A 113,190-nucleotide genomic window follows, 5' to 3' on the forward strand; every position below is an offset into this window, starting at 1 on the left:
AGGGGCCTTCGCCGATTGCGCCGCCGAGCAGGAGCTCGCCGCGTTCCACCGCCTCCCACCCCGCCCTGAGGTGGTCTGAGCGGTACTGCCCGCGGCTTTCGAGGTAGTCGTCCGCGTAGGTGTATTCAAGTACGGCGTGCATGCGTGTCTCCAGTCCGGTTAGTGGTTTCGTTCGCTGTAGAAGCAGCGTACCCACCGTGTGATGGCCGGAAACCGTGGCACCTCAGCCAAGACGGCGGAGCTTGTGGAGGCGGATGCTGTCGCCGTCGTGGTTCAACGCTCCCGAGGCGGGCCCGGCTTCTCGTCAATACCGCACCAGCCGGCAATGAACAGGGCGATGCTCTTGGTGATCCGGCGGATGGATTCGACCGAGACCCGCTCGTCGAACCCGTGGATTGCCTCAGAAACCGGGCCGTACACCAGCGCCGGCGTATCGGCATAGAGGGCGAAGACCCTGCCATCGAGGTAGCCCGGTGTGGTGAAGCTTTCCAGTTCCCGGCCGAAGACCTGCGAATGCGTGCGCTCGAGCATGGCCTCCGCCTCGCTCCCGGGCTCCAGCACATAGCCCTCCGAGAAGAAGCCTGTCTTCACGCCTACCGCATTAATCGGCGACGGACCGCGGCCCAAGGAAGTCAGGCACTCCTGGAGTTCGGACCAGGCCTGCTCCGCGCTGATGCCGGGGTAGATCGCCGCCCGCACATCGAACTCACACCAGGCCGGGACGCTGGAAGGCCAGTCGCCGCCCGCGATTCCACCGAAGTTGAAGTTGATGGGGTGGTCCAGGCCTTCGAAGTAGCGGTGCTGTCCGCGGTCCGCGTTCCACTTTTCCTCGACCTCGCGCAGCGCCGAGATCGCCGTATACGCCGCATCGATGGCGTTGAAGCCGGTGCCCATCTCGCGCGGATGAGTCGGGTTGCCGGTCACCCTGACTTTGAACCAGAGCACGCCTACATTGGCGCGCACCAGCATGTCCTCCTCGGGCTCGGGGATGATGACGGCGTCGGCCCGGTAGCCGCGCAGATGGGCGGACAGCGAGCCGTTGCCTGTGCATTCCTCCTCGATGACGGACTGGAAGTGGATGCGGCCAGCGGGCTCAAACCCTGCGGCACGGACGGCGTCAAAGGCGAAGAGGTTGGCAGCCAGGCCTGCCTTCATGTCGCCGGCGCCGCGGCCGTGCATCCATCCGTCGATGATCGGGGCATCCCAGGGGTAGCGGGACCAGGCCTCGGAGGGGCCTTCGGGGACCACATCGATGTGTCCGTTGAGGATGAGGGACCGACTGCGCTCGGTGGCCGGGCGGTATGTGCCCACCACGTTTGTCATCCCTTCATAGGACACCGTCACAGGCCCGAAGCCCTCATGGGCAGACAAGCCCTCGGCGTCCAGCTCCCACCGGTCCATTTCCAGGCCACGGCCGGCCATGGCCGCGAACATCAGGTCCTGGGCGCTCCCCTCCCGGGTGCGCAGCGACGGGTGTTTGACCAGGTCCTGGGTGAAGGACAGCTGCGCATCAAAGGCGGCGTCTACGGCGTCCAGGATCCGAAGGGTCTGGTCGTCACTAAGCATGTTCGTCTCCTAACAAACGGGGAGCCGTCCGCCGGACGGCTCCCCGAAGTGGTGGTGAGTTTCGACAGAGGGTGTAACGCGGTCTCCTGGCGGCGGCCGCGGTGCCTAGCTTTCGGCGACGAGCTTCTTGTCCTGGACGCGCAGGCGCTCACCCAGGAACCCGCCGACTGCCGTGAGCAGGGAGATGATCGCCAGGATCAGGGCCGCGCCCCAGGACTGGTTGCCGGAAATACCCAGCATGGCGGTGGCCAGCAGGGGCATGAACCCGCTGGTGGCACCGGCGATGTTGTAGCCCAAGGCCACGCCGGAGTAGCGCAGCTTGGCCGGGAACAGCTCGGTCAGCAGTGCGCCGTTGACGGCGTAGGCCACCGCAATGAGCATGATGCCGACGGTGATGGCCAGCGTGATCATCAGCGGGGATTTGGTGTCGATCATCGCGAAGAGGGGGAACGCGGCGACGGCGCTGACGATGCCGCCCCACATGGTGACCTTGCCAGGCCCGATCTTCTCGGCCAGCCGGCCCATGAGGAAAGTAACGCCGATCTGGGCTACCGCGGCAACCAGAGTCGCGTTGACCATGACGTTCCGGTCCACCTTGAGCGTGTTCGAACCGTAGCTGACGGCGAAGGTGGTGATCATGTAGAAACCGCCGACGCCGAGCAGCGCGGCGAGAACTGCCACGACCAGGCGGCCGCCGGCGTGGCGGAACACCTCGAAGGCCGGGACCTTGGCCGTTTCGCCCTGGGCAAGCAGGTCCTTGAAGATGGGGGATTCCTCCACCTTGAGCCGGATCCAGAGCGCGATGCCCAGCATGGGGAAGGCAATCAGGAATGGAATGCGCCAGCCCCAGGCGTCAAAGGCCTCGGACGGGAACAGCAGGACCAGCGAGAACGCGCCGGAGGCCAGCAGCGTCGCCACCGGAGAGCCGACCTGTACCAGCGCGGCGTACCGGCCACGCTTCTCGACGGGTGCGTGCTCGACCGCCATAGTCACGGCGCCGCCCCATTCGCCGCCGACAGCCAGGCCCTGCACCAGGCGCAATACCGCCAGCATGATTGGTGCAGCCAGGCCGATGCTGCCGAAGTCCGGCAACAGGCCGATGAACGCCGTCGCCGCGCCGATCATGACGATGGTCGTGAGCAGGGCCGGCCGGCGTCCATAACGGTCACCGATATAGCCGAAGATCATGGCTCCGATCGGGCGGGCGGCGAAGCCGACGCCGAACGTGGCAAAAGAGGCCAGCAGAGCCGCGGTGGGGTCCATGTTGGTGAAGAAGAGCCGGTTGAAGACCAGGGCCGCGGCCGTGCCGAAGAGGTAGTAGTCGTACCATTCCAGCGCGGTCCCGACGAAGGCGGCACGGGCAATCTTTCCTGCGTCTTTGCCTGAGATTACCGGAGGAGCACCTACGGTGGAGGGGAGTGAATTTGAGGTGGTCACTGCGTGGGCCCTTTCGAGCGGGTTGAGTTTTGCGTCCCGGGTCCCGCGGCGGGCGAAAGGCGATTGCCTGCACTGCTGCGGTGATTATTCGAGATTAGGTCAGTGATAAAGCCCTAAACAATGACAATATCCACCCACTTTTCCTCCGCCCGTTGGGCATCTTCACAAATCAGCTGGCAAACTCCTTATAGCGGCTAAGGGCGACGAGGGCCCGCGCGGCCTCTGCCGGCACGGTGAGGTCAAGGCCTATGACCTCATGCAGGCTATGCAGGCGGTTGACCACGGTGTTGCGGTGGCAGAACAACTCCTCCGACGTCTCCTTGATGGACCCCGTCCGCCCGTAGCTGCGCGCCACCTCCAGCAGGCGCTGACGTTCAAGAGGCGTGCACTTATCCAGTGCTTGCTTAATGGGTGAGGAGAAGCCCGGGAACTTCTGCTCCAGGAGGCCGCTCGCGATCCCCATCCATGCGTCCTCGAGTGTCGCCAGTCCTGTGCCCCGGCGCTTTTGCTGCGCCAGCACGAGGGCCGATGCTGCGGCGGACGGGACAGCATCCAGCCCCTCGACATCGGGTACGTACCCGGCAGGAAAGCCGGGCCCTTCCTCTTGCCAGGTTCGCCCCTTGCGTTGCTGCCTGAAGAGATACAGGACTCCAGTATTCTCGTACACATAAGTGCGGTGGTCCGACTCGAACTGCTGCAGGGCCTGGGCCACGGCGTCCAATGTAACCGCGAGCACTTCGAAGGTTCCTGTGGCCTGCACCCCGAGGGCCGCCGCAAGGTCCTGCACTCCGCGGGAGCCGCCCAGTTCAGCGTTGAACAGCCGGGAAAGCAAGCGCTGGCGGTACAGCTGCTTGTTCCGGGTCAGCCGGGCCTCTTCCTCGGCATACGCCTGCTGGATGCTGCTGACATAGCCTTCGACGGCGTCCAGGACCCGGTCCATGTTGGCCACCAGGACGCCGATCCCTTTGTCCCGGGCAACACGTTCCAACCCCTTCCACAGAACGCGGAAGTCGTTGCGGATGGCTTCAAGGAATGCGTCCAGAGGGACGCCTTGGCGGGCCCGGCGGGCTGCCACTTCACGGGGGAGGGCCTGCAGGTCCGGTGGGAGTTCCAATCCGGCCATTTGGTAGAGGAACATGTCCATGGTGTCCGCGGCGGTGCGGTAGACGTCCTCCTCGGGAACCAGGGCCTCACCATAGGAAATGGCGGAGAAGCGCTCGAGGAAGTCGTCCACCAGCAGGGACCGTTCCTTCCACAGACTCTCCAGCAGCTCTGTCCATTCCGGCTCTGTGGGCCGGCCTGGACGGAACTCCCTTATAGCCGAGGCGGAGAAGCGCGGGGTGCCCTGGTCAAGTGCTGTCATGGATCAATTTTATGCAAAAGCCTAAGCGATACGCTAGAAACGGCGTTCGATGTCCATTGAAGGCAGCATTATTACAGCGTTGAATAGAGCGTAGTCCACCTCCAGGCCTTGGTCCCAACCCCTCCGCCACATCCGGGGACCCTATCAAAGAGGATTTATGCCCGTCGATCTCCTGATTCGAAACGCACGCATCCTGACCCAGGATGCTTCCTGCCCCGCCGCGACAAGCCTGCTCATCCACGACGGCAAAATCCTCGAGGTTGATCCCGGCGCCGACCTGGCGGCCCTGGCTGTCCGGACCATTGATGCCGCCGGGACCACGATTGTCCCCGGGTTCAACGACGTGCATGCACACAGCGTGTGGTTCGGTCTAGGCCTGATGGAGGCAGATGCAGGGGCAGCGGCAAGCTTGGACGAGGTCTACCGGATCATCGCCGACGCCGCCGCGGGGATGGCCCCCGAAGAATGGGTGGTGGCCTCCGGCTACAGCCCGCTGCTTCTCGGCGGGCAACAACCGGACCGCGACCGGCTGGATGAGGCTGCCGGGGGGCGTCCGGTGTGGATCAAGCACTCCTCGGGCCACGCCTGCACACTCAATGGCGTGGCGCTGGAGCTCGTATCAGCCCGGGCCGATCTCTCCGCCCCGATTGACGGCGGGGCCGTCGTCGTGGGCGACGACGGCCGCCCGACCGGGCTGCTTGAGGAAAATGCCATGCGGCTGGTGCAGGACATCCTCCTGCCGTATCCGCTGGAGACCATTGAGCACGCGCTGGATCTGGCGACGTCGCACTACCTCGCCGAAGGTATTACGAGCGTTACGGATGCGGGCATCGCCGGCGGCTGGATTGGCTATTCGCCCCGCGAGTTCGCGGCCTACCAGAACGCCCGCGACAAGGGTCTTCTCAGCGTCAGGATGCAGCCGATGCTGGTCATGGATGCCCTCCATAACGTGGCGGGCCACGCCAACGATCCAGCCTCCAGGAGCCTGGACGCCGGAATCCGCACAGGATTGGGCGACGACTGGCTTCGGCTGGGTCCGGTGAAGATCTTCAGTGACGGTTCGCTCCTGGGCAGCACGGCCTACATGACCGAGGACTACGTCGGCTGCACCCACAACCACGGCTACCTGCAAATGGACGCGGACCAGTTGCGGGAATCAGCGCTCGAGGCGTACCGGGCGGGCTGGGCAATTGCGATGCATGCCATCGGCGACCACGCCATCGACCATGCGATTGACATCATCACGGAGGCGCAGGAGACCTTTGGGATCAACTTACAGCCCAACCGGATTGAGCACGGCGGGGTGGTCCGCCCCGATCAGCTCGACCGGATTGCCGCGGCCGGCATTGTGTTGGTGCCGCAGCCGCACTTCATCACCGAGTTCGGCGACGGCATGGCCCAACTGCTCGGCCCCAAGCGCACCAATTGGTCCTACCCCGCCAAGAGCCTGCTGGAACGCGGTGTCACGCTGCCGGGAAGCTCGGACCGTCCGGTCTCCAACGGCAGGCCCCTGGACGTCATGCAGTCCTTCGTGGAGCGGCTGACCCCGTCACGCCAGGTCTACGGCCCGGACGAAAGGATCACGGCGGCTGAGGCCCTGGCCGCCTACACCACGGGATCAGCAGCCGCCACGGGCACCGGCCACATCAAGGGGCGTCTGGCCCCGGGGTACCTGGCCGACATGGTGTTCCTGGACCAGGACCCCACCGCAGTGGCCCCCTCGGACATCGCCGCCACGCGGGTACTGGCCACCATGGTGGGTGGTCAGATCCGCTTCGGCGCGGAAAACCTACCGGCGCCGGTCCGCACCGCAGACCTTGAGGCAGCCCTGACAGGGAAGGAAACCCCATGAGCACCACCGACGACCAATTCCTCGCCGATTTCGCCACGATGTCCGGCTTCGGCGCGACGCCCGGCGGAGGCGTGGACAGGCAGGCCGGCACGGCGGCTGACCATGCCACCCGGGCCTGGTTCAGCCAATGGCTGGCCCGGCACGGCTATACCGAATCAGTTGACGAGGCAGGCAACCAGTTCGGCACCATGGAGCTGGTCCCCGGTGCCCCGTACGTGCTGGCGGGATCCCACCTGGATTCCCAGCCGCTGGCCGGACGGTACGACGGAGCCTACGGAGTGCTCGCAGCGGCGCATGCGGGCGCCCGCGTAGCTGCGGAAGCCCGGGACGGAAAGCTTGAGCCCACCTGCAACCTGGCCGTTGTGAACTGGTTCAACGAGGAAGGCAGCCGCTTCGCGCCCAGCATGATGGGAAGCGCAGTCTTCACCGGGAAACTTCCGCTGGGTGACGCGCTGGCTACTGCCGACTCTGCCGGCACCACCGTGGCTCAGGCACTGGCCGCAGGGCAAGGCGCCCAGGACGGGAACGCTCCGGTCCTCGCACAAGTTGCCCGCTACGCCGAGATCCACATCGAGCAGGGCAAGGAGCTGGAGGAGAGCGGTACCCAGGTAGGCATCGTGGACAGGACCTGGGCCGCCAGCAAGTACCGTGTCACGGTGGACGGAGCGCAGTCGCACACGGGCGCCACCCGCATGGAAGACCGCCGCGACGCCCTCTTCGGGGCCGCGCTGGTGATCGCCGCCGCTCGTGAACTGGCCGCGGAGTTCGAGCCAGGGCTGCTGCACACGTCCGTCTCCGAGCTGCATGTCCTGCCGAACTCGCCGGTCACCATAGCCCGGCAGGTGGTAATGAACCTGGACCTGCGCTCCCCGGACGAGTCCGTGCTGGGCCTCGCCATGGAACGCCTGGGAAAGAGGATCATCGACGCCGAGGCAGACTCACGCACTGAGATCCGCCTGGATCTGACGCACAACTGGGGAGTGGTGTCCTACCAGCCCAAAGGAGTGTCGCTGGGCCGGGCAAGCGCAGAGAGCCTGGACTACAGCCACAGGAACGTGATGACCGTCGCCGGGCACGATTCGACCAACATGAAGGACGTAGTCCCCACCGTCATGCTCTTCGTTCCCAGCGTCGAAGGCATCTCGCACAACGAGGCCGAGTACACGCTCGACGACGATGCCCTGCGCGGCGTCGAACTGCTCACCGACGTCCTGCGGCGCCTCGTCCGGGGCGAACTGGAAGAGGACTAGCAGAGCGTCAGCCCGCGCTTGCCGCGGGCGTAACCGCTGCCACCTCAACCTGAACCCCGGCGTCCCGGAACTTCTGCACCTGCCCGGGGTCGGCGCCGTCGTCCGTCACCAAAGTCCACGGCAAAGCCAGCCGCGCCCACGCGTGGAACGGCCGCAGGCCCAACTTGGAGGAGTCCGCCAGAACATAAACGGAACGTCCGCGCCGCGCCATGAGCTCCTTGAGCCGGGTCTGGGCGTGGTCGGCCTCGCAGATGCCGTCCTCGGCGGTGACGGCGTCGGCGCCCAGGAACACGCGGTCAAAGCTCATCCGCTCCAGCGCCGCCTCGGCCAGCGGGCCTACAAAACTTTGGGACACACCCCGGAGCCGGCCGCCCAGGCAGTCCACCTCGATGCCCTCAGAATCGGCCAGCTCCTGCAGTGTGTTGATGCCCGGCGTCGTCACGGACAACGGGCCGAACCCGCGCAGCTCGTGCGCCAGGGCACCCGCGGTGGAGCCGGCGTCGAGCAGGATGTTCTCACCCGGCTGGATTACGGACGCAGCCCAGCGGGCGATGGCGTGCTTCTGCTCGAACGCCTCCCCGGTGCGCTGCCGCAGCGACGCCTCCGGGTGTGCGCCCATGGCCATCGCCCCGCCGTACGTCCGCGCCAGCCGGCCCTGCGAGTTCAGCAGCGCCAGGTCCCGCCGGATGGTAGAGGCCGTCACCTCGAACTTGGCCGAGAGTTCCTCCACGGAGGCCAGGCCGGTGGTCACGGCAAGGTGGTAGATCTCCTCGCGCCGCGCGTTTGCGCTGAGCATTCCCGGTCTCCTTCCCGTGGGCATGGCGGTGGCAGTGCTACCCATGCTAGTGCTCGGCAGGGACGGCAACGGCCGGCCAACGCTTGCACGCTGACCGGCCGTCCTGTTCGTGCAGGAGCTAGAGGGCTTCGTCCCGTGCCGGTGCCAGGTCAACAGCTTGCCGCAGGGCCTCGAGCAGCGACTCGTGGTCCGCAATGTTCTTGCCGGCGATGTCAAAGGCCGTGCCGTGGTCAACGGACGTCCGCACCACGGGGAGCCCCACGGTGATGTTGACGCCGTTCTCCAGGCCAAGGACCTTCACGGGGCCGTGGCCCTGGTCGTGGTACTGGGCCACCACCAGGTCGAAGTCGCCGCGGCCGGCCAGGAAGAACAGGGTGTCCGCCGGGAGGGGACCGAAGGCGTTAATCCCTTCCGCCTGCGCTTTCTCGATGCCCGGCTGGATCTTCTCCGCCTCCTCGCCGTAGCCGAACAGCCCGTTCTCACCGGCATGCGGGTTGATGGCGCACACAGCGATCCGCGGGTTCTCGATGCCGGAGGTGCGCAGCAGTTCATACCCGCGCTTGATGGTCCGGTAGACCAGGTCCCCGTTGATCTTGGCGATGGCGTCGATGAGCCCGATGTGGGTGGTCACGTGGATGACGCGCATCTTCGGCGCGGTCAGCATCATGGACACTTCCTCGGTGCCGGTCAGTTCGGCGAGGAGCTCGGTGTGGCCGGGGAACTTGTGCCCGGCTGCGTGCAGGGCCGCCTTGTTAAGGGGGCCTGTGCAGATGGCGTCAACCTTACGGTCCATCGCCAGCTGCACGGCCTTCTCGATGAAGAGGTACGAACCGTGCCCGGCCGCGGCGGACAGCTCGCCCCAGGCGAGGTCCTCCGGGATGCAGTCGATGTCGAGGACGTCGATGGTGCCTTCCTGGAACAGCGCGTCCGACGGCTCGGCCACCTTCCGCAGGGCCAGCGGGCTGGCGACGATGTCCGCGGCGAGCTGCAGCCGGCGAAGATCGCCGATGACCAGCATCCGCGCCTTGGACCGGAGTTCGCTGTCCGCCAGGGCCTTGACGATGATTTCCGGGCCAATGCCGGCGGCGTCCCCCATGGTGATGGCTACGATCGGGCGTCCCATTACTTGGTACTCATTTCAGTCGTTGTGCTAGAGAAAAACTGTGTGGTCCTGGCCAGCGTGCCGGCATCGCCGAAGGCGCCGGCCTTGGTGACCAGGAGGGGGAGGGGCGCGGGCAGCAGGCTCATCACGACGCCGGGCTCAACCTCGCCCAGGACGGTAAAGCTGCCGACGCCGAGCGCCTTGAGGACCGCCGTCGCAGTCTCCCCGCCCGTCAGGATCAGGGCTTCGCAGTTCCCGATGCCGCCGGCAGTGGCCCTCGCCAGCGCTTCGGCCACGACCAAGGCCTGCGATTTGTCCACGGCACCCATCGGATTTGGCGTCAGCACGACGTCGGTCCGCAGCATCGCGGCCGCTACGTTCCGGGCAACCGTCGGGTCCTCCAGCGCCTGGTGGTCCAGCGTGATGTGCTCGGCACCTGCGGCGACAAGGGCCTCGGTGTGCTGCCGGGCGAGGCCGGAATAGCTGCCGATCACGGTCAGCGTCCGCTGTACGTGCTGTGCGTGGTCACGAAGGACATCGCGTCCTTCCTCGCGTGCGGCAACGTGGCCGGCCAGCCCGCCGGAACCCACCAGGAGGGCAGGAAAGTCCAGCAGGGCTGCCGCGGCGGCGATCTGCTGAAGGTCATCGTCAGAGACCGCGTCAAGTACGACGGCGTCAGTCCCGCGGTCCCGAAGGTCCTGCAGGTGCGCCGCCAGGTCCTCCGGGGTGCGTGCCGTTTCCCGGCCCACCAGTTCAGCGGAAAGACCTCCGGCGGCAACTGCTGCCGCCACGTCGCCGTCGAACCGTCCCTGCGCGTTCTGCGCACCGTTGACATGGACCATGCCGCGTAGGGTGGTCCTTCCCGTGGCCGGAAAGGCAGGGGCCACCAGGGCCAGGCCCCTGCCGCGGCCGTTACTGACGCTGGCCAGCGCTGCGGCAATCTCGGGGCCGAGGTTGCCGCGGAGCAGCGAGTCGATCTTCTTGAAGACCTGCCGGTCCTGCCCAAGGGCCTGTGCCACCGCGGCAGCCACGGCGGAGGCAGCCTCCTCCGCCGCAAGGTAGCGGCTCTCGGTGTTGACCGACAAGATGTCCGCCTCCGGCCACGTGGAGGCCAGGTCAAGGATTACGCAACTGCTGTGGGTGGGTCCGTAGGCTGCGGCGGCATCTGCCGCTCCCGTCAGGTCGTCGGCGATGATTGCCCAGCGCTTGGCTGCGGTGGCGTTCATACTGCTGGGGACACCTCGCGGGTTTCCACGGTCTGCTTGGCCTTCAGGCGCTTAGCGTACCAAGCGACCATGAGGGGGCAGCCGATGGCGGTGACCACCACGGAGGCTGCCACCAGCACGGTGGCGGGGCCGGCTGCGGCAGAGTAGGCCGGGTTGGCGGCGGCCACCAGCATGGGAACGGTGGCGGCGTTGCCGGCAGTGGTTGCTGCCGCGAGGCCGGCGATGCCCGAGCCGCCGGTCAGCTTGTCAGCGAAGAAGAGCACGGCGCCGCCGGCGATGAGCACGAACAGGCCCAGGCCGAGGCCCAGCAGTCCGGCGTTGAGCACCTGGCCCAGGTTCAGGCCGAAGCCGAGGGCCAGGGCGAAGAACGGAATCAGCACCGGTGCCGCGGAGGAGAGGAACTTGCGCATGGCCGGGTCCAGGGCGCCCAGGATCGCACCGAGGAGCAGGGGGATGATGGCGCCCACCAGGGCCTGCCATGGGAAGGCTGAGAGACCTGCGACGCCGAGGGTCACCATGGTCAGGAAGGGGCCGGATTCAAGGGTCATCACGGAGTACGCCGCAACGTCCTTGGGCTTGCCGTACTGGCCCATGAGTGCCATGTACATGCCGCCGTTGGTGTCGTTGAGGGCGGCCAGGATGGCCAGGACCGAGAGGCCCGAGAGCAGTCCGCCGTCGATGGGAAGTTCACCCATGAACCTGCCGGCGATGACGCCGATGATGATGGCGAACAGGACCTTGCTGCCGAACAGCACGCCGCCCTTTTTCAGGATGTACGGGGTGGCTTTGATATCGATGCTCGCGCCCATGCAGACATAGAAGACCGCAAGGATGGTGGTGCCGCCGGTGAAGAGCGCGCCCGTGAAGGAGCCGAAGAACTTGGCGGAATCCGGGGCGAAGGTGCCGAGGACGGCGCCGATGAGCAGGGGGATCAGCATCATGCCGCCAGGAACCTTTTCCATAGTGGCCTTGATTGGGACAGACATAAAGCAACCTCATTGTTGTTTGGGGAGGGGGAGGTCGGGCGGGCCGCCCAAAAGCATGATGTAGATCATAGGCACTACTGCGTGATTAGCGCAAGGCTACTTGCGCGAAACGCGCAATCCGGATGATTGGCGCACAATCTGGCCTCGCGCCGTCGCAATGTCAGGGGCAGCTTTTACGCTCTGCCTGTGCCGAAATTTCCTGTTGCCCGTTCCCGCGCTGACCGTGCAGTGCCGGCCGGCCGAGTGGGCTATGACCTGACCGCCAGCCGTCTCCTGCTCCACACCTTCCAGACCGAGGATGCTTTCGAGGAGCTCCTTTCGACCGGGCAGCTCCTTCCGGACCCAGATCTGGCGGAGCCGCTGTTCGCCGACGCCTATGCCTGGATGTTCCGGGAGATGGACCGCCGCCTTCCCACCAGCGGCGACGGCGCCCTTTGGTTCTGGGCGCGCACTACCCGTGAATACCTGGTTGACAGCTGCAGGCGCAACCGGGGAGACGTCCTGCTCACGTGCCGGATTCCGCGGGAACGGATGCTGCTCTCGCACCACTGGGACTGGCATTGCGCCCTCAGCGGCATTCCGCACGTGCTGGAACTGCCCGGTGAAAGCGATGATGACTACGAGGCACGGCGGGACCGGATCTGGGACGAAGTCGAAGACCGGAAGGGCGCAGCCGGTGTGCTTGGAAAGGGATTCCGGGACTGGCCCGAGGACGTGCGCAGGGATCTCGAACGGAGCTGGGAGCAGTTCCTCGACCCGTCAACCTACGGCAGGTGGGACACCGTGCAGGCAACGGCGCATGCTCTGTACGCCGAGGACGTCGTCAGTGCCGTGCGGCTGGACCCGCGGTAGGAGCCCGTCCGGTGCGCGAGTTCCCAAGGCACGCCTGAGCGCCGGCCGCGGGAAACCGGCGTCGTCGGCGTCACTGGGCGAAACTGCACGTTCGTGCAAACGCCTGTGGTCGCTTGGCCCGCCGCTGGCATGCCCCCATTTAGCTACTCACCAGTAACAATACGCGTGCTGTGGGTCACAGTTGCCGCGGAGGCTGCTGCTGGTAAGCCCGGGTTTTGGCCGCACGTTCGTGCACTTCCGCTGCGCAGGAGCAGCACCACTGCCAGCATGGAAAACCTCGGCCGGACCTGATGGACACCCCCAAGACCATCAGCCCGGCTTCCCCATAGACAGATGAACAAAGAGGTTTCCATGTCCTTGCTTAGCCGAGCCCTGTCCGTTGCCGCCGCAGCCGTCCTGACCTCATCCCTGATGGCCGCCCCCGCCCAGGCCGTCGACATCTCCCCGCCCGGGGCCAACGACTGGTCCTGCAAACCTTCAGCCGAGCATCCTTACCCGGTGGTGTTGGTTCCCGGAACGTTCGAGAGCATGGAGAAGAACTGGTCCACGCTCTCGCCGGACCTCAAGAGCCGGGGCTACTGCGTCTTCGCCCTCAACTACGGTGCCACCAACGGCGTTTACGCCACGGCCCCGGTCAAGGATTCGGCGAATGAACTTGCCCCGTTCGTGGACGCTGTCCGCTCCGCTACCGGCGCCAAGCAGGTGGACCTGGTGGGCCACAGCCAGGGCGGCATGATGCCCCGCTATTACATGGGCTTCCTGGGTGGCGCCAAGTACGTCCACCAGCTTGTCGGCATCGCACCGTCCAATCACGGCACCGAAGGCGTGATCCTTCCGCCGCCGGATCTGGTGCCCACGCCCGACTACACCGCCGCCGGATGCGCCGCGTGCGCAGACCAGCAGGCCGGTTCGCCGTTCATGCAGGAGCTGAACTCGATCGGCGATACCGTCGCGGGCCCTGCCTACACGGTCATTTCCACCACCCATGATGAAGTGGTCATCCCGTACAACAGCCAGTTCCTGAGCGGCAGCGCCCGGCAGGTCACCAACATCACTATCCAGGACAAGTGCCCGGCCGACGTCATCGAACACGACCAGGCGCCCAATGATCCCGTGGTGCACCAGCTGGTGGCCAATGCCCTGGCCCAGGCGTCCGGCCCGGCGGATCCCGCCTACCAGCCCGCCTGCATTTAGGCGTAAAGACGTACGACGGCGGGAGGCCGGCTCTGAAAGCCGGCCTCCCGCCGTCGTGGTGTCTAAAGCCCCGGCCGCGTTTGCTTAGCCGGCGTGCTCCGGCGCCGGGTTCCGCGCGGAAATGACCTGCGGTACCGTCACGAGTGCCACGACGGCCAGGGCGCCGGCGGCGGCGAACGCGTAGAAGCCCCACGGGTAGGCGATGCCAGCGGCCACCAGTCCGCCGGTCACGGCAGGTCCGGCGATGGCGCCCACGCGGCCCACGCCGGCGGCGAAACCGAGGGCGGTGGCGCGCAGCCGGGCCGGGAACAGCTGGCTGACCCAGGCGTACACGAGGACCTGGGAGCTGAAGACGAACACTCCCGTGACGAAGACCAGGGCGTTGAGCAGGATGGCGTTGTCAACCTTGACGCTGAGAAGGGCAAGGCAGACCGCGGACAGGCCAAACCAGAGCAGCACGATCCGCTTGGTTCCGTGCTTGTCCGCCAGGATGCCGGCGATGATCAGGCCGGCCACGGCGCCAAGGTTCAGCACCAGGAGCAGCGAGATGCCCGCGCTGACGGGATATCCCGCGGACGCCATGAGCTGCGGCAGCCAGGTGTTCAGGCCGTAGACCAGCAGGAGCCCCATGAACGAGGCCGCAGCGATGGCCAAGGCCACCAGTGGGTACGGCTTCTTCGCGAGGTCGCGGACACTGCCCTGCTCCTGCTTCTTGGCCTCCCGTTCTGCCGGCAGGGTCTCAGGGAGCTTGAACCAGAGGAGGGGCACCAAGGCCAGGCCCGCAATGCCGCCCACCACGAACATGGTGCGCCAGTCCGGGATGACCATCAGCGCCAGGAAGGCCGTGGCCACTGCGCCTGCGTGGTAGCCGGTCATGGTCCGGGTGGTCGACTTGCCCGCGGAGCCGGCGGGTGCGTAATCGTTCATGTAGGCCAGGGCAACCGGGAGGCAGGCGCCAAGCCCCAGGCCGGCCAGCAGCCGGAACGTGCTGAACACTGCCACGTTGGGCGCCCAAATCACCGCGATGGTGAAGATGGAGAACCACAGAACGCAGGCAACCAGCAGCTTGCGGTGCCCGAACCGGTCCGACAACGGGGCAATGAACAGTGCGCCGAGTCCCACGCCCACCAGGGAGATGGTGGCGGCCAGCGTGGCGCCGACCGCGTCGAAGCCAAGCTCGCCGCTTTTGATGAGTGTGGGAATGACGGTGCCAAGCACCACCAGGTCGAAGCCGTCCAGGACCATGGCCAGCCAGCAAAGCCAGACCGGCCAGCGTGACGCGCGGGTGGAAGGAGACGTAGTCATGTAATCCTCTTTGATCAGGGAAGCGGGAGCGGCACGCCGCGATGCGAGCCCGGTCACCAGGGGGAGTGACCCACGGCATGCTTTCTCATGGGAGGCTACCGCGAAGTTCATTAAACGTACAAATGTTCGATCAGCGAACATGCCGGGCGAAACTCCTCTTGCCAGAGTTGCTTGTGGCAAGGCCTGTTCAGGTGTGGCCTGTGGGGCGCAAGATAAGCCATGAAAAAGATGCTTACCGCAGGCCTGGCTGCGATGGTCCTGGTCCTCGGCGCAGTAACGGCGGCTGCCCCGGGGAACGGCGCCCCGCCGTCCTCGCCCGTACCGGGACAAATCCTGGTCAAATTCCGGGACAACAGCGCCGCTGCCGGGGTCCTGGGCCAGCATGGGCTCACCGACGGCCCGGCGATAGGCAGCACCGGCGCCCACCTCATCACAGTGCCGGCGGGCAGGGAACTGCAGCTCGTGGCGGCGCTGGGCCGCAGTTCCGCCGTTGAGTACGCCGAACCGGACGAACTGGTTACTGCCGCCACGGCCGACCCGTACTTCGACCGGCAGTACGCCCTGCAGAACACGGGCCAATCCTTCACGAACACCGACGGAACGGTAACCGTCGCCGCGGGCACCACGGACGCCGATGTGGACGCCGTCGAGGCGTGGAATGTCACCATGGGAACCGGCGTCCGGGTGGCCATCATCGATTCCGGGGTTGCCATCAACCACGAGGACATCTCATCCAAGGTGGTGGACCGGGCAAACTTCAGCGACACCCAGATCCTCGCCCCGGAGGATTACGACCAGTACGGCCACGGCACCCACGTGGCCGGCATCGTGGCGGCCACGGCGGACAACTCCCTGGGCGTGGCAGGCGTGTGCCCGGGCTGTTCCATCCTGGACGCCAAGGTCCTCAACAGCAGCGGGTCCGGCTCTTCCTCGGGCATTGCCAAGGGCCTCGACTGGGCTGTCGGCAAGGGTGCCAAGGTCATCAACATGAGCCTGGGCCAGCGGGTGTCGTCACGGACCCTCGAAGCTGCCGTGAACAACGCCTGGAACCAGGGAGTGGTGATCGTAGCCGCGGCCGGCAACGCCGGTACCCAGGCCCAGGTCTACCCGGGCGCTTATCCGAACGTCATAGCGGTAGCAGCAACCGATAACAATGACGCCAAGGCGTCCTTCTCCACGTACGGCAAATGGGTGGACGTCGCTGCCCCGGGGGTCCGGGTCTACTCGACCCTCCCGACCTACACGTCCGTCCTTGGTACGCAGAACAAGCTTTCGCCCGGATACGACATCCTCAGCGGCACGTCAATGGCCTCACCCATCGTCGCCGCCACTGCGGCGCTTGTGTGGAGCACCCCATCGGGCACGTCAAACGCAACCGTCCGCGCCAAGGTGGAATCCTCAGCTGATCCCATCACCGGCACGGGTTCCTACTGGGCGCACGGCCGGGTGAACGCCTGCAAAGCAGTGGACGCCGCCGGTTGTTGAGCGTGGCAGGCGGGGGTGCGGGCCCGCCGTCGTCCTCCCGCCGTCCGGTCCTGATTCCCGAAGGAGGCAACGGGATGCAGCCAGCGCTCCCTCGATCCAGGCGCTTTCGGCGTGCAGCAGCAACAGGCGCCGCCCTGCTGGCGCTCTTTGCCACGGGCTGCACCGGCACCCCGTCTCCACCGGGCAGCGCCTCACCGGCGCCGGATATCCATATCGCCGCTGTGGGCGATATGAACCCCCCTGCGAACACTGACCCGGACAGCCCATCCGGCCGGAACGGTGCGGCGATCAGCAAGCTGGTCAGGACCAACGATATTGACGCGTTCCTGGGGCTCGGGGACTTCCAGTACAGCACCGCACGCTGCGAGGACTACGTGAACTTCTGGAAACCGCTGTGGGGCGGCACCCTGCCCAAGATGTACTGGGTGTCCGGCCCGAACCACGACTGGGAACCCGGCCGCAACGAAGACCTGGACAACTTCATGAACGGCCAATGCCCGGGGTCCCCGGACAAGGCGGCCATCAACGAGGAACGCGGGTTCATCGCGAACGGCCAGCCGTACTCCAGGGATTTCGGGAAATGGCACTTCGCCTTCCTGCCATCCGCGCTGTGGCGGTACGACACCGCGGAGGCCAAGGCCGCGACCGGCTGGCTGGACAAGGATCTTGCTGCTGCGGAGGCGGCAGGCCAGCACCTGGCAGTCGTCTACCACGAGCCGTACTTCACGTCGGAGACGAGCGAGCACCGGCGGACTGCCGCCCAGAAGCCGTGGATCGATGTGATGTGGAAGCACCGCGTCCGGCTAACCCTGTCCGGTTCACAGCACAACTACGAGCGGTCCTGCCCCGTCAACAAGGCAGACAAGTGCGTCGATGAGGGCATGACCGCGTTCCAGGTTTCGACGGGAGGCATAGACCTGCGTCCTTTCACCAGCAGTCCGCCGTACATCGCAAAGCGGTTCAGCGACACCCATGGGTTCCTCCGGCTGACGCTCCATGCCGACGGTTCATTCGGCTGGAACTTCGTGGCCACCACGGGGTCAGGGGAGGATTCGGGGACCCGCTCCGCGCCGTGACCACGCCTGGTGATCCCTCCCGGGAAGCGCGGCGGAGACCATCTTTGGGGCTTTTACCCCTAGCCGGGCCGCCCGGCCCGGGGCAAAGATAGCCGGCATGAGAAAACTCTTCGCCGCCGGTCTCGCGGCAGCAGTCATGGTGCTTGGTCCTGTCCCGCTTGCCCTTCCCGCCACCGCCGCGCAGGGTGCGCCTGCCGCGCCGGGGCACATCATCGTCAAGTTCCGCGACGCCGGTGCTGCCGCCAACGTCCTCCAACGGCACGGCCTCGCTGGTGGGTCCAGCATCGGCGGCACGGGCGCCCAGCTGGTCAGCGTTGCCGCGGGAGGCGAAACGCAGCTCATCGACGCACTAAGCCGGGACCCCGCCGTCGAATACGCCGAACCGGACCAGCCGGTGGGTGCCGCCACCTCTGACCAATACTTCCCCCGCCAGTACGCCCTGCAGAATGACGGCCAGTCGTTCACCAACACCGCCGGCGACATCACGGTCCCCGTCGGCACCAAGGACGCTGATGTGGACGCCGTCGAGGCGTGGAACACCACCACCGGCAACGGCATCAAAGTCGCCGTCCTGGATTCCGGCGTCGCCAGCGACAACCTTGACATTGCCCCCAAGGTGGTGGCCCGCGCCAACTTCAGCAGCTCAGCCACCAAGGCCGGCGACCCCGTCGCGGAGGACTACTACGGCCACGGCACCCATGTGGCCGGCAACGTCGCCGCCACCGTGGACAACACCATCGGGGTGGCCGGCGTCTGCCCGGGCTGCACCATCCTGGCCGGCAAGGTCCTCAACGACAGTGGCGTCGGGTCCAGCTCCAGCCTGGCAAGCGGCATCGACTGGGCGGTCAGCAACGGTGCCAGGGTGATCAACATGAGCCTGGGAGTGCGGGCCTCGCGCACCCTGGAAGCCGCCGTCAACAACGCCTGGAACAAGGGGGTGGTCCTGGTGGCTGCGGCGGGCAACGGCGGCAACCAGACCAAGATCTATCCGGGCGCCTACCCCAACGTCATCGCCGTCGGCGCCACCGACAACAACGACGCCAAGGCTTCCTTCTCCACTTACGGCGCCAGCTGGGTGGACATCGCCGCGCCCGGCGTGAACGTCTACTCCACGTTCCCCAACCACCCGTTCGTCCTGGCAACACAGAACAACCGTTCGCAGGGCTATGACGTGGGCAATGGCAGTTCGATGTCCTCAGCCATCGTGGCCGCTGCCGCCGCCCTCGCCTGGAGCGCACACCCTGGCGCGACGAACGCGTCCATCCGGGCAGACGTGGAATCCACTGCCGACGATGTTCCCGGTACCGGCACCTACTGGGCATACGGCAGGGTCAACGCGGCCGCCGCCGTGAAGTAGCCCGGTGAAGCAGCCCGCGGCCGGAGACTAGCCCGCGGGCTTCAGGGCGGCCTGCCAGGCGGCAACCGCACGCGCCCCGCCCAGGGTCCAGGTGGCCGTCCCGGCTGAACCTGCCGTGCCCTGGACCTTGTCCGCGAGCTCGGCGATCTGGCCACCGGCGGCCTGCCAGCGCTGGGTCCAGCCGCTGGGTGCCGACGACACTATCGGGGATGCGCAGTCGCAGCCCACGCCGCCGATCAGCATGGCACCGTTGGTGGCGGTTGTGACGCTTGGGGCGGTGATGCTGGTGGCGGTGTACGTGGCGTCCACGGCCGTCGCGACCGGGCTGTCAAGCGGCGCGGTGTTGTTCACGCCCCGGTAGCCGGTGATGCCGCCGCCCCACTTCACGGCGGTGCCGAGGGTCCACGAGTAGCTGGCAGGATCCGAGGCGCCCACCACGTGGTAGTAGACGAAGACCTTGGCACCGGAGGTGGACGAGCTGTTGATGCCGAGGCCGTTGACCAGCGGAGTCCAGCCCGCCGGGACGGATGCCATGGCCGGGTTCAGGTCCGCCGTGATGGCAGCGACCAGGACATCGCCGGCCGCAGTACCGGCGGGAGCGCTGATGGAGACGGCGGAGGCAGCTGTTCCGGCGTAGGTGGTCACTGAGCCGACGGCGGTGATGCCGGCGGACGCTGTGGCTGCACTGACGGTGACGGTGGTGCTCGCTGAGCTGGAACCGGCGCTGTTGATGGCGGTGAGCTTCGCGGTGTAGGTACCGGCTGCCGCGTAGCTGTGGGCGGGATTCTGCGCTGTGGACGTGCCGCCGTCGCCGAACTCCCAGGCCCAGGACGTGGGCGTGCCGGTGGACGTGTCGGTGAAGGCGACGTTCAGCGGCGCGGTCCCGGAGGTGGGGGAGGCCGAGAAGGACGCCACCGGCGCTGTAACGGCCGGCCCCAGCGGACGGTCCGAGTACCAGTAGCGTTTGGCCACGTCGTCGCTGGCCATGACCACGATGCCCGTGGAGCTGTCCACCCCCTGCTTGGTGGTGGTCACATTGTTTATGCTGGACGACGAGGCGCTCTGGATGATGGGAGTCCCGCGGCCGGTGCCGAAGACCGGGTTGTCCATGGACGCCGTCTTCTCGTAGATGCTGCCGGCAACCCCGGAGTACGCGCAGCCGCTGACCGAGGTGGGCGGGGCGGTCTGGAACGCATGGACCAGGTTGTTCTGGGTGTCCAGGACAATCTGCGGCCTGCTGACGCAGTCACCGGTGGTGGAGATAGTCGATTGCGTGAAGGATCCCGTGCCCGGTTTGAAGACGAGCAGCAAAAGCTGCGGAAGGGTGGGATCACTGGAGATGTCGTTCAGGCTGGTTTTCACCGCGGCGAAGACCCGGCCGCTGGTATCCGACTGCAGGGACTTGATGTTCAGGTGGTCGTCGGCCTGTCCCTGGCCCCGGATGGCCGGCTGGAAGTTCCAGGACGACGATGCGGTGGGGGAGGTCCCGTCCGTGCGCGAGGCCCACCACACCGAGCCGGTGAGCTGGTCGCTCCACATCACGCCGATCTTGTTCTTGTTGTAGGACACCACGGCGGAGATGTCGTCCGGTGCCGGGTGCGGGTTGGAGACCGGGAGGACGAACGGCGCAGCCCAGCTGGAACCGCCGGGCGCCGAGTTGTTGACGTAGACCGTGTTGGTGAATCCGCTGGTGCTGTTGCCGGCCACCTGCGTCCACGTGGCCCAGATGGCGCCGGTGCTGTCCTCATCGATGGTCATCGATTCGCTGCTGTTGTTGGTGATGACCCTGGGGAACCCGGCGTCCAGCGTGTACTTCCCGCCGGCGTAGCTGTACCGGTAAAGGTAGGCGGGCTGTCCGGCGGCAGAGGGAACCGGATTGGCGTCGGTGGAGACCGTGACCACGTGCGAGGCGATGTAGAGGTGGCTGCCGTCCCACATGGTGTCCGCCAGGGTGCTGCCGCGGGTGTCATTGACCACGCCCGTGTTCACCCAGGTGGCGGTGGGGCGGTCCAGCCGGTAGATGCCCCATCCGCTGCCGCTGGTCCACATGTCCGCCCACCAGGAGCCGTCGTTCCACCAGAGCTTGCTCTGCGGCTTGTCAGAGGTAGGCGGATTGGCGACGCCTGAGTAAGTGATGCTGGGGGTGCCGTAGACGGGATCGGCGGATGCCGGGGGAGACGCGACGAGGGCCAGTCCGGCTACAAGTGCCAGGACCACCGCGTGCCGTAACCACCTGGGGGAAACTGCGATCTTCATGGCCGGCTCCTGGGCGCTGATGCTTTAGGCAGATTCTCTTTTCCGCTGAGGTCGTATTCGCCGGCCCAGCCCGGCGCGGACCCCCTAGGGGAACACGAAGGTACCCCTAGGGGACTAAGAGTAGGCTCCATTAGGTACCCCTACAAGGACACTCGGTACCTGTTTTTGTTGCCTGGGGCTACGGGTTATTCACCTGCTGGACTCTGCCACCATGTGAGTGTTGGGCGACACCGCCGGCTCATCATCGACGCGTTTGCGTCACTCTTGGCTTCGCGAGGAGCAGGAAACCCCGCAAATGAAGGGTGCTGCACCAGCAAGAGGCCCATAAGTCACGCAAACGCGTCCCCGCGGAAGGTCAGGCGCGCGGCTGCAGCCCCGGGACGCCGTCGCGGATCTCGAAGGAGGCCTTCGTGGAAACCGGGGCGCCCGGCGTCGTGACATGGTCCAGCACCCTGAAGTCCGCGGTCATGGCGTCCCTGGTGATGCGCGTGCTCACGTAGCCGCGGTTGTCGTTATAGAACTTCAGGTGCGGGTTCCAGGCCATGGTGGCGTCCGTGGTGGAGCCGGTGCCGTCGCCGGTGGACGTGACGGAGGTGCAGACGAGCTCCGAGCCCACCACCGGGGAGGCAGGATCCTTGTAGTCCACCTTGACGTCGTTGGCCCAGTTGCGGTGCACATCGCCGGTGAGCACGACGGCGTTCCGGACGTTTGCGTCCACCCAGCCCTGGGTGATGCGGCGGCGGGAGGCCGCGTACCCGTCCCAGCCGTCCATGGACACGTCGTCGATCTCGGGTGCCTTGTTGCGGTCCCGCTCGGCGAAGAAGACCTGCTGGCCCAGGATGTCCCACCGCTGCGTGGAATTCCTGAATCCGTCCAGCAGCCACTTCTCCTGCTCGGCGCCGGTGATGGTCCGGTCCTCCGCCAGCCGCTCAGCCACGTTCTTCTTCCAGCCGTCACCGGCGAGCTGATCGTCGCGGTACTGCCGGGTATCCATCATGTGGAAGTTGGCCAGCTGGCCCCACTGGATCCTGCGGTAGATCTTCATGTCCGGCCCGGACGGGAGCGACGACGGGCGGAGCGGCATGTTCTCGTAGTAGGCCTGGAACGCGGCGGCGCGGCGCTGCCGGAAGTGTTCCACGCTGTCGTTGAGCTGGCTGGCGTCGTTGTTTTCCGGCACGTCGTCGGCCCAGTTGTTGTCCACCTCGTGGTCATCCCACACCACTGCCCAGGGTGCGATGGCGTGCGCGGCCTGCAGGTCGGCGTCGGCCTTGTACTGGGCGTGCCGCTGCCGGTAGGTCTCCAGCGTGACGGTCTCAGGGCCCTCGTGGTCCCGCGGGTTGCCGCCGCCGATCACGTAGCTGCCCTTCTTGTATTCGTAGAGGTAGTCGCCAAGGTGCAGCACCAGGTCAGGGTGGTCCTCCGCGAGGCGGCGGTATGCGGTGAAGTAGCCGTGCTCGTACTGGGCGCAGCTGGCGAACGCCATGGCCAGGGAGGCGGGGGTCTCGTGCAGCGCGGGGCTGGTCAGGGTTCGGCCCACAGGGCTCACGTGCCGGCCGGCGCGGAACCGGTAGAAGTACTCGCGGCCTGCCTTCAGGCCCCGCAGTTCCACGTGCACCGAGTGCGCGGCCTCAGGACGGGCCTGCTCCGCGCCGCGGGCCACCACGTTCCGCATGCCCTGATCCTCGGCCACCTCCCACTGCACAGCCACCGGCCGCGACGGCATGCCGCCCAGCCCGTCCTCCGCCACGGGGTTCAGCGCCAGGCGCGTCCAGAGCACGAAGCCATCCGGCCACGGCTCGCCGGAGGCGATGCCGAGCATGAAGGGATCGGTGCGGAGGCCGGCGTCGTCAGCGGTGGAAACAGCGACGGCGGCATTCGGCAGGGCGGCAACCAGGCCGGCTCCGAGGCCGGCGGAGATGAGGGTTCTGCGGGAGATGTTGTCCATGGCTCCCACGCTATTTCCAGCCGTTGTACAGGTTTTGAGGAGGATATGAATGCGCGGTTAACGGCGTGACAAGCCTTGTTAATCATTTCTTTGGATGCCGCGGTGGACGGGCCTTTGGACTCTGGATTCCGCAGGGCCTGCCGGGCAGAGTTGGGGCCGACCCATCCGGTTAGGGAAAGAAGGCACCACCATGCCCCGCACGTCCGTTATCACCGGTGCCGCGTCCGGCATCGGCAAGGCAACCAAGGACCTGCTCGAGCAGCGGGGCGAACGCGTGATCGGAGTGGATCTCCATGATGCGGAGGTGGTGGCTGACCTCTCCACCGCGGAGGGCCGCGCCGGCCTGGTGGACGCGGTGCGAAAAGTCAGCGGCGGCAGGATCGATGCCATCTACGCAGTGGCCGGGCTCGCCATCCCGGCTCCCGCCACGGTGGCCGTGAACTTCTTCGGCACCGTCGCCTCGGTGGACGGGCTCCGGCCGCTGCTGGCTGGGTCGGAGGCACCCCGCGCCGTGGTGGTGTCCTCCATGGCGGCACTCATGGCCAGCGACGATGAGCTGGTAGCGCTGCTCACCGCGGGGGACGAGCCCGGTTCCGTGGCCCGGGCCGGGGTCCTGGCCAAGGAACCAGCCACCACCGGCGGCCTCATTTACTCCTCCACGAAGCTGGCGCTGTCGCGGTGGGTCCGCCGGCAGGCTTCCACTGCAGCATGGGCCGGTGCGGCGATCCCGCTGAACGCCGTGGCACCTGGTGTCATCGCAACGCCCATGACAGCCGAGCTGATCGATACCGAAGAGGAGCGGGAGGCGCTGCTGAAAATGGTCCCGATGCCGCTGAACGGTATCGCCGAACCCATCGTCGTTGCCCGCCTGCTGGCCTGGCTCAATAGCGCCGAAAACACGCACCTGTGCGGTCAGATTGTCTACGTTGACGGCGGCAGCGACGCTGTCCTTCGCGGGGACTCCGTCTGGTGACGGATGGGGCCGGCCCCTAGCTGATGGCGGTCATCACGTTCCAGCCGGGGCCTACGTTGATGCGCCAGCCGAAGAGGCCGTTGCCCTGGCCGGGGTAGGTCCAAAGCGTCCCGTCGGTGTCGCGGGCGACGAGGTCGGGTTTGCCGTCCCCGGTGAGGTCTCCTGCTGCGCTGATGGCGGTCATGACGTTCCAGCCGGGGCCTACGTTGATGCGCCAGCCGAAGAGGCCGTTGCCCTGGCCGGGGTAGGTCCAGAGGGTGCCGTTGGTGTCGCGGGCAATCAGGTCCGGTTTGCCGTCTCCGGTGAGGTCGCCTGCTGCGCTGATGGCGGTCATGACGTTCCAGCCGTCGCCCACCTTGATGCGCCATCCGAAGAGGCCGTTGCCGAGGCCGGGGTAGGTCCAGAGGGTCCCGTTGGTGTCTCGGGCAACCAGGTCCGGTTTGCCGTCTCCGGTGAGGTCGCCTGCTGCGCTGATGGCGGTCATGACGTTCCAGCCGTCGCCCACCTTGATGCGCCATCCGAAGAGGCCGTTGCCGAGCCCCGGGTAGGTCCAGAGAGTCCCGTTGGTGTCGCGGGCAATGAGGTCAGGCTGCCCGTCTCCCGTGAGGTCGCCTGCTGCGCTGACCGCCGTCATGACGTTCCAGCCGTCGCCCACCTTGATGCGCCAGCCGAAGAGGCCGTTGCCGAGGCCGGGGTAGGTCCACAGGCTCCCGTTGCCGTCCTGTGCCAGGAGGTCTGCCTTGCCGTCACTGGTGAAGTCCCTCGCCACCGGAGCCGCGGCCGGGCCGGTAAAGAGCAGGCGGTTGGGGGTGCCTGTTGACACGTTGGTGACAGTGCCCTGGGTGGCGGCGGAGGTGAGTTCCGCTGCCACCGCAGCCGGCGTCTGCTGCGGGTTCCGCGACAGGGAAAGCGCCGCAGCACCGGCAACGTGCGGAGACGCCATGGACGTGCCGCTCAAGGTCGCTACCGAGGTGGTGGAGGTGTCCCAGTCGGACTGGATGCCCACGCCCGGCGCGTACAGGTCAACGCAGCTCCCGTAGTTCGAGAAGCCTGCCTGCCGGTCCGAGGAATCGGTGGCGGCGACGGTCAGGGCCTCGGCCACCCGTGCCGGGGAGGTGGTGCAAGCGTCCACCGCGGCGTTTCCGGCAGCCACCACGGCTGTGACGCCGTCATTGATGATTCCCCTGATGGCGTCATCCAGCGTGGTGCTGGTGGGGCCGCCAATGCTGAGGTTGGCCACCGCGGGCGTGCCGGCGGCATGCTGGGACGCGATCCAGTCGAGCCCCGCGATGACGTCCGAGTCATACCCGGACCCGTCGCAGCCGAGTACCCGTACCGGAACCACGCTGGCTGATTTGGCCACCCCGAAGGTCTTTCCGGCGATGATGCCGGCGACATGCGTGCCGTGGCCGTTGCAGTCGCTGCTGCCCTTGCCGTCGGCGATGGCCGTCCAGCCTGCGGCCACCCGGCCGCCAAAGTCCGTGTTTTCCGCCAGGACTCCGGTGTCGATGACGTAGGCGCTGACGCCCGCGCCACTGGCAGTGGGCGTGAAGGTGTTCGAGAGCGGGAGCGCCCGCTGGTCGATCCTGTCCAGGCCCCAGGGCGGTGACTGCTGGGTGTCGGAAACCGAAACGGGCGAATCCGGCTCAATCAGGGAGATCCGGGGTGAATGTGCCAGGGCAGCCGCCTGCGCTTTGGTGGCGGTGATGGCCGCTCCCCGGACCGCTGCGGAGAACGTCCTGCCGACGCGGACCCCCTGGGACCGAAGGGACTGCGCCTCCGTTGCCACGTCCGAGCCCTTGGTGAAACTGACCAGGTAGCGGCCCTCGTCACCGGCCAAGGGGCCGGCCGCCTGCGTGCCACCGCTGACTGCGGGGGAGGGCAGGGGAGCGACGGTCGCCGCAGGGGTGAATGCCGTGGCCGGGGAAGCCGCCAGCATGACGGCAGCCGTGGCTGCCAGCACCGCGCCGGCGGAGCCCCTGAATCGCTTGGAAAATGACATGGGTGGCCTCCTAGTGACCGATCCATCCTGCGGTGAATAAACCTCGAGCGGTTCCGCAGGCCGTTCCGGGCACTGCAAAGGAGGCAGGTGTTGCCCACCGGCAGCGGGTACAACCGCCGGCAGTAAATTCGGTAGCCCCAAACATCCCTTGTGCTCCCCAGCTTTCGGCGGAAACGGAAACCATTCCCTGGTCCGCACTGCCCGTCCTGTCCAGGAGCCCCGGCTGAGCCCGGGGTCGGTTCTCCAGCGCAGGCATAGCGCCGGACGGTGTGGCCCCGGCCATTTTACAACTCCCCGGTTACGGAAGCGGCGGCCCCACCTTGGCGCGCTCAACCAGCGGGGCAGGACGCCCGGAAGGCCAGGTACCGCGGATCGCCGCGGCCCACCAACCGGCCCAGTGCCTCGACCGCGAGCGGGTCAACAGCTCCCATGTCCGTGGAAAGCCACTGAACCAACAGCGAAGCGTCCCCGCCGGCCCGCACGGCCGATCCCACGGCCAGGTCCAGCTGGTCCCGCAGCAGCTGCACGGCAAGGGCAACCGACCGGCGCAGCAGGGGTGCCCGGTACGCTTCCAGCGCGTCCGCCACATGCCCGTCGCGCAGCAACCGCAGGACCCTCCCGGAATCGGAATGTCCCGCAAGGCCAGGGGCCAGGCGGTAGGGGTTGGACTCCACGGCACCGCCCAGCATGGACCGCACCCGGAACATCTCGGTCCGGATGGCTTGCGGGGTTCCGGCATCCCCATGAAGCTCGTAGGCCAACTCCTCCGCGGACCAGCCCTGCGACCGCGAATCCAGCAGCGCCAGGATTTCCGCCCGGCGCAGGGTCAGCGGCCTGCGGCTCCCGTCAGCGAACACCGCCGCGGGCTTGTCGCCGAGCAGTTCCAGCGACTCCACCGCCACGGACCGGGCTGCAGCAGGCGCAGGCCGCCGCGACGCACGCCCGGAAGACGCACCCACGGCAGACGCACCCACGGAAGAGGAGGCACCCGGGGAGGTGCCGCCGTCGGACGTTCCCAGCAAGGCCTCCGCCACCCGGACGGCGCACCGCACCATCCGCAGCGTGTCCGCGCTGATGGTGTCCAGCGGTCCCGAGACATCCAGCACGCCCAGCACCCGCCCCGTGGCCGGGTCCGTAATGGGCGCCGCCGTGCAGGCCCACTCGTGGTGCGTGCGCACCAGGTGCTCGGCGGAGAACAGCTGCACGGCGCCACCGGTGACCAGGGCCTCGCTGATGGCGTTGGTGCCGATGCCCGCCTCGGACCAGTCCGCGCCTTCGGAGAACTCCAGCGTGTCGGCCCGCCGGAGCACGGCCGGGCTGCCCACCCGCCACAGGATCTCGCCGCTGGCATCGGTGAGGACCAGCAGGTGGCGGCCGGACCGGGAATCATCGGCCAGGAGGTCGTGGAGCGCCGGCATCACCTGCTGCAGCCGGTGTTCCCGCCGCAGTTCCAGGACCTCGGACACCTCGTGCAGGTGCCGCGGGCTGTGCTGGTCCGGGCTGATGCCCAGGGCCATGGAGCGCCGCCACGACTCCGCCAGCGGCGTGGGGATCTCGGGCCGCGGGACACCGGCGATGACCAGCTCGTGCGCGCGCCGCAGCGTCCGTGCGTACCGCGCCGGGTCCGAAAACCTCTGGCCGTAGTCCACCGTTTCCTCCTCGCAGCCGGCTCCCTTGCCGGATCCGTGTAACGCCGCTGTTACCCCCGCCGCGTTCAACTGGTGATGCAGCTCACGCCCGCCCCAGCATATCGGGCAGGCGGAGCCCATGAAACAGCACAAAGGAGTGGAGATGACCCAAACACCCACGGCTGCCGCCCAGGCCTGGCTTGCCGGTCTGGATGAGGCGCTGCAGCGGCGCGACGTGGACGCCGCGCTGGAGCTCTTCGAGGACGACTGCTACTGGCGGGACTTCGTGGCGTTCACCTGGAACCTCAAGACGCTGGAAGGAAAGGCGGACATCCGCCGCATGCTGGAGGCCACCCTGGATCGCGTGCAGCCGGCCAACTGGGCGCTTGCCGAGGATGCCACCGGGGACACGGAGAACACGGAAGCCTGGATCACGTTCGAGACCGGCGCGGCCCGCGGCTACGGCCACCTCCGGCTCCGGGACGGCAAATGCTGGACGCTGCTGACCACCATGCAGGAGCTCAAGGGCTTCGAGGAAAAGAAGGGTCCGCGGCGCGAGCAGGGCGTGGCCCACGAGATCGTCCGCGGCCGCCGGTCCTGGAAAGAGCTCAAAGAGGAGCAGGAAGCGCGGCTCGGCTACGAGGAGCAGCCCTACTGCGTCATCATCGGCGGCGGCCAGGGCGGGATTGGCCTCGCCGCCCGGCTGAAGCGGCTTGGCGTGCCCACCATCATCGTCGAGAAGAATCAGAACCCCGGCGACTCCTGGCGCAACCGCTACAAGTCCCTGCACCTGCACGACCCCGTCTGGTACGACCACCTGCCCTACCTGAAGTTCCCGGACGACTGGCCCGTCTTCGCCGCCAAAGACAAGATCGGTGACTGGCTGGAGCACTATACCCGCATCATGGAGCTGAACTACTGGTCCGGCACCGAGTGCGTGGGGGCATCCTACGACGACGGCACGCAGGAATGGGCGGTCAACGTCCTTCGCAACGGCGAAGCGGTGACGCTCCGGCCGAAGCAGCTCATCTTCGCCCTGGGCGTCTCCGGCTACCCGAACATCCCGGTCTTCGACGGCGCCGAGTCCTTCCTGGGCGAGCAGCGCCACTCCTCCCAGCACCCGGGCGGCGGGGACTGGACGGGCAAGAAAGCCGTGGTGATCGGCTCCAACAACTCGGCGCACGATATCTGCGCCGACCTCTGGGAGCACGGCGCCGACGTCACCATGGTGCAGCGGTCCTCCACCCACATTGCCCGCAGCGAATCCCTGATGGACCTGGCGCTGGGGGACCTGTACTCGGAGCGGGCGCTCGCGGCCGGCGTGACCACGGAAAAGGCCGATTTGCTCTTCGCCTCCCTGCCCATGCGCGTCCTGCCCGGGGCCCAGGTGCCGGTGTACCAGGAGATGGCATCCCGGGATGCCGGGTTCTACTCCCAGCTGGAGGCCGCCGGGTTCGACCTTGACTTCGGTGTGGACGGCTCCGGCCTGTTCGTAAAGTACCTGCGGCGCGGCTCCGGCTACTACATCGACGTAGGCGCCTCCCAGCTGATCATCGACGGCCGGGTGAAACTGAAGAACGGGCAGGTCACCAAGATCACCGGCAACGCCGTGGTGATGGACGACGGCACCGAGCTGGAAGCGGACCTGATCGTCTACGCCACCGGGTACGGGTCCATGAACGGGTGGCTGGCGGACCTGGTCTCGCCCGAAATCGCGGACCGGGTGGGCAAATGCTGGGGCTATGGCTCAGACACGCCAAAAGACCCTGGTCCGTGGGAGGGGGAGCTGCGCAATATGTGGAAGCCCACCAACGTGACCAACCTCTGGATCCATGGCGGCAACCTGCACCAGAGCCGGCACTACTCCGCCTACCTGGCGCTGCAGCTGAAGGCCCGGATGGAAGGACTCGACACACCGGTCTACGAACTGCAGCCCAGCCACCACACCCGCTAGCCGCGTTTACAGCATGGAGGAATCATGAAGGCAGCACGTTTCCACGCCCGCAAGGACATCAGGATCGAGGACATCCCGGAGCCGGAACTCCGCGCGGGGGCGGTGAAGATCGACGTCGCGTGGTGCGGCATCTGCGGCACCGACCTGCACGAGTTCCTGGAGGGGCCAATCTTCTGTCCCGCGCCGGGGCATCCACACCCGCTGTCCCACGAGGAATCCCCGGTGACCCTGGGGCACGAATTCTCCGGGACCGTAACTGAAGTCGGCGAAGGCGTGGAGGGGCTGGACGTGGGTGACAACGTCGTCGTCGAACCCTATTTTGTGGACGGGACCTGCGACATGTGCCAGGCGGGCAGCTACCACCTGTGCAGGCAGATGGGGTTCATCGGGCTGTCCGGCGGCGGGGGAGGGCTGAGCGAGAAGATCGTGGTGGACCAGCGCTGGGTGCATCCCATCGGCAACATCCCGCTGGATGAGGCGGCGCTGATCGAGCCGCTGTCCGTGGCGCACCACGCGGTGGCGCGCAGCGGCGTCAAGGCCGGCGACACCGCGCTGGTGGGCGGGTCCGGGCCGATCGGCCTGCTCACCGCGGCGGTCCTCAAAGGCATGGGCGTGACCACGATCATCAGTGAGCTCACCCAGGCCCGCAAGGAGAAGGCCACCTCCAGCGGGGTGGCGGACCACGTCCTTGACCCAAGCAAGGAGGACGTCCCGGCGCGGGTTCGCGAGCTCACCGGGGGCACCGGGGCGGACGTCGCCTTCGAATGCGCAGGCGTGAACGCAGTGCTGGATACCATGCTCGACGCCGTCCGGCCCGGGGCCGTGGTGGTCAACGTGTCCATCTGGGGAGCGCCCGCCACCGTTGACATGCAGAAGATCGTGCTCAAGGAGATCGACCTGCGCGGCACCATCGCCTACGTCCGCGACCACCCCGCCGTGATCAAGATAGTGCAGGAGGGGAAGGTGGACCTCAAGCCGTTCATCACGGGCAGGATCGCGCTGGAGGACCTGGTGGAGCAGGGCTTCGATACCCTCATCAACCACAAGGACACGGCCGTAAAGGTGCTGGTGCATCCGTAAAGCCGGCGAGGCTGCGGGGTGGGGCGTCGTCCCGCCCGCAGCCTTCCTGCTGCCGCAGCCGGCCGGCCCCCGTGCTTCCGCGTCAGGGGTCGGGAAGCTCCGCCGGATCGCATGTCCTTGAATCCACGGGCGCCCCGATGTACAGGTAGGCCGGGCTTTTCGACTCGATACTGACGATTGCTCCGGCCGCATTCGCGCTGCGCGCCACCGTCCAGCCGCCCGGTGTTGGGTCTGTCCCTCCAAACGCAGGAAAGCCGTACTTTGCCAGGACGGGGTCGCCGGCGGAGAAAATATCCGCGAACCGGTCTGAGGGCTCCACTACGTCGGCGCTGCTGACCATCGTCCTCGTCTCGAAGAAGCACCTGCCGTCGGCCAGCTTGTTCACGCTGGCCGGCAGATGCACGGTCCAGCTGATGCCGGGGAGCTGTTGTTCCAGGGCGGCGATCAGCTCCGCACGCAGTCCGTCGTATCTGGCGAAACTTTGCGCCACAGGGGCTGGTGATTCCGTGACCGGCGGTTCACTGCTCTTTTCGGGCAAAGGATGTTTGGGACCGGCACACGCCGCCGAAACCAGCGACCCCAGTACGGCCACAAGTGCCAGCCGGTACTGCCGTGGTGTTGCCCTGCACGCCATCTTTCCCCCAAGTCACCTCCAGGCCCAAGCAGGCCTACTGCATGCTTCCACACGTGGGCGGGAGCCTGCGATGGGGAGACCTGCCCAAGACGCCAAAGGCCGGGCTCGGACTTTAGTCCCTGTTGTGGAGTAATCCCCCAGGCGTACCTTGAGGGTGGGTTCCACAGCCGCGGAACCCGCATTCAAGGGGGCATCATGACCAGGCCCAGGCTTTCGGCATTCAGCGTTCTCGGGCTCAGCGGCCTGATGGTCCTCACCGCCTGCTTCGGGCCGCCGGCGCCGGGCCCCACCACCAGTTCCGCGGCCCCCAGCCCCACGGCGAGCAGCGCCGGCCCCAGCACGACGGCGACCCCCACCATGACGACCGCCCCCACCATGACGGCGACCCCGACGACGCCGGGCAGCACCTCAGCCGCGCCCACCACCCCAGGTGCCGCGCCGCCGTCGTCCGCCCCGGCAAGCGCGCCGCCCACACAGGAACCAACGCAGGAACCCGCCCCGACCGGCCTTCCCGAGCAGGTGGGGCCGCTGACCGTCTACTACGTGGCGGTGGGCGACAACGGGGTCTCGGGGCCCAGGATCGGGTGCGGTGACAGCCTGGTGGCCACCACCACGGCACCCGTCCGCTTCACGGACCAGGTGGGCCCCAGCGTGGGGACCCTGCTGGCCAATAAGAGCCGGGATGTGGGCCTGTCCGGGCTGGTCAACGTCCTGTACCAGTCGAACCTGACCTACCTTGGCGGCGAGCTGAACGGCAGCACCATCACCATCTGGCTCTCCGGGCAGTTCATGCTGGGCGGTGTCTGCGACATCCCGCGGGCCAAGGCGCAGCTTGAGTACACGGCCATGGCCGCCTCCGGGGCCACGAGCGCGCAGGTGTTCGTCAACGGCCGCCCAATTGACGAGGTGCTCAGCCTTAAGTAGTTGTAAAGGGTGGCTTGCAGAGAGCATCCCCGAGGAGGCAACCGCATGGACCGCCTGCAACACCCGCTTTTCGCCCGGGCCTTCGCACGCGCCGTCGCCGGCATGGACCGCCGCGGGGCCGCAGAGCACCGCCGCCGCATCGTGGCCGGGCTGCAGGGATCTGTGGTCGAAATCGGCGCAGGGGCGGGATCGTCTTTTCCGCTGTACCCGCCTGCCGTCACCCATGTCCTCGCCCTGGAGCCCGATGACTATCTCAGAAGCGTGGCGGAGAAAGCAGCAGCATCGGCCAGTGTGCCGGTCACCGTTGTGGCCGGCGCCGCGGAGCACATTCCCGCCCCTTCCGGAAGCGTGGACGCCGTGGTGGCAAGTTTGGTCCTCTGCAGCGTCGGGGACCAGGCCACCGCCCTCGCGGAGATCCGCCGCGTGCTCAAGCCCGGCGGAACCTTGGCCTACTACGAGCACGTCCGGTCCGCCCATGCGGTCCTGGCCAGGGCCGAAGACGTGCTGACCCCGGTCTGGGGACGGTTCATGGGCGGCTGCCATCTCAACCGGGACACCCTTGCCGCCATCACCGCGGCGGGATTCACAGTCCAGGACAACCAACGCTTCGATTTTGCCGTTGCGCGGTTCAACCCGCCCATGGCCCACATCCTGGGAACCGCCATCAGCCCCGGGGCGCCTGATTGAACCGGCCCCGCCGTCGTACCCTTGCCTTAGGTTAAAACCACGAAGCCCACGCGTTCCGAACGGATCCGGCATGACAGACGTGAACGTCCAGGAGCGCAGCTCCCTCCAGCTGGCCATCACCGACGCCGCGAGCCTGACGGCGGAGCAGACGCTGGCGCGCCTGGGTTCCGGGCCTGGCGGCCTCACCGGGGAAGAGGCGGCCGCCCGCCTCCAGCAGCTGGGCCCCAACGCGGTCCGAACGCACCGCGCCAACGCCTGGGCTGTACTGGGGCGGCAGTTTGCCAGCCCCATCCTCATTCTCCTGATCGTCACCGCCGGGTTGTCCCTCTTCCTTGGCGACGCCACCAACTCCATCGTCATCGGTGTGATCCTGCTGGCCAGCGTAGGCCTCGGCTTCACCAACGAGTACCGTGCGGAGCGGGCATCCGAAGCCCTGCACGACCGCGTAACGCACAGGGCCGTGGTGCTCCGCGACGGAACCACCGGTGAAGTGGACGTGACCGCCCTGGTGCCGGGCGACGTCGTCCATCTCTCCCTGGGTGCCATCATCCCGGCGGACATCCGGCTCCTGACCACCAACAATCTTCTCTGCGATGAAAGCATCCTCACCGGGGAGTCCCAGCCTGCGGCCAAGGAAGTTGCTCCCGTTTCCGCCGGTTCAGCATTGGGCGACCTCGCCTCCTGCGTGTTCATGGGGACGGTGGTCCAGTCCGGCGGCTGCACCGGGGTGGTGGTGGCCACCGGCGGCCGGGCCGAATTCGGGCGCATCGCACTCGGGCTGGGCGAGAGGCAGCCGCAGACCGAGTTCCAGCTGGGACTCAAGCGGTTCTCCTTCCTGCTGCTGCAGGTAGCCATGGTGCTCACCTCGCTGATCTTCGTGGCCAACCTGCTGCTGCAACGTCCGCTCATTGAATCCCTGCTGTTCTCGCTGGCAATTGCCGTCGGCATCACCCCTCAGTTGCTCCCGGCCGTGGTCAGCACATCCTTGGCCACCGGCACCCGGCAGCTGGCCAAGCGCAAGGTGCTGGTCAAACGCCTGGTATGCATCGAGGACCTGGGGGACATGGACATCCTGGTCACGGACAAGACCGGCACCCTGACGGAGGGCAGGATCAGCTTCACCGGTGCGCTGCCAGCCGCCCCGGAGACGTCCGACGACGGCCTGCTCACCTTGGGCCTGCTGGCCACCGAGACCGATTACGCGGAGGCCAAGAATTCCCCGGCCGGGCAGAACCCGCTGGACGCCGCCCTCTGGGACAGCCCCGGGGCGTCCGGTTTCGATCCGGGGCGCTTCGAGCGGGTGGACCTGATCGGCTTTGACCACCAGCGCCGCCGCACCACCGTGCTGGTCCGGGAGCACGCCGGCCCTGCGAAGCTGGTCACCAAGGGCGCCCCGGAGGACATCCTGGCCCTCTGCGGACCCACCCCGGCCGCCGTGCAGGCACTGCTGGACCAACAGTTCGACGCCGGCTCCCGGGTGGTTGCCGTGGCCACCCGCCCGGCCGCGGGGTTGGACAGGCTGGCGCCGGCGGACGAGCGGAACCTCACCCTGGCCGGTTTCCTCGTCTTCCTGGACCGGCCCAAAGCCAACGCCCGGCAGTCCCTGGACCGCCTGGAGGCACTGGGGATCTCGGTGAAGATCGCCACCGGGGACAACGCCAAAGTGGCGGAGAAGGTCTGCGCGGACCTGGACGTGATTTCCGGCGGCACGCTCACCGGCTCCCAGGTTGAGGCGATGTCCGAGACCGACCTCGCCGCCGCCGTGCGGACGGCCACGATCTTCGCGCGCGTTTCGCCCGAACAAAAGGCGCGCATCATCGGCCTGCTGCGCCTCAGCGGCGGCTCCGTGGGCTTCATGGGCGACGGCGTCAACGACGCCCTGGCACTTCACAAGGCGGACATCGGCATTTCCGTGGACACCGCAACGGACGTCGCCAAAGACGCGGCCGACGTCGTGCTGCTGGACAAGGACCTGGGCGTGCTGGCGGACGGCGTGATGGAGGGCCGGCGGATCTTCGCCAACACCATCAAGTACGTGCTGATGGGCACGTCCAGCAATTTCGGCAACATGTTCAGCGCGGCGGTGGCCTCCGTGGTGCTGAGTTTCCTGCCCATGCTGCCGGGCCAGATCCTGCTGAACAACCTGCTGTACGACTCCGGGCAGTTGGCCATTCCGGGGGACCGGGTGGACAAGGAACAGCTGCGGGCGCCGTCGCACTGGGACATCGCGTTCATCCGGCGGTTCATGCTGCTGTTCGGGCCGATCAGTTCGCTGTTCGACTTCGCGACGTTCGGGCTGATGCTGTTCGTGTTCACTGCAGCGCCGGGGGAGTTCCGGGCCGGCTGGTTCATCGAATCCATCGCCACCCAGACGCTGATCATCTTCGCCATCCGTACCCGGCGGGTCCCCTTTCTGCGGAGCCGGCCCTCGGCGGGCCTCATCGCCGCCTCGCTGGGAGTTGTGGCCCTCGGCATTTTCCTGCCGCTGTCACCTGCGGCCGCAGTTCTGGGCTTCGACCCCTTGCCGGTGCCGTTCTTCCTGGCCCTGCTGGGCATGGTGGTGGTGTATCTGGTGCTGGTGGAGGCTGCCAAACAATGGTTCTTCGCGCGCGACGCCCAGCAGCTGCCCGCCCTGCCGCCGCCCGTCCGGCGCCGGAAGGATACGCACCACATCTCCCGGCGGGCCTTCCGGTTCAGCATCCCCGTCAAGGTGCCCCCTCTCCCGGTCCCGGCGTCCCGCAGAAACCTGTTGAAGGGCCGAAGGGCACAGCGGGGGACGACTGTCCGTAACCTTTAGGGCGCGCGGTGCCGAGGGTTGTTAGCATGGTGAAAAGAGACGCTGGGGGCTTTCCAAAACGGATCCGGGGTGATGCAGCCCGCCGTGGATGCGTTCTATTTCGGAGCGTTTTTACATGTGGCGTGAACCAATTAGGCGGCGGACCCGGGAACTCCTGCGGGAGTTTGTAGAGCGGGCGGATGATCTTGTCCGGGCACAGGAACATGTCGAGGGGCTGCTCGGCGCAGTGGTCTCCATGACAGAGGACCTGAGCCTGGAAGCAGTACTGGACCGGCTGGTGCAGTCGGCGTGCGAACTGGTGGGGGCACGGTACGGGGCCCTGGGCGTCATCGGCGACGACCAGCAGCTCAGCCACTTCATCACCGTGGGCATCGATGAAGAAGGTGCCCGGGTCATCGGCGACCTGCCCACCGGCCATGGCGTGCTTGGCGAGCTGATCCGGGAACCCAAGCCGTTGCGGCTCCACGATTTGGGCGAGCATCCAATAGCGGTGGGGTTTCCTTCCAACCATCCGCCCATGAGCACCTTCCTGGGCGTCCCGGTCCGGGTCCGGAACGAGGTCTTCGGGAACCTGTACCTGACGGAGAAGATCGGTGACCAGGATTTCACCGGTGAGGACGAGGACCTCGCTGTCGCCCTGGCGGCGGCCGCCGGGGTGGCCATCCAGAACGCGAAGTTGTTTGATGACACCAGGCGGCGCCAGCGCTGGCTGGAAGCGGGCATGGAAGTCAGTGACCGCCTCAAGGACCAGCCACGCTCCGACACGGAGAACCTGGACATGATCGCTGAACGCGCCCTAAACGCCTCGGCTTCCGTCCTGGCCCTGATCGCCTCAGTGGGGCCGGACGGAATCATCAGGTGCCGGACCTCGGTGGGTGCCCAGTCGATGCCAGGCGGCCAGGAAATGCCTGCTGCCGCCGTCCTGTCAGAAGTCCTGGAAACGGGGGAGTCCAAGGTCCTGGCCGACCCGCTCCTGGTGTTCGATCCGACGTCTGCCGAGAAGTTGGGGCCGGTCCTGGTGGCTGCCCTGGGCAGCAACAGCGACGGACACCGCGACAGCGTCCTGGTCCTGGCCAGGGCTGTTGGCGGAGCACGGTATACGGAAGTGGACGTTGAGCAAAGCGCCGTATTTGCGTCCCGGATAGGCCTGACGCTGGACCTGCTCAAGGCGAACCAGTTGCGGGAAGAGCACGCCCTGTTCATTGACCGGGAACGGATTGCGGCGGACCTGCACGACCTGGTGATCCAGCGGCTCTTCGCTGCCGGACTAAGCATCCAGGGCCTGCGGCGCTACACCGCGGATCCGCCTGCACACGAGCGGCGCATTGCCGGGATCACAGCAGAACTGGACGACTGCATCCATCAGCTCCGGGACACCATCTACTCCCTGCAGGCCCGGGAGCCCGATAAGGAACTACTGAGCGGACGCGTGTTGCGCGCTGTCCAGGAGGCTGCAAACGCTTCCGGTTTCCTCCCCCGGATCCAGTTTTCCGGGCCGGTGGACGATGCGGTAGACGACGACGTCGCCGCACAGTTGCTCCCGGTACTCCACGAAAGCGTCAGCAACGCCGTCAGGCATTCGGGATCAGAGGACATCGCCATCCTGCTCGCCGTCCATGATGGCGACGTGGTCCTCACAGTCCGGGATACCGGGCGCGGATTCAACGATCCACAGCGGGTCAGCGGGTTGACCAACATGAAGAACCGGGCCACCCGTCTGGGCGGGGCATGCATCATCGACAGCGTCCCGGGCAAGGGCACGAGTGTGACATGGAGGGCGCCCGCTGCCGGCTGAGCGGTTACTGGACCGTGGCCGGCTCAAAATGGTGCCTGCCCACGATGGTTCCGGGGTGGCCGTCAGGGGGCGGTCAGTGCAGCAGCTCCCACGCTCGGGGGATGGGAGCGGGAATCAGGTGGCCCCGCCGCCGGAAGCCCAGTTTATGGAGCACGGAAGACACGTGGGCGGCCACGGCGGCGTCCGGCAGCACCATCTCCTGCCCGATCTGGGGGTTGGTCAGTCCGCGGGCCATGAGGGCGAGTACATTCCGTTCCGTCCGCGTCATGGCCTTCAGCCAGGGGGCCGAAGCGGTGGCGTAGAGGCTCTCGGCCACGCGCTCCCTGACGCCGGGGCCGATGGGGGAAATGCCAGCGGCGGTGCTGCGGATGCAGTCGATCAACGCATCGCTGTCTCCGATTCGCTTGAGCACGTAGCCAGAAGCGCCCGCCAGGACCGCTGCCCGTACGGCGTGCTGTTCGTCCCAGCCGGTAAGGATCAGGCAACGCACCTCAGGAGCGGTGGAGCGCAGGTCGCGGCACACCTCGATGCCCGTGCCGTCCGGGAGCCTGTCATCCAGCACCACGATGTCCGGCTGCAGGACGTGGATCAGGCGCCGGGCTTCTGCAGCGGATCCGCTTTCGCCAACTACATCGAAGTCAAAGTGTTCGAGCAGGTCGCCAAGGCCTTTCCGGACCATTTCATGGTCAGTGAGGATGAAGACCCGGAGGGGCAGGATGGCGGACCAAGACTCGTCGGGGGGTGCTGCAGGTGTATTCATGAAGACGCTCTCATCAACTCGATGCCCTCCCCGGCTGCCCTTTCCCCTGCAGCCGCCCCTCCGGGAGGAACTTCATTAAATTATCGGGCACTTAGGGCCAGTCAATTCCCAGCGCCGTCCCGGAGGAAGCCGGAACCTCCCGGTGGACGCTGCAGACGGCGCAGATGGTGCTGTGTTCCGGCCCCGGCACCCATTGATGGGACTCCTCCAGCCGGTATTCGTACCGGCCTCCGAGCTTCTGGAGCCGGTTCAGGGCCACGCTGGCAGTTTCCCACGAACCCCAGCGGCCCACCACCCCGCCGCTGTCCTTGGAAATGACATTGCAGCCGCCGTGCCCCAGCTCGGTGCTGTGGTCCAGGCCTCCTGGCGGTTCGTTGCCGGCGTGTACGGCCTTGTACTCGTCCATGGTTGCCAATGTTCCGTACCTCCCTGCCCAGGCTCAGGCGGCGTGCTGCTGCGGTCGGGTGAGGAAAACCTCCAGCGACTGAAGCGTGGCGACTGCGTCCTGGAAGGCGGGGTTGCGGTGCGGATGCAGCCGGTGCAGCAAGCCTCCGTTGTATTGGAGGCGGCGGCGTGCGGTGCTGACGGCGCGGACAGCGTGGTGGGGATCTTCAGGACGGCGCGGCAGGACGCTGTTCAGGCACTGGATCGAAGCAAGGGCGACGGCCAGGACGTTGGCATCCATTTGCTGGCCCGCGGCACGGTGCTGCCGCAGCTGGACGGCGAAACCGTCCCAGATCTCCCGTGCGGCCGCCCGGGCCACCTCGGTCCTGGCCCCGTTAGCGGAGAGTCCCCGGTCCAGGAACTCCTTGTACAGGGCGTCGAACCGGCCGGCCTCCTCTTCGGCCTTCTCCGTAGCGTCACGGTCCGGAGCAGATGCCGGGACGAAATTGGACGGGTGGAGGAGCATCGCCCGCCGGCGCGCGGCGTCCGCCTGCGACAGGGGAGCGGGACGGAAGGTGAGGATGTCAGCGGACATGTCGGCCCTTTCAAAATCCAGCCAGCTGGGTGCGGCTGCACCCCGGCGGGCATCCTTGACGGTGCCTCCGGCGGAAAGTCACTGGGGGTTTCACGGTGGAAAGCCGCTCCGGCCTCGCAATGTGAGGACCCGGACGGTGCCTTTACAAGGATGCCAATCCTCCCGGGCCCGCTATAGGGCTGAAGGTCCCGTCCTGGACGCGGGCCACCGGCGGTCACCGGGGCCGGGGGCTTTGTGCCCTGTTTCAGGCTCCGGGGCCGCCCTAGCCTGAAACAAACAGGGCGGTGTAAGGCCGCCTGCCGGATCCGGGAGGTACACGGTGAAATCGGCAAACGCAAGCATCATCGCAGGCGTGATCCTCATTGCCCTGGGCGGCCTGTTGCTCCTGGACCGGCTGGGCGTCATGGACACTGCTGCGTTCGTGGCGCCGCTGATTTTCGCGGCCGTGGGGGTGTTGTTCCTGTCCCTGTTCATCCGGCGCCGGGAGAACTGGTGGGCGGCCATCCCCGGGTCCGTGTTCCTGGGCCTGGCAGCTGTTGTCATCGCCACCGAGCTCACCGGAGGCGCCTGGGGCGCGGCCTTCCTGTTCCTCTTCATGGGTGCCGGGTTCGGGGCCGTGTTCGTGCGGGAACCGGGCAATTGGTGGGCGCTGATACCTTCCGGCGTCATGTTCACGCTGGCGGTCATCGTGGCCCTCCCGCAGGAACTGCAGGGTACGCCCACGGCAGCCGTCCTTTTCCTGGGCCTGGCGGCCACCTTCGGCGTGCTTTCCCTGGTCCCGGTCCGCGTTGATGAGGCCGGCAACCGCAGGGAACGGATGAAATGGCCGTTGATTCCGGCGGGCGTCCTTGCCGTCATGGGCCTGATCTTCGTGCTGCAGGCCATGGCCGTGCTGGTCCCGGTGGATTTCGCCTTCCCTGCGGTAATGATCGTGGCCGGCATCGCCCTCATGGTCTACGCCTACCTTGCCCACCGCGACGGCCGGCAGAGGGTCCACGGTCCCGGCCCGCGGGCAGGCTGACCCGGCACGCTGCGACCGCCAGCCACAGTTCGGCGGGGCCGATGGCTGCCACCAGGGGCAACTGGTCGGCGCGGCCCAGGTAGATCCCGGCTACGGCGTACATGCCGAGGGGGAAGATCACGCTCCACAGGCCCGGCTCGTAGGACAACGGCACGCGGTGGAGCACGTGGCGCCACCAGCCGGCGGCGAGGAGCACCGGGAAGAGCCACGGGGCGAAGGACCAGAACACCACGGAGGCGCCCGCCACCAGCCCGCGCGTCCACCATGGGCGCGCCTGCCATCTCCTCGATCCGTGCGCCAATTCCAGTGTCCACGGTACGACGTAGCCGAGCACCACCCACGCGAGCACTGCGACCGTAAGCAGCACCGCCGTCGCGCCCTGCCATCCCGCCATGCCAAGGCGCGTCCCCAGCAGCGTTTGTTCCGGCGATGAACGTGAAGAAGCCGAACGCCCGCCCGGGATCCATGAAGTCGCTGCGCATGGCGGCGGCGAACCTGGCCAGGCGGAACAGGCTGGGGACAAGAATCAGGAGGTAGGAGAGGGCGCACACCACCAGCAGCGCCATGGACAGTGCGTGGAAGCCCTCAAGCACGGGCCCCACGGAGATGATGCGGCTGCCCATGGTGAGCGCGAAGTAGCCGGAGGTGAGCGTCCGTGCGCGGGGCTCCGCAGAAACAGAGGAAAAAGTCCCAGCCGCCCGCTACGACGCTGCCTGTGCCCGTGCCCAGTGCGCCCCCAGCAGCGCGGCAACCCGTTCCGGCTCCGCACGGTGCGGCGGGTCGAAATGGTGCCGGCCGGGAAATACCTCCAGCCGGAAATCAGGGAAGACGCGGGACAGGCGCCCAGCGTTGTCCCCCTGCTCATCCGGGCTGCTCATGCCGCCCAGCACAAAGAGCACCGGCTTTTCGAAGGCCGCCAGCCGGCCGCGGTCCAGTTCGTAGGTGTTGAACGCATGCAGGAAGGCGCTGATCCCGGCTGGGCGCTTGGCCATCCACGGCGGCGGCGGGCCCGGCGGCGGAGGCGGCAGGACGGCGTCGGGCTTCACCTGCAGCCTCATGAAGGCGGCCATGAATTCCTCCTGCGGCAGGTCGCGCAGTTCTCCGTACCGGTGCCACAGCCGCGTGTGCTCCGGGCTCCAGTCCCAGGTGCCTGCCCAGGCCGGTTCAAGCAGGGCCAGGCTCAGCAGCCGTTCCGGGTGCCGGGCCGTGAGCGCCAGGGCCGCTGCGCCACCACCGGAATACCCCAGCAGGTGGAAGGTATCCCAGCCGCGGGCGTCCGCCTCGCGGAGCACGCCGTCCGCTTCGGTATCCAGGCTCCAGCCGGGCGGGGGAGCGTCGCCCGCGTAGAGCTCAAGGTCCTTGGCCACGGCATCAACCGTGCCATCCAGTGCCGCCAGCAGCGCGCCGTATGCGGGGCCGGCGGGGAGGACGCTGCCGGGCAGGAGGATGACCCGGAACGGTTCCATGGCTGGGGCTCCTTCCGACGGTACGCCAGGGGCGGACACGGTTACTTCGCCGCCGCTCCGCGTGCCCCGGCTTTGGTGGCCCGGGCCTTGGGCTCCTTGGCTTCCTTGGGCGGCAGGGTGGCGACGTAAGCCAGCGCCTTTTCGGCCCATGCCCGCGCCCGGGTGTCGTCGCCGTCGCCCTCTTCATTCCACACTTCAGGCAGCCCGGTGTAGCCACCCATGGGCCTGTCCGCCGGCCCGAACGGGACGGTCCGTTCTGATGACTCCAGCAGCTCCGCGTCCTCCCGGGAGAGCTTCACCCCGATGGTGGACCCGAACAGTCCCGCGAACATGTTGCCGTTGATGAACGCGCCGAGATTGCCGAACATCGGCTTCACCAGAACTCCGGGATGGCTGGGGACCACGCGGCGGAACCGCTCTTTTTCTTCCTCGGTTGCCTTGGGCATTTCCATGGCGTCACCTCCCGGTGGCAGGGTTTTTCCGCAGGTCTGGATGCAGGATATGCCCGTTGGGTGCCGCCGTCGAGGGCTGGCCGCCACCCCTGCGCAGCAGGCAATAATTCCGCCCCTGAGCAGGTCAAACTTCCCGCGCCGGTGCTATACCTGACCATAGGCAACTACTTTGTGGCTGCCTTGGGAAGGGCGAATTCCGAGGATCCGGGGGCTTCCCCGGAGGGTTGGAGGCGATGGTGCTGACAACTCCAGGGCCGGGCCCCGCCGGACGCAGCACGCGGACGGGCCGGAAGCACCTGGGCGGACTGGTCCTCGCCGCGCTCGCCCTGCTCACCGGCTGCAGCGGAGGCACCGGCCAGTCGGTGTCCACGGCCCTCGAAGACAGTTCCTCCGCCGTCGCCACCGCCCGCATCGCGCTCCGCCAGGACATGGACGGCAAACTGACCCGTGCCGCAGCCTCCACCACCCTGGACGATGAGCTCAAGGAGATCCAGACCAGCCGGAGCACCGTCCTGAAGCTCTCCCCGGCCACGCAGGAGGAGCGCGAAACCCAGAAGCAGGCGCTGGACGTGCTGGACCAGTGCGCCGCCGGCTTTGCCACGGCACGCGCCGCGTTGGCAGCGAACGACGGCGGCGCCCCCTCCGTGTCCGACGGGGACAAGGCGCTCGCCGGCGCGCAGGACGCCCTCAAACAGCTCGAAGGCAAGGTGGGGTCCCCATGAAGGCTGAACCGTGAAGCGGCTCCTCGGCGTCGCGCTTGGGATCCTCACCGCCATCGGCGGGTTTGTGGACATCGGGGACCTGGTGACCAACGCCGTCGTCGGATCCCGCTTTGGCCTGTCCCTGGTGTGGGTAGTGGCTGTGGGCGTGGTGGGGATCTGCCTGTTCGCCAACATGTCCGGCCGGGTGGCCGCTGCTTCCGGCCGGGCTACCTTTGAGGTGATCCGCGAACGGCTGGGCGCGCGGGCCGGGCTGGCCAACCTCGCGGCCTCCTTCCTCATCAACCTGATGACCGTGACGGCCGAGATCGGCGGCGTTGCCCTGGCCCTGCAGCTGGCCAGCAGCGTGTACTACGTGCTGTGGATTCCCGTGGCGGCACTGGCCGTGTGGCTGGTGGTCTGGCGGGTCAGGTTCACCATCATGGAGAACGTCACGGGCCTGCTGGGGCTGACCCTGATCATCTTTGCGGTGGCACTGTTCCTGCTGAAGCCGGACTGGGGCATGCTGGCCGGGCAGCTGGCGCCCGCCGTGCCGGAACAGGAAACGGTGTGGACGTACAGCTATTACGCCATCGCCCTGTTCGGCGCGGCCATGACCCCGTATGAGGTGTTCTTCTTCTCCTCCGGTGCCGTGGAGGAGGGGTGGACGGTAAAGGACCTGCTCCAGGAGCGGATCAACGTCCTGGTGGGATTCCCGCTGGGCGGCCTGCTGTCCGTCGCCATCGCCGCGTGCGCCGCCGTCGTCCTGCTCCCCGCCGGAATCTCGGTGACCTCGCTGTCCCAGGTGGTCCTGCCCGTCGCGGAGGGCGCCGGGAAGATCGGGTTGGCGCTGGTCCTGGTGGGGATCGTGGCGGCGACGTTCGGTGCGGCGCTGGAAACCACGCTCTCCAGCGGCTACACGCTGGCCCAGTTCTTTGGCTGGTCCTGGGGCAAGTTCCGCCGGCCCGCGGAGGCCGCCCGCTTCCACCTGGCCATGATCGTCTGTCTGCTGGTGGGCATCGCGGTCCTGGCTACCGGCGTGGATCCGGTCCTGGTGACCGAATACTCGGTGGTGTTCTCGGCGATCGCCCTGCCCCTGACCTACCTGCCCATCCTCATCGTGGCCAACGACCCCCAGTACATGCGCGAGCATGTCAACGGGCGGGTGGTCAATGTCCTGGGCATGGTCTACCTGGTGATCATCCTGGTGGCCTCCATCGCCGCCATCCCCCTCATGATCGTGACAGGAGCCGGCTCATGACATCCTCGCCCGACCCGCTGCTTCCCGCCCCGCAGGTGGCCGGGCGCGTCCTGGACGCCCAGTTGCACCTGCTGGACCGGCAGGTTCTGGATCACGACGGCGTCCCGGTCACCACCGTCGACGACCTCGAGTTGAGCGGGCCCGCGGTGGACGTGGAGATTGAGCCGGGGGCCGCGGCGCCGGTCGTCACTGCATTGCTGACGGGGGCGGTGCTGGGGACGCGCATCTTTGGCGGCAGGCCGCCGTCGTCCCGGCTGATCCGCATCCCATGGAAGGACGTGGCCGAGGTGGGCGTGGTGCTGCGGCTTGGCATCAGCGGGGAGTCGCTGGACGCGGGCTGGGTGGAGCGGTGGGTCCGGGACAAGATCATTGCGCGCATTCCGGGAGGCCGCCATGATCCTCGGTGACCTGCTGGGCACCCCCGTCCATGATGCCGACGGCGGGAGGCTGGGCCGGGTGGCAGACGTCCGGTTCGTCCTGGACGGCACCCCGCACCAGCTGATGGCGGAGCCGCGCGTGCTGGGGCTGGTCATCGGCCCGCACAGCACGGCCTCCTTCATGGGCTACGACCGGAACGGCCTCACGCGGCCCCGGCTGGTGGCCAGGATCCTCCGCTGGCGGCACCGCGGGTCCTTCCTGGTGCTGTGGGAGGACATCGCCATGGTGGGCCCGCGCTCGGTCCGGCTCCGCCCCGGGTTCACCCGCTACAGCGCGGCGCTGCAGAAGGCTGCGAACGGATAGGGCGGAGTTGAAGAGACCCGCAATTAGGCGTGCGGCGGATCTCCTGTAGTGTTGACCCTGTTGTTGTGTTTATGCAGTTGGTAGTTCAGGCAGTACGCACGGTCGAAAGTCCGTGTTCTTCTGAAGTAGCGGTTTTTGAACACCCCACGCCGGAGGGCCCGAAAGTCGGGACGTTCCCTCCACCTTCACGAAGGACAAAAATAATGGCTACTGGTACCGTCAAATGGTTTAACGCTGAAAAGGGCTTCGGCTTCATCTCCCCGGACGACTCCTCGCAGGACGTTTTCGCGCACTACTCCGCGATCAACTCCTCCGGCTTCCGCTCCCTCGAAGAGAACCAGAAGGTTTCCTTCGACACCGAGCAGGGCCCCAAGGGTCCCCAGGCCACCAACATCCAGGCTCTCTAATTTCCTAGGGATCCGGGACCGTTAGGTTTCAAAAGCAGGGCTTGCCGTTTCACGGCAAGCCCTGCTTTTTTGTTAACCCGCGCCTTTCGTGGTCCGCTCCCAGGCCCTCGGTTTTTCCTCCTCGACAAAGGTCAGTTGAAGGAGCAATCTATTAGGTGCGTACGTACGCAGCGTGCCAACCCCACGCCCACGGCGGCGTTTGGAAAACTCCAACCAGCGCGGCACCAGTTGGGGTGGTGCATGTCCGGCACGATGCTCGGCCGGCCCGGCTGCCTGCGCTCCCCGGCATCGGCAGCCGGCACTTTCACTCCGATAATCAGTGGCCGGTTCGGCCCCATGAGCAGTGACTTGAATCGGCCATAGCTGTACACCGGCTGATGGCCGGTTGCCGTTCAAGGAAGCATTGCTATGAAGAGTAGTCGGGGAAGCAATTCCAGATTCAAGAAACTGGCGTTTATCGTTGCCTTCGCTGTTTCGCTGCTGGCCTCAGTGGCTTCAGCGGGTCCCGCCTCGGCGGGCCAGTCGGGCCACCGGACGTGGGAGGTCCAGGTGGGCTCTGAGTCCCGCAACCAGGCAATCCAGGGCATGCAGTTCCTCCCCTCCGAGATTTTCATCAACGAGCAGGACACCATTACGTGGGAGGCCAACTCCGCGGAGATCCACACAGTGACGTTCCTGGCATCGGGACAGCCGCTGCAGCCGTTCAATCCGTTCAACAACGATGAGTTGTTGAAGCGCGGAGGGGACAGCTACGACGGGCATTCGTATTACAACTCTGGCCTCCTGGCCAACGTTGACGTGCCCGGCTTCCCGGACGCCAGGAGTTACAGCCTGGTGTTCCCGCGCGAAGGCGATTTCACCTACTACTGCCTGGTTCACGGCGCCGTGATGAAGGGGACGGTGCACGTTCGCGAGCAGGGGACTGACTATCCGTACAGCCAGGCCGATTACGACAAGTCATCGCGGGCCGAGGAGCGGTCCATCCTGCGCGACGGACGCGAGCTCACCGCTGACCTGGCGGACCAGGCCAACAGCCACAGGGTGATCGCAGGCGGTGACGACGGCGTTGCGATGGTCATGCGCTTCGTCCGGCCCACCGTGACGGTGCATGTGGGCGATACCGTCGTGTTCGCCAATACCGGCATGGACGCTCCCCATACCGTCACGTTTGGTACCGAACCGGCGAACATTTTCGCCCCGTCCGGCGACCCGACGCATTTCACCGGGGGCAACCTCAACTCGGGAATCATGTGGCCCGGCGCGGAGTTCGCGGTGACCTTCCAGGCACAAGGTACGTTCGAGTACATCTGTGCACTCCATGACTACATGGGCATGGTGGGCAAGGTGAAGGTCGTCGACTGACGCCTGATTTCCACGCGGTCCGGTTGGGGCGGTTGCCCCGGCCGGACCGTTTGCGCGTCCCCGGTGTCAGTGCAGCCCCATCGCCTCTCGCACTTCATCGAGGATGTGGTGCATGGCCCGTTCCGCCACGGCAGTGTCTCCGCCGGCCACGGCAGCCGCCACATCCTCGTGTGCCTGCAGCGCCTCGGCCCGCGGCTTGAACGGCATAAGCCCTTGCCGGGTGCGGCTGGTCAGGACCTCCGCCACCATCCCCTCCAGCGCCCGGAACATTTCGTTGCCGCAGCTGCGCAGCAGCAGTTGGTGGAAGGCGATGTCGGCGGCCAGGAAAGCCTGCAGGTCCCCGGCTTCCCCCAGGCGGCGGAGGTCCCCGGCCAGGGACACCAGCTGTGCGCGTTCGGCGGCGCTGGCCCGGCGTGCGGCGCCGGCGGCGGCAATGGGCTCGACGGCGATGCGGAGTTCGGTCAGGCTGCTGTACTGCAGCTCCCGCCGGTCCGAGGCCAGCCGCCACCGCACCAGCTTCGGGTCAAAGACATTCCACAATGACGGGTCCTGCACCACGATGCCCACCCGGCGCCGGGAATAGACCAAATTCATGGACTCCAGGACCTTCATGGTGTCCCGCGCGACGGTGCGCGAGATCCCGTAGTCCTGCTGCAGCCCTTCAAGGGTCAGCCTGCTTCCCGGCGCGAGACGCCCGGAGGCGACAGCGACTCCCACCGCCTCCAGCACCCGTTCGTGCATGGCCGGGGAGGACCCGCCGTCGTGCATCTCATCGCCATCCTGGACTGTCGCCGTCGACATTCTCTCCCCGTTCGCTCACGCGCCGCTGCGCCCTTCCAGAGTACCGGGGATTGGGCCAAAGGTATGACTTGTGACACGAATAAATAGCATCTTTCAGCAGGAAAGGTGATACCTTATCGCTTGGCCCGTTGCAGGCGGGTCCACAGCGAGCTTCTTCGAAAGCCAAAGACGTCTTCTCCGGAGGTATGACATGCAGTATCCAGCCACGCACCTTGTGGTCATGGGCGTTGCCGGTTCCGGCAAATCCACCCTGGCCGCGGCCCTTTCCCGCCAACTGGGCTGGGCATGCGCCGAAGCGGACGAATTCCACCCCGCCGCAAACATCGCCAAGATGAGCCAGGGCATCCCCCTCCAGGACGAAGACCGCTGGCCGTGGCTGGAGGAGATCCGTGACTGGATGACCGCCCAGGCTGCCGCCGGCAAGAGCACGGTCCTGACCTGCTCCGCGCTCAAGCGGGGATACCGGGAACTGCTGTCCGGCGCCCAGGGCCGCGTGGTCTTCCTCCACCTTGACGGCGGGGCGGACCTGATCAGCCAACGTATGCAGGGCCGGGAAGGGCACTTCATGCCGCCCACGCTGCTGCCCAGCCAGCTGGCCACCCTGGAGCCTCTCACCCCGGAAGAGATCGCCGCCGGCAGCCTCCGCCTCGACATCTCGCGCTCACCCGAAGAGCTGGTCGCCGCCGTCGTACAGGCCCTCAACCTCCCCACCGGCCAGGCGCCCGGCGCGTCCTGACCCCCCCCAAATCCCCAACCCTGTTTCAAAGGAGAACCATGACCATCGAAGGATGGACCCAGACGATGGGCGCAGGTCCGCTGCTGCTCATCGCCGCGGCGGCAATTCTCGTGCTGCTGTTCCTGATCATCCGGCTGCGGATGCACGCCCTGATCGCCCTGATCCTCATCAGCCTCGCCACGGCCTTCGCCACGGGGATCCCCGCCAACAAGGTGGTTCCCGTCCTGGTGGACGGCTTCGGCACCACCCTGGGAACCGTGGCCCTGCTGGTGGGCCTGGGCGCGATGCTCGGCCGCATCGTGGAAACCAGCGGCGGCGCCAAGGTCCTGGCCGATTACCTGATCGGCATCTTCGGTGAAAAACGCGCCCCGTTCGCACTGGGCCTGGCCTCACTGATCTTCGGCTTCCCCATCTTCTTCGACGCCGGCCTGGTGGTCATGCTGCCCGTGGTCTTCGCCGTCGCCCACCGCCTGGGCGGGGGAGTGCTCCGCTACGGCCTGCCAGCCGCCGGTGCCTTCTCGGTGATGCACATCTTCCTGCCGCCGCACCCGGGCCCGGTCTCCGCTGCGGCCTTCTTCGACGCGAACATCGGCCTGGTGCTCATCGCCGGCCTCATCACCGCCATCCCCACCTGGTACGTCACCGCCTACCTCTACGGCCTGTACACGGGCAAGAAGCTGGTCCTCCCCGTCCCCGAAATCCTGGGCCACGCCAGCGCCGAGGCCGAGGCGCACCCGCCCCGGTTCCGCACCATCATCGGGCTGCTGCTCCTGCCGCTGGTGCTGATCTTCCTCAACACCGGCCTGAACACCCTGGCGTCCTCCGGTGCGCTGGATGACTCCGTCAAGAAGGAACAGTGGTTCCAGGTCCTGCGCACCATCGGTGAAACCCCGGTGGCCCTGCTGATCGCAGTGCTCGCGGCGCTGTTCGTGCTGGGCACCCGCCGGGGCCGCGACGCCGGCGCCCTGGAGAAGCTGCTCGAGTCCTCCCTGGGACCGGTCTGCTCCGTCATCCTGATCACCGGCGCCGGCGGCATGTTCGGCGGCGTCCTGCGCACCTCCGGCATCGGCAAGGCGCTGGCGGACGTGCTGGGCAACGTGGGCATCCCGCTGATCCTGGCCGGGTTCCTGATCTCCGCCATCCTGCGCATTGCCCAGGGCTCAGCCACCGTCGCGCTCACCACCACCGCCGGCCTGATTGCTCCCGCCGTGGCGGGTGGCGGCCTGAACGGCATGCAGATCGCCGCCATGGTCATCGCCGTGGCTGCCGGATCCGTGGTGGTATCCCACGTCAACGACTCAGGGTTCTGGCTGGTGGGCCGCTTCTTCGGTATGGACGTCAAGACCACCCTGAAGACCTGGACCGTCATGGAAACCCTCATCGGCGTGATGGGCTTCGCCGTCGCCGCCGTCATCTTCCTGGTGGCCGGCGCGGTGGGCTGATTTTTCACTAATGAATAGCGCCAACTTCCGTTTTGCCCCCCAGACCGGAAGTTGGCGCTACGTGTTTTGCCTGCTGTCTATGACGAGGGATGGGCCGTCAGCCAGCCTTGTTCCAACTCCCTACAGCGTCGACTAGCCCGTGATCGTGATGTAGTCGCCGGTGAAGCCAGCGAAGTGCAGCGTGTAGGTGAAGCTGCTGAGCGTGATGGTATTCCCGAGCAGTTCCTTGGTCCAGTTGCCGTTGGGGCAGGTCGCTTTGGCTATGAAGTCTTCCGCCGTCGGGACGGGCCCCGAAGTCAGCTCTGGGACGGTGAGCCTGCCATTCTTGGGCGAGAGGCTCCCGGTGGACGTCGGCGCTGTGGTGACCTGGGACTTGACCTCGACGATCTGGCCGCCGTGGTTCCGGCATTGGACCGTGGCCGTGTACGTCGCGGTCAAGGTTGCTGTGGCGTTGGAATTTCCGACGCCCGCCAATTCGAACCCGGAGCAGGTGACGAGTTCGGTTGTCGGGTTGACGCTACAACCGATACTTCCCGTCTGAAGATGCGTGCCCGTCGGGGCGGCAGCGGGATTGATGGTGGTAGCGGCCTGTGCCGCAGTCATGCCTGTGGCAAGGGCGAAGAACAGTGCCGCAATCAGAATAAAGACGCGGTGGAGTGATAGCTTCATTTTCTGACTTTCTGAAATGCCTTGGGGCATGAATGCCGAAGGCGTAAATGACAGGAATTCCCGGAGGTGACTTCCGCCGCCTCAGTGTGCCCTTTCGGAAGCTTTTTGGCCCCCAAGGCCACCCGGCCACAGCACCAAAATCAAGCTGCGCCTTTCAAACCGGGCGAGCGACCAGCAGATCCCTGGCCTGTGCTGTCGTCGCCGCTGAAAAAATTAGGCTGAGTTCGGAGAATTTGTCCTACTGATGGATCGGATTCCTTTAGCGCAAGTCATGCAGTTGCGAATCCGCCAATCCCAGCTGGTGGCGGTGTGTATGCGTTATGCATACGACACTGAGGCCTTTGTGGCATTTCCTCCCGGCGGGAAGATCATACGTCCACGGGACGCGCCGGGACAGATCGCGATCTTAAATAGGGGGAGTCCTGGAGGGGAGTTAGGTAGCCGTTTTACCTTGGCCATCCAGTTACTTTCAACGGAGATAGGAGGCCGTGGTCGAGGTCTGCCAGGAGGGTCCAAGCCGCGCGCCGGTCGCGATGCCGGCGCTGCTGCCCCACACCGTACCGGGCCTCGTGGGTTCCTGGACGGGAACACCGGCCGCCCCGCCGTCGTTGTGCCCCTTGGTGTGCCATGCCGGTGCGCCACCCGCCGACCAAAGGACACCCCTTGACGACTCCCCGCACGATCGTGATCACCGGCGCCAGCGACGGCATTGGAGCGGCAGCCGCAAGGACGCTGGCCCAGACAGGGGACCAGGTGGTCGTCGTCGGCCGTTCCGCCGGCAAGACCCGCGCCCTGGCCGGGGACATCGGTGCCGACCACTACCTGGCCGACTTCGCCGACCTCGCACAGGTCCGTGACCTCGCGGAGAAACTGAAGGCAAACTACCCGCGCATCGATGTCCTGGCCAACAACGCCGGCGGGATCATGGGCAAGCGGACGCTTACCGTGGACGGCAACGAGACGACGTTCCAGGTCAACCACCTGGCACCGTTCGTGCTCACCACCCTCCTGATGGACACGCTCACCGCCAGCGGCGCCAAGGTGATCAACACCTCCAGCGCCGCCAACAACTTCGGCAAGCTGGACCTCTTCGACCTCAACGCCGAGTACGGGTACAGCACCAACCGCGCCTACGGCACGGGCAAGCTCGCCAACATCCTGTTCACCTCCGAGCTGCACAGGCGCTTCCATGACCAGGGGATTACGACGGCGGCATTCCACCCGGGCGTGGTCCGCACCAACTTCGCGGCGGAGTCCGGAAGCCCGTGGCGGCATGCCTACACCACCCTGCTGAACCGCTTCATGCTCAGCCCGGACCAGGGCGCCGACACGATGCTTTGGCTCATCAACGGCACAGCGGGCATGGACTGGATTTCTGGGGCCTACTACGCCAAGCGCGCCCTGGCCAAGGCCAACGCCCAGGCCTACGACGCCGGACTGGCGCGCGGGCTGTGGGAGAAGAGCGAAGAGCTGGTCAAGGCCTTTGCCTGACCGCTGTGTCACTCACAGCCGACGCCGTCGTGGTCTGCATCGAGTCCGTAGATGTCGCGGCCGATGACCTGGACGGGGCCACGGACGTAAGCCGGCCCGTTGCCGCTTCCACCTGCGCAGTCAACGTCGGAGGCGATGGGAACGCAGCCTGAGTAGTTCGGGTCGCAGCCGGGGTTCGTTCCCGGAACGGGCTGGGGCGCAGGCGCGGGCGCTGGAGGTGCGGCGGCCCTGGCGGCGGCGTCTGCAGCGGCTTTGGCTGCAGCCGCGTCCTGGGCCGCCTTCGCCTCAGCCGCTTGCAGGGCTGCAGCCTCTGCTGCGGCCTTGTCCGCGGCATCCTTGTCCGCCGCGGCTTTGTCTGCGGCCGCCTTTTCAGCAGCAGCCTTCTCAGCTGCAGCTTTCGCTGCAGCTGCCTGTTCGGCTGCGGCCTTGTCGGCGGCCGCTTTCGCTGCAGCGGCCGCAGCCACTTTGTCGGAGACGCGCTTGGCCACGGAGGCCTCCAGCCACACCAGCCTGCCTGACTCGTCCTTGGTGCACACATAGCTGCTTCCGCCAGAGACCTGCCGGGCGTCGATGGCCGTGCACGGGGTGTCCGCAATGGGCTTCGCGGCAGGTGTGGCCGTGGCGGATTCGGTGGCGGGGCGGGCAGCAACGGACAGCGAGGCCTGTGTGGAGCAGCCGGTCAGCAGGAGGAGCACGGCGGCCGCGGCCCCCGCGCGCAATATCGGTTGCCGGGGCCCTGCCGCGGCAGGCGTCCCGTCCCCGCGGTACGCGCGAAAAGGCAAAGAAAAGTGTCGACTGGCAGGCATGTTTCCCCCAATGGCGTGCGCTGGATGCGATGGCACGGCCAGCGTAGCTTCGTCCATCGGGGGGGAAGAGCGGTTAAGCGGAAATCTTGAGTTTTAAGCGGCAGGAGCGCTGCCCGGCTTATCCCGGACAGCGCTCCTGCCGTTCCTGCTCTGCAGCAGTGGGGTTATGTCATTGCCCTGCCGGGTGCCCGTTGTGGGTGATCGAGGCGACGGCTCCGGTCTGTTCGTTGAGCAGGACCTTGTCGTTGCGCTCATGATGGAAGTTGAACATTGCCTCCATCGACCCGGCGGCCGCATCGGCGGAGGCGTCGCCGATCTGGCCGGTGTGCCAGTTGTCCTCGATGAACTTCAGGATCGAGGCCTGGTCGGTTTCGGTGTGGTCAACGAAGTTCTTCTTCGCGAAGGGGGAGATGACCACCAGCGGCTGGCGGGGGCCGGGTCCGCAGCGGTCGGCGTAGCCGCCGGCCACGGGGACGCCCTTCGCTGCGGCGTCCTGGCACCATGCGGCGTCGTCGGTGCCGGTGGAGGCGTTCTTGGGCTGCGCGGCGGCGTGGTCGTACCAGCCGTCGGAGTCGTCATAGGCGAGGACGACGGCGGTGTTGTCCCAGTTCTTGGACTGCTGGATCTGGTTGACGGTTTTGGCGATGAAGTTCTGCTCGTCAACCGGATCCGAGTAGGCGGCATGGCCGTCCTGGAACATGCCCGCTTTCAGGAAGGAGACGGCTGGCATGTTATCGCTGTCCACCACCTTGCTGAAATCGGTCAGGTCGTACTGGTGGTTGGCCTGGCCGTCGTGTCCGATTTCGGCGTCCGAGGCCGGGGCCAGGTGGTGCGGGTTGGCGGTGGAGGCGTAGTACTGGAAGGGCTGGTGGTGCGGGGAGTAGTCCACCACGGAGGCGCCGGCGGCGTTGGTGTGGCTGGCAAGGCAGGATGCGGGTGTGCCATCGGCAGCCGCGGTGGTGGGGGCGAAGCCGCCCTGGAACCAGCCCCAGGAAGTGCCCTGGGCGTTGAGCAGATCGCCAATGTTCCTGCCGGTCATGCCGGCAAGGTTGTTGGTCTTTGCGTGGCTGTTGTTGGAGCAGTCATCGTAGACCGGGTCGGGGTCGTTGATCACCGTTCCGACGCCGTTTGCATCGGGCTGCCGGACCGCGCTGCTTCCTGTGGCCGGCGTGGCGACGGGCTGGCCGGCGGCAGTGTATTCCTTGGCGCCGTGGGTCTGGCCCGAAATCAGGTTCAGCGCGCCGGGGGTGGACGGACCGAAGACGGTGCTGAAGTGGTTGTCGCTCATGGCGTAGTTCTGGGCGTAGTTCCAGATGCCGGTGACGGTGTTGCCGTCGTAGTAGTCCATGGTCAGGCCGGGGCGGCCGTACTGGTTGGTGCCGCAGGCGTCGCGGCTGGTGAACTGGACGAACTTGTCCATCAGGCCGCCGTTGTAGGCGTTCTGCTCGGCCTTGTAGCCGTGGTCCTGGTCGCAGGTGACGGCCTGCATCGGTGAGAGCCGCGCGGGCTGGACGGAGTTGGGGTTGTTCGGCGCCAGCAGGCCGGCGTTGGCCAGGGTATTGATGTCCTTGGGTGTGTCGTCCGCCGCCGTGAAGGAGCCGGCGGGGGAGCCTGAACCCTGAAGCGTCTCACCCGGGGTGTTTGCCGCCTTGGGGTAGGTGGCGAAGTAGTGGTCGAATGACACGTTTTCCTGGAAGAGGACCACGACGTGCTTGATGGGCGTCGCCGTGGCGTCCTGGGTGCCGGCGGCCGTGGCCGGGCCGGCGCTGACGCCGACCAGTCCGGCCGTCACTGCCGAAGCAGCCAGGACGGCCGCGCCGGTGGCCGCAGCAACTCTGTTTCTGGTGAATCTCGGTGCCGTAAAAGGCATGGGGTATCCAATCGTTCCTGCTCAGGGGCGCACCTGCCGCCGGACGGGGCAGGTGCAGGGAGGGTTCTGCTGCTACTTGGCGGGGGTGACGTCGGCCTCGTAGGTGAGGATCTCGGTGCCGTTGCCTTCGTCGCCGTTGTCGGGGGCCACCGTCATGCTCAGGTGGTTGCCGTCGGCGGTCATTTTGAACGGGTTGCGGGTGGCCACGTGCCCGGCAGTAGACCACTGCTGGAACGGGACATCGCGTGTCACCTGATGGGACTTCAGGTCGATCATTGCCATGCCGCCCAGTTCATAGGTGGCCGCTGTCCCACCGGCGGACGGAGTCTGCGGAAGGTTGGTCACGCCGGCGCAGAGCATCCTGGCATTGGGGACGTACTGGCAGTCCTGGTAGTCGATGAAGTAGTTCGGGTTCTCCCAGGTGGACAGCTCCTTGCCCTGGAGGTCCAATTCGGCGAACCGCCGGGAACCCCAGGTGTTGCCCACGAGGTGGCCGGTCTGCTTGTCCAGGACGATGCCGCCAAAGTGGTCTTTGACTTCAAACTGCTTGTGCACGTTCAGGGTCTGTGCGTCCACCTTGTAGATGATGGCGCTGCTGTCCGGCCGGTACTGGGCTACCGGAACCCACACGTTGGTGCCGTCGAAGTCGATGCCGCCCGGGTGGTACATGTCGCCCTCGCCCAGGATGATGTCCTTTTGCAGGTTGCCGGCCTTGTCCATGACGAACAGGTGGCCGATGCCCTTGCCAGGCGTGCGGTCGTACCCGCCCAGGGGAGTGGGGTACTTGACGGTGGGTTCGAGGATCTGCACGGCCGAGAGGAAGATGTGGTCCTGGCTGTAGGCGATTCCCTCGGTGTGGTACGTGGGGAAGTTCAGCTTCAGCTTGGACGTTTGCTGCCAGGCGGTGTTGCGGGTGACGGAGTCGAACGCGGTGGCCAGGTCAGTGTCCGTGTCGTGGTGGGTTCCGGCTGCGGGACTGGTGCCCTGCGCCGGGACGGTGGCCTGTGCTGCGACGGTTCCGCCGGCCGCGCAGGCGGCAACTATGAGGGAGGCGGCCAGTGTCAGGGCACGCCGGTTTGGTTTGGGGCTCATGGTGGGGGGCCTCTTAAGGTTGGGGTCTCAACAGGAGCTCTCAAGTTACTAATGGGTAATGAACCGGGAATGGCGGCCCGGTTAACGACTGCTGGCGCCCCGCTGACCTGTTGGCGCACGGGGCGGGTCCCTAGCGGCTGTTGCGCGCGAGCGCCTCTCCGATGATGCGGGCACCTTCCGGGTAGGCACCGGGGTTCGGTCCTGAGTAGTTGAGGCGGATGAACGCGCCGGCGGGCTCGGCGGGAAACCACCCGGTGCCGGCGGCGATGATCACGCCGGCGTCCCCGCAGTCACGCACCAGCCGTGGAAGGTCTGTGGTGTCCGGCAGCCGCAGCCACAGGTTCAGTCCGCCCCTTGGCAGGTTGTCGAGGTGTGCCTGCGGAACGTGCTCCCGGATGCTGGTGGCCAGCAGGTCCCGGCGGGCCTGCAGTTGCTGGCGGAGGCTGCGCAGGTGGGTCTGCCATCCGGGTTGCGTCACCACGTCCAACGCCGCTGCCTGCAGGAGTCCGCTGACGTACATCGACTCAGCGGCGCGGTGGCCCAGGATGCGTTCCCGCGCCGGCCCGCGCACGATCACGGCGGCAATGCGGATGGCCGTGGACACGCTCTTGGTCAACGACCTGATGTAGACCACATGGCCGGAATCATCCTGCGTGGCCAACGGGACGGGGTTCGAGGTGATGCCGAAATCGTGGGCCCAGTCGTCCTCCACCAGGAAGGCACCACGCCGGCGGGCTATGTCGAGGATCTCGGCGCCCCGGCCCGCCGCCCACTGCGCGCCGGTGGGGTTGGAATAGTTGGGCTGCACGTAGAACGCCCGGGCCCCGGTCTCGGCAAAGGCGCGGTCCACGTCGGCGGGGTCCGGGCCTTCGGGCCCTGTGGGCACCGGGACCACCCGCACCCCGGTCTGGGCGGCGGCCAGGATGGCACCCCAATATGACGGCGATTCCATGAGCAGAGGCTGTCCCGCGCCCACCAGCGCCCGGAAGATGGAGCTGAGTCCGCTTTGGCTGCCGGGCAGGACGATGACGTCGTTTGGCGTTGGGGGCGTGATCCCCACGGGGGTTGCCGCGCCCAGTTCCTGGGCGAACCATTGCTGCAGTTCGGGCATGCCGGCGGCGGGCGGCCGGGACAGGGCCGCGTCGCCGCGGGCGGCGCGGGACAGCGCGGAGCGGACCAGCCGTTCCGGCAGCAGCTCGCGGTCCGGGTAGCCGGAGTGGAACCAGATGGCGTCGCCGGGGACGTTGCGCATGGTGTCCGACGACGGCGGCAGCGGAGATGACGGCGAGCGCAGCGCTGCGGTCTGCCAGCCATAGTCCGACGGGCGTGCGGTGCGGACGGCACGGACAAACGTCCCGACGCCGGGCCGGCTTTCGATCAGGCCCTGCGAGGCCAGGGCCTGCATGGCCTTCTGGACCGTCACGGGGCTCGCCTGGTACTCGGCCACCAGCGAGCGGGTGGACGGCAGTTTGGCTCCGGGCGCCGCTCCCGCAACCCATTGCCGGAGTGCTGCCACGATCCGTGAACTGCTATCGTTGTTCATGAAAGAACATAGTAGCGCTACTGTCCTGGATGGCCCAGTGATACTGTCCCGGCGGTCCACCGGGATCTGGTGGGGCCTGCTGGGCGTTGCGGCCTTCTCCTTCACCGTTCCCTTCACCCGTTTGGCTGTCGCCGGGTTCCCGCCGTTGTTCATCGGTTCCGGCCGGGCCGTGGTGGCCGCTGTCCTTGCCGCCGCAGCGCTCGCCATCAACCGCCAGCGGCTGCCGCATCCAGGCACCTGGCTGCGCCTGGCGCTCGTGGCCGGTGGCGTCGTCGCAGGCTTTCCGCTGCTGACGTCCTACGCCCTCACCGCCGTGCCGGCCGCCCACGGCGCCGTGGTCATCGCCCTCCTGCCCGCCGCCACGGCCACGGTGGCCGTGCTGCGCACAGGCGAGCGTCCACCGGCCCTCTTCTGGACCGTGGCGGTGCTTGGCTCGCTGGCAGCCATAACCTTTGCCGTCCTGCAGTCCGGGGGAGCGGGACAGCTGCACTGGGCAGACCTCCTGCTGCTTGGCGCCGTTGCCTGTGCCGCGGTGGGGTATGCGGAGGGTGGCCTGCTGGCCCGCGAACTGGGCTCGTGGCAGACCATCGCCTGGGCGCTGGTCCTCGCCGCGCCGGCCATGCTGGTTCTGGCCGTTGTCTCCGTCCAGGGCCAGCCGCCGTCGGCCACCCCCACCCAATGGGCCGCGTTCGGCTATCTGGCCGTGGTCAGCATGTTCCTTGGCTTCTTCGCCTGGTACCGCGGGCTGGCCACCGGCCCCATGGCGCAGGTGAGCCAGATCCAGCTGCTGCAGCCGGTGATGAGCATCTGCTGGGCCGCGCTCCTTTTGGGCGAGGCACTCACCTGGCCCACGGTGGCCGGCGCCCTCGCCGTCATCCTCTGCGCCGCCGCGGCCGTCCGCATCCGGCTCAAACCAACCTCCCAGCCGCACGAAAGGACACTCCCATGTACATTCCCGCCCACTTCGCCGCCCAGCCCGGCGCCATCCGAAACCTCCTTGCACACGCCGGTGCCGCCAATCTCGTCACCATGACCGACGACGGCCTGCTGGCAACGCTGCTGCCCGTCGCGTTCAACCCGGCGGTGGGGGAGCATGGCGCACTGCAGGCGCACATGGCGCGGAACAACCCGCAATGGTCCAGCACCCCCACCGCGGAGGCGCTCGCCATCATCCAGGGCCCCGATGACTACATCTCGCCGTCGTGGTATCCCGCCAAAGCAGAGCATGGCCGCGTGGTTCCCACCTGGAACTACAGCACCGCACACGTCTACGGCGAGCTGGTGGTCCATGACGACGCCGGCTGGCTGGCACGCCATGTCCGCCACCTGACCGGCCTGCACGAGGGCGGCCGGCCGGATCCGTGGGCAGTGGACGACGCCCCGGAGAAATTCATCGCCGGGCAGTTGCGCGCGATTGTGGGCGTGGAACTGGTGATCACCAGGATCGAGGCGAAGGAGAAACTCAGCCAGAACCGCTCCGATGCCGACGCCGCAGGGGTGGCGGCGGGACTCCGGGCCATCGGGCGGGAAGCCGGAGCGGCCGCCGTCGAACGCGTCCGCCCCTGACTCCCGGGAAACCGGCGGGCGCTAGGCCGTCCGTTCCAGGAGCACCATCACCTCGTAGTGCGTGGTCTGCGGGAACATGTCCAGGACCCGTGCCCGCCGGGCAGTAAAGGACAGAAGCGCGGCCAGGTCGCGGGCCAGCGACTGGGCGTTGCAGCTGGAGTACACCACGTGCTGCACGTCAGAGGTTTCCAGCCAGCCGCACAGCTCCTTGCCGATGCCACGCCGGGGCGGGTTCACGATCACCAGCTCCGGCGACTGCTCCGCGGCGAGGGCAAACGCCGTGGCGTCGCCGGCGTGGAATTCCATGCCCGCCAGGCCTGCCTCGTCACTGCTGAGCCGCGCCGAGACGATGGCCTCGCTGCTGGCTTCAATGCCGGTGACCGTGCGGGACGGGGCAGCGCTGTGCAGGGCGAAGCCGCCCACGCCGCAGTACAGGTCCCACACCGAGGCCGGCGCCAGCTCGTTGACCCACTCGCGCCCCTGCCGGTACAGGGCCGCCGCCATGCCGGTGTTGGTCTGGAAGAAGCTCTGCGGCCTCAGGTGCAGATTGATGTCATTGACCCGCATCTCCAGCGTGGACTGCTCCGTCAGCAGGATCTCGCGGTCGCCTTCGAGGACGGCCTTGTGCTCCGGGAGCAGGTTGACGGAGACCACCTTGACCTGCGGCAGGTCGGCCAGGAGCTCCGGAAGGTGCTTCCGGATCCGCGGCAGCACCTGTTCCGATCGAAGCACCAGGCGGAGCATCACCTCACCTGCCGGGGATTCGGTGATGATGACGTGCTTGAGTTCGCCGGTCCGGCGCGGAACGTCGTAGGGCGTCAGGCGGAGGCGGCGGATGTAGGTGGCCAGCACCGGGAAGACGGCCCGCAGGCCGGGGGAGCAGACGCCGCACTTGCGCAGGTCCACGCCGCGGCCGTCGGCGTCAAGGATTCCGATGGTGGGGTTCTGCGCCGTCCCGCCGATCACCATCTTGGCCTTGTTGCGGAAGCCGGACTCCTGGCTGGCCACGGGCTCCAGCCACTCCAGCGAGGCGTGGTCGGAGAGGAGGGTCTGGCAGTGCAGCTGCTTGCCGGCCAGCTGTTCGCTGTATGGCCTGCCCATCTGGGTGCAGGAGCGGCAGGTGCCGGCATCAAAGTAGGAACAGCGCATGACTGGTCAAGTTTACCCGGTCGCCTTCCCGGCCGGGACGGGAAGGTACGACGGCGGCACCCGGCCAGGTGCCGCCGTCGTACCTTCCATCACGGCCTCAAACGTAACCCCGTGCAATATGAGCATGCTTCCATGCTTTTGATGCTGCGAAATTCGGCAGCCGTGCTACTTTCGGCACTGACACCGTGCATTTCTTCGTTTGGAGACCCGTGGAACCCACACCCCCGCTCACCCTCGATCCACGGCCTGCGGCACCGCAGCCCGTGGAGTCCGCCCTCCGCCGTTCCATGGGGCCTCGCCATCTGGTCATGATCGCCATGGGTGGGGTGATCGGCTCCGGCCTCTTCGTCAGCTCGGGCTACACCATCTCCCAGGCCGGCCCGCTTGGCGCCGTCATCGCGTACCTGGTGGGCGCCTTCGTGGTGTACCTGGTCATGGCATGCCTGGGCGAACTGGCCATCGCCTATCCCGTATCCGGCGCCTTCCACATCTACGCCGCCCGCTCCATCGGGCCGGCCACGGGGTTCGCCACCGCCTGGCTGTACTGGCTGTGCTGGGCCGTGGCCATCGGCTCCGAGTTCACCGCGTCCGGGCTCCTCATGCAGCGTTGGTTCCCGGACGTTGAGGTGTGGGTCTGGTGCTTGGTCTTTGCCGCCATCCTCTTTGGCTTCAACGCCGTCTCCTCCCGGTTCTTTGGCGAGGCCGAGTTCTGGTTCGCCATCGTGAAGGTGGCCGCCATCATCGGCCTGATCGTCCTGGGCGGGGCGGCGCTGTTCGGCTTCCACCCGCTCAGCAGCGGCGGCAACCACCCGCTCCTGCTCCAGAACTTCGCCACGGATTCGGGCCTCTTCCCCAACGGATTCACCGGCATCCTGGTCACGGTGCTGGCCGTCTTCTATGCCTTCTCCGGGTCGGAACTGATCGGCGTCGCCGCCGGTGAGACCAAGGACCCCGCAACCGCCATTCCCAAGGCCATGCGCACCACCGTGATCCGGCTGCTGATCTTCTTCGTGGGTGCCATCACCGTTATCGCCGCCACCATCCCCTATACGGAAGTGGGGCTGGACGAGAGCCCGTTCGTCACTGTCTTCTCCGCCATCGGCGTGCCGTTCGCCGCGGACATCATGAACTTCGTCATCATCACGGCCCTGCTGTCCGCCGGAAACAGTGGCCTCTACTCCTGCGCCCGGATGCTGTATTCGCTCGCCGATGAAGGGCATGCACCCCGCGCCCTGAAGAAGCTGAACCGCGGCATTCCCATGGTGGCCCTCTCCGTGAGCATGGTGGGCGGCCTCGCTTCCCTGCTCAGCAGCGTGGTGGCCCCGGAAACCGTGTACCTGGTCCTCGTCTCGGTGGCAGGCTTCGCCGTGGTGGGTGTGTGGATGTCCATCACCGCGTCGCACTACTTCCACCGCCGCGCCTTCATCCGCGACGGCGGCGACGTCTCCACCCTTGCCTACCGGGCGCCCCTGTTCCCGCTGGTCCCCATCCTCGCGTTCTCCCTCTGCGTCATCTCCCTGGTCGGCATCGCGCTCGACCCGGCCCAGGCGGCCGCGCTCTACTTCGGCATCCCCTTTGTCGCCGCCTGCTACGCGTACTTCCACTTCCGGCACGGACGCAGCGCCGCGCGGGCAGGCCGGTAGTCAGGGCGCGGACGACGACGGCAGCGCCCTGGGTGGAACAAGCAGCGCCCGTGGAACAATGGGGCCGTTGTCGGCAGCCGGGAGGGCAGGAAAGCGTGGAATCAACCGCCGAGGCGTCCTCGATGGCGCAGGGACTGCGGATCCTGCGGCACGTGGTGGAACGGGAAAAGCGGGGGCAGGCGCCGCTGGGTGTTTCGCAGCTCGCCGCGGAGCTTGGCATGGAACAAAGCCGGGTGTCGCGCCTGGCCCAGGAGCTGTGCGGCCTGGAACTGCTGGAGCGCTTTGACCGCGGGCCGTTCCGGACAGGCCCCCGCTTCTTCGGCCTTGCCGCCGCCTTGAACACGGGCTGGGTCCGGGAGGCGAAGCCGCTGCTTGAGGAGCTGGTCGCCGGGCTGGGGGTGCGGGCACGGCTTTCGGTCCGCGACGGGTACCGGGTCATCCTGCTCCGCGCCTCGAGCAATGAAGGCGTGCCCGGCAGTTTCGTGGTGCCCGGCATGGTCACGCCCGTCTGGTGCACCGGCGCCGGGAGGGCCCTGCTGTGGGACTTCGACCGGTCCGCCCTGGCCGAACTGCTCGCGGACGTGAATTACATCGGCATCGGCGGACCCGGCGCTGCCCACACTACCGACGGTATCTGGGATCTCATGGAGCGGGACCGCACTGCCGGGTTCATCGCCGCCGAGGAGGAGTTTGAACACGGCGTGGTGGAGCTTGCCGTGCCCGTGCGGGACGCAGGCGGTTCCATCCTGGGGGCGCTCAGTGTGCTGGGCAGCCGCGGAGAATTCGGAGCTGATTCCGCTGCCGCGGCAGCTGTGCTTTCGGCCGCCGCCACGCGCCTCGGTGCACCCGGGACCTGAGGCTCAGCTCCGGTAGCCGAGCCTTGACTCGAGCCAGGATCCCTGGGCCATCAGGGCGGCTGCGCATGATTCCCGCCGTGGTTCCAGCCGGTCCTTGATGCCCACGATCTGCAGGGCCGCCACCACGTCGCCCTTGAAGTCACGGACCGGCACGGCCAAGGAGTACAGCCCGGGCTCGGCCTCTTCGTCCACGATCGAGTATCCGCGGGCGCGCGCCGCCTCCCGCCGCGCCAGGAACTCGTCCACGCTTGCGGGCGTATTGGGGCCGTGGCGCGTGAACACGACCTGTGAAAACACGCTCCGGACCTCCTCTTCCGGAGCCTCCCACAGGACCGCCTGGCCGGCGTCACTGCAGTAGGCGGGATACGGGCGGCCCAGCCATGAACCCACCAGGTTGCTGCCGGCCGGGACACTCTCACCGATGGTCACCGTGCTGTCACCGCGCAGCACTCCAAGGAAGCACGCCTCATTGGTCCCGGCGGCCAGGGCGTCCAGGGCGGTGGCGCCGTCGGCCTGGAGCCGGCGTTCGGTCAGCAGTTGCGCGTCCGTGAAGACCGACCAGTCCAGGACATAGGTGCGCGCCGCAGTGCGGGCCAGGAAGCCTTCCTGTCCGCCGGTCCGCAGGCTGCGGGACACCTGGCTCCGGTCCCTGTCCAGAGCGGCGGCGACCTCGGCGGCGCTGCCGCCGGGAAACCCCCGTGCGTGGCGTTCCCCCACGGCAAGCACGGCCTGGATTCCGCGGCCCATGCTGGAGGTCTTCGACATAAAAGGGAGTCTAGCGATCCCAAAGGAGCCCTCCGGTACGGCCGGTTGCCGTTGCCAGGTAACACTCAGTAAAAGCATGAGTCCATGCCTATAGTGAACTTATGCCTTCCCTTTCTTCCCTCTCCGCCGCACTGGAATCCGGCCGCACCCTGATTGCCGACGGCGCCCTGGCCACCGAACTGGAGGCGCGCGGCTGCAACCTGGACGACTCCCTGTGGTCGGCCAAAGTCCTGCTGGAGCAGCCCGGGCTTATCCGGGACGTGCACCGAGACTACTTCGCGGCGGGTGCGAACATCGCCACCACAGCCAGCTACCAGGCAACGCCCCGGGGGTTTGCGGCACGGGGCATGGCAGAGGAGGAAGCCCTGGACCTGGTGGAACTGTCCGTCCGGCTGGCGGATGAAGCACGGCGGGAGCACCTGATGGAGCATCCGGACGCCGGGCCGCTGCTGGTGGGGGGCTCCGTGGGCCCATACGGCGCCTATCTCGCGGACGGCTCGGAATACCGGGGGGACTACAGCCTCGCCCCCGGGGAGTTCGAGGAGTTCCATGCTCCCCGCGTAGCGGCACTGGTCAAGGCCGGCGTGGACTTCCTCGCCTTCGAGACGCTGCCCTCCTTCGCCGAGGCGGAGGCCCTGCTGGCACTCAGCCGGGAACACGGCGTCGACACCTGGTTCTCCTTTTCCCTTCGCGACGGCGGCCACATCAGCGACGGCACGCCGCTGGCCGATGTCGCGCAACGCGTGAACGGGCACCCGCACGTTGCGGCGGTCGGAGTGAACTGCGTGCCCCTTGGCCTGGTACGGCCGGCGCTGGCCGCCCTGCGCCCGCACACGGACATACCCCTGGTGGCCTACCCGAATTCGGGGGAGACCTACGATTCCGCAACCAAGACGTGGAGCCAGGCAAGCGGAGACGAGGGCGGCGCGGCCGGGGGAGGGGCGCCTGCAAGCCTGGCCGCGGGTGCCGGGGAATGGCAGCAAGCGGGCGCGCGCATCCTGGGTGGCTGCTGCCGGACCACTCCCCGGGACATCGCTGCATTGGCCGCGCAGGCGTAGCCTTCCGGGAACACTGCCGCCTCCACGGGTGTTAAACCCAGTGGAGAAGCGAACAATGGACACCAGAACTTACACAGCACTTGTCATACCGGCCGGCAATGCCGAGCCCATCCGCCTGGAACAGGTTGACGCGGACCTGAAGGCCCTTGAAGCCCTGGTGGGCGGCCCGCTGGAATCCGTGATCCGCGGCGACTGGCATGTCTACCTCAACGCGGAAAGCGTCACGAGGCTCCTTCCGGTCAACTTCCGCGCTGGGCAGCTGATGCACGAATGCGGCCTGGACCTTGACGGGATCCGCGGCACCGCAGTTTTCCTGGGCCGCGGCGAACACGGCACCGAGACAGACATCCCCGAGCACCTGGAGCGGCTCGTGGAGGAGCTTTTCGGGGCGTTGGCCGCCTAGTCGCTGGCGCGTACCCCGTAGGTGCTCAGCACGTTGCCCTTGCTGGTTGCCGACTGCTCCTGCAGCACCAGGCGTGTCAGCGGGTCGCCGTCCTCGAACAGCCGGCGGCCGCTGCCGGCGATTACGGGGTGGGTCATCAGCTGCAGCGAGTCCAGCAGCCCGGCGAACAGCAGCTGCCGCACCACGGAGATGCTTCCGCACACGGCGATTTCGCCGCCGTCGCGTTCCTTCAGCGCGCCCACGAATTCCGTCAGCGGCGCGTCCATCACCCGCGAGTTCTGCCATTCCAGCGGTCCCGTCAACGTGCGCGACGCAACGAACTTTTCCACGGGGTTGATGAACGCGCCAAAGTCCTGGTCCTGCGGAGCGGTGGGCCAGTAATCCGCCCACTCCTGATAGCTCACGCGGCCCAGGATGACGGTGTCCACGCTGTTGATCATCCTGGCCAGGCCCGCACCGAGTTCCTCATCGAAGCTGTCGAACTGGAACTTGAAAGGTTCGGACACCACCCCGTCCACGGAGTGGAACAGGCCGGCAGTGACTTTGCGCATGGGAGCCTCCAGATAATGTGCGGACAGGCCCTACGGTATTCGGCCAGGTCCTTTGCGGGAAGGGTTTTGGGGCGGCCGTTTCGGCCCCCGGATACGGACGACGCCGGAAGCCGCGTTAGCTTCATCACTCGCCGTGTTGCCTTGCGCGGTTTCGAACCTGCCGGGCCCCATACTGGTGAGTGAACGGCTTTCGCCGTCCCCCCGGCCAGGCAGGAGGAAGTGCATGGAAACCCTGAAAAAAGTCGTGACCAACCAGTATTTTCCTGCCGGCGCCGTGCTGACGGCCGTCCTGCTGTTCTGGGTCGTCGCCATGCTGGGCGGCCTGTCGCTGCTCAACAACAACCAACCGCCGTTGACCACCCTGACCTGGATGCTGTTCGTCTACGCCGCAGCCGTGCTGACGCCCCTCGCAGGACTGCTGGCCGCCGTCGACCTGGTGCGCCGCTGGCGCCGCGACCGCGCTGCCGTCCCGGCCGCCTCCACGCCCGCCGGCACGGCCAGCGTTCCTGCCGGTGCCGGGGAACCGGCCCAGCCCGCGCAGCCGCAAAACTCCCAGCCGCAGGCTTCCCAGCCCCAGTCTTCCCAGCCGGCGCCGGGCAAGCCGCAGCGCCCGGGCCGCCAGGAAGCAGCCTGACCCCGGAGCCTTCCGGCTACCTGCCCTTCAGCGCGTTGAGGGCTTCTTCCGCGTGGTGCAAAGCCTGGTGCAGCCTGTCACCGGGTTCCGGCAGCGAGAAAAGGTACCCCTGGAGTGAATCGCACTCCAGTGCCGTCAGGTAGTCCGCCTGCGCTGCTGTCTCGATGCCCTCGGCCGTCACGGTCAGGCCCAGGCTGTGCGCCATGTTGATCATGGAGCTGAGGATGGGCAGGCGCTCATTGCCGGTCCGCACCATGGAGACGAAGGTCTTGTCGATCTTGACGGTATCCACAGGCAGGTCCTGCAGCCGGCCCAGCGAGGAATAGCCGGTGCCAAAGTCATCCAGCGCCACCCGGGCGCCCGTATCCCGCAGCGCGCTGAGCTGCTGGATCAGGCTGCAGTCGGCGTCGAAGAACACGCTCTCGGTAACTTCCACGACCAGCTGGTAGGGCGCCACCCCGCTGGCTTCCGCCAGCCGCAGGACGTTTTCGGCGAAGTCGGGTTCCTGCAGCTGCACGCCGGAGACGTTCACGGCCAGGGACCGTGACGGATCCTCGCTGAGCCACTGGGACAGCTGCACCATTCCGGTGGCCATTACCTCGGCCCCGATCTCGCCGATCAGCCCGGTGCGCTCGGCGAGTGGGATGAAGATCGACGGCGGTATCCGCTCGCCGCCCCGGTCCCACCTGGCCAGCGCCTCCAGTTGGACCACCTGCCCCATGCGGTGCGAGACGATCGGCTGGAAGTCCACGGTGATTTCGCCGCGGGGCACCGCCAGCTGGAGCCCGCTTTCCATGTGCGTCCGCTGCACCAGGGCCTGCATCATGTCCGGGTGGAACCGCAGGAACCGGTTCTTGCCGGCGGCCTTGGCGGCGTACATCGCGATGTCCGCATGCCGCAGCAGTTCGGACGGGCCCACGCTGTCCTGGCCCAGGGAGGCGAGCCCCAGGCTCAGGCTGGGGCGCAGGACGGTGCCGCCGATGGTCACCGGGACGTGCAGGCAGCGCACGATGCACGCGGCGATTGCGTCGGCGTCGGGGCAGGCCGTCAGGAGGACCACAAACTCGTCGCCGCCCAGCCGGGCCACGACGTCGGCCGTGGGAACGCAGCCGCGGAGCCGGCGTGACACCTCGATGAGCATGTCGTCGCCCGCCTGGTGGCCAAGGATATCGTTGACTTCCTTGAAGTCGTCGAGGTCCAGGAGCAGGACATCCACGGTCTTCAGCCGCGGTTCCTGCAGGGATTCGGCCAGGGCATCGTTGAAGACGGCCCGGTTGGCCAGCCCGGTCAGGGGGTCCTGGAAGGCCATGGCGCGCAGCTTCTCAGCCTGCACGGCGAGGTCCATCAGGGCCTGCTGTGCCTGCTCCTGCGCTTTCCGCCGTGGCGTCACGTCGCGGAAGCTCCATACGCGGCCCACGATTTTCTCGCCGACGCGTTGCGGGCGGGAATAGCGTTCCAGGGTACGGCCGTCGCGGAGTTCCACCACGTCGTGGCTTTCGGCTGCCGGGTCCTCCTGGACTTCGCCCAGCCGCGCGGCGAAGGGCACGGGATCTGCAATTTGCGCCATGACCAGCCGCAGCGCCGGCTCCTCGCTGTCGGCCTCCATCATCTCGGGAGGGATGCCCCACATGGTGAGGAACTGGTCGTTGAATCCGGCCACGCTGCCGTCGGTGGCGATGACCAGGATGCCGTCTGCAGTTGATTCAAGGGTGGCCGTCAACAGGGACATGGCCTCGCGGAGGTTGGCGTCGGCTGTCTTGCGGTGCGCAGTGCCGCGCGCAGAGAGCAGCAGCCGTGCGCCGGCCGGGCCGCTTATGCCGGCGCCGTTTCGTTGGGTGCCGTCCGGGTCCGGCCCGGGGAGGACGGCCACGGCCAGTTCGACGGCGGTCTCGGTGCCATCCCCGCGCAGGGCGCTGATTTCCAGCGGCGGGGGATGCTCTTCCGGGTGGGTGAGGAGCTGGTGCAGCAGATGGGCCACGTCGTCGCGGAAACCCTCGCCGATCAGCAGCCGGTGGTCCAGGCCGGTGAAGGCGTCCCGGTGCAGGGCAAACAGCCGTGCCGCTGCCGCGTTTACCGCCAGGACGGTGCCGTCCGCAGCCAGGGCCAAAAGGGCATCCGGACTTGCGTCCATGACCCCGCCAAAAGTTTGTAATGCCACATTGTTGTCACGGCCCGAAAAACCGGTCATCACACCACCCCTTCGCCATCATAAAGGCCGCAGGGGGAAATTGGGCCGGTACCCATACCTTCATTTTGGTCCAGCACGGACCTGGCCCCGGACGTAAAAAGCGCCGGACCCCACAATGGGGTCCGGCGCCTCTTACTGATGGATAGGGGAAAGCCGCTACACCCGGCGGCCGCTGCGGTTGGTGACGGCGCCGTAGATCAGCAGCACGATGATCGAGCCGAGGATGGCCAGCAGCCAGGTCCTGATGTCAAAGAATTCGGCCAGTCCGCCGCCGAAGATCAGTGATCCGATCCAGCCGCCCAGGATGGCCCCAACAACGCCGAGGACCATGGTGATCACCCAGCCGCCGCCTTGGCGTCCCGGCAGGATGGCCTTTGCAATGGCTCCAGCAATCAGGCCCAAAATGAGAAATCCGATAATGCCCATGTTGCCACTCCTTGTCAGTAAGTTGTGCCGGGCCCCCATTTCCGGTTCCCTCATTCAATCAGCAGGCTTACTACTCTGCAAGGCTTTCAATATCACAGGATGACTGTCAGTTTGACCCGAATTCCGCGAACTTTTCTCCGGCGGTAAAGCGGCTGCCGGTAGGATTGGGTGTCCCTGCATCTGATGAAGGAGCTCCGGCATGTCCAGCCACACCCAGCGGCCGCGTGCCATCTTCCTTGACATCGACGGCACCTACGCTGACCACGGGCTGGCTCCGGAGGCCCACGTGGATGCCGTCCGGACCGCACGGAAGCTGGGCCACCTGGTGTTCGTCTGCACCGGACGTCCCCTGTCCATGGTGCCCGGGCACATCCTCGAAGCAGGATTCGACGGCACCATTACCGGCGCCGGCGCCAGGGTGGAGGTCAGCGGTGAAGTCCTCAAGGACACCCGCTTTGAGCCGGAGCTGGCGGCACGCATCGTCGAAACGCTCGACGCGCACGGTGCGGCCTACATCCTGGAAGCGCCGGAGGCCCTGCACGGCCGGACGGGCGTGGACCGGCGGCTGCGGGAGGTCCTCGGGCCCATCTTTGCCGGCCGGCCGCAGCATGACGGCGTCCTCAGCACGGACGTTGATCCGCTCGAGGACATCCTGGGGCCCATGCAGTACAGCGACGACCTCCGCGCCACGTCCTACGCCAAAATCTCCTGCTTCGACTCGCCGGTGCCGCTGGGCCGCCTGATGGAAACCTTCGGCCCCGGGGTGGGGCTGATTCCCAGCTCGCTGTCGGCGCTGGGCGAGCGTGCCGGGGAGATCTACATGGCGGGCACCCATAAGGCCGTGGGTATCCAGGTGGTGGAGGCCCGGCTCGGCCTGGACCGGGCAGACATCGTGGCCATCGGCGACAGCGCCAACGACGTGGAGATGCTCGAGTACGCGGGCGTGGGCATCGCCGTGGAAGGTGGCCATCCCTCCGTTCTTGCCGTAGCGGACAGGGTTACCGCCGCGCCGGCCGGTGGCGGCGTTGCGCTGGCCTTCGCCGAGCTGGGGCTCCTGGGCTGAACCTCAGTGTGCGGCCGCCGCCAAGGCCCCCGCGGCGGTCCCAAGTCCTCGCACCACCCAGCCCTGTTCCTGCCAGGCGGCAGCATCCAGCACATTGCGCGCATCCAGGACCACCCGGCGTCGTACCTGCTGCCCGGTCGAGGCGGGGCACAGCTGCCGGTACTCGTCCCATTCGGTGAGGAGCAACACCAGTTCGGCGTCCTGGAGCGCCCGCGCCGCGGAGGACTCGAACCGGAGGCGTGGGTAGCGGCGCCACGCAAGGTTCACCGCTTTGGGGTCCGTGACGGTCACATGGGCACCGGCGGCGGCCAGCCGGTCCGCGACATCCAGTGCCGGGGAGTCGCGGATGTCGTCGGTATCCGGTTTGAAGGATGCACCCAGCACGGTGATGGAACGCCCGGCGAGCGCCCCGCCGCACAGTTCCGCCGCCAGGCGCACCGTGCGTTCCCGCTGGCCCAGGTTCACTGCATCCACCAGCCGCATCCAGTCCTCCACCGCGGGCACGCCCAGGGTGGCTGCCTGGGTTCGGAAGCTGCGGATGTCCTTGGGCAGGCAGCCGCCGCCGAAACCAAGACCCGCGTGCAGGTACCGGCCACCGATCCGCGGATCCAGCCCCATCGCCTCGCTGAGTTCGGTGACATCAGCGCCCGCGGCATCGCACAATCCAGCGACGGCGTTGATGAAGCTGACCTTGGTTGCCAGGTAGGCGTTCGCTGCCGATTTGATGAGCTCTGCCGTGGCGAAATTGCAGACCAGCCGCGGGATGCCGGCAGCCAGCAGCGGCTCATAGACGCCGTCCAGGGCCGCCGTCACCCCCAGGGGTGCGCCGGTGGCGGGATGGAAGGCGGCGGCCCGGCCGCCGTCCACGCCGTAGACCAGCCGGTCCGGAACCAGGGAGTCCTTGACGGCGGTGCCCTGCCGGAGGAACTCGGGATTCCAGCCGAGCAGCACATCAGGCCGTGCGGCCAGGACATCCTGAAGCATGTCCACGGTGCCAACGGGCACCGTGGATTTACCGACGACGACGGCGCCCGCGGCCAGGTGCGGCAGCAAGGCCGCTGCGGCGGAGACCAGGAAGGTGAGGTCGGCGGCGTCGGACGTCTTGTCCTGCGGCGTCCCCACGCACAGAAAGTGCACCTGGGCGTCCCCTGCGTCGGCGGGATCGGTGGAGAAGTGCAGCCGTCCGGTGGCGCGGCCGTGCTCCAGGAGTTCATCCAGTCCAGGTTCGTGGAACGGTGCGGCTCCCCGTGCCAGTTGCGCCACCTTGCCGGGGTCGACGTCGATGCCCACCACGGTGTGGCCCATGGAGGCCAGGGTTGCTGCGTGGACCGCGCCCAGGTATCCGCAGCCGATCACGGAAATCTTCATGATGATGCTCCTGCCTTTGAAACCTTTTGTGCTGGTGCGGGCGCCCCCGCGATGACGTCCGCGTAGTGCTGCACCAGTTCCGTGCAGAGCGCGGGCCATGTCCTGTCCTGGACCGAGGCGTGTGCTGCGGCCGCAAATGCCCGCCGTTTGGCGTCGTCGCCCACCAGGTCCTGCACCCGGGCCCGCATGGCGGACAGGTCGCCCGGTTCGTAGAGCCACCCGGTGCGCGAGTTCTCCACCAGGTCCAACGGGCCGCCCCGCCCTGTGGCCACCACCGGTACACCCGATGCCATGGCCTCCTGGATGGTCTGGCAGAAGGTTTCGAACTCGCCGGGATGGACGAACAGGTCGAACGATGCCACCGCCCGTGCCAGGTCATCACCGCCCAGGAATCCGGTGAAGACTGCCCGGGGGAGTGCCGCCTCAAGGGCTGCCCGCTGCGGGCCGTCGCCCACAACCACAAGCCTGGTGTTGGGAATGCCGGCGAGGGCGGCAAGGTCTTCCACCTGCTTTTCGACCGCCAGCCTGCCCACGTAGCCGATGATCCGTTCCCCGCCCGGAGCCACCGAAGCCCGCCACCCGTCGTCGCGCTTTGCCGGCGAAAACCTCGCGGTGTCCACGCCGCGGCGCCACATGCGTACACGCGGAATGCCCCGGCCGCGCAACTGGTTCAGCGCGAACGTGGAGGGCACCAGGGTGCGTGAGGAGAGCAGGTGGATGTTCTCCACCCTGTTCCAGGCCCAGTTTTCCAGGAAGGGAACGCCGTACCGGGCGGCGTAGCTGGGAACTTCGGTCTGGTAGATGGCCACGGTGGGGATGCCCAGCTGGTGCGCAGCCTGCGCGGCGCGCCAGCCCAGCACGAACGGCGAGGCAAGGTGGACAACGTCGGGCGCGTACTCGGCAAGGATTCGCTTGACCCGGTACACACCTCCCAGCGCCACCCGCACATTCGTATAGCCGGCCAGCGGGACCGCGGGCAGCCTGTGCACCTCCGCCCCCTTGACCCGGCCCGCGGCCTCCCCGTCATGTCCGGAAGGCGCGATGACCAGCACCTCGTCGCCGCGCTCCTGGAGGTGGTCCAGGACCCGCAGGATGGAATGGGTGACGCCGTTCATCAGCGGCAAAAAAGATTCGGCAACGATTGCGATCCTCACCCCTCCACCGTGGGCGCCTTCCTTGAAATGACGGGGGAGGAAGCGTTACCCCGAGGAGAAGGCCGGGTGAACAACTGCCGCGGGCCGCCAAAAAAATTACTAAGTAGGCTTTGCATTTGATGCTAAGCATGCTTACGGTAGTGGGGCAGTCAGCGCAGAGCCTCAAGCAGCCGGGGCGGAAGCCGGATGACGGGAGAATGCCCCGGTCCGGAACATCCACTGCTGGCAGACCCAGTGCAAAGACCATCCAAAGGAGACGTCATGCTCAACAGGGAAAACCTTGAAAACCTGCTCACCAAGGGCGGCCACGTCGTCGGTTCCGACGGCACGAAAATCGGTTCGATCGGTCAGCTGTACGCAGACGATGACACGGGCGAGCCCACATGGGTCACCGTGAAGACGGGGCTCTTCGGTACCTCCGAGTCCTTCGTTCCGGTGGAGGGCGCGCACAACCAGGGCGAAGACCTGGTGGTTCCCTTCACCAAGGAGCACGTCAAGGACGCTCCCCGCGTGGATGCGGACGGCCACCTCACCCCAGAGGAAGAGGACCGGCTCTACACGTACTACGACCGCGGTGCCCGGACCTACACCGAGGCCCGTTCCGGCACCGCCGGGGACGTGGACCTGCAGGGCGACGCCGACCTGAACGCAGGCACCCCCACCGCCGGGATCGGTGCAGGCCGCGACACGTATGACCGCGACGAAACCGCACGCGGAACCGTTGGCCACGACACCTCCGGCCCCACCACGGACGACGCCATGACGCGGTCCGAGGAGCAGCTGCACGTGGGCAAGGAACGTGAGGCCACCGGCCGCGCACGGCTGCGTAAGTACGTCACCACCGAAAACGTCACCAAGACCATCCCGGTGGAGCGTGAAGAAGTACGCATCGAGCGGGAGCCCATCACGGACGGCAACCGCGGTGGAGCCTTCGACGGGCCTGCCATTAGCGAAGAAGAGCACGAGGTGGTCCTGCACGAGGAACGCCCCGTTGTTGAGAAGGAAGCCGTTCCCGTGGAGCGGGTCCGCCTGGACAAGGAAGTTGTCCGTGACGATGTCACGGTCAATGAGGAAGTCCGCAAGGAAAACATCGAAACAGACGGCGACACCCGTCGCTGATCGGGACCCGGGGCTCCGGCCCCCAGTTCCGCGGGCAGCCCGGATGAATCAGCTGCCCTGACACGGTGAACGGCGCCGGGAGCCTCCAGGAGGCTCCCGGCGCCGCACTGTTTAAAACGCTGGTGCAGCCGCGCCGGAAGCGGTGGCTGCACCAGCCAGTAGGACGAATATCTTCAGAACTTACGGTTCATCTCTCATTCGCGGCTCCTGTTTTCCCGGTTGACGGTATCCGGGTACACGGCTGGCAGTGTCCACGTCCGGCAGCCAGCAGAAATCACACCATGCCCCCAGCGGGGCGGCGGGTTGTGGTTTCTACCAATTTTACGGCGGGGCAGCGCAAAAAGCGCCGCACGCCGGGGCATTTGATTGGTGATCAGTGGCTCCCCGGAGCCTGTCGTTCGCGGGTCCGGCACGCCCGGCGTGACACCATGGAACACGATGAAACTGCGCGCTGATCAGACCGGAGACCGTGGCCTACCCATGCCGTTGTGGCTGCAGGGTGCCCTTGAAGCGGCGCAGGCGGCCATCATCTCGGCCCTGGTGGTCGTGGCGCCCATCGTTGCCGTCTGGGCCACTGCCGGATTCCAGAACGGGCAGTTCGAAGTCCTGGCCCGCCTGGCCGGGCAGTCCTGGCTCCTGGTCCATGGGGTGCCGCTGGAACTTGCCGGCACAGGACCCGGGACTGCCACCCACGGCGGGTCCGGCATCCTGAGCCTGATTCCGCTGGGCCTGACCCTCATCCCTTTCCTTCTGGCCTGGCGCGCCGGCCGGCGGCTGGCCCGCGCCTCCTATACGGACCAGCTGTGGCAGGCGCTGCTGGGCTCGTGGGCAGTGTACGCAGCGTTCGGCGCCGCTACCGGGTTCGTCTGCCGCAGCGCCGACGTCGGCATCAACCTCTGGTTCGCCATGCTGGTTCCCCTGGTCCCGTTCGGGCTGGGAATGGTGGTTGGCGCCCGGAGGGAGGCCGGGTCCTGGAGCCGGCTCATCGGCGTTGACGCGGTGGACTGGATCTCGCGCACCAGCCAGCACTCACGCTGGGCCGGATCGTACTTCGCGTCCGCGGCGAAAGCGGGGACCGTCGCCGTGCTGTCCGCCCTCACCTTCGCCGCAGTGCTGCTGGCGGCAGACCTGTTCATCCACTGGAACCTGGTGGTTTCCGTTTATGAAGCGCTCGACGCCGGGCCGGTGGGAGGTGCCGCCCTCACCATCGCCCAGCTGGGCTTCCTGCCCAACCTTGTGGTGTTCGCCCTCGCCTGGACGTCGGGCGCCGGTTTTGCGCTGGGGGCGGGCTCCCAGGCCGGGGCGCTGGGGACCGCCGTCGGGCCGCTTCCGTCCATACCGGTCCTGGCTGCCATCCCGTCGGGGTCCCTGGACTACGCCTTCGTGGCCCTGGTTGTTCCGGTGCTGGCAGGTGTCATGGCGGGATGGTGGTTCCTGCGGGAGGGCGAAAACCACTTCGACGAGTGGCTCGCCATCAAGGTGCATGCCCGCTGGTTCACCGCCACCGTCTCCACGCTGGTGCTCGGCGTGCTCGTGGGCGTGGCGGCGGGCCTGCTGACGGCCTGCCTGGCCTGGATCGCCAGGGGGTCAGCCGGCCTTGGCCGCCTGACGGCCATTGGGCCCGACCCCCTGTGGACCGGGCTGTGGGTGGCTGCCGAGGTAGGCATCGGCGTCGTTGTCGGTTACGCTGCCGGACCGTGGCTGGAGCGGGAGAACACCGGGGCGGCGGAACACGATGCGGAGCTGGTCCACTAGAACCGGGCCGCCTCTAGCGGACCTTGGTGGGCAGGACGTCCTGGAACTGGGCCATGCACGCATGGGTGGCCCGGTCCGTCAGCGCCCGGCCCAGGCACGCCTGGTACTCGCGCACCTGGTCAAACAGGACCATGGTGGTGACGATCAGCAGCACCATGACGGCGGCCACCACCAGTCCGGAAATGGTGCCGAGGAGAACCAGCCTGGATTCCTTGAGGCGGATTGACCGGACCAGCAGGACGACCCCCAGGACCAGGCCCGCGGCGGTCAGCACGGTCGCCAGCCACAGGTAGCCGACGTCCAGCTGGTACACGAAGAACGAACCGAGGACCGAGACCACGAACATCCGGAACAGGGTGCGGGTCTTGGCAAGGGAGGCTTTCGCCGCCTCGCTGAGCGGGGGCCTGACCTGCTGCTGCCCGCTCCGGCCCGGTTCGCTGTTCATGTTTTCCAGCGTACGCGAGCCTGCACCTAAGCTGGACCAATGCGTATCGTCGTCCTCGTTTCCGGAACCGGGTCCAATCTCCAGGCAGTTATTGACGCCGTCAAGGCGGGGGACCTCGACGTGGACATCGCAGCGGTGGGCGCGGACCGCGAGGGAACCTACGGCGTCGAGCGTTCCGCTGCCGCCGGGATCCCCACCTTCGTGGTGGACTTCAAGGCCTACCGGGACCGCGCGGACTGGAACGCAGCGCTGACCCGGGCTGTGGCCGCCTACAAGCCGGACGTGGTGGTTTCTTCCGGGTTCATGCGGATCGTCAGCCCGGAGTTCATCGACGCTTTCCACGGCAAATACCTCAACACGCACCCGGCACTGCTCCCCGCTTTCCCCGGTGCGCACGGCGTCCGGGATGCCATGGCGTACGGCGTGAAGGTCACCGGCTGCACCGTGCACTGGGCAGACGCCGGCGTGGACACCGGCCCCATCATTGCCCAGGAAGCCGTGGCCATCGAGGACACGGACACCGAGGAAACCCTGCACGAGCGCATCAAGGTGGTGGAGCGCCGGCTGCTGGTCTCCACCCTGGCCGCCCTGGCGGCAGACCCCGCGTACTCCGCCGCGCCCCACCCCAACTAGGTCGCGCCAAGTGTCGTTTAACCCCCTCAAAACGACAGCTGGCGCTACCTACATTGTTTGAGTGGGCCGAGCCTGTGGATAACGTCCAGCAAAGACAGTTGCGGCTGCCACCATGGGCTGATGAAGGTTCCTCGTCCCATGCCCGGACAATTTGAGTCGCTGCCGTTCACCTTCCGGGAGGCAGTCGACGCCGGCATCACCCGCCGCCGGCTGCGTCACCGGGGCTTGCAGCGGCCCAGCAGGGGCGTCCGGGTGCCGGACTCCTGCGGCCGATCGGATTTGGCCGCTTGCCTCCGGCCCTACACCCTGGTGACGGAATTTGCCGCGGCTTCCCACGCATCCGCTTTTCTGTTGTGGCAGTTTCCAGGGTTCCTGCCAGGCTGCAACGAACCGCTGTTGCATGTCTCCCGTCCCGACACGGTGGCCATCATGCGCCGGCCCGGTGTGAGGGGCCACCGGGGACAGTTTTTCGACGACGAGATTGTCAGCCACCAGGGCCTGCTGGTCACGTCGCGGACCCGGACGTGGCTGGATTGCTCCCGCAAGATGGGCATCGAGGAATTGACCGTTGTTGCAGACCATCTGATCCGATACCCGCGCCCGGAATTCGAAGGCAGATTCGAACCCTATGCAACGCTTGAAGATCTGGCGGAGATGCTGGACAGGCACAAGGGAACACCCGGAATACGCAAGGCCCGTCTTGCCCTTGATTTGGCCAGGGTGGGTTCCGACTCCGCACAGGAAACCAGGCTGCGGCTGGCTCTGGAGTATGCCGGCTTGCCCGAACCTCTACTGAACGTGCCCACGCCGCTGGCCCCCGGCGTCGTACGTCAACCCGACCTGAGCTATCCCGAACAGAAGGTGGCGGTGGAATACGACGGTGAGGGACATTCGGCAGCGGGACAGATTGAGCGGGACATTGCCCGCGAAGAGGATTTCGGACGCGGTGGATGGATTCTTGTGCGAATCTCAAAGCGGCACATGGAACAAGACGCGAAGCTGGCGGTGGCAAAAGTGCGGCGGACAATGCTGGCCGGCGGCTGGTTGCCCGGAGGCTAGAACCAGGTAGCGCCAAGTGTCGTATTGAGGCTCCAGAACGACACTTGGCGCTACCTGGTTGGGAAAGGTTACTCCAGGCGGGCCTGGCGGGTTTCGGGGGAGAAGAACGCCATCCACAGCACGGAGGCCAGCACCAGGGCACCGGCCAGGGCGAAGGATGTGGCCAGCCCGAGTTCCGGCCAGAAGTAGTTGGCGAAGATCAGCGGCCCAAAACCCGCACCGAGCCGGGAGAATGTGGACGCCCAGCCGAATCCGGTGCCGCGCAGTTCGGTGGGATAGAGCTCGGAGACATACGCATAGAGCACCGGAATGGCCACCTGCACCACGAACCCGAACACCAGCAGCCAAGACACCGCGGCCGTGGGGATGTCCACCACGAATGCCACGATCACCAGGGTCAGCGCGGACAGCGGACCGGTGATGGCAAGGATCCATTTGCGCCCCACACGTTCCACCAGGAGCGCCGCCACCACCACGCCCAGGAAGCCGACGGCGGCCATGGACGCCGTGGTGACGAACGCCTTGTACTCGGCGAAACCTGCGCCGATAAGGATCCTCGGCATCCATGTCAGGGACAGGTAGTACACCAGCAGGATGCTGAAGAACAGGGCCCAGGCGGCAGCCGTGATCTTCCAGTTGAACTGCCACACCGAGCGCAGCTGGGTCCAGGCGCTGCCGGCGGAAAGCCGGGGAACGTCCCGGGCGTCGGGAAGGCTGTAGGCGCGGGGTTCCGCCCCGGTGGCTTCCACCAGCCCATCGATGATTTTGGCGGCTTCTTCCCGCCGCCCCTTCCTGATCAGGAACAGCGGGGATTCCGGCACGCTCCGCCGGATCCAGAAGACCAGCAGGGCGGGAAGCACCATCACCAGCATGGTCAGGCGCCAGTCGCCGTAGAGGGCCACCAGTCCGGCGGAGACGAACCCCGCCAGGGCTGCGCCGATGGGCCACCAGCCGTCCATGGCTGTCAGCACCTTGCCGCGCTGCTTCCGGGGGGTGAACTCACCCACCAGGGCGTAATCCACGGGAATGCAGCCGCCCAGGCCAAACCCGGCCATGAACCGGAAGAGGCAGAACCAGATGAAGTCGGGGGCGAACGCGCCCAGGACGGTGAAGACCGAGAACAGCAGCAAGGTGGCGGTGAAGGCCTTCTTGCGGCCCACGGTGTCCGCGATCGTTCCCCAGATGAAGGCACCCAGGGCCATGCCGATCAGGTTTGCGGTACCCACCCAGGCGGCCTCTCCCGCGGAGAGCGACCAGTGCTTGGACAGCAACGGAATCAGGATGCCGTTCAGGGTCACATCCCAGGCGTCGAACATGAAGCCGAGGCCCCCGATCAGGAAGATCCTGCCCTGGACTTTCCATCGCCAGGGCAGTTCCTGGACCACCTGTTCGCCGCTGGGCACAGTGGTGTAAGTGTTCATCGCCGCCTCCTGTTCAAAACTCTAGCCCGCCCCCACAGCGTTCACACTCCGGCTGACACACCGGCCAACCGCGCCTTCGCGATAAACTGGCCCTATCCCCACCAACCGCGGCCCTGTTCCGCGAGATAAGACGGAGACATTTGTGAGCTTCACGCAGCATGAGCGCGTATCCATTGACCGTGTACCCATCCGCCGGGCCCTGATCTCGGTTTACGACAAAACCGGTCTGGAGGAGCTCGCAACGGGCCTGCACGCCGCGGGCGTAAAGCTCGTCTCCACCGGTTCCACGGCCAAGAAGATCGCCGCCGCGGGCATTCCCGTGCAGGAGGTTGAGGAAGTCACCGGTTCGCCCGAGATGCTGGACGGCCGCGTCAAGACGCTGCACCCGCGCGTCCACGGCGGAATCCTGGCGGACCGCCGCGTCCCCGCCCACATGGAAACCCTCGCCAGCATGGACATCGAAGCCTTCGACCTGGTGGTGGTGAATCTCTACCCGTTCGTGGAAACCGTCAAGTCCGGTGCCGCGCAGGATGACGTCGTGGAGCAGATCGACATCGGCGGCCCCGCCATGGTGCGGTCGGCCGCGAAGAACCACGCCGCCGTCGCCATCGTGGTGGATCCGTCCTTCTACGGCCAGGTGGTGGAGGCTGCCGCCGCCGGTGGCTTCGACCTGAAGACGCGCCGCCGCCTCGCTGCCAAGGCATTCGCCCACACCGCTGCCTACGACAACGCGGTGGCCACCTGGACCGCCAGCCAGTTCCTGGACGAGGACGGCGACGGCGTCATCGACTGGCCCGCCTACGCCGGCCTGTCCCTGGAGCGTTCCGAGGTCCTGCGCTACGGCGAGAACCCGCACCAGCAGGCTGCCCTGTACGTGGACAAGGCTGCGCCGATGGGCATCGCCCAGGCGGACCAGCTGCACGGCAAGGCCATGAGCTACAACAACTTCGTTGACGCCGACGCCGCCCTGCGTGCCGCCTACGACTTCGCTGAGCCCGCCGTCGCCATCATCAAGCACGCCAACCCGTGCGGTGTGGCCGTCGGCTCCGCCGATGCCGCGGACCCCATCGCCGATGCCCACGCCAAGGCGCACGCCTGCGATCCGGTCTCGGCGTTCGGTGGCGTCATCGCCGCGAACCGCACCGTGACTGCCGGGATGGCCAACACCGTCAAGGACATCTTCACCGAGGTGGTCATCGCTCACGGCTTCGAGCCCGAGGCAGTGGAGATCCTCTCCAAGAAGAAGAACATCCGCCTGCTCGCCCTGCCCGAGGGCTACGGCCGCTACCCCACGGAGTTCCGCCAGGTTTCCGGCGGCATGCTGGTCCAGGTCACGGACAAGGTGGACGCTGAAGGCGACAACCCCGCCAACTGGACCCTCGCCGCCGGTGAAGCCGCGGACGACAAAACCCTCGCGGACCTCGCCTTCGCCTGGACCGCCTGCCGGGCCGCGAAGTCCAACGCCATCCTCCTGGCAGAGAACGGCGCCGCAGTGGGCATCGGCATGGGCCAGGTCAACCGCCTGGATTCCTGCCGCCTGGCCGTGGAGCGGGCCAACACCCTGGGCGTCACGGTGGAGTCCGACGTCGAGGGTGCCGGCGGCGCTTCCAACGCGAGCGGTTCAGGCGCACCTGAGCGGGCCCGCGGTGCCGTGGCCGCCTCCGACGCGTTCTTCCCGTTCGCCGACGGACTGCAGATCCTGATCGACGCCGGCGTCCGCGCCGTGGTGCAGCCGGGCGGTTCCGTCCGGGATGAGGAAGTGATTGCGGCAGCGAACGCCGCCGGCATCACGATGTACTTCACCGGAGCCCGCCACTTCTTCCACTGATCCCCACCGCTTCATCGCGGGCCCGGATTAACGACGACGGCGCCCGTCCCCTGCGCAGGGGACGGGCGCCGTCGTCGTTGTGCTGGTTAGTCCTGGTCGTCTTGGCCGGGGCCGGGCTCCGGGAGTTGAATCTCCCGGGCCTTTGCCGCCGCCATCCGCTCCTCTGTCCAGTACTCGAGGACTTCCTCGGGGGACTGGGTCAGGTCCACGTGGCTGACGGGATCCTCCTTCGGATCAGGTGCCTTAGGACTTTGCTGCACTGTTGAAGGTTGCCTGGATGACTTTTCCCCAGTACGGGCCGTACATCACAGCTGAGCCGTTGTAGCCATAGCTGTTGATGGAGTTCTGTACGCCGTCTGAGCCGATGCCGATGAACCACGGGCCACCCGAGGAGCCGCCCGTCATGTCGCACGGGATGCCCTGGGTACCGAACTGGGGGTTGTTGGGGTCATCCGTGGCCGTACCGGTGCAGCTGAACAGGGACGTGCCGTTGAACGGCGAGGCCTGCGGGTAGCCGTACGACGTGTAGGTCAGGCCCCGTGCCTGGTTGAAGGCAGTGCCAGAGCCGCCGACAACGTCGGTGAGCCGGTCTCCGTTGCTGTCCGTATTCACGACGGCGAAGCCGGTGTCGTAGGTCATGTCGCCGTTGGAGGCCCACTGGGTGGGGGCGTACAGGGCCCTGGCGGTCCACTTGCCGTAGGGTGCCGCGCCGTTGTCGTAGGCGGGCACGAAGACGAAGTTGGTGGCGTACGCGCCTGGGCCCTCGTTTACGCAGTGACCGGCGGTAGCCACGGTGCTGCCGTTGGTCGAGGCCACGGCGTTGCCCGAGCACACATAGTTGGTGCCGCCCATGGTGAAGAAGACTTTGCCGATGTGGGAGACGGGATTCTCGCTCTGGGCAATGGTGGGCTTGCCCTTGGTCCCCTTGGTGGAGGAAGGCTTGCCCTTCTCGACCAGGGCGGCGCTGGAGCGGTTGCCGCGGCCCAGCGCCTTGCCGGCCAGGGTGTCACCTGAAACGGCGCTCTGCATGCGCTCCGGAGTCCAGTAATCCGCTGCGCCGGCGGCATTGAGGGTGACGCCGGCCACGGACGGGGCTTCATGCCCATCCGACGGTGCGGGCGCGGCTGAGGCCCCGCCGGCCGAGGTGAGTGCCAGCACGGCGGCAGCCGAGAAAGTCAGGAGGCCGGAAGCCAGAGACCTGGTGCGAGTCATTGTTGTCCTGTCTGAACGGGGTTTGGGCCCTGGATCGGGAGTGACTTAGCGAATTTATCGCCACCGGACAAGTTTGTACACAGTAGTGAGATATCAAATACCGGCTTAGGACCCTTTCACTGCCCCGGCCGCCCCTTGGTGGCGACGGCGGCCCCGGCACCCGGGCGTGTCCCGCCGTCGGCCGTTCTCCATCGCTGTAATCCTGCCCACCGCCGGGGTAACGCTGGGACTCCGGTACGGTTCAACGCCATGTCCTCGGGTAAGTTGTACATGGTGAAATAGACCGAATTTTTCACAACCAAGCCGACCCACAGGGAGACGCCCGCGCATGTCCAAGATTATCTACACCCACACCGACGAAGCGCCGATGCTGGCTACCTATTCGTTCCTGCCCATCATCGAGGCGTTCGCTTCGACTGCAGGTGTGGAGGTGGAGACCCGCGACATTTCGCTCGCCGGCCGCATCATTGCTGTGTTCGGTGACTACCTCACCCCGGAGCAGCAGATCGGTGACGCCCTTGCTGAACTCGGTGAGCTGGCGAAGACGCCGGAAGCCAACATCATCAAGCTGCCCAACATCAGCGCCTCCATCCCGCAGCTGAAGGCGGCCATCGCCGAGCTGCAGGGCCAGGGCTACGCCCTGCCGGATTACCCGGACAACCCCTCCTCCGACGAGGAAACCGCCATCCGCTCGCGCTACGACAAGATCAAGGGCTCCGCCGTGAACCCGGTCCTGCGTGAAGGCAACTCGGACCGCCGCGCCCCGCTGTCCGTCAAGAACTACGCACGCCAGAACCCCCACTCCATGGGCGCCTGGACCTCCGACTCCAAGACCAACGTGGCCACCATGGGCCAGGACGACTTCCGTTCCAACGAGAAGTCCGTGGTCATCGAGTCAGACGGCACCATCGCCATCCAGCTGGTCCGTGAAGACGGGTCCGTGAAGGTCCTGAAGAAGGCTTTCCCGGTCCTGGCCGGTGAGGTCATCGACGGCACCGTGATGCGCGCCGCCGCCCTGGACGAGTTCCTGAAGGCCCAGGTTGCCCGCGCCAAGGAAGAAGGCGTGCTGTTCTCCGCGCACCTGAAGGCCACCATGATGAAGGTCTCGGACCCCATCATCTTCGGCCACGTGGTCAAGGCCTACTTCTCGGAACTGTTCCAGACTTACGGCAAGCAGCTCTCCGCCGCCGGCATCAGCCCCAACAACGGCCTTGCCGCCATCCTCAGCAGCCTCGAGGACCTGCCGGAAGACGTCCGCGACGGCGTGCAGAACCTGATCAAGAAGGGCCTGGAAGACGGTCCCGCCCTGGCCATGGTGGACTCTGACAAGGGCATCACCACCCTGAACGTCCCCAGCGACGTCATCGTGGACGCCTCCATGCCCGCCATGATCCGCAGCTCGGGCCACATGTGGGGCCCGGACGGCAAGGAAGCGGACACCCTGGCCGTGCTGCCGGACAGCTCCTACGCCGGCATCTACCAGGTGGTCATCGATGACTGCCGCGCCAACGGCGCCTACGACCCCACCACCATGGGCACCGTGCCCAACGTCGGCCTCATGGCACAGGCGGCCGAGGAATACGGCAGCCACGACAAGACGTTCGAGATCCAGGAAGCCGGCAAGGTACAGGTCGTTGACGGCTCCGGCAACGTCCTGATCGAGCACGAAGTCTCCGAGGGCGACATCTGGCGCGCCTGCCAGACCAAGGACGCCCCCATCCGCGACTGGGTCAAGCTGGCCGTCACCCGCGCCCGCGCCTCCCAGACCCCCGCCGTGTTCTGGCTGGACGAGGAACGTGCCCACGACGCCAACCTGATCGCCAAGGTCAACGAATACCTGAAGGACCACGACACCGAGGGCCTGGACATCCAGATCATGGCCCCGGTCAAGGCCACTGCCTTCACCCTGGAGCGCATCCGCAAGGGCCAGGACACCATCTCCGTCACGGGCAACGTGCTCCGCGACTACCTGACGGACCTGTTCCCCATCCTGGAACTGGGCACCAGCGCCAAGATGCTCTCCGTGGTCCCGCTGATGAACGGCGGCGGACTCTTCGAGACCGGCGCCGGCGGCTCGGCCCCGAAGCACGTCCAGCAGCTGCTCAAGGAAAACCACCTCCGCTGGGACAGCCTGGGTGAGTTCCTGGCCCTGGCCGTGAGTTTCGAACACCTGGCCACCACCACGGGCAACGCCCGCGCCCAGGTCCTGGCCGACACGCTGGACCGCGCCACCGGCACCTTCCTGCTGGAGAACAAGTCCCCGAGCCGCCGTGCCGGCGAACTGGACAACCGTGGCAGCCACTACTTCCTGGCCCGCTACTGGGCCGAGGAACTGGCCAAGCAGACGGACGACGCCGACCTGGCCGCCGCGTTCAGCTCGGTCGCCAACGAGCTTTCCTCCAAGGAGGAAACGATCGTGGGCGAGCTGGCCGAGGTCCAGGGCTCACCTGTGGACATCGGGGGCTACTACCGCCCGGATGACGCCAAGGCTTCGTCCGTGATGCGTCCTTCCGCCACGCTGAACAAGGTCATCGCCAGCCTGGCCTAGTACCGGCTGGTAAGGCAGAGAGAAGCGGTGCCCCGGTTTCCACCGGAGCACCGCTTCTTTTGCTTTGTCACCTAGCCTGGGCGCGGTTCAGTTCTTGCCTTTGCCCTTGTCGCCGTTGTTCTTGCCGCCGTCCGCTCCGTTGCCGGCGGCACTGCCCTGTGCCGGGGCCGGTGCGGGAGCTGCCTGCGACGCAGGTGCGGGGGAGGGATCCTGGGCTGCCTGGGCGGCGGCAACGCGGGCGTCTTCGGCAGCCTTCGCGGCCGCCGCCTGAGCGGCAACTGCTTCAGTGAGGTCTGCCCGGACGGCGGTGGCCACGGTGGTGATGCTGCGGCGCCGCTCTTCGGAGACCTGGCCCTTCGCCTGGGCAGCCGAAAGGTCCGCTTCGAGGCCCTCCAGTGCCTTGAGCGCGGCTGCGGGATCGTTTTGGGAGGAAGCCTGGGTCACCTCAAGGACCCGCGCCTGGAGCTGTGTTGCCGCTTCGCGCTGCAGCCCGCTCCCGGGGGCGGCACAGGCGTTGAGGAAGGTGGCCGCCAGCAGGGCCGCCGCGCAGGCCAGCAGCAGCCGGCCCGGCACGGCCTGCCGAAGGGTCACGGCGCCACGCTCTTTTGAAGTTCCTGCAGGTGGTCGCCCAGGACACCGGTTACCGTGGGGTAGGGGACGACGTCGGCGGGCCGGGCGGAGATGCTCATCATCACCGCGGCAGCGGCTGCGGCAATCACCAGGGCAGCGAGCACCACGGCAAGCCAGATCCGCTGGTTCCGTGAGAGGCGGGGCTTGCCGGAAGCCTTGGCAGGGGAGGGGGTGGCCGCCGTCCCGGAACCGGATTGCCGGACAGAATCAGATGCGGGCGCAGGATCAGATGCGGTCGCAGGAGCCTGGGCCGACGGATCGTCAGAGGACCCCGTCGCTCCGGTGGCCCCGGCTGCCTCCCGGACGTCATCCACCGACTCTTCGGCAGTGATGGTCGGAGGGTGGAAGGGCATGGCCGGCAGTACCCGCGTGGTCTCCGGCGCCAGTTCTCCGGGCGTTGAGGCCGGGGAAACCAACGCCTGGCGGAGGGCGGTCTCTATGTCGGCGGCCGATGGCCGCTCCAGCGGCTCGATGGTGGTCATGGACCGGATGAGGTCGGCCCACTCGGCGGGGACGTCGTCGGGAATTTCCGGGGCGCGGTGAAGCCGGGCAACCGCGGATTCCACCGCGCTGCCGGGGTATTCCACGGTGCCCTTGATGCATTCCAGCAGAACCAGCCCGAAGGAGTAGATGTCCGTGGCTGACGACAGCGGCTTGCCCAGGGCCTGTTCCGGGCTGAGGTAGGCGGCGGTGCCCACCATGGTGCCCGTGGCAGTGAGCCGGGTGGAATCCACGATCCTGGCGATGCCAAAGTCCGTGAGCTTGGGCCGCAGCGGCTCGCCGGGACGGATCTGGACCAGGAGGATGTTGCCCGGTTTGATGTCGCGGTGGATGATGCCCAGGCCGTGCACATAGGCCAGCGCGTCCGCGATGCCTGCGCCGATGACGCTCAGCTCTTCAAGGGGTACCCTGCTGTGCCGGATACGGGCGCGCAGGTCCTGGCCCTCCACGAGCTCCATGGTCAGGAACGGCCGGGGCTCATCCGGAATGCGGTCATCGATACCGGCGTCGAAGAGGGTCACCAGGCCGGGGTGGTTGAGTGTGGCGAGGAGCTGGATCTCCGCTTCCTGGCGTTTGAGTTCATCCGCGTCCGGGGCCTGCGGGGCGAAGAGCTTCAACGCCACATCGCGGCCCAGGTTTTCGTCCCGCGCACAGTACACCGATGACATTCCGCCGCGGCCGATGACATCACCCAACCGGTAGCGACCGCCGACAACTTCATTCTTGATGGAGCTAGGCGATTCCGCCACCATGACCGTTCCTCCCGGTGCGCTGCGGCACTGTCGTACCTCAAATTATACGGGCGGTGAGGTGGAAGCAGCGATTGACCAGGGCTTCCCGTTCCGGCACGCCGACGGCCCGGCGGCGATTTTACGAACCTTCGCCGCCGGACCACCGGCTTCAAGGACATGTGTGCTGACGACATGTTTCTTGTGCTGTTGTTGTGTTTCGGGGCTGCTGTCCTCCTTCCGTCAGCCCGCCGGGTGCTGCCGCTTCAGGCGCACAGGCGCGGGCGGTTACTGTTCTGCCGTGGGGCCGCTAGGACACCTTGCGCTTGCGGAGCGCCAGGAGTCCGGCGGCCAGGAGCAGCAGGGCCAGGGGGACCAGCGATCCGTCCCAGCCGGTCTTGGCGAGGCCGGTGTGGGCAGCGCCTCCGTTGGCAAGGGCAGCATTACCGGCGGCCGTGTTGCCGCGGGGGACCGTTACGGTGCCGATTGCCCCGCCCACCGCGGTTGAGCCGGCCGGTGCTGCCGTGAAGCCCTCTGTTCCTGTATCACCGGCGCCACCGCTGGAGTCGCCGCCCGGGGTGTCCGAGCCCGGGGTGCTGGTGCCGGGATCCATCGTTCCGGGATCAGCTGTTCCCGGGTCAAGGGTTCCGGTGTCGCCCGTGGTTCCGTCACCCGGGGTGGTGCCGGGATCGGAAGTTCCCGGCGTGCCTGTGGTGTTGTCGCCGCCGAGCCCGAGGTCAATGCCAAGATCGACCACAGCATCCAGGCCGCTGCCGCCTGCTGTCCCGGAGCCCACAGCAGCACCAAGGTCCGCGGCTGCATCGATGACACCTGCCGTGTCACCGTCCGTGACAGACCCTAGGGTGATGCCGAGGGCTGCGTCCACCGTGCTGCCAGCCCCGGTGGCGTCACCATCGGTGAGGCCGCCCAGGCCCAGGCCTGCGGCTGCATCGACCGCGAGGTCTGCCACGGTGCCGTCCGTAGTCCCGGTGCCGGTGGTGCCGAGGCCGAGGTTGACGTCTGCCGCGGCTGCCGTGCCGGTGGTGCCGGTGGTGCCGAGGCCGAGGTTGACGTCTGCCGCGGCTGCCAGGTCGGTGGTGCCGGTGGTGGCGGGGTCGGTGGTGGTCACCGTGCCGAGGCCGAGGTTGACGTCTGCCGCGGCTGCCAGGTCGGTGGTGCCGGTGGTTGCGGGGTCGGTGGTGGTCACTGTGCCGAGGCCGAGGTTGACGTCTGCTGCCGCTGCCAGGTCGGTGGTGCCGGTGGTTGCGGGGTCGGTGGTGGCCACAGTCCCGAGTCCGAGGTCCACGGCGGCACCGACGGCGAGGTTCGTCGTGGTGCTGTCCGTCGTTCCGGTGCCGATGGCGGCGGGATCAGTGGTCGCCACAGTCCCCAGTCCGAGGTTGACGTCCACTGCGGCGGCGACACCTGTTGATCCGGCCGGCGTTGGGTCACCCAGCAGGCCCAACGACGTCGAGTCAGCGGGTGCCGCCGCCGAGATGAGGGCGGAGGCGGAAAGGTCCGTCCCGCTGGTGGTGTCCGCCGCGTTGGCGGTGGCGCAGCCGAAGGCCAGGAGGCCGCCGGCAAAGAGGGTGCTCAGCAACCCCCTGCGAAGGGTGCAGTTCATGGTGTTTACTCCTGAAATAGTTGAGTGTCCGGGCGCTGGACAGCTGCCCGTAAAGCCGCGTGCTGCCCTCGGGAGGGCAGAGGGCCTCAACTAGTCAGGGGAAGAGCCGGGGTCGAACGACACCGGCGCAGGGGCATGCTCGGAGGACCGGTCGGCGCGAACACTTCCGGCCCGGTCAAAATCAAAGTCGAAAGGGTCGAGCCACGCAGCGGCAGGGGACGCTCCGCCCGCTGATCCTCCGCTGCCCGTGCCGGACGCCGGGGCTGCCGGAGCCTGGGCAGGCAGGGGCAACGGGTCCGGCAGGGGCTGCTCCTGGACGGCGCCAGCCATCACGGATTCCCCGGACTGCGGCGCCGCCGTATGGGCCAGGATGCCCGCGCCCGCGGCTTCCATGCCCGCGCCGGGGTGGGCTGCTGGTTCCGTGGATGAGACTTCAACAGCCTGGTCAGATTCCGGGGCCGTGTTCATGGCACCCGGCGCATCGTCCACGGCTGCCGGTTGATCCTGCGCGGGAGCAGGGACCACCTCGGCGGGAACGTCCACTTGCACGGCATCCAAGGGCGGGACGGGCAACGGAACAGTTCCGGTCAAAAGATCTGAAACCGGTTGGAGCACAGGCTCCAGGACCGGAACCGCCTCGGCTGCAGGGGCTGCGACTTCCTGGGCTACACCGGCAGCCACAGTATCGGCCAGCTCAGCAAGGGGAGCCGAGACCTCTGAAACCGTTCCGGCCGGAACCACCTGGTCCACCACGGGAACGGCGGCAATAAGGTTGTCCGCGAGGCCGGCAACCGGCGTTACGACAGGCTGCAGCAGCCCGGGGGACGCGGCTGGTCCAGCCGCGGACCCCGCAGGGACCGGTGAAACCGCAGCTGCAAGATCCTGGCTCAGGGAAGACACCGAACTGGTGGCGCCGCCGAGCAGTGAAGTGGAATCGGTCCCGGCATCGGCAGTTGCAGCCGTTGATGAAAGAGTCAACCAGGTGGCCGCGGCTGCTCCTGCCAGGAGCAGTGGGCGCAGGGCATGCCATGGCGAACTACTACGAGCCATGCGTACCACCCCCCAGTGACCGGCGCAATCGATGCTTTCTAAATGCTAAGACTGCTTATCGCCTGAAGTCCAGCATTCACTAAAGGGAATTTACAAATGCCGGAAACGGGTGCAGAAACTGTCACGGCAGAATCGGGCAGTCACAGTGGCGTGACCAGCGGGCAAAAGCTGCCCGCCGCCGTCGAACGCAGCCTTTGATGATCCTGCTAGTGGCTGTCGTTGGGGTAGGTCACGCCGAGCTGTGCGCGCACACCGTCGAAGAGGCGCATGGTGTTCAGGGTGTCCTCAAGCGGCATGACCGGACTCTCGGTCAGCCCCTGCTGGACACACCTCATCACCTCGCGCAACTCGTAGGCGTAGCCCTTTCCCACGACGTCGAAGGTCTCCGTCCGGCGGTCCTCCCACCCCTTCGCGATGACCAGTTCGCGGGGGTTGTTGATGGAACCCACGCTTTGCAGGAAGCCCAGGCTGCCGGCCACCGTGGCAGTGCGGGGTCCGTGGGCCAGCAGGGAGGAGGTGAGCTGGACCTGGGCGGCGTGGCCGTAGCCAAGGCTCAGGGCGTTCTGCGCATCGACGCCGTCGTCGTTGACGAAGCCCGTGGCGCTGACGGTCTGCGGGAAGCCAAGCGTGCCGAGCGCCCACAGGAGCGGGTACACGGACAGATCCAGCAGTGCGCCCCCGCCGTCCTTCCGGGCCCACAGCCTGGCGTTGGGGGAGTACGGTGCCGGGAAGCCAAGGTCAGCGGTCACCCAATGGATGTCGCCCAGCTCTCCGGAAGCAGCGATGTCGAAGGCACGCTGCATCGAGGGCAGGAACCGGCTCCAGACCGCCTCCATGAGGAAGAGCTTGCGGCTGCGCGCCACCTCGATGAGTTCCGCCGCTTCCCGGGCGTTGATGGTGAAAGCCTTCTCGCACAGCACGTGCTTGCCGGCGTTGAGGGCGGCGAGAACCATCTCGTGGTGCTGCGCGTGCGGCGTCGCGACGTACACAACATCCACGGCGTCATCGGCCAGCAGCCGCTGGTAGCCGGGCACCCCGCCGTCGTCCCCGTACGCCTTGGAAAAGTCATACGCCACGGCAAACGCGTCCGCGGTGTCCTGCGCCCTGGAACTGACCGCATACAGCTCGGCATCTTCAAGCAGCGCGAGATCCTGCGAGACGGCGCGGGCAATGCTGCCCGTGGCGATGATTCCCCAGCGCAGGGGAGCCCCGGTGGCGGACCGGGGATCCTGGTTGGGCTGGCTGGAAAGCCACGGCTTTGCGATCGGAGCAGTCATAGCTGCAATCCTGTCACAGGGCCGCCGGACGGCCCCGGAATTCCGCGCCCCGTGCGGTGGCTGGCAGCGGAAAGAGGCCGACGGCGGGAGGACGCTTTGGGCGCTCCCCCCGCCGACGGCCCTGCCGGGCCCGGTTTCTCTGGGTCAGGTTTCTCCGGGTCAGGCCGTGGCGGCGACGGCGCTCCGTCCCCGGACCGGCTCTTCCGTCAGCTTGCCCTGCTGCAGGCGGAACCGGCGGTCGGTCTTGTTCGCCAGGACCCTGTCGTGGGTGACCACCAGGATGGTGGTGTTGTGGTCGCGGCTCAGCGAGCTGAGGAGCTCGATGATGTGGTCGCCGGTCTGCTCATCCAGGTTGCCCGTGGGCTCGTCCGCCAGGATCAGTTTCGGCTCATTGGCCAGGGCGCGGGCAATGGCCACGCGCTGCTGCTCGCCGCCGGAGAGCCTGTTGATCCGCCGGTCGTGCTTGGACGGATCAAGCTGGACCTGTTCCAGCAAGTCCTTGGCGCGCTGCAGCCGCGCGGCCTTGCGGACCCCCGCGAACTCCATGGGCAGCATGACGTTGTCCACGGCGGACAGGTTGGGGATCAGGTTGAACTGCTGGAACACGAAGCCGATGTCCCGGCGCCGGTATTCCGTCAGCTTGGTGTCCGGCAGGCTTGCCAGGCTCACGCCGTCCACCACGACGTCCCCGCTGGTGGGTTTGTCCAGCGCACCCAGCAGGGACAGCAGGGTGCTCTTGCCGCTGCCGCTCTTGCCCACGATGGAGGCCAGGGTGCCCTGCTCCAGGACAAAGCTGACATCGTTGACCGGCTTGATGGTGCGGTCACCGGAGTTGAAGGTGCGGACCAGGTTCTTGACTTCAATCATGGCTATTCTCCTCGCAGGACTTCGATGGGACGGATGCGCGCGGTAAGCAGCGCGGGGACCAGGGCGCCGATAATGGCCACGCCGAACACGGCGGCGATGCCACCGGCGATCACGCCCGGCGATGCGCTCGCGGTGACCGAGTTCAGGAGCTGGGAGGCGCCGCCGAAGGGGCCGCCCTGGCCGCCCGGGAAGCCGCCCGCCCCGCCGGGGCCGCGGCCCGTGCTGGCAGTGGTTGTGGTGGTGTTGCTGCTGATCAGGGCGGACGCGATGCCGCCGCTGGCGAAGGATGCTATGGCTGCGCCCACTGCGCTGCCCAGGGCCGCGAGGACCAGGGCTTCGAGGACGAACTGCAGGCCGATGGTGCGGTTGGGGGCGCCGATGGCTTTCAGGACCCCGATTTCGCGGCGGCGCTCGCGGACCAGCATCACCATGATGAGCAGGATGATCAGGCCAGCGGTTCCGAGGGCGGCAATGAAGGCGATGAAGGAGATGTTCTTGACGCTGTCCAGGGAGCTGACGGCGGTCTGCAGGTTCTGCCCCTGGGTGACGTCGGCCTTGCCACTGCCCAGGGCGGCCTGCAGGGCCGTCTTGGTGGTGGCGACGTTGTCCATGGAATTGACCGTGACGATCATGCTGGACAGTTCGCCCGGTGTCCCGGCGAGCGACTGGGCGGTGGGGAGCGTGAGGTAGGCGGCGTTGTTCCCGAACGCCGTACCGGCGTCGAACAATCCGGTCACCGTGTAGGTCTGGTCGTTGATGGTGAAGGTGGACCCAACGGTGAGGCTGTTTTTCTCCGCCAGCGTGGTGCCCAGCAGTGCTCCCGTGGACACTGCCGAGTAGTCGCCCAGTCCGGTGCCCTGCGTAATGTTCAGTGCCTTGCCCGTGGTGTCCACTTCAGCGCCGATACCCGTGGCGGTGATCGGCAGGGACCGGACCGGCTGCTGCGTGCTTCCGGTGGATCCGGTGGTTCCGTTGGCCTGCTGGTTGCGGTTGCCCAGGGTGCCTGCATCCACCGCGGCGGTGAGGCTTGTGGTCAGGGGCGCTGCGGCCTGGCCGCCGGGGCCTCCCTGCCCGGTTTGGCCGCCCGGTGCGGTTTGTCCAGCCTGCGCCGTTTGTGCCGCGGCAGCCGCCGCGTTCCGCAACCGCAGGGATGAGGTCCCGACGACGGCGCTGACGTTGGGGACGCCGGCGGCGGTGGCTGCCTGGGCGGCTGTGAGCGGCTCTCCGCCGCCTTCGAAGCCTTGGCCGCCGGCGGGGTTGACGGTCAGGACGGTGCCGACGGAGGCGTTGAGCTCCTGCACTTTCGCCCCGACTGCCTGGTTCGCCACCAGCATGGCCAGTGCCAGGCCAATGGCGACGGCCAGCACCGCAACAACAGCTGCGGTGCGGACCTTGTTTCTGAAGGCATTGCCTACGCTTCGGGCAAGGACGCTCACGTTACTCCTATGGCTCAGGTGCCGGCGCGGGAGGCCGGCTTCCCATCAACCCTCGCCGGGCATCCTGTGCCGCAATCCGGCCGGACCTGTGTTTGGCCTGTGAAGGATGTTGCTGTTGAGGCAGGACGCAGGAAAGCCCGGTCCTGTTGAAGGACCGGGCTTTCCGCTTGCCGGGGTTTACCCGGCGTTACCGACTGTGTTACTTGGTGATCGGGCCGAGTACGGGATCGTCCGTGTAGGCCGTCTTGACGTTGGCCGAGGTCACGATGACCGGCTCCAGCAGGTAGGCGGGAACAACCTTGTTGCCATTGTTGTAGGACTTGTCGTCGTTGACCTCAGGCTTCTTGCCGGCCTGCAGGTCCTTGACCATGGTGATGGCGTGCTCAACGAGCTTGCGGGTGTCCTTGTTGATGGTGGAGTACTGCTCGCCTGCGATGATCGACTTGACCGACTCAACCTCGGAGTCCTGGCCGGTGACAACCGGGATCGGCTTGCCGGCAGCCTTGACCGAGGTCAGGATTGCGCGGGCCAGGGTGTCGTTGGGGGAGAGGACGCCGTCCACGTTGGCGCTGGTGTAGCTGCCGCTGAGCAGGGTGTCCATGCGGCGCTGGGCGTTTTCAGCCTTCCAGCCCTGGGTCACGGCCTGCTCGAAGCTGTTCTGCCCGGAGACGACCTTCAGGGTGCCGTCGTCGATCTTGGGCTTCAGGACGCTCATGGCACCGTTGAAGAACACCTTGGCGTTGGCATCGTCCGGGGAACCGGCGAACAGTTCGATGTTGTACGGACCAGTGGGCTTCTTCGCCTTCATGCCGTCCAGCAGGGCCTGGCCCTGGAGCACGCCGACCTTGAAGTTGTCATAGGCCACGTAGTAGTCCACGTTGTCCGTGTTCAGCAGGAGGCGGTCGTACGCGATGATCGTGGCGCCGGCGTCCTTGGCCTGCTTGAGCTGGGTACCCAGCTGGGAGCCGTCGATGGCGCCCACGATAATGACCTTGGCACCCTTGGTGACCATGGCGCTGATCTGGTTCTGCTGCTCCGACACGCCGCCGTTGGCGAACTGGACGTCAGCCTTGAACCCGGCACCGTTGAGGCCGTCGTTGAACAGCTTTTCGGCCAGGACCCAGTTTTCACTGGTCTTCTGGGGGAGGGCAACGCCGATGGAGGACTTCTGGTCGAATCCCGCGGCACCGGTGCTGGACCCGCCGGACGGCTCCGAGCGGCCGCAGCCCGTCAGCGCCAGTGCTGCGATGGCAGCTACCGCTGCGGCCTTTCCTGCTTTACCAAACATTCGCATTGTTGGTTCTCTTTCTTTGAGTGATGGAACGGTATTCAGGCTGCAAACTTCAGGCTTCCCTGGCGATCGCTTCCTTGGTGGAGGTGGTTTCGTCGGGCTGGATGGGGCTGCTGGGTCCGCCGGAGGGACGGTTCATGTTCCGGGTCAGCATGCCGATGATGGAGCGTTTGCCCTGGGACTTGTTGTAGACGTCGAAGGCGACGGCGATCAGGAGCACCAGGCCCTTGATGATCTGGGTGAGGTCGGCGCCGACGCCGAGGAGCTGCAGGCCGTTGTTGAGCACTGCCATGACCAGGCCACCAATGATGGAGCCGACCACGGTACCCACACCGCCGGTCACTGCCGCGCCGCCAATGAAGACGGCGGCGATGGCGTCCAGCTCCCAGCCCACGCCGTCGAAGGGTCCTGATGCGGTGGAGCGGCCCACGAAGATCATGCCGGCCAGGCCGGCCAGGATGGACATGTTCATCATGACCAGGAAGTTGACCTTCTTGGACTGGACGCCGGAGAGTTCGGCCGCATGCCGGTTGCCGCCGACGGCGTAGACGTGGCGGCCCAGGATGGTGCGGGAGGAGATGAAGCCGTAGATCAGTACCAGCACGGCCAGGATCAGGCCGGGGATGGGGAACGAGGTGCCGGGACGGCCGGTGGCGAAGAGGTACGTGGCGTAGAGGATGGCGGCGCAGATGAGCACCAGCTTCAGCACGGTGACCCACATTTCGGGGACCTCGGCGCCGAGCGCCTTGGCCCGGGCCCGGGAGCGGAGTTCGCCCACCACGACGAAGACCGCGACTGCGACACCCATCAGGATCGTGAAGTTGTTGTAGCCGGTGTCCGGACCCACCTCGGGCAGGTAGCCGGAGCCGATGTACTGGAAGTCGTTGGGTACGGGAATGGTGTTGGACTTGCCCACGAACTGGTTGAAGCCGCGGAAGAGGAGCATGCCGGCCAGCGTCACGATGAAGGCGGGGATGCCCACATACGCGGTCCACCAGCCTTGCCAGGCGCCGATGACCGCACCCAGCACCAGGCCCAGCAGGACGCCTGCCCACCACGGGATGCCCCAGTCGCGGATGGCGAGGGCGACGGTGACGCCGACGAACGCGGCGACGGAGCCGACCGAGAGGTCGATGTGGCCTGCGATGATCACCAGCACCATGCCGATGGCCAGGATCAGGATGTAGGAGTTGCCGTTGAAGAGGTTGATGACGTTGCCGGGGGTCAGCGTCCGGCCTTCGGTGGCGAACTGGAAGAAAATGATCAGGGCCACGAGGGCAAAGATCATGCCGAATTGGCGGGTGTTGCCGCCAAACAGCTTTTTGAGGGCGTTCATGGTGTCAGTCCTTGTGTCCGGAAGGTTCTGGATGGGCCAGAGGGTCAGGCGGCTTTTCGGGTGGCGGAGGTCATCAGCTTCATCAGGCTTTCCTGGCTGGCCTCGTCTTTGTTCAGGACACCTGTGATGGCGCCTTCGAAGATGGTGTAGATGCGGTCGGACAAGCCCAGGAGCTCGGGCAGTTCGGAAGAGATGACGATGACTCCCTTGCCCTGGTTGGCCAGCTGCTGGATGATCCCGTAGATCTCGTATTTGGCTCCGACATCGATGCCGCGGGTGGGTTCATCCAGGATCAGCAGGTCCGGGTCGGTGAACATCCACTTGGCCAGGACCACCTTCTGCTGGTTGCCGCCGGACAGCTTGGCCACGCCTTCCTCCACGGAGGGCGTCTTGGTGCGCAGTGACTTGCGGTACTGCTCGGCCACCGTGAACTCCTGGTTGGGGTCAACCACCGAGTTGTGGCTGATCTTCTTCAGGGCGGCTGCCACGGTGGTGGTCTTGATGTCATCGAGGAGGTTCAGGCCCAGGGTCTTGCGGTCCTCGGTGACGTATCCCAGCCCGGCGTCGATCGCCTGGCGGACGTTCTTGAGGACCACTTCCTTGCCGTCCTTGTAGATGTGGCCGTCAATGAAACGGCCGTAGGAGCGGCCGAAGACGGAGCGGGCCAGTTCGGTGCGTCCGGCGCCCATGAGGCCGGCGAACCCTACGATTTCTCCGCGGCGGACGTAGAAGCTGGAGTTCTTGCAGATCAGGCGGTCCTGGACGTTGGGGTGGCCCACGGTCCAGTTCTTGACCTCGAAGAACACCTCTCCGATCTTGGGGGTGTGGTCCGGGAACCGGGATTCGAGGGTGCGGCCCACCATGCCCTTGATGATGCGGTCCTCATCCACGCCGTCCTTCTTGACGTCGAGCGTCTCGATGGATTTGCCGTCGCGGATGATGGTGATGGAATCGGCGATCTGCTCGATCTCGTTGAGCTTGTGGGAGATGATGATCGACGTGATGCCCTTGGCCTTCAGGCCCAGCATCAGGTCCAGCAGGTGCTGTGAATCCGATTCGTTCAGGGCTGCGGTGGGCTCGTCCAGGATGAGGATCTTCACGGACTTGTTCAGGGCCTTGGCAATTTCCACCAGCTGCTGCTTGCCGACGCCGATTTCCTTGATGGGGGTATCGGGGTCGTCCCGCAGGCCGACCCTGGCCAGGAGGTCCAGGGACCGCAGGCGGGCCTCGCCCCAGTCGATGATGCCGCGCTTGGTGGGCTCGTTGCCCAGGAAGATGTTCTCCATGATGGACAGTTCGGGGATCAGCGCCAGTTCCTGGTGGATGATCACGATGCCGGCGTGCTCGCTGGCCCTGATGTCCCGGAACTGCTGGACCTGCCCCTGGTAGACGATGTCGCCGTCGTAGCTTCCGTACGGGTACACGCCGGACAGGACCTTCATGAGGGTGGATTTGCCGGCGCCGTTTTCGCCGCAGATGGCGTGGATTTCGCCTGCCTTCACCCGGAGGCTCACGTTCGACAAGGCTTTAACGCCGGGAAATTCCTTGGTGATGGACCGCATCTCGAGAATGACCGGGTCCGCGTGCGTGGTCTGGGACGTCATGAGCCCTAACCCTCCAATGCAATGACTTCTTTGTCCGGCCGGCAAAGCGCAGGGCCGTCTGAACCAAAAGTAAACTGGATCACAGCTATTGTCGTCAAGTCTTTAACGCAATTGCTGGATAACGAAATGGTCTACGCCTTGCGGATCCCGGCGTGCTGGAACACCAGGGCGGCGGCGCCAAGCGCCTCCGCCCGGTCCCCGAGCGAGGACATGGTGAGGGTTGTCGTCTCGCCGATCACGGGCACTGCATGGCGGATCAATCCTCTGCGGATGGGGTCCAGCAGGATGTCGCCCAGGCCCGCCAGGGGCCCTCCCACCACGATGACCTCAGGGTTGATCAGGTTGGCCACATTGCCCAGTGCGCGGCCCACGGCCAGTCCGGCATCGTCCACGACCCTAAGGGTGGCGGAGTCGCGGTTCAGGGCCTTGCGGACAATGTCGGCCGGAGTCATCGGCGGGTCTTCGCCGCGGCTGAGGAGCTCGATCATGGTGGTGGTGGAGGCGATGGTTTCCAGGCAGCCGCGGTTGCCGCAACGGCACACCAGGCCCTGCTCATGGATGGTCGCGTGCCCTATTTCGCCGGTGATTCCCACGTTGCCGTAGTAGGGGGCGCCGTTGAGGATCAGGCCGGCACCGATGCCCGATCCGATCTTCATGAACATCAGGTTGCTGACCCCGGAGTGCTGCCCCCACGTCACCTCGGACCAGGCGCCGAGGTTGGCGTCATTGTCAACAAAGACGGGGATTCTCAAGGTTTCCTCAAGGTGCTGGAGGATGTTGATGCCTACCCATTCGGGAAGGATTGCGCCCTGGGCCACCGTCCCTGTCCGGCGGTCGATGGGGCCCGGAATTCCGACGCCGGCGCCCACGACCGAGGAGCGCTCCACCCCGCTTTCCCGCAACAGTTTCTCCAGGAGCGCCACCGCGGCCTGGATGCCGTCATCCGCCTGGTGGCCCAGGGGGAGCATTATCGATTCTTCGGCGATGACGTGGTAGCTGAGCGAGGCGAGGACCACCCGCAGGTGCCGCCGGCCGAAGTCGATGCCCACGGCCACGGCGCCGTTGCTGTTCAGCCGCACGTTCAGTGCCCGCCGCCCGGAGCTGGTGATCGGCTCGGTGGATGCCAGACCGGAATCGAGCATGATCTTGACGATGTTGGAGACGGTGGCGGTGGACAGCCCCGTCTGCCGGGCCAGTTCCGCCTGGGTGGACGGGCCGCCCATCAGGGTCTCGATAATCCGCTGCTGGTTCAGCTGCCGCAGGGCGGACTGCGATCCGGGATTTTTAGGTTTGCTCCTCGTTGAGCGCGTAGTTGCGGACATGCTAAGAAGATTGCCCTACCGCTGCGCTTGTAGTCAAGAAGTTAACGCATGGCTGCGTCGAATGCAGTTGGGAACGGTACGCAGGGCCCAGGCCGGATCCCCGTGCATTCCGTCCCGGCATGCCTGCGGGTGGGTCCAAACGACCCGTCATCCGCCGCCTGCGGCTGGCTAGGCTGGTAGGCGGAAACAATCCAGCCCAGCCCTGTTCCCGTGGCCGGGCATGAAGAAGGTGGTAATGATGCTGCTCTCCGTCCTGCAGGCGAATGCGGTGGTCCTGGATATTGGGGCCAACCTGCGCACCGTGGACGATGCCGCCCGCCGGGCCGCGCAGGCCGGTGCCGACGTGCTGCTCACGCCGGAACTGTTTCCCGTGGGCTATGCCCCGCTGCGGCTGCGCAGCGAACTGGATCCGGCGGCCCTCCCCGCCATCCGCGCCCGCCTGGCGGACACCGCGCGCCGGCACAGGATCGCGCTCGTCTACAGCCTGCCCGTCCCGGTGCGCACTGAACCACCATCCGCCGGTGCGGCCGGATGGCACATTTCAGCCACCCTGGTGGACGCCCACGGCATGGAAATCCTCAACTACGCCAAGGTGCACCTCTTTGGCAACGAGGAACGCGAGGCATTTGTCGCAGCCGCGGAACCTCCCGCCGTCGTGGATTTCCACGGCATCCCTACCTCACTGCTGATCTGCTACGACATCGAGTTCCCCGAGGCCGCACGGGCGGCTGCTGCCCGGGGTGCCGAGCTGCTCCTGGTGCCCACCGCATTGTCGGCCGGCTTCGAGGCAGTACCGCAGGTGCTTGTCCGCGCCCGTGCGCTGGAAAGCCAGCTCACTGTGGCGTACGCCAACCACTGCGGAAGCGAGGACGCCTACGCTTTTGGGGGCGGAAGCGTGGTGGCGGGGCCCGACGGGACGCTCCTCGCCGAGGCCGGCGATGCCCCGGCGCTGCTGTTTGCCGAGGTGGGCACGGAGGCCGTCCGGGCAGCACGCAATGCAGTCCCGTACCTGCGGGAACGCCGGCCCAGGCTGTACCGGGAGTGGGAGGCAGCCCTGCTGCGGGAACCGGGCCACCCTGGGGGCATCGGCGCCTAGCCGCTGCCCGTCAGCCCGTCAGCCAGTCCCGTCCCTCAGTCAGCCCTGCCCGCCAAGCTGTCTGCGTACTGCAGCGCAATCCACAGCTCTGCCCGCACCTGTGCCTGGTTCAGGTCCATCTGGAGCAGCTCGCCAAGGACGCCGATCTGCCGCCGAACGCTGTTCCGGTGCAGGCCCAGCAGTTTGGCGGACGCGTCCCAGCTGCCGTTCTCGCTGAGCCAGCCGCGGAGGACAGACAGCAGCGGATGGCGCCGGTCCGGCTCCAGCGCCAGGACCGGCTGCAGGAGGCGTTCGGCCAGCAAAGTCCCGGCCTCACGGCCCAGCAGTCCGGTGACGGACCAGGACACCTCATCGGCCCGGATGCTCTGCCCGCTTCTCTGGACCTGGCCGCGCAGGGAGGTGGCCCGCTGGTAGGCGGCGGACAAGCCGGCGAGCTCGGTCGGTTCGCCCACCACCAGGCGCCACCCGAGCTTCTCCACATCGGCAAGCAGGGCATCATCCACCCTGAGCCGGGTCACGGCGGCGAAGCCGTAGTCAGTGATCTCCACCAGTTTTGTGTCGAGCATCCGGCGCCACTGCAGCAGTTCCCGGACGGGGCCGTCTCCTGCCGGCCACTGGGGCGCTTCCACGTTGATGCCCTGCACAACCCGCATGGGCGCGGACCGGGTGGAGGAAAGGCTCTGCGCCAGCAGGTCCTTGAGCCCATTCACATGCCTGGTCCCGCCCGCGGTGAGGCTTTCGGGGTGCAGCAGGACGGCGGTGGCCAGCTGGCTTGGAGCCAGCGACCCGCTGGTGCGTTGCCGCACCAGCAGTTCGAGCAATCCGACCGCGGACTGGACCACGTTGTTCTGTGCGGGGGTCAGCGGAACGTCGGAGCCCAGAACCAGGGCGCCAAGATTGGCATCCTTGGTGCTGCGCAGCGGGTGGCCCACCACCAGCGCCGAGCCCGGCAGGTCAAAGCCGTCCATCTCCACCCGGGGGCCCCGGCCGGACAGCAGCCGTTCCAGCATCGGTTCCAGCAGGGAAAGTTCGACGGCGGTGCTGCCGCCGGCACTGGTGCCGCGTGCCCGGACCCGGCCGTCCGCCCCCACCATGACCGCCCATACAGGCACGCGCTGGACCAGGGCGGCCAGCAGTTCATGCTCCGGCCTGGGGGAGAGGACGGCCCGCATGAGTTGCCGGTTGGTCTCCGCCAGCTGCCGGAAAACCCGGGCATTGTCAGTCTCCAGGAGCTGTGAGAACTGGAGGCCGATCGCCGCGAACGGAAGCGACTCAGGCACCTCGAACAGGGTGAGGTTGTGCCGCCGGCACGCGTCCAGCACCACGTCCGGGACGGCATCGAAGTAGGGCCTGATCCCGAACCCGAGGGCCGCCACCTTGGCCTCCACCAGCCGCCGGACATACGCATCCACCCTGGCCGGCGTGCCGCCGTCGCCCAGGAAGGGAAGTCCGGCGGTGAGCAGGAACTCACCCTCCGGCAAATAGGGTGTGGGGTCCTCCAGTTCGCTGGGTTCAACCCACCGCAAAAGACGGCCGCCGCTGCCGCCGTCGTGGAGCGTTTTCAGCAGCGGCGGCAGCTGGTCAAGGAACTGCTGGAGGGTGACGAAGCTCAGCCGTCCGGACTCCGCGGGTCCCACAGTCATGGCTCGCACCGGCGTCGACCGGCACCCGGCAGGCGGCGCACCCGGCCGCCGCAGGCGCCGGATTGCGGGATCCGCTGCGTTTGTGCATAAAGTCTCACGGTGGATCACTATAAGTCATTTTGCACCAGCTTGAGAGTTGGCTCACATGCCAATGTTGGTCAGGGGAAACCGACAACTACTCTGAAGGGACGTCAACGGTGACTGTGCCTGTAACCACCGAAAAACCCATCGCGCCAACCATCGGACGGCCCGGCCTCCGGGCCCAGCTGCTCCGGCGTAAACCGATAGGCCACATGGTCAGCGAAGCCGAAGGCGCCGGTGGGGGAACCGGCCTGGTGCGCAGCTTCGGCGTCCTGCACCTGACGATGATCAGCGTGGGTGCCACCCTGGGGACGGGCATCCTGGTGATCCTCGGCGAATCGGTTCCACTGGCCGGACCGGCCATCTGGATTTCATTCATCATCGCCGGCCTGGCCGCGCTGCTCTCCGCGGTGTCGTACGCCGAGATGGCCGGCCTGGTCCCGGCCGCAGGGTCGAGCTACTCCTATTCCTACGCCACCATGGGGGAGGGCATGGCCTGGATCTGCGGATGGTGCCTCGTCCTTGAATACGCCGTTTCCGTGGCCGCCGTGGCCGTCGGCGCGGGCCAGTACGTCAACGAAACGCTGGCTGTGTTCGGGCAGGTGCTGCCCGACGCGATGTCCCAGCCTCCCGGCGACGGCGGCCTGGTGAACGTTCCGGCGGTGGCCATCGTCGTGCTCGCCACCATCCTGCTGGTCCGCGGTGCCCGGGAAAGCGCCTGGATCAACACCGTCATCGTCATCGTCAAAGTAGGCATCCTGCTGTTCTTCTGCGCCGTGGCTTTTACCGCCTTCAACGCAGGAAACTTCGAGCCGCTCATGCCCATGGGGGCCGCAGGCGTCTCCGCCGCCGCCTCCAGGGTGTTCTTTTCCTACATTGGGTTCGACGCCGCCTCCACGGCCGGCGAGGAAGCCCGGAACCCCAAGCGCGACCTGCCCCGCGCCATCCTGCTGTCCATGGTGATCGTCACCGGCATCTACGTCCTGGTGGCCGTTGCCGCAATCGGCGCCCGCCCCTGGGGCTGGTTCGACGGAACCGAAGCCGCCCTGGTCCAGATCCTCGAGGAGACCACGCACCAGCCGTGGATTGCGTTGGTCTTCTCCGTCGGCGCTGTCCTTGCGATCGCCAGCATCGTCCTCACCGTCCTCTACGGGCAGACCCGCATCCTCATGTCGATGTCCCGGGACGGACTGGTGCCCGCGGTCTTCAGCCGCGTCTCACCCCGCACCGGCACCCCGGCCGCCGGTACCCTGATCGTCGGCACCGCCGTCGCCCTCACCGCAGGGCTGGTGCCGCTTGGCGCCCTGGCCGACGCCACCAGCATCGGAACCCTGTTCGCGTTCGCGCTGGTCAACGTGGCCGTTATCTACCTGCGCCGCAACCGCCCGGACCTGAAGCGCAGCTTCCGGGTGCCGCTGTACCCCATCACCCCCGTCCTGGGCACGCTCATGTGCGCCTACCTGATGGCAAACCTTGGCGCCGAAACCTGGGTGGTGTTCGGCGCGTGGATGCTCGTGGGCATCGCCATCTACTTCGGCTATGGACGCCGGAACTCCAAGGTAGCGGCCCTGAGCGAGCTCGACTACCGTGAACTGACCGCCAAGGCCCCCGGCCAGGAACCTGTGAAAGCAGAACAATCATGACCATCGCCACCGAACTGCCTGCCTCCGACCCCTCCAGCACCTCCACGCCGCCGGCGGACGCGGCAGGGCGGGGCACCGGTGAACAGGCAGCTCTCATCACCATGCTGAACCCCGATTTCCCGTTCAGCTACGACCACTACCTGGCCCACCCGGACGGACTGGGAACCGTCCCGCCGGAGCTGCACGGCACGGAGGTGGCCGTCATCGGCGCCGGGCTGTCCGGGCTGGTGACCGCCTATGAACTGATGAAACTCGGACTGCGGCCCGTGGTCTATGAAGCGGACCAGATCGGCGGCCGGCTCCGCACCGCAGCCTTCCCGGCGGCGCCCGGCGTGGTGGCGGACCTGGGCGGCATGCGGTTCCCGGTCTCCGGCAAGGCCTTCTACCACTACGTGGACCTGCTGGGCCTGGAGACCCAGGACTTCCCCAACCCCCTGGCCGAGGCCACCTCCAGCACGGTGATCGAACTGGCAGGCAAGAAGTACTACGCGGAAAAGCCGGGCGACCTTCCGCCGTTCTTCCGCGAAGTGGCCGACGCCTGGAAGGCAGCAGTCAACGACGGCGCCAGGTTCGTGGAGATGCAGGACGCCATCAAGGCGCGGGACATGGCCAGGATCAAGGAACTCTGGAATGAGCTGCTCCCGCTCATGGATGAGCAGACCTTCTACGGTTTCATCGCCGCCAGCGAGTCCTTTAAGAAGGCAGGCTTCGCCCACCGTGAAGCCTTTGGCCAGGTGGGGTTCGGCACCGGCGGCTGGGACACGGACTTCCCCAACTCCATCCTGGAAATCCTCCGCGTGGTCTACACCGACGCAGACGACCAGCACCGGCTGATCCGCGGGGGAGCGCAGCGGCTGCCCGAGGCACTGTGGCAGCACGCGCCGTCGGACATGGTGCACTGGCCGGCCGGCACCTCCCTGGCCTCGCTGCACTCCGGCTCGCCCCGCGGCGCTGTGGGGAAGATCAGCCGGGACCCTGACGGCAACCTGCGGGTCCGGGAGCGTTGGGGCCGCGAGGCCAGCTACCCGGCCGTCGTTACCACATGCCAGTCGTGGCTGCTGTCCACCCGCATCCACACCGAGGAGGCCCTGTTCCCGGCCGAACTGTGGACCGCCATGGAGAAATCGCATTACATGCAGTCCTCCAAGACCTTTGTGATGGTGGACCGGCCCTTCTGGAAGGACATCGACCCCGAAACGGGCAATGAGGTCCTGTCCATGACGCTGACGGACAGGCTGAACCGCGCCACCTACCTGCTGGACAACGGCCCGGACCAGCCCGCCGTCATCCTGTTGTCCTACACCTGGAATGACGACGCCCTGAAGTGGCTGGCCCTGGACGCGGACGAGCGCGTGGAACTGATGCTGCACTCGCTGGAGCAGATCTACCCCGGCGTGGACATCGCCGGGCACATCGTGGGCCAGCCCATCACCGTGTCCTGGGAGGCGGACCCCAACTTCATGGGGGCCTTCAAGGCCAACCTCCCCGGACACTACCGCTACCAGCAGCGGCTGTTCACGCACTTCAAGCAGGACAGGCTGCCGGAATCCCAGCGCGGCATATTCCTGGCGGGCGACGACGTCTCCTTCACCGCCGGCTGGGCAGAAGGCGCCGTGACCACCGGGCTGAACGCGGTGTGGGGCGTGGTGAAGCACCTGGGCGGGTCATCGGCGCCGGGGAACCCGGGCCCAGGCGACCTGCTGGACGAGTTCGGGCCGATCAGCCTGGATTAGCCTTCAGAAGCGTGGAGCTCGCGGTGTTTCGCCGCGAGTTCCACGTAGCGCGCCGCATTGGCGCGGACGCCGTCGAACTCTTCATCGGTGAGTTCGCGGCGCACCTTGGCGGGTACGCCCGCCACCAGCGAGCGGGGCGGAACCACCGTACCTTCGAGCACCACGGCGCCGGCGGCCACCAGCGAGCCGGCGCCGATTACTGCACCGTTGAGGACGGTGGCGCCCATGCCGATCAGGCAGTCGTCCTCCACCGTGCAGCCATGCACGACGGCGGCGTGCCCCACGCTGACCCGCTGGCCCACCGTGCAGGGGAAGCCGGGGTCGGCGTGCAGCACCACATTGTCCTGCAGGTTGCTTCCGGCGCCCACGGTGATGGCCGCGGTGTCGGCGCGGACGGAGACGCCGTAGAAAGCGCTGGCGTCCGGGCCCAGGTTGGCCTTGCCGATGATCGAGGCCGACGGGGCCACGAACGCTGATTCATGGACAGCCGGGGAATTGCCGGCGAAAGGGTAGAGAGGAGCCATGGCTTCACCCTAAGCCACCCCTCCACCCAACTGAGTAGCAAAAGATGCCGTTTTGGGGCTTCAAAACGGCATCTACTGCGACCTAGTTGAAGACCACCGTACGGTTGCCGTCCAGCAGCACCCGGTGCTCGGCGTGCCACTGCACGGCCTGCACCAGCGTGCGGCCCTCCACGTCGCGGCCCATCTGCACGAACTGCTCGGGCGTGCGCGCATGGTCCACGCGGATGACTTCCTGTTCGATGATCGGGCCCTCGTCCAGGGCGGCGGTCACATAGTGTGCCGTGGCGCCGATCAGCTTCACGCCGCGGGCATGCGCCTGGTGGTACGGCTTGGCACCTTTGAAGGACGGCAGGAACGAGTGGTGGATGTTGATGGCCTTGCCGGTCAGGTCGGTGCAGAGCTCGTCGGAGAGGATCTGCATGTAGCGGGCTAGGACGGTCAGCTGGATGTCGTGTTCGGCGATGAGGGCGCGGAGCTTGTCCTCGGCCTGGACCTTGGTGTCCCTGGTCACGGGGATGTAGTGGAACGGGATGCCGTAGAACTCGGCGAGCCCTGCCAGGTCCTGGTGGTTGGAGACGATGGCGGGGATTTCAATGGGGAGCGTGCCGGAACGCTGCTGGAAGAGCAGGTCGTTGAGGCAGTGCGCCGAGGTGCTGGCCATCACCAGGGTGCGCACCTTGTCACCACCGGTATCGAGGTTCCACTGCATGGAGAACGCTTCCGCCACCGGTTCCAGCGCCGCCCGCAGCTCGGACTTGGGGGCTGCCGTGGTCACCTCCACGCGCATGAAGAAGTTGCCGGTGGAAGGGCTGCCGTACTGCTGCGAGTCCATGATGTTGCACCCTGCAACCAGCAGGGCTCCGGCCACGGCGTGGACGATCCCGGGGCGGTCCGGGCAGGACAGGGTGACGACGTACGCTTGGTTCAGCTGCTCTTGATTCACGCGTAATAGCCTACCCGCGCCGCGGGTGCCGGTTTTGGTAGGCTGGAAGGGTCGCAACTGGCGTTGGGTGGCTAACCACCAGGGAGCGGCAATCACGAAGACCACGGATCGTACGCCTGGGCCGAGGGTCATGTCTTGCCGGAATTGGGGTTGCCCCTGCGTCAGCACAGCAGCACCATGCCGGGCTTTCACGCCCTGTCATCAACGCGGTGCGGAAGCGTGCCAGCCGGTAGCCTGACCTAAGCAGTGCCCGTATCCCTAGCCAGGAGTTCTTCGTGACTACTACAGCCACCTCAACCACAGCCGTCAGCAACCAGCCGCTGGCTGAGCTTGACCCCGAAATTGCCGCAGTCCTTGAGCAGGAGCTCGGCCGCCAGCGCGGCACCCTGGAAATGATTGCTTCCGAGAACTTCGCGCCCCGCGCCGTGATGGAAGCCCAGGGCTCCGTCCTCACCAACAAGTACGCCGAGGGCTACCCGGGCCGCCGCTACTACGGCGGCTGCGAATACGTCGACGTTGCAGAACAGCTGGCCATCGACCGGGTCAAGGCCCTGTTCGGCGCCGAGTTCGCCAACGTCCAGCCGCACTCCGGTGCGCAGGCCAACGCCGCCGCGCTCTCCGCCATGATCACCCCCGGCGACAAGATCCTGGGCCTGTCCCTGGCCCACGGCGGCCACCTGACCCACGGCATGAAGCTGAACTTCTCCGGCAAGCTGTACAACGTGGCTGCCTACCAGGTGGAGGAAGACAACTTCCGCATCGATATGGACAAGCTCCGCGAGCAGGCCATCGCCGAAAAGCCCCAGGTCATCATTGCCGGCTGGTCCGCTTACCCACGCCACCTGGACTTCGCCGCCTTCCGCTCCATCGCCGATGAAGTGGGCGCGCTCCTCTGGACCGACATGGCACACTTCGCCGGCCTGGTGGCAGCCGGCCTGCACCCCAGCCCGGTGCCGCACTCCGACGTCGTCACCTCCACCGTGCACAAGACCCTCGCCGGTCCCCGCTCGGGCGTGATCCTTGCCAAGGAACAGTGGGCCAAGAAGCTCAACTCCAGCGTCTTCCCGGGCCAGCAGGGCGGCCCGCTGATGCACGTCATCGCTGCCAAGGCCGTGGCCTTCAAGATCGCCGGCACCCAGGAATTCAAGGAGCGCCAGGAGCGCGTCCTGGAAGGCGCCAGGATCATCGCCGACCGCCTGAACCAGGCCGACGTCGCCGAAGCCGGCGTCTCCGTCCTCACCGGCGGCACCGACGTGCACCTGGTGCTGGTTGACCTTCGCAACTCGCAGCTGGACGGCCAGCAGGCCGAGGACCTCCTGCACTCCGTGGGCATCACCGTCAACCGCAACGCCGTGCCGTTCGACCCCCGCCCGCCGATGGTCACCTCCGGCCTGCGCATCGGCACCCCGGCCCTGGCCACCCGCGGCTTCGGCGCCAACGAGTTCACCGAGGTTGCCGAGATCATCGCCACCGCCCTCAAGGCAGGCAGCAGCGCCGACGTCGAGGCCCTCCAGGCCCGCGTGGACAAGCTGGCGGCCGACTTCCCGCTCTACCCGCAGCACGAGCAGTGGTAAGCAATGACTGAAACCACAACCGCACAGATCCTTGACGGCAAGGCCACCGCCGCTGCCATCAAGGCCGAGCTGACCGAACGCGTGGCCGCACTCAAGGCCAAGGGCGTCACTCCCGGCATCGCCACTGTGCTGGTGGGCGCCGACCCTGCCTCGCAGCTGTATGTCTCCATGAAGCACAAGCAGTCGGTGCAGATCGGGATGAACTCCATCCAGCGCGAGCTCCCGGCGGACGCCACCCAGGAACAGGTAGAGGCCCTCATTGACGAACTCAATGCGGACCCCGCCTGCCACGGGTACATCGTGCAGCTGCCGCTGCCCAAGCACCTGGACACGGACGCCATCCTGGAGCGGATCGACCCCGCCAAGGACGCCGACGGGCTGCACCCCACTAACCTTGGCCGGCTGGTGCTGAACGTCAACAACAAGATCACCACCCCGCTGCCGTGCACCCCGCGGGGAGTCATCGAGCTGCTGGAGCGCAACGGGTACAGCCTGGCCGGCAAGCACGTGGTGGTGGTGGGCCGCGGCGTCACCATCGGCCGCTCGATCGGCCTGCTGCTCACGCGGCGGGACGTCAACGCCACCGTGACCCTGACCCACACCGGCACCACCAACCTCTCGGAGCTGCTGAAGCAGGCGGACGTCATTGTGGGCGCGGCGGGCGTGAAGCACATCGTCAAGGCCGCGGACGTGAAGCCGGGCGCTGCCCTGCTGGACGTCGGCGTCACCCGCGAGACCGATCCGGAGACCGGCAAGAGCCGCGTCTACGGGGACATCGATCCTGCCGCTGCCGAGGTGGCCGGCTGGATCTCACCGAACCCCGGTGGAGTAGGCCCCATGACCGTGGCGCTGCTGATGACCAACGTTGTGGAGGCTGCCGAACGCGCAGCAGGCGTCGGGGAGTAGTCCCGGCCCAAACCGCTCGACGGCGGCACGGTAACTTTCGCAGGGAAGGTGCCGGGCCGCCGTCGGCCGTTTAAGCGCAGCGCAGGCTGAGCCAGGCGCGGCCGTGCACCTACTCCCGGGGGAGTACGGGCGCTACGCCGCCTATCTGATTACTTTCGCGGCCCGCGGGAATAGGCTCGGACCATGCAGCGCCGATTCAGGGGACCACCCACCGCCGTCATCGTGGTGGTGGTCGCCGTGATCCAGGTGGCGGGGTCGGCGTTCGCGACGGTGCGCCAGCCTGGACACGCGCCGCTGGACCCCCTGGCGCTGGCATTGCTGCTGCTGGGGCCCGCCGCGCTGGCTTTCCGCCGGCGCGCGCCGCTGGTGATGCTGCCCGTTGCCGCCGGGGCCACCGCAGCCTACCTTGCCCTGGGCTACGCGTGGGGCCCGGTGGTCCTCTCCTTTGCGCTGGCACTGATCATGACGGCGGCGGCCGGAAAGCGCGCTGTGGCATGGTCCGGGGCCGCGGCGGGAATCCTGGCATTGTTTTTGGCCGCCGCGCGCAGCGGCGATGAAGCGGCGTTCGTCCGCGCCTTCGCCGGGTCCTCATGGCTGGCCATCCTGGTCCTGATCGGGGAAGGGGTGCGGTTCCGCGGCGAACGGGTGGCCGAACGGCGCCGCCAGGAGGCCGCGGCGGAGCAGGCTGCCCGCGACGAATACCGGCTTGCCCTGGCGCGGGACATCCATGACGTGGTGGCCCATTCGCTGTCCCTGATCAATGTCCGGGCCTCGGTGGCGCTGCACCTGGGCGAGAAGGATCCGGCGCAGTTCCGCCCTGCCCTGGAGACCATCAAGGCAGCGAGCAGGGAATCACTGGCTGAAGTCCGCCAGCTGCTGGGCGTGCTCCGGGAAGATGCGCCGTTGAGCCCCACCAGCCGGCCCAGCCTGGCCCGGGTCCCGGAAGTCGTTGACAACGCGCGGCGGGCCGGGCTCGATGTCCGGTTCCAGGGCGGCCCGGACCTGGACCACGTTCCCGCTGCAGCCCAGGAAGCGGCATACCGGATTGTGCAGGAGGCCCTGACCAATGTGGTCCGGCATTCCGGGGCGCGGACGGCCCGGGTCTCCATCCACGCGGCGAAAGGGGAACTGCTGGTGACCATTGACGACGACGGCGCCGGGGCCGGCACAGCGCCTGACGGCAACGGCATCACCGGCATGCGGGAGCGGGTGGCGGCTTTGGGCGGCAGGCTTGAGCTGGGGCCGGCGCAGTCCGGTACGGGCTGGCGGGTCCGCGCGGTTCTCCCGCTGGCCGCTGATGCAGGGCAGGGACCAGGATGATCAGCATCCTGCTGGCCGATGACCAGAACCTGATCCGTGCGGGCTTCCGGGCTCTGCTGGACGCCGAAGCCGACATGAAGGTTGTAGCCGAATGCGGGACCGGGCGCGACGCGGTGCGGCTGGCCCGCCAGTGGCATCCCGACGTGGTCCTGATGGATATCCGCATGCCGGACGGTGACGGCCTGGAGGCTACGCGGCAGATCCTCTCCGATGCGGCGCTGCCAGGTACCCGGGTGGTCATTCTCACCACCTTCGAGCTGGACGACTACATCACCGAGGCGGTGCGGGCCGGGGCCGCCGGTTTCCTGGTCAAGGACACTGAACCGGCCGAGCTGCTGCGCGCAGTCCGCATTGTGCACGACGGAGACGCGCTGCTGTCGCCCTCGGTGACCCGGCGGATCATGGCCCAGGTGGCGCGGAACTCCCGCGCCGCCGAACCGCCGGTGGCACTGGACCGCATCACCGACCGGGAACGGGAAGTCCTCCAGCTTGTGGGGGAGGGTTTGAACAACGCGGAAATCGCCGGACGCCTGTTCATCACTCCGCTCACGGCAAAGACGCATGTCTCGCGGATCATGGCGAAGCTGATGGTCAGGGACAGGGCGCAGCTGGTGGTGCTGGCCTACGAATCCGGCCTGGTCCGGCCCGGCTGGGCCGGCTGAGTCCGGCACGGGATGCAGCAGCCGGACTCCCCAGGGAGTACGCGGCCCCCTAGAGGTGACTCCCGCCGCCGGACGCGCCGGCCGGGGTCCGGCAACGAGACTCGATACAAGGCCGGATCCCCGGCCGGCTAAGAGAGTCTGGAGAACAAGAAATGTTGGCTTCACTGAGCACCGCCCTGTCCACCACCGCCCTGTCCACTGCGGCCCTGTCCGCGGCTGCGCAGGTGCCGGCCGATACGGTCGTCTACGGACCCTGGCACGGTGCCTTTTCCCCCTGGTTCCTGTTGTTCCCGCTCTTCTGGATCCTGGTCATCGCGCTGTTCATCTTCGTGGCCCGCAGGACCTGGCGCCGCAACCAGCACTGGGCAGCAGCCCAGGGGGCCGAAGGAGTGCTGCGTGAGCGCTATGCCCGGGGCGAGGTTGACGAGACCGAGTACCGCCAACGGCTGGAGGTCCTGCGCAGCGGGGACCGGCGGCAGAAGTGAACCGGGCCGCCCGGAGCTGTTCGCCGGGGGTGGAAGGCGGCCGAAGCACAGGCCGGGGTTTGAGACAATAGCTCCATGCGAACTTTGGGCAGCTCCTCGTCATCCGCCAAACCCGCAAGGGCCGGTTTTTCGATGTTCCGGATCAGCGGGCCGGGCCTGATGGTCCTGGTGACGGCGTTCATTGTGGCCGTCATCTTCGCCGCCAACCAGAACGACGTCGTGGGCTGGGTTGTTGCCGTCATCGCCGCGTTCTGGCTGGCACTGGCCGCGTTCGTGGTCTTCAGCATCCAACGGGCCGCCAAAAAGGCCGGTGCCAAGCTGTCCGAGGCACAAAGCGCCTTCCACACCGCAACCGGCCGCGCCCCGGCACAGGCATCGGCCGACCATGGGGGCACCCGGGTAGTGTACGAACGCACCGAGGCCGACGAAGTACGCGACCTGAAACTGGACCACTCCTTCAAAATCGTCCAGGTACAGATCCGCGTCGTGGAAGAGGAACGGGCCAAGGGCGCCGCCGCCAACCAGGACACCATCAACCGCGCCCTCGAGACGATCGAGATCACGGCCACCAATGCCCGGGACATGATCAAGTCCTCCGGCGGCAGCGGAGAGCCGGTGACCGGAACCATCATCGACTAGAGTGGAGCGGGTGAGCTCGGCATTGAACAAGGACCACCTTCGCATCGCATCAGTCAACGTCAACGGCCTCCGGGCTGCCTACAAAAACGGCATGGCGGCGTGGCTGGAACCGCGCGAAGTGGATATCCTCTGCCTGCAGGAAGTGCGCGCCCCTGACGCGATCGTCCGGCAGCTGCTCGGCGAAGGCTGGCATATCCTGCACGCCGAGGCGGAAGCAAAAGGCCGTGCCGGCGTCGCCATCGCCTCCCGCCAGGAGCCGCTCGAAACCAGGAACGGCATTGGGGATGACTACTTCGCCACCGCCGGGCGCTGGGTGGAGGCCGATTTCCGCGTCCCTGACGCTGCGGGAAACCCCGTCCAGCTCACCGTTGCCAGCGCCTACGTGCACTCCGGCGAGGTAGGGACTCCCAAGCAGGACGACAAGTACCGCTTCCTTGACGTCATGAGCACCCGGCTTCCGGAGCTGACCAAGCACAGCGACCATGCGCTGGTGGTGGGGGACCTGAACGTCGCCCACACGCCCCGGGACATCAGGAACTCCAAGGGCAACCTCAAGAAGGCCGGCCACCTGCCGGAGGAACGCGCGTACTTCGACCGGTTCTTTGGTGAGGAAATCGGCTGGCATGACGTCCACCGGAACCTTGCCGGCGACGTCGACGGGCCATACACATGGTGGTCCTGGCGCGGCAAGGCGTTCGACAACGACACCGGGTGGCGCATCGACTACCACATGGCCACCCCCGGACTGGCAGCATCCGCCATTTCCGCCGTTGTCGACCGTGCAGCCACCTGGGATACCCGCTTCTCCGATCACGCCCCGCTGGTAGTGGACTACCAGCTCTAAGCCCGAAAGTTTTCCATGACCACCCAGACTCCCTCCACTGCCAAGAAGCGCATCCTTTCCGGCGCCAAGCCCACCGCGGATTCCCTGCACCTGGGCAACTACATCGGCGCCGTGCGCAACTGGGTGGACATGCAGGCGGAATACGACGCCGTCTTCTTCATCCCGGACCTGCATGCCATCACGGTGGATTTCGATCCCGCCGAACTGGCCAAGCGCACCCGCATTGTGGCGGCGCAGTACATCGCCGCCGGCATCGACCCGGACAAGAGCATCTTCTTTGTCCAGTCCCATGTCCCGGAGCACGCACAGCTTGCCTGGGCGCTGAACTGCATCACCGGCTTCGGTGAGGCGTCCCGGATGACCCAGTTCAAGGACAAGACCCAGAAGTCGGGCGCTGACGCCGCAACGCTGGGCCTGTTCGCCTACCCCACGCTGATGGCCGCGGATATCCTCCTGTACCAGAGCGATCTGGTGCCGGTCGGCGAGGACCAGCGGCAGCACCTGGAACTGACCCGGAACCTCGCGCAGCGTTTCAACACCCGGTTTGGCCACACCTTCACGGTTCCCGAGGCGACGATCGTCAAGGAAAGCGCCAAGATCTACGACCTCCAGAACCCCAGCGCCAAGATGTCCAAGACGGGGGAGTCCCCCAACGGTGCCATCCAGCTGCTGGAGGATCCCAAGATCGCCGCCAAGCGCATCAAATCGGCAGTGACGGACGCGGGCACGGACATCCGCTTTGACGCCGAGGAGAAGCCCGGGGTCTCCAACCTGCTGACCATCTACTCTTCCCTGACCGGGAAGTCGGTGGCGGAGCTCGAAGCCGAGTACCAGGGGAAGATGTACGGCCACCTCAAGGTGGACCTCGCGGAGGTGGTGGTGGACTTCATCACCCCGCTCCGCAACCGGACCAACGAGCTGATGGCTGATCCCGCCGAGCTTGACCGGCTGCTGGCCCTCGGTGCGGAACGGGCCCGGGAAATTGCCTCCGTCACGCTGGGCCAAGCATACCAGCGCATGGGCTTCCTGCCGTCCCTCAGCCTCGCAGGAGTCCGCTAGCGCTATGTCTTCGAGAAACGTCACCGCCAGGGGAGGTGCCTTCTCCGCCGGCCAGGCGGAGCGGAACCTGGCTGACCGCTTCGAAGACCAGTCCGGCCACAACGCGGCAACGGACCGTGAGATGCCCCGCAGCGACGAAATCAGTGTGGGCGTCATCCTGGGCTTTCCCGCCGAGATAGCTGACGAACTGCAGCGCTGGCGCGCGTCCTTTGGCGATCCCCTGGCCGGGGTGGTGCCCGCGCACATCACGCTGGTCACCACCACTCCCACCCAGGACTGGGAGGCCACCCGCCGGCACGTCCGCGAGGTGGCCCGCTGCCAGAGCCCCTTCATGGTGACCATCGCCGGAACCGGAACTTTCCGGCCGGTTTCGCCGGTGGTGTTCATCAACGTGGAGGACGGCTTCGA

Annotated in this window: 102 protein-coding genes (2 of these 102 running past the window's edge); 50 read left to right on the forward strand and 52 right to left on the reverse strand. The window is 67.0% G+C overall.

Annotation, left to right across the window (positions count from 1 at the left end; translation table 11 throughout):
- The 4 genes from LDO22_RS19380 to LDO22_RS19395 all read right to left on the reverse strand — a co-directional run.
- On the reverse strand, window positions 1-142 hold the start of the coding sequence (locus LDO22_RS19380) for a YciI-like protein (RefSeq protein ID WP_224025337.1). It extends 161 nt beyond the left edge of the window; only the first 142 of its 303 coding nucleotides appear in the window; it begins with the start codon at window positions 140-142; the stop codon falls past the left edge of the window.
- A 131-nt stretch (window positions 143-273) separates the two neighbouring features.
- The gene (locus LDO22_RS19385; RefSeq protein ID WP_224025338.1) at window positions 274-1,566 is read right to left on the reverse strand and encodes an ArgE/DapE family deacylase; all 1,293 of its coding nucleotides are present in this window, start codon (window positions 1,564-1,566) and stop codon (window positions 274-276) included.
- A gap of 105 nt (window positions 1,567-1,671) precedes the next feature.
- Window positions 1,672-3,003 carry an MFS transporter gene (locus tag LDO22_RS19390; protein WP_224025339.1) on the reverse strand — a complete coding sequence of 444 codons (1,332 nt, stop codon included), beginning with the start codon at window positions 3,001-3,003 and terminating at the stop codon, window positions 1,672-1,674.
- A 169-nt stretch (window positions 3,004-3,172) separates the two neighbouring features.
- Window positions 3,173-4,366 (reverse strand): helix-turn-helix domain-containing protein, encoded by a 1,194-nt coding sequence (locus LDO22_RS19395; RefSeq protein WP_224025340.1) that lies wholly within the window; start codon window positions 4,364-4,366, stop codon window positions 3,173-3,175.
- Between the two features lie 157 nt (window positions 4,367-4,523).
- Between LDO22_RS19395 and LDO22_RS19400 the strand changes: the two genes are divergently transcribed.
- On the forward strand, window positions 4,524-6,218 hold the full coding sequence (locus tag LDO22_RS19400; protein WP_224025341.1) for an amidohydrolase: 1,695 nt from the start codon (window positions 4,524-4,526) through the stop codon (window positions 6,216-6,218).
- Window positions 6,215-7,468 carry a M20 family metallo-hydrolase gene (locus tag LDO22_RS19405; protein ID WP_224025342.1) on the forward strand — a complete coding sequence of 418 codons (1,254 nt, stop codon included), beginning with the start codon at window positions 6,215-6,217 and terminating at the stop codon, window positions 7,466-7,468. Before LDO22_RS19400 ends, LDO22_RS19405 begins: the two co-directional genes overlap by 4 nt.
- A gap of 7 nt (window positions 7,469-7,475) precedes the next feature.
- Here the strand turns inward: LDO22_RS19405 and LDO22_RS19410 are convergent, their stop codons facing one another.
- The 4 genes from LDO22_RS19410 to LDO22_RS19425 all read right to left on the reverse strand — a co-directional run bounded on the left by LDO22_RS19410 (window position 7,476) and on the right by LDO22_RS19425 (window position 11,578).
- Window positions 7,476-8,264 (reverse strand): DeoR/GlpR family DNA-binding transcription regulator, encoded by a 789-nt coding sequence (locus LDO22_RS19410; protein ID WP_224025343.1) that lies wholly within the window; start codon window positions 8,262-8,264, stop codon window positions 7,476-7,478.
- 118 nt (window positions 8,265-8,382) lie between these two features.
- On the reverse strand, window positions 8,383-9,387 hold the full coding sequence (pdxA, locus tag LDO22_RS19415; protein WP_224025344.1) for a 4-hydroxythreonine-4-phosphate dehydrogenase PdxA: 1,005 nt from the start codon (window positions 9,385-9,387) through the stop codon (window positions 8,383-8,385).
- Window positions 9,387-10,592 (reverse strand): four-carbon acid sugar kinase family protein, encoded by a 1,206-nt coding sequence (locus LDO22_RS19420; protein WP_224025345.1) that lies wholly within the window; start codon window positions 10,590-10,592, stop codon window positions 9,387-9,389. The genes pdxA and LDO22_RS19420 overlap by 1 nt, the downstream gene beginning before the upstream one ends.
- On the reverse strand, window positions 10,589-11,578 hold the full coding sequence (locus tag LDO22_RS19425; protein ID WP_224025346.1) for a 2-keto-3-deoxygluconate permease: 990 nt from the start codon (window positions 11,576-11,578) through the stop codon (window positions 10,589-10,591). Before LDO22_RS19425 ends, LDO22_RS19420 begins: the two co-directional genes overlap by 4 nt.
- A gap of 186 nt (window positions 11,579-11,764) precedes the next feature.
- Between LDO22_RS19425 and LDO22_RS19430 the strand changes: the two genes are divergently transcribed.
- Entirely contained in the window at window positions 11,765-12,430 is a 666-nt protein-coding gene (locus LDO22_RS19430) for a DUF3841 domain-containing protein (RefSeq protein WP_224025347.1), read from the forward strand.
- Between the two features lie 351 nt (window positions 12,431-12,781).
- Window positions 12,782-13,624 carry an alpha/beta fold hydrolase gene (locus tag LDO22_RS19435; RefSeq protein ID WP_224025348.1) on the forward strand — a complete coding sequence of 281 codons (843 nt, stop codon included), beginning with the start codon at window positions 12,782-12,784 and terminating at the stop codon, window positions 13,622-13,624.
- A gap of 84 nt (window positions 13,625-13,708) precedes the next feature.
- On the opposite strand, the gene LDO22_RS19440 is transcribed toward LDO22_RS19435, so the two are convergent.
- Window positions 13,709-14,929 carry an aromatic acid/H+ symport family MFS transporter gene (locus LDO22_RS19440; protein WP_224025349.1) on the reverse strand — a complete coding sequence of 407 codons (1,221 nt, stop codon included), beginning with the start codon at window positions 14,927-14,929 and terminating at the stop codon, window positions 13,709-13,711.
- Window positions 14,930-15,148: 219 nt separating this feature from the next.
- Between LDO22_RS19440 and LDO22_RS19445 the strand changes: the two genes are divergently transcribed.
- From LDO22_RS19445 to LDO22_RS19455, 3 genes are all read left to right on the forward strand, one after another.
- Complete coding sequence (locus LDO22_RS19445) at window positions 15,149-16,414, forward strand: S8 family serine peptidase (RefSeq protein ID WP_224025350.1); 1,266 nt, start codon at window positions 15,149-15,151, stop codon at window positions 16,412-16,414.
- A 74-nt stretch (window positions 16,415-16,488) separates the two neighbouring features.
- On the forward strand, window positions 16,489-17,490 hold the full coding sequence (locus LDO22_RS19450) for a hypothetical protein (RefSeq protein ID WP_224025351.1): 1,002 nt from the start codon (window positions 16,489-16,491) through the stop codon (window positions 17,488-17,490).
- A 97-nt stretch (window positions 17,491-17,587) separates the two neighbouring features.
- Window positions 17,588-18,847 (forward strand): S8 family serine peptidase, encoded by a 1,260-nt coding sequence (locus LDO22_RS19455; RefSeq protein ID WP_224025352.1) that lies wholly within the window; start codon window positions 17,588-17,590, stop codon window positions 18,845-18,847.
- Between the two features lie 27 nt (window positions 18,848-18,874).
- Here the strand turns inward: LDO22_RS19455 and LDO22_RS19460 are convergent, their stop codons facing one another.
- Window positions 18,875-21,103 carry a PKD domain-containing protein gene (locus tag LDO22_RS19460; RefSeq protein WP_224025353.1) on the reverse strand — a complete coding sequence of 743 codons (2,229 nt, stop codon included), beginning with the start codon at window positions 21,101-21,103 and terminating at the stop codon, window positions 18,875-18,877.
- Window positions 21,104-21,458: 355 nt separating this feature from the next.
- Complete coding sequence (locus LDO22_RS19465; RefSeq protein ID WP_224025354.1) at window positions 21,459-23,048, reverse strand: alkaline phosphatase D family protein; 1,590 nt, start codon at window positions 23,046-23,048, stop codon at window positions 21,459-21,461.
- Window positions 23,049-23,238: 190 nt separating this feature from the next.
- Here LDO22_RS19465 and LDO22_RS19470 point away from each other — a divergent pair, with 190 nt between their 5' ends.
- The gene (locus LDO22_RS19470) at window positions 23,239-24,021 is read left to right on the forward strand and encodes an SDR family oxidoreductase (protein WP_224025355.1); all 783 of its coding nucleotides are present in this window, start codon (window positions 23,239-23,241) and stop codon (window positions 24,019-24,021) included.
- A gap of 16 nt (window positions 24,022-24,037) precedes the next feature.
- On the opposite strand, the gene LDO22_RS19475 is transcribed toward LDO22_RS19470, so the two are convergent.
- Both LDO22_RS19475 and LDO22_RS19480 read right to left on the reverse strand, forming a co-directional pair.
- Complete coding sequence (locus LDO22_RS19475) at window positions 24,038-26,023, reverse strand: S8 family serine peptidase (RefSeq protein WP_224025356.1); 1,986 nt, start codon at window positions 26,021-26,023, stop codon at window positions 24,038-24,040.
- Between the two features lie 329 nt (window positions 26,024-26,352).
- Window positions 26,353-27,672, reverse strand: a complete 1,320-nt coding sequence (locus tag LDO22_RS19480; protein ID WP_224025357.1) for a GAF domain-containing protein — start codon at window positions 27,670-27,672, stop codon at window positions 26,353-26,355.
- A gap of 142 nt (window positions 27,673-27,814) precedes the next feature.
- Here LDO22_RS19480 and LDO22_RS19485 point away from each other — a divergent pair, with 142 nt between their 5' ends.
- Both LDO22_RS19485 and LDO22_RS19490 read left to right on the forward strand, forming a co-directional pair.
- A complete protein-coding gene (locus LDO22_RS19485) occupies window positions 27,815-29,605 on the forward strand; it encodes an NAD(P)/FAD-dependent oxidoreductase (RefSeq protein ID WP_224025358.1) in 1,791 nt (596 codons plus the stop codon).
- Between the two features lie 24 nt (window positions 29,606-29,629).
- Window positions 29,630-30,685, forward strand: a complete 1,056-nt coding sequence (locus LDO22_RS19490) for a 2,3-butanediol dehydrogenase (protein WP_224025359.1) — start codon at window positions 29,630-29,632, stop codon at window positions 30,683-30,685.
- Window positions 30,686-30,767: 82 nt separating this feature from the next.
- Here the strand turns inward: LDO22_RS19490 and LDO22_RS19495 are convergent, their stop codons facing one another.
- Both LDO22_RS19495 and LDO22_RS19500 read right to left on the reverse strand, forming a co-directional pair.
- Window positions 30,768-31,175 (reverse strand): hypothetical protein, encoded by a 408-nt coding sequence (locus LDO22_RS19495; RefSeq protein ID WP_224025360.1) that lies wholly within the window; start codon window positions 31,173-31,175, stop codon window positions 30,768-30,770.
- Between the two features lie 326 nt (window positions 31,176-31,501).
- Window positions 31,502-31,792 (reverse strand): hypothetical protein, encoded by a 291-nt coding sequence (locus tag LDO22_RS19500; RefSeq protein ID WP_224025361.1) that lies wholly within the window; start codon window positions 31,790-31,792, stop codon window positions 31,502-31,504.
- 46 nt (window positions 31,793-31,838) lie between these two features.
- Here LDO22_RS19500 and LDO22_RS19505 point away from each other — a divergent pair, with 46 nt between their 5' ends.
- From LDO22_RS19505 to LDO22_RS19520, 4 genes are all read left to right on the forward strand, one after another.
- Window positions 31,839-32,243, forward strand: coding sequence for a hypothetical protein (locus LDO22_RS19505; RefSeq protein WP_224025362.1), 405 nt, complete (start codon window positions 31,839-31,841; stop codon window positions 32,241-32,243).
- A gap of 45 nt (window positions 32,244-32,288) precedes the next feature.
- Window positions 32,289-32,930, forward strand: coding sequence for a class I SAM-dependent methyltransferase (locus LDO22_RS19510; protein WP_224025363.1), 642 nt, complete (start codon window positions 32,289-32,291; stop codon window positions 32,928-32,930).
- Window positions 32,931-33,000: 70 nt separating this feature from the next.
- Entirely contained in the window at window positions 33,001-35,727 is a 2,727-nt protein-coding gene (gene mgtA / locus LDO22_RS19515; RefSeq protein WP_224025364.1) for a magnesium-translocating P-type ATPase, read from the forward strand.
- Window positions 35,728-35,842: 115 nt separating this feature from the next.
- The gene (locus LDO22_RS19520) at window positions 35,843-37,522 is read left to right on the forward strand and encodes a GAF domain-containing protein (RefSeq protein WP_224025365.1); all 1,680 of its coding nucleotides are present in this window, start codon (window positions 35,843-35,845) and stop codon (window positions 37,520-37,522) included.
- Window positions 37,523-37,595: 73 nt separating this feature from the next.
- Here the strand turns inward: LDO22_RS19520 and LDO22_RS19525 are convergent, their stop codons facing one another.
- The 3 genes from LDO22_RS19525 to LDO22_RS19535 all read right to left on the reverse strand — a co-directional run bounded on the left by LDO22_RS19525 (window position 37,596) and on the right by LDO22_RS19535 (window position 39,261).
- Window positions 37,596-38,282 carry a response regulator transcription factor gene (locus LDO22_RS19525; RefSeq protein WP_224025366.1) on the reverse strand — a complete coding sequence of 229 codons (687 nt, stop codon included), beginning with the start codon at window positions 38,280-38,282 and terminating at the stop codon, window positions 37,596-37,598.
- A gap of 91 nt (window positions 38,283-38,373) precedes the next feature.
- Window positions 38,374-38,688: a hypothetical protein gene (locus LDO22_RS19530; protein WP_224025367.1), complete on the reverse strand. Its 315-nt coding sequence runs from the start codon at window positions 38,686-38,688 to the stop codon at window positions 38,374-38,376.
- Between the two features lie 33 nt (window positions 38,689-38,721).
- Entirely contained in the window at window positions 38,722-39,261 is a 540-nt protein-coding gene (locus LDO22_RS19535; protein ID WP_224025368.1) for a hypothetical protein, read from the reverse strand.
- 319 nt (window positions 39,262-39,580) lie between these two features.
- On the opposite strand from LDO22_RS19535, the gene LDO22_RS19540 reads away from it, so the two are divergent.
- Window positions 39,581-40,282 (forward strand): hypothetical protein, encoded by a 702-nt coding sequence (locus LDO22_RS19540; protein WP_224025369.1) that lies wholly within the window; start codon window positions 39,581-39,583, stop codon window positions 40,280-40,282.
- Here LDO22_RS19540 and LDO22_RS19545 read toward each other — a convergent pair.
- From LDO22_RS19545 to LDO22_RS19555, 3 genes are all read right to left on the reverse strand, one after another.
- On the reverse strand, window positions 40,209-40,676 hold the full coding sequence (locus tag LDO22_RS19545; RefSeq protein ID WP_224025370.1) for a hypothetical protein: 468 nt from the start codon (window positions 40,674-40,676) through the stop codon (window positions 40,209-40,211). The genes LDO22_RS19540 and LDO22_RS19545 overlap by 74 nt on opposite strands.
- 307 nt (window positions 40,677-40,983) lie before the next feature.
- Window positions 40,984-41,748 (reverse strand): alpha/beta hydrolase, encoded by a 765-nt coding sequence (locus LDO22_RS19550; protein WP_224025371.1) that lies wholly within the window; start codon window positions 41,746-41,748, stop codon window positions 40,984-40,986.
- Between the two features lie 41 nt (window positions 41,749-41,789).
- Window positions 41,790-42,200, reverse strand: a complete 411-nt coding sequence (locus LDO22_RS19555; protein ID WP_224025372.1) for a TfoX/Sxy family protein — start codon at window positions 42,198-42,200, stop codon at window positions 41,790-41,792.
- 236 nt (window positions 42,201-42,436) lie between these two features.
- Here LDO22_RS19555 and LDO22_RS19560 point away from each other — a divergent pair, with 236 nt between their 5' ends.
- The 6 genes from LDO22_RS19560 to LDO22_RS19585 all read left to right on the forward strand — a co-directional run bounded on the left by LDO22_RS19560 (window position 42,437) and on the right by LDO22_RS19585 (window position 46,669).
- On the forward strand, window positions 42,437-42,922 hold the full coding sequence (locus LDO22_RS19560; RefSeq protein WP_224025373.1) for a hypothetical protein: 486 nt from the start codon (window positions 42,437-42,439) through the stop codon (window positions 42,920-42,922).
- A gap of 10 nt (window positions 42,923-42,932) precedes the next feature.
- Complete coding sequence (locus LDO22_RS19565; RefSeq protein WP_224025374.1) at window positions 42,933-44,159, forward strand: Nramp family divalent metal transporter; 1,227 nt, start codon at window positions 42,933-42,935, stop codon at window positions 44,157-44,159.
- Window positions 44,156-44,566 carry a hypothetical protein gene (locus LDO22_RS19570; RefSeq protein WP_224025375.1) on the forward strand — a complete coding sequence of 137 codons (411 nt, stop codon included), beginning with the start codon at window positions 44,156-44,158 and terminating at the stop codon, window positions 44,564-44,566. The genes LDO22_RS19565 and LDO22_RS19570 overlap by 4 nt, the downstream gene beginning before the upstream one ends.
- Window positions 44,553-44,900, forward strand: coding sequence for a PRC-barrel domain-containing protein (locus LDO22_RS19575; protein WP_224025376.1), 348 nt, complete (start codon window positions 44,553-44,555; stop codon window positions 44,898-44,900). The genes LDO22_RS19570 and LDO22_RS19575 overlap by 14 nt, the downstream gene beginning before the upstream one ends.
- Before the next feature lie 203 nt (window positions 44,901-45,103).
- On the forward strand, window positions 45,104-45,307 hold the full coding sequence (locus tag LDO22_RS19580) for a cold-shock protein (RefSeq protein WP_015936345.1): 204 nt from the start codon (window positions 45,104-45,106) through the stop codon (window positions 45,305-45,307).
- 408 nt (window positions 45,308-45,715) lie between these two features.
- The gene (locus LDO22_RS19585; protein WP_224025377.1) at window positions 45,716-46,669 is read left to right on the forward strand and encodes a plastocyanin/azurin family copper-binding protein; all 954 of its coding nucleotides are present in this window, start codon (window positions 45,716-45,718) and stop codon (window positions 46,667-46,669) included.
- Between the two features lie 66 nt (window positions 46,670-46,735).
- Here LDO22_RS19585 and LDO22_RS19590 read toward each other — a convergent pair whose 3' ends face one another.
- Window positions 46,736-47,470 (reverse strand): FCD domain-containing protein, encoded by a 735-nt coding sequence (locus tag LDO22_RS19590; RefSeq protein WP_159632624.1) that lies wholly within the window; start codon window positions 47,468-47,470, stop codon window positions 46,736-46,738.
- 190 nt (window positions 47,471-47,660) lie between these two features.
- Here LDO22_RS19590 and LDO22_RS19595 point away from each other — a divergent pair, with 190 nt between their 5' ends.
- Both LDO22_RS19595 and LDO22_RS19600 read left to right on the forward strand, forming a co-directional pair.
- Window positions 47,661-48,206: a gluconokinase gene (locus tag LDO22_RS19595; protein ID WP_224025378.1), complete on the forward strand. Its 546-nt coding sequence runs from the start codon at window positions 47,661-47,663 to the stop codon at window positions 48,204-48,206.
- A 38-nt stretch (window positions 48,207-48,244) separates the two neighbouring features.
- On the forward strand, window positions 48,245-49,648 hold the full coding sequence (locus LDO22_RS19600; RefSeq protein WP_224025379.1) for a GntP family permease: 1,404 nt from the start codon (window positions 48,245-48,247) through the stop codon (window positions 49,646-49,648).
- A 132-nt stretch (window positions 49,649-49,780) separates the two neighbouring features.
- Here LDO22_RS19600 and LDO22_RS19605 read toward each other — a convergent pair whose 3' ends face one another.
- Window positions 49,781-50,317 (reverse strand): hypothetical protein, encoded by a 537-nt coding sequence (locus LDO22_RS19605; protein ID WP_224025380.1) that lies wholly within the window; start codon window positions 50,315-50,317, stop codon window positions 49,781-49,783.
- Between the two features lie 663 nt (window positions 50,318-50,980).
- Here LDO22_RS19605 and LDO22_RS19610 point away from each other — a divergent pair.
- Entirely contained in the window at window positions 50,981-51,808 is an 828-nt protein-coding gene (locus LDO22_RS19610) for an SDR family NAD(P)-dependent oxidoreductase (protein ID WP_224025381.1), read from the forward strand.
- Between the two features lie 8 nt (window positions 51,809-51,816).
- On the opposite strand, the gene LDO22_RS19615 is transcribed toward LDO22_RS19610, so the two are convergent.
- The 4 genes from LDO22_RS19615 to LDO22_RS19630 form a co-directional block, all read right to left on the reverse strand.
- The gene (locus tag LDO22_RS19615) at window positions 51,817-52,530 is read right to left on the reverse strand and encodes a hypothetical protein (protein ID WP_224027287.1); all 714 of its coding nucleotides are present in this window, start codon (window positions 52,528-52,530) and stop codon (window positions 51,817-51,819) included.
- A 253-nt stretch (window positions 52,531-52,783) separates the two neighbouring features.
- Window positions 52,784-54,484 (reverse strand): alkaline phosphatase family protein, encoded by a 1,701-nt coding sequence (locus LDO22_RS19620; protein ID WP_224025382.1) that lies wholly within the window; start codon window positions 54,482-54,484, stop codon window positions 52,784-52,786.
- 72 nt (window positions 54,485-54,556) lie between these two features.
- Window positions 54,557-55,576 carry a DUF6454 family protein gene (locus tag LDO22_RS19625; RefSeq protein WP_224025383.1) on the reverse strand — a complete coding sequence of 340 codons (1,020 nt, stop codon included), beginning with the start codon at window positions 55,574-55,576 and terminating at the stop codon, window positions 54,557-54,559.
- Between the two features lie 130 nt (window positions 55,577-55,706).
- The gene (locus LDO22_RS19630) at window positions 55,707-57,119 is read right to left on the reverse strand and encodes a PLP-dependent aminotransferase family protein (RefSeq protein WP_224025384.1); all 1,413 of its coding nucleotides are present in this window, start codon (window positions 57,117-57,119) and stop codon (window positions 55,707-55,709) included.
- On the opposite strand from LDO22_RS19630, the gene LDO22_RS19635 reads away from it, so the two are divergent.
- Together LDO22_RS19635 and LDO22_RS19640 are read left to right on the forward strand one after the other, a co-directional pair.
- The gene (locus LDO22_RS19635; RefSeq protein ID WP_224025385.1) at window positions 57,118-58,152 is read left to right on the forward strand and encodes a DMT family transporter; all 1,035 of its coding nucleotides are present in this window, start codon (window positions 57,118-57,120) and stop codon (window positions 58,150-58,152) included. The genes LDO22_RS19630 and LDO22_RS19635 overlap by 2 nt on opposite strands.
- A complete protein-coding gene (locus LDO22_RS19640) occupies window positions 58,065-58,685 on the forward strand; it encodes an FMN-binding negative transcriptional regulator (RefSeq protein WP_224025386.1) in 621 nt (206 codons plus the stop codon). Before LDO22_RS19635 ends, LDO22_RS19640 begins: the two co-directional genes overlap by 88 nt.
- A gap of 21 nt (window positions 58,686-58,706) precedes the next feature.
- Here LDO22_RS19640 and rlmC read toward each other — a convergent pair whose 3' ends face one another.
- The gene (gene rlmC, locus LDO22_RS19645) at window positions 58,707-59,834 is read right to left on the reverse strand and encodes a 23S rRNA (uracil(747)-C(5))-methyltransferase RlmC (protein WP_224025387.1); all 1,128 of its coding nucleotides are present in this window, start codon (window positions 59,832-59,834) and stop codon (window positions 58,707-58,709) included.
- A 209-nt stretch (window positions 59,835-60,043) separates the two neighbouring features.
- Between rlmC and LDO22_RS19650 the strand changes: the two genes are divergently transcribed.
- On the forward strand, window positions 60,044-61,477 hold the full coding sequence (locus LDO22_RS19650; RefSeq protein WP_224025388.1) for an amino acid permease: 1,434 nt from the start codon (window positions 60,044-60,046) through the stop codon (window positions 61,475-61,477).
- Between the two features lie 95 nt (window positions 61,478-61,572).
- Entirely contained in the window at window positions 61,573-62,334 is a 762-nt protein-coding gene (locus LDO22_RS19655; protein WP_159632613.1) for an IclR family transcriptional regulator C-terminal domain-containing protein, read from the forward strand.
- A gap of 3 nt (window positions 62,335-62,337) precedes the next feature.
- Here LDO22_RS19655 and LDO22_RS19660 read toward each other — a convergent pair whose 3' ends face one another.
- Complete coding sequence (locus tag LDO22_RS19660) at window positions 62,338-63,099, reverse strand: IclR family transcriptional regulator C-terminal domain-containing protein (RefSeq protein WP_224025389.1); 762 nt, start codon at window positions 63,097-63,099, stop codon at window positions 62,338-62,340.
- A gap of 101 nt (window positions 63,100-63,200) precedes the next feature.
- Here LDO22_RS19660 and mmuM point away from each other — a divergent pair, with 101 nt between their 5' ends.
- Window positions 63,201-64,157, forward strand: a complete 957-nt coding sequence (mmuM, locus tag LDO22_RS19665; protein WP_224025390.1) for a homocysteine S-methyltransferase — start codon at window positions 63,201-63,203, stop codon at window positions 64,155-64,157.
- Window positions 64,158-64,212: 55 nt separating this feature from the next.
- Window positions 64,213-64,560 (forward strand): DUF3846 domain-containing protein, encoded by a 348-nt coding sequence (locus tag LDO22_RS19670; RefSeq protein ID WP_224025391.1) that lies wholly within the window; start codon window positions 64,213-64,215, stop codon window positions 64,558-64,560.
- Here the strand turns inward: LDO22_RS19670 and LDO22_RS19675 are convergent.
- Entirely contained in the window at window positions 64,557-65,111 is a 555-nt protein-coding gene (locus tag LDO22_RS19675) for a dihydrofolate reductase family protein (protein ID WP_224025392.1), read from the reverse strand. The two genes, LDO22_RS19670 and LDO22_RS19675, sit on opposite strands and share 4 nt — an antisense overlap.
- 223 nt (window positions 65,112-65,334) lie before the next feature.
- On the opposite strand from LDO22_RS19675, the gene LDO22_RS19680 reads away from it, so the two are divergent.
- Complete coding sequence (locus tag LDO22_RS19680; RefSeq protein ID WP_224025393.1) at window positions 65,335-65,745, forward strand: hypothetical protein; 411 nt, start codon at window positions 65,335-65,337, stop codon at window positions 65,743-65,745.
- Window positions 65,746-65,761: 16 nt separating this feature from the next.
- Here LDO22_RS19680 and LDO22_RS19685 read toward each other — a convergent pair whose 3' ends face one another.
- Together LDO22_RS19685 and LDO22_RS19690 are read right to left on the reverse strand one after the other, a co-directional pair.
- Window positions 65,762-67,876: an EAL domain-containing protein gene (locus LDO22_RS19685; protein WP_224025394.1), complete on the reverse strand. Its 2,115-nt coding sequence runs from the start codon at window positions 67,874-67,876 to the stop codon at window positions 65,762-65,764.
- A gap of 213 nt (window positions 67,877-68,089) precedes the next feature.
- Complete coding sequence (locus tag LDO22_RS19690) at window positions 68,090-68,359, reverse strand: GlsB/YeaQ/YmgE family stress response membrane protein (RefSeq protein ID WP_043452229.1); 270 nt, start codon at window positions 68,357-68,359, stop codon at window positions 68,090-68,092.
- Window positions 68,360-68,558: 199 nt separating this feature from the next.
- On the opposite strand from LDO22_RS19690, the gene LDO22_RS19695 reads away from it, so the two are divergent.
- Window positions 68,559-69,422 carry an HAD family hydrolase gene (locus LDO22_RS19695; RefSeq protein ID WP_159632606.1) on the forward strand — a complete coding sequence of 288 codons (864 nt, stop codon included), beginning with the start codon at window positions 68,559-68,561 and terminating at the stop codon, window positions 69,420-69,422.
- A gap of 3 nt (window positions 69,423-69,425) precedes the next feature.
- Here LDO22_RS19695 and LDO22_RS19700 read toward each other — a convergent pair whose 3' ends face one another.
- Both LDO22_RS19700 and LDO22_RS19705 read right to left on the reverse strand, forming a co-directional pair.
- Window positions 69,426-70,790, reverse strand: a complete 1,365-nt coding sequence (locus LDO22_RS19700; protein ID WP_224025395.1) for a UDP-glucose/GDP-mannose dehydrogenase family protein — start codon at window positions 70,788-70,790, stop codon at window positions 69,426-69,428.
- Window positions 70,787-71,944 (reverse strand): glycosyltransferase family 1 protein, encoded by a 1,158-nt coding sequence (locus tag LDO22_RS19705; protein ID WP_201302448.1) that lies wholly within the window; start codon window positions 71,942-71,944, stop codon window positions 70,787-70,789. The genes LDO22_RS19700 and LDO22_RS19705 overlap by 4 nt, the downstream gene beginning before the upstream one ends.
- Before the next feature lie 261 nt (window positions 71,945-72,205).
- Here LDO22_RS19705 and LDO22_RS19710 point away from each other — a divergent pair, with 261 nt between their 5' ends.
- Both LDO22_RS19710 and LDO22_RS19715 read left to right on the forward strand, forming a co-directional pair.
- The gene (locus tag LDO22_RS19710) at window positions 72,206-73,063 is read left to right on the forward strand and encodes a PRC and DUF2382 domain-containing protein (RefSeq protein ID WP_224025396.1); all 858 of its coding nucleotides are present in this window, start codon (window positions 72,206-72,208) and stop codon (window positions 73,061-73,063) included.
- Between the two features lie 438 nt (window positions 73,064-73,501).
- Window positions 73,502-74,818 carry a DUF6350 family protein gene (locus LDO22_RS19715; protein ID WP_224025397.1) on the forward strand — a complete coding sequence of 439 codons (1,317 nt, stop codon included), beginning with the start codon at window positions 73,502-73,504 and terminating at the stop codon, window positions 74,816-74,818.
- A 13-nt stretch (window positions 74,819-74,831) separates the two neighbouring features.
- Here LDO22_RS19715 and LDO22_RS19720 read toward each other — a convergent pair whose 3' ends face one another.
- On the reverse strand, window positions 74,832-75,263 hold the full coding sequence (locus tag LDO22_RS19720) for a hypothetical protein (protein ID WP_224025398.1): 432 nt from the start codon (window positions 75,261-75,263) through the stop codon (window positions 74,832-74,834).
- Between the two features lie 39 nt (window positions 75,264-75,302).
- Between LDO22_RS19720 and purN the strand changes: the two genes are divergently transcribed.
- Window positions 75,303-75,896: a phosphoribosylglycinamide formyltransferase gene (purN, locus tag LDO22_RS19725; protein WP_224025399.1), complete on the forward strand. Its 594-nt coding sequence runs from the start codon at window positions 75,303-75,305 to the stop codon at window positions 75,894-75,896.
- 120 nt (window positions 75,897-76,016) lie between these two features.
- Window positions 76,017-76,955 carry a hypothetical protein gene (locus LDO22_RS19730; protein WP_224025400.1) on the forward strand — a complete coding sequence of 313 codons (939 nt, stop codon included), beginning with the start codon at window positions 76,017-76,019 and terminating at the stop codon, window positions 76,953-76,955.
- A 68-nt stretch (window positions 76,956-77,023) separates the two neighbouring features.
- On the opposite strand, the gene LDO22_RS19735 is transcribed toward LDO22_RS19730, so the two are convergent.
- Entirely contained in the window at window positions 77,024-78,376 is a 1,353-nt protein-coding gene (locus tag LDO22_RS19735; protein ID WP_224025401.1) for an MFS transporter, read from the reverse strand.
- A 142-nt stretch (window positions 78,377-78,518) separates the two neighbouring features.
- On the opposite strand from LDO22_RS19735, the gene purH reads away from it, so the two are divergent.
- The gene (purH, locus tag LDO22_RS19740; RefSeq protein WP_224025402.1) at window positions 78,519-80,204 is read left to right on the forward strand and encodes a bifunctional phosphoribosylaminoimidazolecarboxamide formyltransferase/IMP cyclohydrolase; all 1,686 of its coding nucleotides are present in this window, start codon (window positions 78,519-78,521) and stop codon (window positions 80,202-80,204) included.
- Between the two features lie 86 nt (window positions 80,205-80,290).
- On the opposite strand, the gene LDO22_RS19745 is transcribed toward purH, so the two are convergent.
- A complete protein-coding gene (locus LDO22_RS19745; protein WP_224025403.1) occupies window positions 80,291-80,464 on the reverse strand; it encodes a hypothetical protein in 174 nt (57 codons plus the stop codon).
- Entirely contained in the window at window positions 80,448-81,416 is a 969-nt protein-coding gene (locus LDO22_RS19750) for a hypothetical protein (protein WP_224025404.1), read from the reverse strand. Before LDO22_RS19750 ends, LDO22_RS19745 begins: the two co-directional genes overlap by 17 nt.
- Before the next feature lie 328 nt (window positions 81,417-81,744).
- Between LDO22_RS19750 and LDO22_RS19755 the strand changes: the two genes are divergently transcribed.
- Window positions 81,745-83,964, forward strand: a complete 2,220-nt coding sequence (locus tag LDO22_RS19755; RefSeq protein ID WP_224025405.1) for an NADP-dependent isocitrate dehydrogenase — start codon at window positions 81,745-81,747, stop codon at window positions 83,962-83,964.
- An 87-nt stretch (window positions 83,965-84,051) separates the two neighbouring features.
- Here the strand turns inward: LDO22_RS19755 and LDO22_RS19760 are convergent, their stop codons facing one another.
- The 11 genes from LDO22_RS19760 to LDO22_RS19810 all read right to left on the reverse strand — a co-directional run bounded on the left by LDO22_RS19760 (window position 84,052) and on the right by LDO22_RS19810 (window position 97,630).
- Window positions 84,052-84,555, reverse strand: a complete 504-nt coding sequence (locus LDO22_RS19760; protein WP_224025406.1) for a hypothetical protein — start codon at window positions 84,553-84,555, stop codon at window positions 84,052-84,054.
- Window positions 84,552-85,847 (reverse strand): serine/threonine-protein kinase, encoded by a 1,296-nt coding sequence (locus LDO22_RS19765; RefSeq protein ID WP_224025407.1) that lies wholly within the window; start codon window positions 85,845-85,847, stop codon window positions 84,552-84,554. The genes LDO22_RS19760 and LDO22_RS19765 overlap by 4 nt, the downstream gene beginning before the upstream one ends.
- Before the next feature lie 286 nt (window positions 85,848-86,133).
- Window positions 86,134-87,447: a hypothetical protein gene (locus tag LDO22_RS19770; RefSeq protein WP_224025408.1), complete on the reverse strand. Its 1,314-nt coding sequence runs from the start codon at window positions 87,445-87,447 to the stop codon at window positions 86,134-86,136.
- A 90-nt stretch (window positions 87,448-87,537) separates the two neighbouring features.
- Window positions 87,538-88,497: a hypothetical protein gene (locus LDO22_RS19775; protein WP_224025409.1), complete on the reverse strand. Its 960-nt coding sequence runs from the start codon at window positions 88,495-88,497 to the stop codon at window positions 87,538-87,540.
- Window positions 88,498-88,703: 206 nt separating this feature from the next.
- Window positions 88,704-89,774, reverse strand: a complete 1,071-nt coding sequence (locus tag LDO22_RS19780) for a Gfo/Idh/MocA family oxidoreductase (RefSeq protein ID WP_224025410.1) — start codon at window positions 89,772-89,774, stop codon at window positions 88,704-88,706.
- 159 nt (window positions 89,775-89,933) lie between these two features.
- Window positions 89,934-90,641, reverse strand: coding sequence for an ABC transporter ATP-binding protein (locus LDO22_RS19785; protein WP_224025411.1), 708 nt, complete (start codon window positions 90,639-90,641; stop codon window positions 89,934-89,936).
- 2 nt (window positions 90,642-90,643) lie between these two features.
- Window positions 90,644-92,077: an FtsX-like permease family protein gene (locus tag LDO22_RS19790; RefSeq protein ID WP_224025412.1), complete on the reverse strand. Its 1,434-nt coding sequence runs from the start codon at window positions 92,075-92,077 to the stop codon at window positions 90,644-90,646.
- 199 nt (window positions 92,078-92,276) lie between these two features.
- On the reverse strand, window positions 92,277-93,371 hold the full coding sequence (locus LDO22_RS19795; RefSeq protein WP_224025413.1) for a sugar-binding protein: 1,095 nt from the start codon (window positions 93,369-93,371) through the stop codon (window positions 92,277-92,279).
- A 49-nt stretch (window positions 93,372-93,420) separates the two neighbouring features.
- A complete protein-coding gene (gene mmsB / locus LDO22_RS19800) occupies window positions 93,421-94,704 on the reverse strand; it encodes a multiple monosaccharide ABC transporter permease (protein ID WP_224025414.1) in 1,284 nt (427 codons plus the stop codon).
- A gap of 44 nt (window positions 94,705-94,748) precedes the next feature.
- On the reverse strand, window positions 94,749-96,308 hold the full coding sequence (gene mmsA / locus LDO22_RS19805; protein WP_224025415.1) for a multiple monosaccharide ABC transporter ATP-binding protein: 1,560 nt from the start codon (window positions 96,306-96,308) through the stop codon (window positions 94,749-94,751).
- A 131-nt stretch (window positions 96,309-96,439) separates the two neighbouring features.
- A complete protein-coding gene (locus LDO22_RS19810) occupies window positions 96,440-97,630 on the reverse strand; it encodes an ROK family transcriptional regulator (protein ID WP_159632586.1) in 1,191 nt (396 codons plus the stop codon).
- Window positions 97,631-97,865: 235 nt separating this feature from the next.
- Here LDO22_RS19810 and LDO22_RS19815 point away from each other — a divergent pair, with 235 nt between their 5' ends.
- Window positions 97,866-98,726: a nitrilase-related carbon-nitrogen hydrolase gene (locus LDO22_RS19815; protein ID WP_224025416.1), complete on the forward strand. Its 861-nt coding sequence runs from the start codon at window positions 97,866-97,868 to the stop codon at window positions 98,724-98,726.
- A 35-nt stretch (window positions 98,727-98,761) separates the two neighbouring features.
- Here the strand turns inward: LDO22_RS19815 and LDO22_RS19820 are convergent, their stop codons facing one another.
- Window positions 98,762-100,369 (reverse strand): PucR family transcriptional regulator, encoded by a 1,608-nt coding sequence (locus LDO22_RS19820; RefSeq protein ID WP_224025417.1) that lies wholly within the window; start codon window positions 100,367-100,369, stop codon window positions 98,762-98,764.
- A 197-nt stretch (window positions 100,370-100,566) separates the two neighbouring features.
- Between LDO22_RS19820 and LDO22_RS19825 the strand changes: the two genes are divergently transcribed.
- Both LDO22_RS19825 and LDO22_RS19830 read left to right on the forward strand, forming a co-directional pair.
- Window positions 100,567-102,093, forward strand: coding sequence for an amino acid permease (locus LDO22_RS19825; protein ID WP_224025418.1), 1,527 nt, complete (start codon window positions 100,567-100,569; stop codon window positions 102,091-102,093).
- A complete protein-coding gene (locus LDO22_RS19830; protein ID WP_224025419.1) occupies window positions 102,090-103,826 on the forward strand; it encodes an NAD(P)/FAD-dependent oxidoreductase in 1,737 nt (578 codons plus the stop codon). The genes LDO22_RS19825 and LDO22_RS19830 overlap by 4 nt, the downstream gene beginning before the upstream one ends.
- Here the strand turns inward: LDO22_RS19830 and LDO22_RS19835 are convergent.
- Window positions 103,823-104,350, reverse strand: coding sequence for a gamma carbonic anhydrase family protein (locus tag LDO22_RS19835; RefSeq protein ID WP_224025420.1), 528 nt, complete (start codon window positions 104,348-104,350; stop codon window positions 103,823-103,825). The genes LDO22_RS19830 and LDO22_RS19835 overlap by 4 nt on opposite strands.
- A gap of 82 nt (window positions 104,351-104,432) precedes the next feature.
- The gene (gene purU / locus LDO22_RS19840) at window positions 104,433-105,293 is read right to left on the reverse strand and encodes a formyltetrahydrofolate deformylase (protein WP_224025421.1); all 861 of its coding nucleotides are present in this window, start codon (window positions 105,291-105,293) and stop codon (window positions 104,433-104,435) included.
- Between the two features lie 275 nt (window positions 105,294-105,568).
- Between purU and glyA the strand changes: the two genes are divergently transcribed.
- The 9 genes from glyA to LDO22_RS19885 form a co-directional block, all read left to right on the forward strand.
- A complete protein-coding gene (gene glyA, locus LDO22_RS19845; RefSeq protein WP_224025422.1) occupies window positions 105,569-106,867 on the forward strand; it encodes a serine hydroxymethyltransferase in 1,299 nt (432 codons plus the stop codon).
- A 3-nt stretch (window positions 106,868-106,870) separates the two neighbouring features.
- Complete coding sequence (locus LDO22_RS19850) at window positions 106,871-107,773, forward strand: bifunctional methylenetetrahydrofolate dehydrogenase/methenyltetrahydrofolate cyclohydrolase (RefSeq protein ID WP_159632580.1); 903 nt, start codon at window positions 106,871-106,873, stop codon at window positions 107,771-107,773.
- A gap of 183 nt (window positions 107,774-107,956) precedes the next feature.
- Window positions 107,957-109,093: a sensor histidine kinase gene (locus LDO22_RS19855; protein ID WP_224025423.1), complete on the forward strand. Its 1,137-nt coding sequence runs from the start codon at window positions 107,957-107,959 to the stop codon at window positions 109,091-109,093.
- Window positions 109,090-109,755, forward strand: coding sequence for a response regulator transcription factor (locus tag LDO22_RS19860; RefSeq protein WP_224025424.1), 666 nt, complete (start codon window positions 109,090-109,092; stop codon window positions 109,753-109,755). Before LDO22_RS19855 ends, LDO22_RS19860 begins: the two co-directional genes overlap by 4 nt.
- Before the next feature lie 152 nt (window positions 109,756-109,907).
- On the forward strand, window positions 109,908-110,240 hold the full coding sequence (locus LDO22_RS19865) for a hypothetical protein (protein WP_224025425.1): 333 nt from the start codon (window positions 109,908-109,910) through the stop codon (window positions 110,238-110,240).
- 75 nt (window positions 110,241-110,315) lie between these two features.
- Entirely contained in the window at window positions 110,316-110,879 is a 564-nt protein-coding gene (locus tag LDO22_RS19870) for a hypothetical protein (protein ID WP_224025426.1), read from the forward strand.
- 10 nt (window positions 110,880-110,889) lie between these two features.
- A complete protein-coding gene (locus LDO22_RS19875) occupies window positions 110,890-111,723 on the forward strand; it encodes an exodeoxyribonuclease III (RefSeq protein WP_224025427.1) in 834 nt (277 codons plus the stop codon).
- 15 nt (window positions 111,724-111,738) lie between these two features.
- Window positions 111,739-112,782 (forward strand): tryptophan--tRNA ligase, encoded by a 1,044-nt coding sequence (gene trpS, locus LDO22_RS19880; RefSeq protein ID WP_224025428.1) that lies wholly within the window; start codon window positions 111,739-111,741, stop codon window positions 112,780-112,782.
- Between the two features lie 121 nt (window positions 112,783-112,903).
- On the forward strand, window positions 112,904-113,190 hold the start of the coding sequence (locus LDO22_RS19885; protein ID WP_224027288.1) for a 2'-5' RNA ligase family protein. Its footprint extends 301 nt past the window's final position; 287 of the gene's 588 nt are visible here — the first part of the coding sequence; it begins with the start codon at window positions 112,904-112,906; its stop codon lies beyond the right edge, outside the window.

Origin of the sequence: Arthrobacter sp. NicSoilC5 (genome assembly GCF_019977395.1) — a bacterium.
Taxonomy (GTDB): domain Bacteria; phylum Actinomycetota; class Actinomycetes; order Actinomycetales; family Micrococcaceae; genus Arthrobacter.

What these genes read in the sequence shown, in the direction of transcription:
- mmsB (WP_224025414.1), bottom strand. Translation starts at nt 94,704, where the DNA reads ATGAACGCCCTCAAAAAGCTGTTTGGCGGCAACACCCGCCAATTCGGC.
- LDO22_RS19620 (WP_224025382.1), bottom strand. Translation starts at nt 54,484, where the DNA reads ATGCCTTTTACGGCACCGAGATTCACCAGAAACAGAGTTGCTGCGGCC.
- LDO22_RS19850 (WP_159632580.1), top strand. Translation starts at nt 106,871, where the DNA reads ATGACTGAAACCACAACCGCACAGATCCTTGACGGCAAGGCCACCGCC.
- LDO22_RS19860 (WP_224025424.1), top strand. Translation starts at nt 109,090, where the DNA reads ATGATCAGCATCCTGCTGGCCGATGACCAGAACCTGATCCGTGCGGGC.
- LDO22_RS19660 (WP_224025389.1), bottom strand. Translation starts at nt 63,099, where the DNA reads ATGTCGAAGACCTCCAGCATGGGCCGCGGAATCCAGGCCGTGCTTGCC.
- LDO22_RS19680 (WP_224025393.1), top strand. Translation starts at nt 65,335, where the DNA reads ATGGAAACCCTGAAAAAAGTCGTGACCAACCAGTATTTTCCTGCCGGC.
- LDO22_RS19600 (WP_224025379.1), top strand. Translation starts at nt 48,245, where the DNA reads ATGACCATCGAAGGATGGACCCAGACGATGGGCGCAGGTCCGCTGCTG.
- LDO22_RS19435 (WP_224025348.1), top strand. Translation starts at nt 12,782, where the DNA reads ATGTCCTTGCTTAGCCGAGCCCTGTCCGTTGCCGCCGCAGCCGTCCTG.
- LDO22_RS19670 (WP_224025391.1), top strand. Translation starts at nt 64,213, where the DNA reads ATGGACACCAGAACTTACACAGCACTTGTCATACCGGCCGGCAATGCC.
- LDO22_RS19870 (WP_224025426.1), top strand. Translation starts at nt 110,316, where the DNA reads ATGCGAACTTTGGGCAGCTCCTCGTCATCCGCCAAACCCGCAAGGGCC.
- LDO22_RS19625 (WP_224025383.1), bottom strand. Translation starts at nt 55,576, where the DNA reads ATGAGCCCCAAACCAAACCGGCGTGCCCTGACACTGGCCGCCTCCCTC.
- LDO22_RS19385 (WP_224025338.1), bottom strand. Translation starts at nt 1,566, where the DNA reads ATGCTTAGTGACGACCAGACCCTTCGGATCCTGGACGCCGTAGACGCC.
- LDO22_RS19820 (WP_224025417.1), bottom strand. Translation starts at nt 100,369, where the DNA reads ATGACTGTGGGACCCGCGGAGTCCGGACGGCTGAGCTTCGTCACCCTC.
- LDO22_RS19640 (WP_224025386.1), top strand. Translation starts at nt 58,065, where the DNA reads ATGTACATTCCCGCCCACTTCGCCGCCCAGCCCGGCGCCATCCGAAAC.
- LDO22_RS19465 (WP_224025354.1), bottom strand. Translation starts at nt 23,048, where the DNA reads ATGGACAACATCTCCCGCAGAACCCTCATCTCCGCCGGCCTCGGAGCC.
- LDO22_RS19595 (WP_224025378.1), top strand. Translation starts at nt 47,661, where the DNA reads ATGCAGTATCCAGCCACGCACCTTGTGGTCATGGGCGTTGCCGGTTCC.
- LDO22_RS19420 (WP_224025345.1), bottom strand. Translation starts at nt 10,592, where the DNA reads ATGAACGCCACCGCAGCCAAGCGCTGGGCAATCATCGCCGACGACCTG.
- LDO22_RS19720 (WP_224025398.1), bottom strand. Translation starts at nt 75,263, where the DNA reads ATGAACAGCGAACCGGGCCGGAGCGGGCAGCAGCAGGTCAGGCCCCCG.
- trpS (WP_224025428.1), top strand. Translation starts at nt 111,739, where the DNA reads ATGACCACCCAGACTCCCTCCACTGCCAAGAAGCGCATCCTTTCCGGC.
- LDO22_RS19425 (WP_224025346.1), bottom strand. Translation starts at nt 11,578, where the DNA reads ATGTCTGTCCCAATCAAGGCCACTATGGAAAAGGTTCCTGGCGGCATG.
- LDO22_RS19710 (WP_224025396.1), top strand. Translation starts at nt 72,206, where the DNA reads ATGCTCAACAGGGAAAACCTTGAAAACCTGCTCACCAAGGGCGGCCAC.
- LDO22_RS19545 (WP_224025370.1), bottom strand. Translation starts at nt 40,676, where the DNA reads ATGGCGGGATGGCAGGGCGCGACGGCGGTGCTGCTTACGGTCGCAGTG.
- LDO22_RS19445 (WP_224025350.1), top strand. Translation starts at nt 15,149, where the DNA reads ATGAAAAAGATGCTTACCGCAGGCCTGGCTGCGATGGTCCTGGTCCTC.
- LDO22_RS19585 (WP_224025377.1), top strand. Translation starts at nt 45,716, where the DNA reads ATGAAGAGTAGTCGGGGAAGCAATTCCAGATTCAAGAAACTGGCGTTT.
- LDO22_RS19735 (WP_224025401.1), bottom strand. Translation starts at nt 78,376, where the DNA reads ATGAACACTTACACCACTGTGCCCAGCGGCGAACAGGTGGTCCAGGAA.
- LDO22_RS19530 (WP_224025367.1), bottom strand. Translation starts at nt 38,688, where the DNA reads ATGGACGAGTACAAGGCCGTACACGCCGGCAACGAACCGCCAGGAGGC.
- LDO22_RS19685 (WP_224025394.1), bottom strand. Translation starts at nt 67,876, where the DNA reads ATGGACGCAAGTCCGGATGCCCTTTTGGCCCTGGCTGCGGACGGCACC.
- LDO22_RS19815 (WP_224025416.1), top strand. Translation starts at nt 97,866, where the DNA reads ATGATGCTGCTCTCCGTCCTGCAGGCGAATGCGGTGGTCCTGGATATT.
- LDO22_RS19410 (WP_224025343.1), bottom strand. Translation starts at nt 8,264, where the DNA reads ATGCTCAGCGCAAACGCGCGGCGCGAGGAGATCTACCACCTTGCCGTG.
- LDO22_RS19810 (WP_159632586.1), bottom strand. Translation starts at nt 97,630, where the DNA reads ATGTCCGCAACTACGCGCTCAACGAGGAGCAAACCTAAAAATCCCGGA.
- mgtA (WP_224025364.1), top strand. Translation starts at nt 33,001, where the DNA reads ATGACAGACGTGAACGTCCAGGAGCGCAGCTCCCTCCAGCTGGCCATC.
- LDO22_RS19400 (WP_224025341.1), top strand. Translation starts at nt 4,524, where the DNA reads ATGCCCGTCGATCTCCTGATTCGAAACGCACGCATCCTGACCCAGGAT.
- LDO22_RS19395 (WP_224025340.1), bottom strand. Translation starts at nt 4,366, where the DNA reads ATGACAGCACTTGACCAGGGCACCCCGCGCTTCTCCGCCTCGGCTATA.
- LDO22_RS19785 (WP_224025411.1), bottom strand. Translation starts at nt 90,641, where the DNA reads ATGATTGAAGTCAAGAACCTGGTCCGCACCTTCAACTCCGGTGACCGC.
- LDO22_RS19775 (WP_224025409.1), bottom strand. Translation starts at nt 88,497, where the DNA reads ATGGCTCGTAGTAGTTCGCCATGGCATGCCCTGCGCCCACTGCTCCTG.
- LDO22_RS19450 (WP_224025351.1), top strand. Translation starts at nt 16,489, where the DNA reads ATGCAGCCAGCGCTCCCTCGATCCAGGCGCTTTCGGCGTGCAGCAGCA.
- LDO22_RS19570 (WP_224025375.1), top strand. Translation starts at nt 44,156, where the DNA reads ATGACATCCTCGCCCGACCCGCTGCTTCCCGCCCCGCAGGTGGCCGGG.
- LDO22_RS19605 (WP_224025380.1), bottom strand. Translation starts at nt 50,317, where the DNA reads ATGAAGCTATCACTCCACCGCGTCTTTATTCTGATTGCGGCACTGTTC.
- LDO22_RS19755 (WP_224025405.1), top strand. Translation starts at nt 81,745, where the DNA reads ATGTCCAAGATTATCTACACCCACACCGACGAAGCGCCGATGCTGGCT.
- LDO22_RS19460 (WP_224025353.1), bottom strand. Translation starts at nt 21,103, where the DNA reads ATGAAGATCGCAGTTTCCCCCAGGTGGTTACGGCACGCGGTGGTCCTG.
- LDO22_RS19520 (WP_224025365.1), top strand. Translation starts at nt 35,843, where the DNA reads ATGTGGCGTGAACCAATTAGGCGGCGGACCCGGGAACTCCTGCGGGAG.
- LDO22_RS19700 (WP_224025395.1), bottom strand. Translation starts at nt 70,790, where the DNA reads ATGAAGATTTCCGTGATCGGCTGCGGATACCTGGGCGCGGTCCACGCA.
- LDO22_RS19765 (WP_224025407.1), bottom strand. Translation starts at nt 85,847, where the DNA reads ATGGTGGCGGAATCGCCTAGCTCCATCAAGAATGAAGTTGTCGGCGGT.
- mmsA (WP_224025415.1), bottom strand. Translation starts at nt 96,308, where the DNA reads ATGACGTCCCAGACCACGCACGCGGACCCGGTCATTCTCGAGATGCGG.
- LDO22_RS19490 (WP_224025359.1), top strand. Translation starts at nt 29,630, where the DNA reads ATGAAGGCAGCACGTTTCCACGCCCGCAAGGACATCAGGATCGAGGAC.
- LDO22_RS19475 (WP_224025356.1), bottom strand. Translation starts at nt 26,023, where the DNA reads ATGTCATTTTCCAAGCGATTCAGGGGCTCCGCCGGCGCGGTGCTGGCA.
- LDO22_RS19830 (WP_224025419.1), top strand. Translation starts at nt 102,090, where the DNA reads ATGACCATCGCCACCGAACTGCCTGCCTCCGACCCCTCCAGCACCTCC.
- LDO22_RS19690 (WP_043452229.1), bottom strand. Translation starts at nt 68,359, where the DNA reads ATGGGCATTATCGGATTTCTCATTTTGGGCCTGATTGCTGGAGCCATT.
- LDO22_RS19405 (WP_224025342.1), top strand. Translation starts at nt 6,215, where the DNA reads ATGAGCACCACCGACGACCAATTCCTCGCCGATTTCGCCACGATGTCC.
- LDO22_RS19750 (WP_224025404.1), bottom strand. Translation starts at nt 81,416, where the DNA reads ATGACTCGCACCAGGTCTCTGGCTTCCGGCCTCCTGACTTTCTCGGCT.
- LDO22_RS19525 (WP_224025366.1), bottom strand. Translation starts at nt 38,282, where the DNA reads ATGAATACACCTGCAGCACCCCCCGACGAGTCTTGGTCCGCCATCCTG.
- LDO22_RS19535 (WP_224025368.1), bottom strand. Translation starts at nt 39,261, where the DNA reads ATGTCCGCTGACATCCTCACCTTCCGTCCCGCTCCCCTGTCGCAGGCG.
- LDO22_RS19635 (WP_224025385.1), top strand. Translation starts at nt 57,118, where the DNA reads ATGAAAGAACATAGTAGCGCTACTGTCCTGGATGGCCCAGTGATACTG.
- LDO22_RS19675 (WP_224025392.1), bottom strand. Translation starts at nt 65,111, where the DNA reads ATGCGCAAAGTCACTGCCGGCCTGTTCCACTCCGTGGACGGGGTGGTG.
- LDO22_RS19550 (WP_224025371.1), bottom strand. Translation starts at nt 41,748, where the DNA reads ATGGAACCGTTCCGGGTCATCCTCCTGCCCGGCAGCGTCCTCCCCGCC.
- LDO22_RS19715 (WP_224025397.1), top strand. Translation starts at nt 73,502, where the DNA reads ATGAAACTGCGCGCTGATCAGACCGGAGACCGTGGCCTACCCATGCCG.
- LDO22_RS19455 (WP_224025352.1), top strand. Translation starts at nt 17,588, where the DNA reads ATGAGAAAACTCTTCGCCGCCGGTCTCGCGGCAGCAGTCATGGTGCTT.
- LDO22_RS19575 (WP_224025376.1), top strand. Translation starts at nt 44,553, where the DNA reads ATGATCCTCGGTGACCTGCTGGGCACCCCCGTCCATGATGCCGACGGC.
- LDO22_RS19580 (WP_015936345.1), top strand. Translation starts at nt 45,104, where the DNA reads ATGGCTACTGGTACCGTCAAATGGTTTAACGCTGAAAAGGGCTTCGGC.
- purN (WP_224025399.1), top strand. Translation starts at nt 75,303, where the DNA reads ATGCGTATCGTCGTCCTCGTTTCCGGAACCGGGTCCAATCTCCAGGCA.
- LDO22_RS19780 (WP_224025410.1), bottom strand. Translation starts at nt 89,774, where the DNA reads ATGACTGCTCCGATCGCAAAGCCGTGGCTTTCCAGCCAGCCCAACCAG.
- LDO22_RS19695 (WP_159632606.1), top strand. Translation starts at nt 68,559, where the DNA reads ATGTCCAGCCACACCCAGCGGCCGCGTGCCATCTTCCTTGACATCGAC.
- LDO22_RS19865 (WP_224025425.1), top strand. Translation starts at nt 109,908, where the DNA reads ATGTTGGCTTCACTGAGCACCGCCCTGTCCACCACCGCCCTGTCCACT.
- pdxA (WP_224025344.1), bottom strand. Translation starts at nt 9,387, where the DNA reads ATGGGACGCCCGATCGTAGCCATCACCATGGGGGACGCCGCCGGCATT.
- LDO22_RS19485 (WP_224025358.1), top strand. Translation starts at nt 27,815, where the DNA reads ATGACCCAAACACCCACGGCTGCCGCCCAGGCCTGGCTTGCCGGTCTG.
- LDO22_RS19795 (WP_224025413.1), bottom strand. Translation starts at nt 93,371, where the DNA reads ATGCGAATGTTTGGTAAAGCAGGAAAGGCCGCAGCGGTAGCTGCCATC.
- LDO22_RS19470 (WP_224025355.1), top strand. Translation starts at nt 23,239, where the DNA reads ATGCCCCGCACGTCCGTTATCACCGGTGCCGCGTCCGGCATCGGCAAG.
- LDO22_RS19770 (WP_224025408.1), bottom strand. Translation starts at nt 87,447, where the DNA reads ATGAACTGCACCCTTCGCAGGGGGTTGCTGAGCACCCTCTTTGCCGGC.
- LDO22_RS19855 (WP_224025423.1), top strand. Translation starts at nt 107,957, where the DNA reads ATGCAGCGCCGATTCAGGGGACCACCCACCGCCGTCATCGTGGTGGTG.
- LDO22_RS19730 (WP_224025400.1), top strand. Translation starts at nt 76,017, where the DNA reads ATGAAGGTTCCTCGTCCCATGCCCGGACAATTTGAGTCGCTGCCGTTC.
- LDO22_RS19555 (WP_224025372.1), bottom strand. Translation starts at nt 42,200, where the DNA reads ATGGAAATGCCCAAGGCAACCGAGGAAGAAAAAGAGCGGTTCCGCCGC.
- LDO22_RS19590 (WP_159632624.1), bottom strand. Translation starts at nt 47,470, where the DNA reads ATGTCGACGGCGACAGTCCAGGATGGCGATGAGATGCACGACGGCGGG.
- LDO22_RS19440 (WP_224025349.1), bottom strand. Translation starts at nt 14,929, where the DNA reads ATGACTACGTCTCCTTCCACCCGCGCGTCACGCTGGCCGGTCTGGCTT.
- LDO22_RS19510 (WP_224025363.1), top strand. Translation starts at nt 32,289, where the DNA reads ATGGACCGCCTGCAACACCCGCTTTTCGCCCGGGCCTTCGCACGCGCC.
- rlmC (WP_224025387.1), bottom strand. Translation starts at nt 59,834, where the DNA reads ATGCGCTGTTCCTACTTTGATGCCGGCACCTGCCGCTCCTGCACCCAG.
- LDO22_RS19630 (WP_224025384.1), bottom strand. Translation starts at nt 57,119, where the DNA reads ATGAACAACGATAGCAGTTCACGGATCGTGGCAGCACTCCGGCAATGG.
- LDO22_RS19835 (WP_224025420.1), bottom strand. Translation starts at nt 104,350, where the DNA reads ATGGCTCCTCTCTACCCTTTCGCCGGCAATTCCCCGGCTGTCCATGAA.
- mmuM (WP_224025390.1), top strand. Translation starts at nt 63,201, where the DNA reads ATGCCTTCCCTTTCTTCCCTCTCCGCCGCACTGGAATCCGGCCGCACC.